The sequence below is a fragment of the Tullyiplasma multilocale ATCC 49900 genome (genome assembly GCF_000483165.1).
In the GTDB taxonomy this organism is placed as follows: domain Bacteria; phylum Bacillota_I; class Bacilli_A; order Mycoplasmatales; family Mycoplasmataceae; genus Tullyiplasma; species Tullyiplasma multilocale.
The window spans coordinates 57672-173014 of record NZ_AXXW01000006.1; the positions used below are offsets into that span (position 1 = coordinate 57672).

Consider the following 115343-nt stretch of genomic DNA (forward strand, 5'->3'; position numbering starts at 1 on the left):
AGACCACTAAAACAATTAGAGATATTAGACTTATTATTGAAAAACCAAGGATAACTTTAACCCCGGGTTTAATAACCTTTTTTACTTGTTTTTCTATACTCATGCGCACCTCATCGCTATGTTATTCCATTAAATATAATTTTACTCCTACTAATTTTTATTTCCATTATTTCTTAAATAATCGACTTTTTAGTAAAAATTTTCCAATAAAAAAACTACCATGTGGTAGTTTTTTCTAATTTTTAAATATCCATGACTAACGAATTAATGATAGATATAAAGTCGTCGAGATAAGAATTTATTGTATTATTTTTAACTTATAGAAACTGGTGGCATAATTTGGCAACCACCTAAATTCTCATCTTAAAACTATTTTACACTTTTTGGAGAAAAAGTGGAATTTATTTTGTACCGAAAATTCTATCTCCAGCATCACCTAAACCAGGAACAATGTATCCTTTTTCATTTAGTTTTTCGTCCAATGAAGCCGCATATACTTCAACGTCAGGGTGAACTGCTTGTAAAGCTTTTAATCCTTCAGGAACAGCTACTAAACAAACAAACTTAATATCTTTTGCACCTCATTCTTTAACAATATCAATCGCTTTGATGGCGCTTCCACCTGTTGCTAACATTGGATCAACGATTAATGTATAGCTTTTATCGATATCTTTAGTAGTTTTTGCAAAGTATTGGTGAATCTCAAGTGTTTCTTCATCGCGGTATAGACCAACGTGAGCAATTCTTGCAGTTGGGATTAATTTTTGGATACCTTCTAACATTCCGATACCAGCTCTTAAGATTGGCACTAAGACAATTGGTTGTTCTACTGTATAACCAATTGTTTTTTGAACTGGTGTTGTAATTTCTCCGGCAACTAATGGTACATCTCTACAAATTTCATAAACCATTAATTGGGCGATTTCGTTTAAGTTTTCTCTAAAGTCTTTAGATGAAGTATCTTCTCTTCTCATTCTTGTTAACTTATCTGTGATAAGTGGGTGTTTAAGTTCTGTAAATGACATATTTTGTTCTCCTTTTATGTTTTCATTAATACATATACTAAATAAAATACCTAAGAAAAGCAACCCAAAAGGGTTGCTAAAATTAATATTTTAAATTTGGATAAATTGGGAATTTATCACATAGGGCTAATACTTCTTTTGATAATTTGTTTAAGTTATCTTCTGATTGGTCTTTAAAAGCACTGGCAATGATTTCACCAACTTTAATAAACTCTTCTTCTTTAAATCCACGAGTAGTCATTGCTGGAGTTCCAACTCTGATTCCTGATGTTCTAAATGGTGTTTCTTCATCAAATGGAATTAAGTTTTTGTTTGTAACAATTCCAATTGATTCTAAAATTTGTTCAGCTTTTCTTCCAGTAATACCAAAAGCACTCTTAACTTCTAAGTTAATTAAGTGATTATCAGTTCCACCAGCAACAACACGCATCCCATTATCTTCTAATGCTTTTGCAAATGCTTGAGCATTTTTAACAATTTGTTTTGCATATTCAACAAATTCTGGAGTATCAACTTCAACTAAAGCTTGTACTTTACCAGCAATTTGGTTTTCTAAAGGTCCACCTTGTGTTCCTGGGAAAACTGCTGAATCAACTTTCTTAGCAAATTCTTCTTTACATAAGATTATTCCACCACGAGCTCCACGTAATGTCTTGTGAGTTGTTGTTGTAACAATATCAGCATATTCCATTGGGTTTGGGTGAACTCCCGCTGCAACTAATCCAGCAATGTGAGCCATATCAACCATTAGTAATGCTCCAACTTTATCAGCGATTTCTTTGAATTTTTTGAAATCAATTGTTCTTGAGTAGGCACTTGCACCACAAACGATTAATTTTGGTTGGTGTTCCATAACTACTTTTTCAACTTCGACGAAATCAATTTCTTCAGTTTCTTTGTTAACTCCGTAGAACGCAAAATCATATAACCCTCCAGAAAAGTTAATTGGGTAACCATGTGTTAAGTGTCCTCCAGCAGCTAAGCTCATTGAGACAATTTTATCTCCAGCTTGCAATACCGCTCTATAAGCAGCTTCATTTGCTTGTGAACCTGAGTGAGGTTGTAAGTTGGCATGATCTGCTTTAAAGATTTTTTTAGCTAATTCAATTCCCATTGTTTCAACTTCATCAATAAATTCACATCCACCATAGTAACGTTTACCAGGATATCCTTCTGCATATTTATTTGTAAAGATAGAACCATTAATTTCTAAAACAGCTTCTGAAACATAATTTTCAGATGCGATTAATTCAATATGTGATTGTTGTCTTTTCAATTCATTATTTAATGCTTCTCTAATTTTGTTATTCATAATATTTAGCCCTCCATTATTTATACCTCTAATAATTTTACATTTAAAAATTAAACTTCCACACATAATTATAAAATAACTAAAATTGGTATAATTTTATTAATTGGGAGAAATTAAATGAACACATTAGACGCAATTTTTTTAGCTGCAATCGTAGCTCTAGTAGTACCAGCGGCAATTGGTTTTTCATACATCATGTTCGCTAAGTACTACAATATTAAAAACATCGACAAAAACGTAGTAAGGTTCTATCGTATAAAGTCGCAAGTAAACTGGGTAACAATCGTAACGGTATCTTTCATAAGTATCGCAATTGGAACATTAGCTTCAAATTGAATTCTTTTCAATTTTGCTGATGGTTGAGAATTATTCGTTTCAATCAACATGGCACTGACTCCTCTTGTTATTACATTTATTGTTAGATCAATTAACTGAGCAAGAAGCGAAAGAAAACACAACAAATTCCTAAATCCTATTTTTAGGATTGTTGAACTTTCTGAGCGTAATGAATCTTTGGATAGAGCGGTTACATTACCAGAAATGACAAAGCCGATTATCAAAACAATCGAAATTGAAATAAAGAGAAATGTTAAAGAGATGAAAAAGCTAGAAAAGCTTTTATCACACATCGATGAATTAAGAGAAGCTCAAAAAGAGTTGAAATAGTTTTAAGAACCTTCGGGTTCTTTTTTTATTCGAAAATTTCCAAAAGCGAAATAAAAAAATAAATATAAAAAAAGAAACTAGAAAACCGAAAAAATCAAAACCCTATATAGCACTTAAAGTATTTTGTTTTATCCACAAAAACCCAACAATAAAAAAAGAAAATTTCCAAAAACATTTTCAGATTAGAAAATTTTATTAGTTGATTTGGGACTTGTCTTGTTGCTCTATAATGAAACCAAATGGAAACTTATATAGGGTAGCATAATGGGCTACTGTCTCCACCCCTTGACCAATCTTGGGACTATAAGTTATGTCTATGATATTTTTTTAACCCAAAATGTCGCCCTATGAGTTTCTATTTAAAGATTAAAAATCAATAAAGAAATTTAAAGGAGCATAATGAAAGAAAATAAAAAGGAATATTACGTTAACTCAGTATCCCCTATCGAATACGCCATGAATGGGTTCAAAGGTAAGATGCGTTCTGTTAACTGAAATCATCTAGATGACGAAAAAGATTTAGAAGTATGAACTAGAGTTAATCAAAACTTTTGATTGCCCGAAAAGATACCAGTATCAAATGATATCATGTCATGAAGAAGTCTTTCTCCCGAATGACAACAACTAATTACCAGAACTTTCACAGGATTAACATTGTTAGATACAATTCAAGCAACAGTTTGCGATATTGCACAAATCAAGAATTCACTTACAGATCACGAACAAGTTGTTTATGCAAACTTTGCGTTTATGGTTGGAGTTCACGCAAGAAGTTATGGAACCATCTTTTCAACTCTTTGTTCAACAGATCAAATTGAAGAAGCTCATGAGTGAGTTGTCGACACAGATAGTCTACAAAAAAGAGCACAAGCATTGATTCCCTATTACGAATGTGGAGACCCTATTAAATCTAAGGTAGCTGCAGCGCTAATGCCGGGTTTCTTGTTATATGGAGGATTTTATTTACCATTCTATTTCGCTGCAAGGGGTAAGCTTACAAATACTTCAGATATTATTCGTTTGATATTACGTGACAAGGTTATCCACAATTATTACAGTGGATATAAATTTCAAAGAAAAATCGAAAATTTAAGTTTAGAAAGACAGACAGAAATTAAAAAATTTGTTTTTGATTTAATGTATGAATTAATTGATTTGGAAAAAGAATATTTAAGAGAACTTTATGATGGATTTGGAATAGTAGAAGATGCAATTCGTTTTAGTGTATATAACGCAGGTAAGTTTTTACAAAATCTGGGTTATGAATCACCCTTCACACCAGAAGAAACTAAAATTGAACCTGAAATTTTTTCTCAATTATCAGCTAGAGCAGATGAGAATCATGATTTCTTTTCAGGAAATGGATCAAGCTATGTAATGGGTGTACTTGAACAAACCGAAGATGAAGATTGAGAATTTTAATATGATTGAAAATCTAAATGAGTTTCCCATTCATGTAGTTTACTACTCATCAATTTCAAATAATACCCACCGTTTCATCCAAAAATTAGATTTAGCTAATTCAAGAATTCCATGCGATATAGAAGAAGAACTAATGGTGAATGTACCCTATATTTTGTTTACACCAACATATGGTGGTGGTGGCGATGACTATGAAGGTTCAGTGCCCAAACAAGTAATTAAGTTTTTAAATAATAAAAATAATAGAGATTTTTGTTGCGGGGTAATTTCATCAGGTAACACCAATTTTGGTAATACTTTTGCAATTGCAGGACCAATAATCTCAAAAAAATTATCAGTTCCCCTTTTACACCAATTTGAATTATTAGGAACTGAACACGACAAAAAAGAAATTAAGAGAAAAATTATCGAACATTGAAATCAACAAGGAGAGAAAAATGAAAAATAATATAAATGATACAAACGAAGAATACGTAAGGTTAAATGCCATGTCTAAACTTTTAGGTAAAGGTACAGATAACTTTCACCTAGATGTTGAAGCCGCCAAAAGTTATTATAAAAATCATGTAAATCCAAGAATGAAAAAATTCGAAAGTACCAAAGAGCGTTTTAAATATTTAATTGAAAATAAATACTACGATGATGAAATCGTTGGTAAATACGAAATCAAACAAATTGATGAACTTCTAAAGTACGCCGAGAGTTTTAATTTTGAATTCCCAAGTTTTATTGGAGCTCTAAAATTCTTTAACTCATATTGCTTAAAAAATAACGATGGTTCACAATATCTTGAGGACTATCAACATCGTGTATTAATGAATGCCCTATTTTTAGCCGATGGTAATTTTGAATATGCCAAAAATCTCATTAAGCAAATTATGATTGGTCGTTTTCAACCAGCTACACCCACTTTTTTGAATGCTGGTAAGAAGCAACGCGGAGAGTATGTTTCTTGCTACTTACTTAGAGTTGAAGATAATATGGAATCAATTGGTAGAGCTATCACAACCTCACTACAACTTTCTAAACGTGGTGGTGGAGTAGCTTTGTGCCTAACTAATGTTAGAGAAATCGGAGCACCGATTAAAAATATTAAGAATTTAGCACGTGGAGTTATCCCTATTATGAAAATATTAGAAGATTCATTCTCATATGCCGATCAATTAGGACAAAGACAAGGAGCTGGTGCAGTTTATTTAAATGTTCATCACCCTGATATACTTGAGTTCTTGGATACAAAAAAAGAAAATGCTGATGAAAAAGTTCGAATCAAGTCACTTTCGCTAGGAATTGTTATGACCAATATTCTTTTTGAACTTGCAAAAAGGAATGAACCAGTTGCTTTATTTAGTCCCTATGACATTAATAAAGTTTATGGTAAACCAATGTCTGATATTTCAATAACTGATGAATATCACAATCTTGTTAATAACCCAGAAATCAAAAAGACATTAATCGATGCTAGAAAGCTATTTAACAAAATAGCTGAACTACATTTTGAGAGTGGGTATCCATATTTAATGTTCGACGATACTGTTAATGCTAATAATGCATTCAACGATAGAATCATTATGAGTAACCTTTGCAGCGAAATCCTACAACCAAATACACCTAGCGAGTTTTCAACAGATCTAAATTTTACAAAGAAAGGCGAAGATGTTTGTTGTAATTTAGGAAGTTTAAATATCGCTAAGGCAATGGAAAGTGGTTCTTCTTTCCCAGATCTTATATTAGACTCAATAACCGCTCTTGACCACGTTTCAAGAATGGCTGGTTTTGATAGTGCACCTTCAATAGAAAATGGAAATGCCAATAATCATGCAATAGGACTTGGGGCCATGAACCTTCATGGGTTTTTAGCAACTAACTTTATTAACTACAATTCTAAAGAAGCTATAGATTTTACTAATATGTTTTTCTACACAATGGCATATCACGCTTATCTTTCTTCTCATAAATTAGCTTTGAAATTCGGAAAATTCAAAAACTTTAAAGGTTCTAAATATGAAACTGGCGAATACTTCGAGAAATATACTAATTGTGATGAAAATAAATGAACATTTGAAACCGAGACAATTAGGGACTTGTTCAGCAAATACCAAATTAATATACCCACACAATCCGACTGAAAAAAACTTGTTGAGAAAATTAAGAAAGATGGTTTAGCAAATTCACATTTGATGGCAATTGCTCCAACCGGCTCTATTAGTTATCTATCTTCTTGCACTCCAGGAATACAACCAGTTGTAGCACCAATTGAAACACGCAAAGAAGGAAAACTTGGTAGAGTATACGTTCCATCTTACAAGATTAATTTTGATAATATGGGCTATTACGCTCTTGGTGCATTTGAAATGGGTCCTGATCCAATTATCGATATTGCAGCCACAGCACAACAACATATTGATCAAGGAATTGCTTTAACTCTATTCATGACGGACAAAGCAACTACCAGGGACTTAAATAAGGCCTATATAAGAGCTTTCTCTACGGGTGTTGGAACTATTTACTATGTTCGCATTAGACAAGACATACTAGAAAATAGTGAAAACTACGAATGTGATGCTTGCGTTCTATAACACAAAAAAAGTAACTCATCAAAGAGTTACTTTTTCTAGCAGTATTCATCCATTGTATCAATACGTTCTTGGTGTCTTCCACCTTCAAAAGGTGTTTCTAAGAAAACATCAACTAATTTTAAAGCTTTATCAACCGCAATTAATCTAGCCCCAGTTGCTAAGATATTACAATTATTATGTTCTTTAATTAAAGCAGCTGTTTGAGTTTCGTAAACTAAACCACAACGAGCTCCCTTAACTTTGTTTGCAGCAATACTAATTCCGATACCTGTTCCACATAAAACAATTCCTAATGAATCTTTATCTGCAACAACAGCTTCGGCTAATTCAATACCATTATTTGAATAACTACATGAAGTGCCATCATCGTTTCCCATATTGATAACTTCATATCCTTTTTCTTCTAAGTGTTTAACGATAGCTTGTTTCATTTCAACAGCACTGTGATCATTTGATATATAAATTTTTTTCATAATTACCCCATTTTCTTATCTCTATTTTACCTTAAATTTCAATAATCTCATTTTTTTCAATATTTAAATGTTCATCATTTAAGATGTCTTCTGGTTTTGTATTTTTAAGTTCGACCATCTTGTTCAATAGTCACACAGCTTTATCTAAATCATTAATGTTATGCTCTTCTACAAGATGTCATCTTTTAAAGTTTGTGCCTTTTGAAAAATGTTCAGAAGAAATAATCCCAATTTTCTGATTAGACAATTGGTCATTTACTTCTAATTTCATAAAACTCTTCATGAATTTTTTTAATGTGAAACCATATCCAAGAATATTAAAGTTATCATGGTTATCATAGAATTTATAAATATCAATCATTCTATCTATCAGTCTTGGTTCAATTTCTAAATTAGGATTTATCCTTGTCATAAATTTTAAGGCTTGTTCTTCATTAAACTTAGCTAAAACAACTAACTTCTCAACTTTGTTTTCTTTAAAGTAATTTTCTAAAAATAGAGACATTTCATTAACATGTCCAATTAATTGTTCTTCATTCATCATACAAGGTTCATAACTTTTAGCTTGTTTATTTTCTATCGAATATGAGTTGGTTGTGTCATCGTGTTTAATCATTCCCACACCAACACAGAATGGTACATCTTGGACATCAATTTTTTCATATTTATGTTTGATGAACTTACTAATTTGAAATGATTCAAAATCAATTACGCAAACATTTCCACTATCGTTTATTTTATCTAAATAGAAGTTTAATCTATTCTCATTATAGGTTACATAATAACCGTTCTTTTTAATTAAATGCATATATACTCTCAGTCTATTTCTTAGTTAATATTAACATTAAAAAATAACTAAAATCAATTTGTATTTTTATAATTTCATTAACTAACCCTCGAGAGTTATAATGTTAAAAAGAGGTGCTATTATGAACTATAAAATCGGTAAAGATGAATTTTATGAAATGCTAGCAAATGGTTGAGAGGTAATTGACGTTAGAAGCCCTTTAGAGCTCCGTAGTTTAGGTTCTTTCCATCCTTCCACTAACATTCCATATCCAGAGGTTTTAACTAAGCGTGAGCGTTATTTCCCTAATAAGGATGCCAAGTTGATAATTGTTTGCAATGCCGGAAATCGTTCTGGTTTAACTGCTTCAACATACCAACAAAGTGGGTATCATAATGTATATGTTTTAGATTGTGGATTGAGCGGACTATAGAAAGAAAAACGAATTACCTAGTAATTCGTTTTTTTGATTATCAAGTCACAGCAATAAGATTATCTTTTTCTTGTGAAAGTTCCTCAATCAATTCAGAAGTTGCTATCTTGTCTGAGTAAGCAGTGGCACTACCACAAATTATCCCCATTTTTAGTGAAGACATATAGTCTCCGGTTCTAATATATTCACTTACAAATCCGCCTAGCATACTGTCACCTGCACCAGCTGCATTAACTAACTTTTTATTTCAGTTTCCGATTTGACATTTAATTCTAATATCCCTATTAATAAGCATAGCACCATCATGACCCATAGATATAAGGATGTTTTGCACTCCCCTATCAAGTAGCTCTTGAGCAGCTTCCGCTATGTCTTCATCAGAGACAAGGTTTCTCTTCGTTGTCATAGATAATTCATCCACATTAGGTTTAATTAAAAATGGCTTTTTATCTAGAGCATACTCAAGCGAATCCCCAAATGAATCAACTACAACTTTCGCACTTTTTAGATTTGCAATTTCGGCTAGCTCAGCATAAATTCTATGATCTACACCCGATGGTATACTTCCGGTTGTTATTAGATAGTCACCTTCACTTAAGTTTTGAAGAAGATATTCTTTTAACTTATTCAACTCACCCGATTCAATTTTAGGACTTGTTGCACTACATTCAGTTTGTTGAGAATCTATAAGTTTTAAATTGAATCTGATATTCCCCTCTGCTTTGAATTTTTTATATTCAACATTTATATCATCAAGACTCTTATAGAAATATTCTTCAAATGCTCCATGTGTAAAAACGATAGATTCGCTCTTCATATCCAAACTATTCAAAATCATAGAGACATGGATACCCTTACCTGCCGGATACATTTCTGTTTCAAACGGTCGATTTGTTTTGTTTTTGACCAAATCATCAAACTTAAGGATATAGTCAACTGCCGGACTTAATGAAATTACATAAATTTTAGGTTGCATATTCTTTCCTCTCTTCACTACAAGGCTTGCCTTTTTTAAATATTTACAATGTTAATATCTTTCGCTTTGATAAATGACTCTTTTATTTCAATTTTATGAATGTCATTAAAATATCTCGCTTTAACATCATCAAGATTTTTATTTTTGATAGTTTCAATTTTATTAACATGCAATTCAATACCATCATAAAATTCGTTTGTCACTTTTGATAATTCAGAAACTTGAGTTTGAATCTCTTTTTCAATTTCTGTTATTTTTTGTGAAAGATTTTTAATTTTCTCATCTTTATAACTTAAATTTTCTGACTTAGCAATTAAATCTTTACCGCGTGCATTCTTAGTTTCATCCTCCGTTTTAAGAAGTTTTTGACCTTTAGTAAATAACGCAGCAGCTTTATCTTCTTTCGCCTCTAATATTTTGTCTAATTTGAATTGCAAGTTTTCTTTTTTAACAAAAAGTTTGTCAAATTTTCTTGTTTTCATTCCAAGCTTGTTCAAATTTTTCACATATTTTAGAAGTTCTTGATAAACTGAATTTAACTGAATTTGTCTGTCAGTTTTGATTGTTCTCGCTTTTGCAATCAAACTTCTATTAAATTGTTTTTCTTTAATATTCTCTTTAATGTTCAATATCAATTTATCTACATCATCAGCTAGACTTGAATCTAATTTAACCAACTCTGGTTTTAATGCTTTTAATTCAGTAATTAGATCTTTAGAATTTTTATTTTTACTTGTAGATTTTTTAATAATTTCTATTAATCTTTGTGTCTGATAATCATTTTTTACATTTAACGCTTCAAGTTCCTTAAACATTTTTGTTGTTTCAAGAGCAAGAATTTTTTCGTTTTTGTCTTCTCTTCATAATAATACAGTAATTGCTATACCAAGAGCAAATGCAAATAAATCGATCAAGATTGCAGCAACCAGTTTATCAGTATATGCCAAGAATCCGACAATACCTCCAAGACCGGCTAGGTTATTTAAACCAACGTCGAAAATCCCGATCATTCATCCACCGATTCCTCCTGCTAAAACCCCTGTCAAGAATGGGGTTCAACGAGGAAGGTTAACAGCATAAATACATGACTCTGTTGGTCCTGAAATAATTCCAGGTAAAGCAGCTGCAATTGCGGCTGATCGGTCAACTGAACGTCTACTTCTGATTGCAACACCAATTGTAGCCCCCATTTGTCCTCAAGCGGCTGCGAAAGCAGCAGCTAAGAATAATGATGGGTTTCCAGTTGCAACTAAATCTGTTGTCGCAGCAAAGAATAAAATGTTGTGCACACCCAATACAACTAGTGGTTGTCATGTTAGACCAACAATTAAAGTACCGATTCCGAATGGTAACTTCATGAATCAGTTAAATACATCTAACATTGCTTTTTCAACAACACCCATGATAGGTCCAAAGAAGAAGAATGCCAATAATCCACCAACCAATAATGTAAGGAAGGGATTTAAAATAAAGTTTGCCACTGGGTTAAAATGTTTTTCCATTTGTTTTTGCCCAGTTGCTACTATAATACCCATTACAATGAATACCAAAATAGTTGAGTAGAATGGTTTGATAAGAATTTCTCATGTACCAAGATCAACTAAGTGAATACCATTTTCAGGAATAATTGGCGATACCATAATCAATGCCAATGCAATTGCTATTGGTGTTTTACCACCAAGATATCTTACTGTTGACCACATGGCTATTACACCCATCATTTTGAAACCAGTTCCAGATAATACACTCAGTACAAAATCGAATGTATTGTAATCTGGACTATCGGGAGCATGAACCGCCCCTGTTCTCAATAATAATTGTTCAAGCGCCATCAATAGACCTACCCCAATTAAAAATGGAATTAGGGGTCCAAAAATAGCAGAAACAGATTTTAAAAACTTACATCAAACAGGAACTCCCTTGTCTGCTGCAATTTTGTTTTTACCAGTTTCTAAAGTCTCCTTGTTTTTATCAATATCAGTTTTACTTAATTCGTCCTTAAGTAAGCCAGTAATTTTTGATACTTCAGGTCCAATGATGATTTGTAATTCACCATTTGATCAAAGAGCTCCTTTTAAATTCGCTATCGTTTTGATTTCGCTGATAACCGCGATTGAATCATCTTGTAATGTTAGTCGCATTCTCGTAGCGCAATGATAAACATCTTTTACGTTTCGAGGACCACCAACTTTGTCCAAAATATTTTGGACCAGAACTTCTTGTTTAGTTTTTTTTGCCCATAGAATTTTCCTTCTAAATTCAAACTAACTAATTAAATAACTATTTAATTATCTACTTAGCAGAAATAAAATTTCCATTGAATTCAGAGGGTGACTGCTCACTTATTAGAGTAATTTGTTTTTTAGTATCTACTTTGATTCTGTTTTTTGTATTGAATTTACTTGAATCCATTAAAACAAATGCTTCTTCGGAGTTATTTATAACTTTAGCTTTTAAAGTTGCTTCTTGTAAATTTGATGTGTAAAAGTTATCTTGGTAAAGGTTGTTCATCCCAATGAAAACCTTATCAAAGTTAAAATTGTCTAGGAATTTTAAAGAAAGTTCTCCAACCGTTGCATGCGTAGTGGGATTTAAGGTTCCACCAACTAAGCAAACTTCCATGTTCAATTTCATCAATTCTAAAGCTATCGAATAACCATTAGTTACAATGGAAACATTTTTATTTTCTAAATACTTGGCCATTTTTTTAGTAGAAGTACCAGTATCTAAAAATATAAGATCCCCATCGTTTATTAATGAAGCTGCCTTTTGTGCAATAACATCCTTTGCATTTGCATTTGTGTTTTCTTTTTCTTCATCAAAGCGTTCATAAGATTTTGTATTTTCGCTCTTAATTGATTTAGCACCTCCGTAAACCTTCATTATTTGACCCTCATCATGCAATTGATTAATGTCACTAATAATGGTTTGGATTGTTGAATTTGTCAATTCAGATAATGTTTTGTTTTTAACAAAATCTCTTTCATCGATAATTTTAACAATCATTGCTCTTCTTTCTTCTTTTAACAAAGCAATCCCCTCATTTCTATGTTACAACATTTTTTAAACTATTTTAAACTTTTTGAAAGATTTTTAAAATTTTATTAAAAAAGTTTAAAATAGTTTAAAATAATAATAAGTAACTTATTTAAATTAATTATAAGTGAAAATAGGAGAAAGATATGAAAGCAAGTTTAAAAAAAGAATTATCAAAGGCAAAAAAAGGTCATTATGCCGTTCCGGCATTTAATTTTGACAACTTGGAAATGATGAAGGGAATAATTGAAGCAGCCGAAGAACGAAAATCACCAGTTATATTAATGGTTACTGAATCTGCAGCTAAATATATGGGGTTAGACAATGTGTTTGCATTAGCGGTGAGTGCGGCCAAAAAATCAACTGTACCAGTAATACTACATTGAGATCACGGTTTTGAAATAGCTCTAATAAAAAGAGCAATCGACGCTGGCTTTTCAAGTGTTATGCTAGATTCATCTCTAAAATCATTTGCCGATAATGTAACTGAAACACGAGAGGTTGTGCAATACGCTCATGCACGAGGGGTTGAAGTAGAATCTGAAATTGGTCACGTTGGTGGGAAAGAAGATGATCGAATCTCAAATGGTAACGGATACACAAACGTTGATGAAGCAGTTAAATTCAATGAGCTAACTAACGTAGATGCCTTAGCCATAGCTGCCGGTACAGCGCATGGTGTTTTTAAAACTGATCCAGAACTACAATTTGACTTAATAGAAGAAATAGTCTATGCTATTGATACACCTATCGTATTGCATGGTTCTTCTGGAGTGCCACTCGTCGATTTACAAAAGGCAATCTCTCTAGGGATTACTAAAATTAATATCGGTACAGATTTAAAAATAGCTGCTTGCCAGGGAATACGTCACTGACTTGGAGAAAATAAGGATGGATACGATGCTCGTAAATATGGGAGAATGTCAATTGATTATGTAAAAGCGGAAGCGATGAAAAAAATAGATGCTTTTGGTTCAGATGGCAAAGCATAGAAAAAAACGAATTACCTAGTAATTCGTTTTTTGATTATCAAATTTTAATACGGTCTTTTGGTGCTTTATACATTTTATCACCAGGTTTAGTATTATAAACTTCATGGAATTCATCAATATTTACAAATACCCCATTTACCCTAACTTCTTCAGGTGAATGTGGATCAGTTAGTAATCTTGTGTTTCTTAATTCCGGTGTTGAAATTCTGCAAAATACAGTGGCAAAGTTTTCAAAGAATAATTCTAAGTCATCTGGCGCTTGTTCTTTACAAATATCTAAAGCAGCAGCAACCCCACTTAAATCCCCAATGTTTTCCCCAAGTGTTAATTGACCATTAACATGAGTACCATTGAATTCATATTCGTTATATTGCTCAACAACTTTAGTTGTTCTATTTTTGTATTGTTCATAATCAGATGGTGTTCATCAATCTTTCATGTTTCCATCTTTATCAAACTTACTTCCTTCATCATCGAAACCATGACTAACTTCGTGCCCAATAACTGCTCCAATACCTCCAAGGTTTTTAGCTAATTCTTGATCTTCACTATAGAAAGGTTTTTGTAGAATGGCAGCTGGGAAACAAATTTCATTTGATGTTGGATTGTAATATGCATTAACAGTTTGTGCATGCATATATCATTTGTCTTTATCAACAGGTTTCTCAATATTTGCCAATTCTTTGTTAAGGTGGTGTTTTTGGATACTTGAAACATTATCAAATAAACTTCCCCCGTCTTTATATAATTTAATTTCAACATCGCTGAAATCATCTCATTTATCTGGGTAACCGATTTTAACTGTGAATGAATTAGCTTTTTCAATTGCTTTCACTTTTGTTTCTTCTGACATTCAATCTAAGTTTGTAATTCTATTTTTATAAACTTTAATTAAATCATTAACCATATTTAGAACTTGTTCTTTAGCTGTGGGAGAAAAGTGGCGAGCTACATATTCTTTAGATAACAGTTCACCAATTAAACCATCAACAAATTTGGTTGCTCTATCTTCAAGAGGTTTTTTAGTAGTAACTCCACTAAATACAGCTCCATAAGCGAATTTGATTTCATATAAATTGATTGTTAATAAACCAGCATATCCTGAAATCACTTTGAACTTCATGATATCTTTTAAATCTTCTAAAGAAATTTCTGAAATCATTGAAGTTAATTTCTCAAAGAATTTTGGTTCAGTAACCATAATTTTTGGAGCTTTAATATATCCTGTTTCAGTTAAATATTTGGTTCAATTAATGAATCCATAATCATTTGTGATTTGTTCTGGAGTTCTAATATTATATATATTTCTTGGGTTTCTTAATTCTTCTTTTTTCATCATTGATTGTGAAATTTCTTTTTCGAATTTATAGATCAATTCAAAAACATTAGAATTATTTAACACAACTCCAGATTCTGCGATTACATCATTGATGTATTTTTTATAACCTTCTTTGATCTCATTATGTCTCGGGTGTGCTTCATCATAGAAATCACGGTCAGACATACCTAGCCCCATTGAATCAATCATTAAAGCTCTTGTTGAACTATCTTCAAAGTCAGCATCAATCATTTTCCCATGGAAAAAACTTGTTCCTCAATTTTGACTTAAATCAATGAAAAGTTTTGTCAAATCATCTTTTGATTCTAATTTTTCTACCGCTTCTAAAATTGGTTTAATAGGATTAATCCCATCTTTGTTTCTTGCTTCATCATCTAAGTAATTTTTGTATAGATTAACGATGAATTGACTCTCCTGTGAAAGGTTTTTGCCATCGATTAAATCATGGATTATTGCTTTTACATCATCATCAGCTTTTTTACCTAATTGTTCAAAACTACCTCATGATGCATATCCTTCAGGCAATTTTGTATTATCCATTCATTCTTTATTTACGTATTCAAAGAAATTATCTTGTGCTCTAACTTTACTCATAATATACCTCTATTCTTAATTTATATAATTTTATACCAAAAGAAAAATTAAACACATTTTTTATCAAATTTAAAAAACTCCATCACTTGGAGTTTTTATATATCCATCTTGATAAGTTGTTAATTATTTTTTAAAAACATATATCTTTGATATTGCATATATCAAATGACACCCGCAGGTATAGCTACAAATGTTCCAATTACTGAAAACCCCAAAACAATAAGTATAACCTTGTTCATTTTGATTTGTTTAATTACCCCTGCCCCCTTATTTTTGTTTGCGTATATTAGGGCTATTAAAACACCAATAAGACACACTATGCTTGAGATGAACATATATCAAGCAAATCCCATAGAAACGCTGAATATCAGTATTCTGAAAATCCCGACTATATCCAATAAAAACAACACTGCCAGTACTGCATAAAAAATACTGATACCAAATCCATACTTTCTAATATTAGTATTTTGATCATTGTAAACTTTAGCCATTTAGATCCTCCATATATAAAAATTTTAAATAAACGAGAACGATTTTTATATAGAAAGTTGTTGAAAATAGACAGGATAACCAAATATGTTCTTTTCTTATTGTTTTTATAGGAAATCTAATAGACGTTAGATAATTTTTTTGAACTTGTAACCTCTATTTAAATATCAAAGAGAACTTGATATTATATAAAAAAGCAAAAAATAATAATAAAGGGAGAGATAAGATGGGTAAACAAAAAGATAAAAAGAGACAACATTTCATACCCCAATTTTTTATAAGAAGATGGATTGATAGTGGTAACGTCTACACGTATTTTGACAAATCGACCTCTACGAATAAAAAGGGTAACTTAACAAATGAAAACAATGATGTCTTCTACGGGAAATACCTTTATGAGGATCTGACTCGCTTTAAAATGAATTACATCGAAGACCAATTATCAGAAATGGAAAGTGCCTCTAGTGAAGTAATAACAAAAATATTATCAAGAAAGGATCATCAAAAAATACAAATCACAAGAGAAGAGCTGACAATGATAAAAATATACATCGTGTTACAAAAATTCAGATCATTGTCATTCAAGGAACGCTTGGAAAAAGACGGAGATATTGAAGCGTTTTTCACCTGTTTAAACGAAATCTACAATAATATTTTCAAACCAATAAAGTTAGGACATAATTTAGCAACTGACCCATCATTATACACAGGATCTGGCATTGACTATGACCTACAATATATATTTTTTGGTACATATTTAAATTTTATTAAATTGAACAATACGTCTAATACATTCATATCAAATGATTTAGCAAGCGCTCGATTCCCAAACGATCAATCCCCAGCTTTCGAAGCCTTCCCGCTTTCTCCTGATTTCGCGGTGCTACTAGTGAAGACAGATGGCCTAGGATTAAACATTAACACATTGAATATATACAACCCAGGTCACATAATTGCTCAGGAAATATTCGGAACAGAATATGTTTGAAAGAATATCGAGCATAATTATCGCGAAGAAATAATCAGTGGATCTAAGAAAAGTTGAAGCAAAGATGATAAATATACTTATCCCATAATAAATGAGGAGCGTGATTACGCGGTATGAATACTGAACCATTGGTTGGCTAATGTTTCATCAAATCTTTTGCTTACTCAAAACAACGAGTATTATATGAGAGGCTTAATGGATATCAGTACCAAGAACACATTGCTAAAGGGAATATTTAAAGTAAAAGTACGTAATATTCAAAAAGAAGATTGAGACCATGAACTAATGTTAGATTAATCTGAAGTAGACCTTAGGGGTCTTTTTTTAATCGACAATGAATTTAAATAATAAAAAAATAGACCCTAAGGTCTATTTGATTTGAAACTATTTCTAGTATTCGTTTTTGTGGTATTCTTCACCAATTCTCATTACTTCTTCAGCACCAGTTAATCCAGTACCTGCAGGAATTAAGTTTCCTAACATAATGTTTTCTTTTAATCCTTCAAGTTTATCTTCTTTACCACGGATAATAGCTTTAGTTAATACTCTAGCTGTATCTTGGAATGATGCAGATGATAATCATGATTCAGATTCAAGAGGTGCTTTTTTAATACCAAAGATTTGAGGTTTCACGATTGGAGCGATTTCTCCAGCAAGAATATCAATGTTTTCACAAGCTTTTTTGTAAGCTTGAGTTGTAATGATTTCTCCTGGTAATAAATCTGAATCCATACCATCGATAACTTTAACTTTGTTCAACATTTGTTTAACAATAATTTCGATGTATTTATCTGAAATTTCAATACCTTGTAAACGGTATACTTTTTGAACTTCTTTTAAGATGTAGTTTTGAACGTCTTCAATTTTAGCAACTTCTAGTAATTGATGTAAATCAATTGCCCCTTCAGTTAATTTTTGACCACGTTTTACTTCTTTGTTTACAAATGCTCTTAATACAGCATTGTATTGTGTTTTGTATTTTTTAGTTTCTGTTTCTGATGAAACTGTAATTACTGAAATTCCTTCTTCAGTTGTAATATCAGTAACTGTTCCATCGATTTCAGAAATAATTGCAACAGCACCTTTAGGTGTTGTAACGTCAAGTAACTCTTTAATACGTGGTAACCCTTGAGTAATATCGGCATTACCAGCAACCCCTCCGGTATGGAAGTTACGCATTGTAAGTTGAGTTCCTGGTTCCCCAATTGATTGAGCAGCCACAACCCCAACTGGTTCACCAACTTTTACAAGTTCTCCAGTAGCTAAGTTACGTCCGTAACACATTTGACAAACACCTTTTTCATTATCACAAGTTAATACTGATCTAATGAATACTGTTTTAACTCCAGCGGCGTTAATTGCATCAGCAACTTCATTTGTAACAAATGTGTTTGCAGGTGCAACAACATTACCATTTTCATCTTCAACATCGTTGAATGTGAAACGACCAACTAAACGGTCTTTTAATGGAACGATTGTGTTATCGTGTTTTGTATCGATAATTGCTGATACTGCATATCCTTTTGTTGGTTCACAGTCTTCATTGTTTACAACGATTTCTTGAGAAACGTCAACTAAACGACGAGTTAAGTAACCTGAATCGGCAGTTTTTAAGGCAATATCGGCCATCCCTTTACGAGCCCCGTGAGTAGAAACGAAGTATTCAGAAACTGTTAATCCTTCACGGAATGATGACTTAACTGGAATTTCTTTAATGTCCCCTTTAGTATCGTTCATAAGTCCACGCATACCTACAAGTTGTGTGAAGTTTGATACGTTACCACGGGCTCCAGAATCCGCCATCACGAATACTGGGTTTTTAACATCTTGACGTAATACTGTTTCTAATTCAACTTGGATTTTATCTTTAACAGCTGATCAAACTTGGATTACTCTTCGTTTTTTCTCATTTGCTGTTAACATACCCATGTTGTAGAATTCAGTAATTTGAGCAACTTTTTGATCAGCTACTTCAAAGTCAACTTTTTTATGTTTGAAGGCAACAACGTCTCCAGCTGAAATTGTAGTTCCTGATTTTGTTGAGAAATGGAATCCCAAGTCTTTCATGTTATCTAACATTTCAGCTGTTTTTCTTGAACCATATTCATTAAAGTATCTTTCAATAATTAATGATAATTCTTTTTTCTTGATTGGTTGTTGTAATTCAGTTTTAGCAATAACTTCATTGATATCGTTTTCGAATCCGAATATGAAGTTACCGATTACGTCTTCAGCATTATTAATTGCTGGTGAGTTAATTCATGGGAATTCATTGTTGAAAATTCTGTTGAATAAAATTTTACCAACTGTTGTTAATAAGTATCCTTGACGTTGTTCATCAGTGAATTTTGCTTCAGGCAAGGCAGTAACTGCGATTCCGATTAAAGCATTTAAATTAACTGTTTTAGTTTCGTAAGCTCTAATAGCTTCTTCAACTGTTGAGAAAATCATTCCTTGTCCTTCAACATCTTTATCTTCAGTAGTTACATAGTAGTTACCTAAAATAATATCTTGCCCAGGAGTAACGATAGCTTTTCCATCTTTTGGTCCTAAAATTGCATTTGAACCTAACATTAAGGCACGAGCTTCACCAATTGCTTCTTTAGTAATTGGAACGTGGACAGCCATTTGGTCCCCATCGAAGTCGGCGTTGAAGGCAGTAGTTACTAATGGGTGTAAACGAATTGCTTTCCCTTTAACTAATTTTGGTTCGAATGCTTGGATTCCTAAACGGTGAAGTGTAGGAGCACGGTTTAATAGAACTGGTCTATCTTTAATAACCATTTCTAAAGCTTCTCAAACTTTAGGATCATTTTGTTGAATCATTTTTTCTGCAACTTTTACGTTTTCTGCAAAATCATGTTCTTGCAATCATTGGATTACGAAAGGTTTAAATAATGTAATTGCCATTTCTCTTGGTAATCCTGCTTGGTACATTTTTAAATCTGGACCAATAGCAATAACTGAACGTCCTGAGTAATCAACACGTTTACCAAGTAAGTTTTGACGGAAACGTCCTTGTTTCCCTTTCAATACTGATGTTAAAGATTTTAATGGACGTTTATCTTTACCTTGAACAGGTCTAGGTTTACGTTCGTTATCCATTAATGCATCAACAGCTTCTTGTAACATACGTTTTTCATTGTTGATGATGATTGATGGAGCTCCCATTTCTTTAACTTTTTTAAGTCTTTCGTTTCTGATGATAATTCTTCTGTACAAATCATTGATTTCAGAAGTAGTGAAACGACCACCGTCTAATTGAATAATTGGACGAATATCTGGTGGGATAACTGGAATAGTACGTAATACCATTCATTCAGCTTTTTGGTTTGAACGGTTAAGAGCATCTAATACTTCTAAACGTTTCATAATTTTTGTTTGTTCAACTGAACCTTTTTTCTCTTTTAACTCAGCTTTTAACATAGTAATGTCTTCTTTGATGTTGATTGCTTTTAATAAGTATTCAACAGCTTCGGCACCAATACCAAATTTAGCGTTTGTATATTTTGAGATTAATGAAGTAGCTTCATCAATTGAGAAAGGAACATTTGTATTAGCTAATTCTTCTAATAATCTGTTAGCTTTTCTTGTGTCTCTGTGTGTTTCATCGTTAATTAATTCAAGAACTTCTTGTAAAGCTCCATATAATTTTTCACGAGTCTTTGCAGCTTTAACACCACCTAAATCTAAAACTTCTTTTGTTTTAAAGAATTTTGAATCACCTTGTTCTAAAACAACGTGTGATACGAAGTAAACTACTTCTTCAATTTCTTTAGTTTTTAAGTCTAAGATTGCAGCGATTCTTGAAGGTGCAACTTTTAACATTCAGATGTGAGTTACTGGTTCTTCTAATTCGATGTGTCCCATTCTTTCACGTCTTACGATTGATTCTGTTAATTCAACACCACATTTTTCACAAACTTTACCCTTGTTCATTGGGTTAGCTTTTTTGTATTTACCACAAGCACATTCAAAGTTTTTAGTTGGTCCGAAAATTCTTTCGTCAAATAGACCATCTTTTTCAGCTTTTAATGTTTTATAGTTAATAGTTTCTGGTTTAGTAACTTCCCCGTGTGATCAAGAGCGGATTGTTTCAGAACTTGCTAATTCAATTTTAATTGATTTATTTTTTTTGTTAAATTCCATTTTATAATCCCCTTCTTATTCTTCGTCTTCTGCGAAATCTTCAGCGATTTCTTCTTCATCAACTTCAGCTAAAGTAGAAACTTCTGCTTCATTTAATGAATTGTCAAATGTTAAGTTATCTGATGAAATGTATGAGATTTCGTTATCGTAGATTTCATCTTCTAAATCTTCGGCATCATCATATGCGTTGATTGCCATTTTGTTTCCTTGATCATCGATCATGTACATGTCGAATCCTAATCCCATGATTTCTTTTGTTAAAACGTTGAATGATTCAGGAATTCCTGGTTCAGGTATTTTTTTAGATCTAACAATTGCTTCATAAGTTTTTACACGACCTTTAATGTCGTCTGATTTAATAGTTAAGATTTCTCTCAATGTGTGGGCAGCTCCATAAGCTTCAAGTGCTCAAACTTCCATCTCTCCGAAACGTTGTCCCCCGTTTTGGGCTTTTCCTCCAAGAGGTTGTTGAGTAATTAATGAGTATGGTCCTACGTTACGTGCATGTAATTTATCATCAACCATGTGTGATAGTTTAAGCATGTACATAACTCCAACAGAAATTGGTTTATCAATAGCTTCACCAGTTTGTCCATCGATTAATTTAACTTTTCCGTAGTTTTCCATTCCGGCTTCAGCCATAATTTCATCTAACTCGTTTTCATTTAATCCTTCGAATACTGGAGTTGCAATTTTAACTCCTAATTTTTTAGCAGCCATTCCTAAGTGGATCTCTAAGATTTGACCAATGTTCATACGTGATGGAACCCCTTGTGGGTTTAACATAATGTCAACTGGTGTTCCGTCTTCTAAGTGAGGCATGTCTTCAATTGGTAAGATACGTGAAATAATACCTTTATTTCCGTGTCGTCCAGACATTTTATCCCCTTCTTGAATTTTACGTTTTTGAACGATGTAAACTTTGATTACTTCCATTACATCTGCAGCTAATTCAATTCCTTCTGGGTTTAAAGGTGATTTTGCTTTAAATCTTTTTACAGATTGAACAATTCCTTCTCCACCATTTGGTACTTTTAATGAGTTATCTTTAACATTTCTTGATTTTTCACCGAAGATTGCATGTAATAATTTATCTTCTGGTGATAATTGAGCTTGACCTTTAGGTGTAACTTTTCCAACTAAGATATCTCCAACTTTAACTTCAGTTCCGATTGCAACAATTCCATCTTCATCTAAGAATTTTTTAGCATTTTCTGAGATGTTTGGGATTTCTCTTGTCACTTCTTCTTCACCTTGTTTAGTGTTACGTACTTCGATTGTGTATTCATCAATGTGTACTGATGTAAAACGATCTTCCATAACAACTCTTTCAGACATGATGATAGCATCCTCGAAGTTGTATCCGTTGTATGTTGTAAAGGCAACAACTACGTTTTGACCGATAGCTAATTCCCCTTTATCCATTGATGGACCATCAGCGATGATTTCACCTTTGTTTACTTTATCTCCTGCTCTTACGATTGGGAAGTGAACTAATGAAGAACCATTGTTTGATCTTTCAAAGTCTGATAATGTGTAAGTTTTAGCTCCGTTTTTTGATTCAATTGTAATAATTCTTGAATCAACATATTTAACGATTCCATCTTCAGTAGCAACTACTGCTGACCCTGAATCTCTTGCAGCTTCAAATTCAATACCAGTACCAACAATTGGTGATTGTGGGTTTAATAATGGTACAGCTTGACGTTGCATGTTGGCTCCCATTAGGGCACGGTTGGCATCATCGTTTTCTAAGAATGGAATTGCGGCTGTAGCAACAGAAACAATTTGTTTAGGTGAAACGTCGATGTAATCGATTTCAGGAAGTGATGCCATGTAGTCATCTCCTCTGTAACGAGAAACAACGATTTCGTCTAAGATTTTTCCATTTTCATCTTGTTGAACGTTTGATTGAGCAATAATGAAGTTTCTTTCTTCATCAGCTGTTAAGTAAACAATATCAGCTGGGTTATCGTTGATAACACCATCAATTACTGGACGGTAAGGTGTAGTAATAAATCCGTATTCATTTACTTTAGCATAAGTTGATAAGTTGTTAATAAGTCCAATGTTTGGTCCCTCAGGAGTTTCAATAGGACAGATTCTTCCGTAGTGTGAAGGGTGAACGTCACGAACTTCTAATCCAGCACGGTCACGTGATAATCCACCGGGACCTAAAGCTGTTAATCTACGTTTGTTTGTTAATTCTGATAATGGGTTAATTTGATCCATGAATTGTGATAGTTGTGATAAGTTGAAGAACTCTCCAATAATCGCAGTTAATGGTTTGTTGTTGATAATTGTTGATGGTTTGATTTTGTATAAATCAGAAGTTGCTAATTTTTCTTTAACATTCTTTTCAATACGGTTCATACCCATTCTGAATTGGTTTTGTAATAATTCACCAACTGTACGAACACGACGGTTTCCTAAATGGTCAATATCATCAACATCCCCAATGTTATCTTTTAATGTCATAGCATATGAGATTGATGCTAAGATATCTGGTACGTTTAAGAATTCATCTTGTGAAGCTTTTACAATACCAACTAAAGTAACTGTTTCGTTTCTTAAGTCGTTATCTTTGAAAACTCTAACTTTTTGAATTTCACGTGATCCAGCAATATCAGCTGCGTAATCGATTGATTGAATCATAGCACCATTGTCTAATGCTTCTGAAACAGCTTTGATGTTTGCTTTGTTAACTAATGTCCCAGATGTAAATAAAACATTTCCTTTAGCATCAGTAATATCTTCTGCTAAAACTCTGTCAATAATTCTGTTCTTAACTGAAAGTTTTTGCTGTAATTTAAATCTTCCTGCTTTTGTTAAATCGTATTTACGTTTATCAAATAACATTCCGTAGATGTATTTTGAAGCTCCATCAGCAGTTGCTGTTTCACCTTGTCTGATTTTTTTGTAAATTTCTTGAACTTGGTTATCTCAGTCGATTGCGAAATCTCCTGTTAATCCATCTTGTTCATAAGTGTTTACCATTACTTCTTCATTATCAAAAATGTTTAATACCATTTCTGGTGTCATTCCCAATGTTGTTAATAATGAAGTTGCAGTAGTTTTTCTTGATTTATCAATTTTTACGAAGAATGCAGTGTTCATTTTTGAATCAGTTTTTTTAGATTCTGTTTCAAACTCTAATCAAGTACCACGTGATGGGATGATATCAGCTGAATAAATGATTTCCCCATTTTTACGGTTAATTTCTTTTTTGAAGTATGATCCTGGAGATCTAACTAATTGAGAAACGATAACTTTTTGTGATCCATTGATGATGAATGTACCAGCATCAGTCATTAATGGGAATTCACCCAAGAATACTTCTCCTGATTTGTAGATAGCTACGTTAACAAGTAACATATCTTCTCTGTCTTCCATAACGTCAATTTGGATCATGTCTGGTTTATCAGAATTTTTAACTTTAATTTCGAAGAAGAATGATTCTCCTACTTCTCTTTTGAAAGTTACTGATTTTGAGTCAATTCTGTCTTTTAATCAGTTTGTAACTAATTTTTTAACGTCGTTCTCAACTACTTCACCTAACTCTTTAGAAATTTCTTCTTTAGTGTTAACTGATAATTTTAAGTTTGCGTAAATTGGAGCATCAAAGATTTTTGATTCATCTTTAGCTTTTGCAATTGAGATTCTTGGTTCTCTGAATTCTCAGTTTTCTAATGTTAAGATAGCTGTTTCATCAGTTGAAAGAATTGGGAAGAATTCTTGGAATACTTCTTCAATCCCTTGTTCTTTGAATCATTTAAATGTGTCTGTTTGAACTTCGATTAAGTTTGGTAAAGGTAATTTACCTGAAACTTTAGTATAGTCTCTACGCTCAACACCACGGTTTACTTTAGTAATTTTGTATGTCATTTTATTTTTCCTTTCGAGTTTCTTTTCCTACGGATGATATTCATCGCTTAAGAGCAATTTAATTTTCAGTAGTTCTGGATCTGCCACTGCATATTTTGGTGTAGTTCCTTTTTTCAATATCAGCACTCCTTTATCAATTAAGTTTTTGAGTGATAGTTCGATATCGGTTTTGCTGATTGTTTGGTTATCTCCCAACACAAATTCCTGTTTTATTTTCTGGGCACTAATATCTGGTGCCCGATTTCCTAGGATAATTGTGAATAGAAGTTTTTCAAATTTGTTGTCAAATAAGTCTTTACGTTTATGAAAGTCTTTGTTTATCCATTCATCAAGCAGATGCATGCGATAACTAATGTTGATTTCTTCTTTGGCGAACCCTCTAAGTTTAGTTAGAATTTCGTCAACAATGAATTTATCCTTCAGAGCATCTTCGATGTAATTAATTACCTCACTTCAATGTCTTCCAACACAATACATTGGATTAATCAAAAATACATTTTGATTAGTTTGATAAACGAACCATTGCGATAAGAGCATCGCAACAATAAGGTTATGCCTTTTGTAAGGACTTATTATCAGAACTGCTAATGCAATTAGGTAAGCTTGAGTAAACCCACCAATTGGCTGTTTCTTTAAAGAATTTATATATTCAAATAATGTAGTTAGTTCGTTGTCTATCTCAGGAGCTGCAACAACTTCACTGATGAAGGTTTTGTCAGCAGCTGATCGATAGTAGTTTCTTTTTGTGTCTAAATCCAAACCAATGTTTCTAAATAAGATATGAATGAATAGTTCATAGTTATCTTCATTGATTTCAAATTTGTCTTGTTGTATTAGGTTAAACACCTCAACAACATTTCAAATCATCTTTTCATCTTTATTTGATGGTCGACGACCTGAGTTTATTTCAATAATAGATTTTCTTATCGATATCGAATCTCTGTCTTCCATCTCTCCATCGATTATTAAAAGACTTGTTAAATCTAGCAAGCGCATTTCTTGACTAGCATCTTCCATCTTAGTAACGTTATAAGCTCTTAGATAATCAAACAAATATCTATCTTCTTTAAGTTGGCGCTTTAATGTAAATCCCAACTTATCTTTGAAGGCTGCAGGTATTGTTGAATAATATATACCGTTATCTAAATCTTTTAATACTTTGTTCAATGACTTTTTGTCTAAAAAATATTCTAAACTTATCATTTAACGCTCTCCTTCATCTTTTATTAAAATAAGAATCAGAGAATAGCAGAAGCTCTTAACGACTAAACTACACTCAATTTATATAATTTTAAAGTATTTTCCTGTGGAAAACAACAATTAAGGTAGAAAAACTCTAACTTTTATGAAAAATAGTAAAGGTCTTTTTGACATAAAAAAATCACCCGAAGGTGATTTTAATGGTTTATCAGTTTAAACTTAGATTATTTTAAGTCTACTGAAGCTCCAGCTTCAACTAATTGAGCTTTCATTGCTTCTGCATCTTCAGTTTTAACGTTTTCTTTAATAGCTACTGGTAATTCTCCATCAACTAATTTTTTAGCTTCCATTAATCCTAATCCTGTTAATTCTTTAACAACTTTAATAACAGCAACTTTTTGTGCTCCTGCTGATGTTAACATAACTGAAACTTCTGTAGGTGCTCCAGCAGCAACTGGTGCAGCTGCAGCAGCAACACCTGCTGATGCAACAACGTCGAAGTGTTCTTCGATTGCTTTAACTAATTCGTTTAATTCAGCTAATTTCATTTCTTCTAATGCATTAATAATATCTTGTTTTGTAATAGCCATGATAATGGTCTCCTTTTTCTTTTTTAAATTAATATTTGTTTTTTGCTACTAAGTACACTAATTGTGTTTTTTAGATTGTTTGTTGTTATTCAGCTGTTTTATCAGCTACAGCGTTGATTGCTGCCATAACTTGACGTAATGGGTAAATCAAGCTTGATGCGAACATTGAGTATAATTCGTCTTTTGAAGGTAAAGAAGCGATCTCATTGATTGCAGCTGTATCCATAACGTTTCCTTCGTAGATACCAGCTTTTAATTTCATATCTTCGTTAGTTTTAGCGAAGTTTGATACTAATTTAGGTGCAGCGATTGCATCTTCGTTTGAGAAGATGAATACGTTTTGTTGAGTTAAAAATTCATTTAACCCTTCAAATCCAGCTTCTGAAGCAGCACGTCTAACTAATGAATCTTTGTAAACTTTAACTTCAATTCCTTGTTTTAAAGCTTCACGTCTAAATTCAGTCATTTGAGCCACTGTTAAGTGTTTGTATTCAGCAACTGCTACTCCTTGAGCGTTTTGCATTTTTGAAATAATTTCAGCAACTATTTCAGCTTTTTTTGCGTGAGCAGGTCTTGTATTTGACATTGATATTCCTCCTATAGTTCTAATTTATAACCTAATAAAAAACCTCGGTTTTGAGGCCGAGGAAAACAAAAAAGTTTTTTTAAAAGTAAAAACATTTTTCCTCGGTAACAGATTAAGGGTTTCCCCGGTTACTTTCTTCGGTACTAATAGCAATAAGATAATACCATATTCAACCAGGGGTTTGTATAGACAGATCCTTAAAAAATAAAAAAATCACCGAAGTGATTTAATTAATTAGTTGGAATTAGTTTACAGCAACTTTGATTCCAGGACCCATTGTTGTTGAGATAGTTACACTTGTCATGTAAGTTCCTTTAACAGTTTGAGGTTTTGCAGCTTTAATTGTAGCTACGATTGTGTTTAAGTTTTCTTCTAAAGCTTCAACAGTGAATGATGCTTTACCAATAATAGTATGCACGTTTCCTTCTTTATCTGCTCTATATTCAACTTTCCCGTTTTTAACATCTTCGATTGCTTTAGCAACGTCCATTGTTACAGTTCCAGTTTTAGGGTTAGGCATTAATCCTTTTGGTCCTAAAACTTTCCCGATTGCTCCTAATTTAGCCATCATTTCTGGTGTAGCAATAATTACGTCAAAATCAAATCAGTTTTCTTTTTGGATTTTTGCAATTAAGTCTTCTCCACCAACAAAGTCAGCTCCTGCAGCTTCAGCTTCTTTAACTTTTGTGTTTGTTAAAACTAAAACTTTTTGAGTTTTCCCTGTTCCAGCTGGTAAAACAACTGCTCCACGGATTTGTTGATCAGCTTTTCTTGGATCAATGTTTAAGTTAAATGTTAATTCAACTGTTGAATCAAATTTAGTTGTTGATGTATCTTTTGCTAATTGTAAAGCTTCTTTTACAGAGTAAACAGTGTGTCTTTCAACTTTAGCAACAGCATCTTTAAATCTTTTTGTTAATTTTGCCATTATTTTGTTTCCTCCATACCTGTTACTTTAATTCCCATGTTTTTAGCTGTCCCTGCAATAATTTTCATTGCTGCTTCGATTGAGTTAGCGTTTAAGTCTGGTAATTTGTATTCAGCGATTTCTTTAATTTGTTCAGCTGTTAAAGTTGCAACAACTTCTTTTCCTGAGTTTGATGCACCTTTTTGTAAGTTAGCTAATTTTTTTAACATAACTGCTGCTGGTGTAGTTTTTAAGATGAAATCGAATGATTTATCATCGTAAGCTGTAATAACAACTGGTACTACGTCTCCTGCACGGTCTTTTGTAGCGTCGTTGAATTGTTTTGTGAATTCTGGCATGTTAATTCCTAATGAAGCTAATTCTGCTCCTGGTTTAGCTTGCATAGCCATGAATTCTAATTTTGCAATACGTGTTACTTTTTTTGCCATTTTAAAATTCTCCTATTTTCTTTAAAATTTTTGGTCATCATTTAAATGCGGTACATGCGAGAATCAACTTCATGATTGCTCTCCCTCAATTAATATAAATGTGCCTTCTATAATTATACATAAAAAAAGAAAAAAGTGCATTCGCACCTTTTCATTTATTAATCTTCTTTTAATGATTGAACGTGGTCAAATGAAATTTCTAATGTTGTGTATCTTCCAAACATTTCAATAGCGATAATGGCAACTCCTTTTGAGTAATCCATTTCTTTAACTTCACCTTCTTCACCTTTGTGAAGACCATCTTTAATTCCAACGATTTCTCCAACTTCAAAATCAGCAGTTTTAAGAACTTTTTTAGCCACAGCTTCACCTTTTGGTTTAGCAGCATTAGGAGTTTCAGTTACAGTTTCTTCCACTACAACTTCAACGATTTCTTCTTCAGGCATTAACATTCTTAATACTTCAGCAGTTGTTAATGGGAAAGGTTTTGCACCTCTTCCTGATGATCCAATGAATCCAGTAACTCCCGGTGTATTTCTAACGATGAATCATGCTTTTTCAGACATGATCATGTTAATGAAAATATATCCAGGGAATCTGTTTTTGTTAACTTGTTTTCCAGCTTTTGTTGTAGTCATCCCTTTTGAAATTCTTACATCAAAAACTTCGTTTTCTAAGTTTGAAGTTTTGATTTTTTGTGTTAAATCACTGTGCACTTTATCTTCGTGCCCTGTGTTACAGTTAATAACGAATCATTGACCTTTGGCGCTTAAGATTTCGTCTTCTAATTCTAATAAATCGATGTTTGACATATTTTGCTCCTCTAAATAACTTTAATTAAAACGAATAGTTCTTGTAGTCCCATATCAACAAAGTAGAATAATACGGCGAATATCAGCATAAAGATGACTACTGTAATATATTTCTTTGTTAGATTGTCACTACCAGATCATTTAATTTTATTAACTTCCTTCGCCATTTTAATTGGGAATTCTTTGAATGCTAATTTTCAATTAAACTTTTCTTTTTCTTTTTTAACTTTGATTTTTTGTTTTGTTTCTTTTGAAATTTTTTGTTTTGTTTTTTTGTTTGAATTTACTTGTTCATCATTAAATTCTGTTGACTGTTCAGTACTTTTTTTAGCAAGTTTTACTAATCTCTTTGCTTCACTTTTTTCAAACTTAGCAGCAGCTTTAGCTTCTGCTTTAGCTTGCTTAGAAATCTTCTCAGACATTATCTTGATTCCTTATGAATTGTGTGAGATGCACATGTTGAACAGTATTTTTTTAATACTAATCTCTCTTTTTGAGTTAAAGTACTTTTTGTAAGAGAATAATTTCTGTTTAAACAATCTTCACATACTAAGATTATTTTTCTAGTGTTTTTCGGCATAATTATTATCCTCCTTATCTTTATTATTATATAGAATGATTGCTTCGATACAACTTTTACCAACCAATTAATCTAATTTGCCTATTTTATTAGCAACTTCATATAATACTAATGCCGCAGCAACTGATGCATTGAATGAATCAATTGTTTTAGTTGATGGTATAAAAATATTCATATCACTATTTTTTGTCACTAAATCAGAAACACCTTTTTGTTCGTTTCCAATTACAATAACTGATTTGTTAGCAAAATCAACTTTTCTAACATCAACTGAATCTTTATTTAAGTTTGTTGAGTAAACTCAGAAACCATTGTCTTGCAATTCTTTGATCGCATTGCTCAAGTTATTAACTTTAGTAATGTTTAAATCATAAACTGTTCCAGCACTTGTTTTAACAACAGTTGAGTTAACCAGAACTTGTTTTCTATCTAGAATAATTACTGAATCAACACCAAGTAAACTAGCACTTCTTAAGATTGCTCCAAAGTTGTGTGGATCTTGAATTTGATCAAGCAACATTACTAAACCGTTTTCTTTTTGATTTAATTTTTCAACAGCTTCTTTGAAAGGTACATAGTTGTACTCTTTAACTTCAGCCACTATTCCTTGGTGGTTTACATACTCCATGAATAATTTTTCGATTTCAATTTCGTCTGCTTTTTTAACAGGGATTTTGAATTCTTGAATTTGAGAAATCCCATCAACATATTTTGTGTCTCTAACTCAAATTCTTCTGATCATTTTCGGGTGCTTTTGAATAAATTCTTCAACTGCATGTCTCCCATATATTAAATTTAATTGTTCTTGTTCCATGTTACACCAATTTCTTTTCTATTAAGATTGCTCTAAGCTCATCGGCTTTTGCAAAATCTTTTTGATTTAATAATTCTTTTCATTGTTTGAAGATTTCTCTATCTTCTTCAGTAAAATCAATGTTGATTAAATCTATGAATCCTAAAGTATCCAAAATATATTTCATTGATGAAATATATTGGTCAATTTTAATAGATTCTTTTTCAGTTAAAGACTTATTTAAGTCTTTAACAATTTGTTCAAGTAATGTTAACACTCTTGAAGTATTAAGGTCATTGTCCATATGCGTATTAAATTCTTCAATAATTGAATCATCTAATTTATTTGTTATTACATAATCATTCATCACTAAATGAGCAATCACTTTTTTATTGATGTTTGAAATTTTATCGAAGAACTTTTTACCTTGACCAATTAAAGATTCATTAATATTTAAAGGTTGACGATAATATGTTGTTAAGAAAATTCATCTCAATAAGTTTGGCCCATGTTCAGCAATAAAGTCTTTAGCTAAAATAGTATTACCTAATGATTTAGACATTTTTTCATCTTCTAAAGTTAAGTGTCCATTGTGCATTCAGTTTAAAGCTAACTCTTTATTGTTGTGAGCTCAAAATTGAATTCTTTCATTTTCATGATGAGGGAATTTTAGATCAATTCCACCAGCATGAATATCGATAGTTTCACCATTGAAGTAATCATCAATTAATAAAACACATTCAGTGTGTCATCCAGGTCTCCCTGGACCAAATACTGAATCTCATTTAATTCCAACATCAGTTTTCTTTCATAAAGTGAAATCTAATGGATTGTGTTTTTTTAATTCAACTTCAACACGTTCACCAGATATCAGTTCATCAATTTTTCTACCTGATAACTGACCATATTTTGATTCTCATTTCTTAATATCAAAATATACATCTCCATCAACAACATAGGCATCACCACTTTTTACCATATCTTCAATGTAAGTTAACATTAAATCTAACTTGTCAGAAATCGGCGTTAGTTGAGTTGGTCTTAAAACGTTCATAGCATCTAAGTCATCTAAATACGCATTCATATATTTAGTAGAAATTTCTTTTTCAGTTAATCCTTCTTCAATTGCCCTATTTATTATTTTGTCATCGATATCGGTAATGTTTTGTAAATAATTTACGTCAACACTTCTACTTTTTAAATATCTAACAAGAGTGTCTACTAATAAACTTGGTCTTGCATTTCCAATGTGAATGTAATTGTATACAGTCGGACCACATGAATAAATATTAATTTTTTTGTTATCTAAATCATTTGTTATAGATTTTAACGAATCATAAAGTTTAATAGTAATCACCCTTTCTATTTAGTATTTCTAATTAATGGTCTTAAAACTGAATAAACAGTTGTTAAAACAGCTGTATTAAATAATATTTTAACTGGCACTTGTACTATACGTAAAGTAACCATTGACATATATCCACCATCGTCAGCTTCAACTCCTAAGAATCCTTGATCACCTCAAGAAGCCAATAGTACTGAACATAGGATTTCTGTAACAGCACAAATAAGTATGATTGGTAAAACTATGTCTAATCATTTTGATTTTCTGGTTATGACTAGAACCCCACATAAAATGTAAATAACCACCAAGGTTATAGTCATCATCAAGACAAATAAAACCGGATAGAATGCTTTTGATATTTCCACTCCAAAGAATTTAGGTGTGAAATCATCATTTTGAACAGCTGTTTTCAAAATAAAGAATATTGAAACCGTAGCAATCACAAAGAAAGCTGAAATGATTGAAAGAGTTAATCATCTAAATTTTCCTTTTCAATCAAATGCAAATGAACCAAGTCCACTTCAGAATCCGAAACCAAGAGCTACCAAGAAGTAAGCAATGTGAATATATGATGGGACGAACATCATAGCTAACGTTTCAGTCACAAGACCAACTAAGATACCTACAACAGGTCCAAATATCATTCCGGTAATCTTAATCATGATTCCTTCGAAAGCCACTCTAACGGGCGGGAAAACAGTAATTGGAAGGGTCATAGATATAACAACAGTTATAGAAACTGATACCGCTACCATCATTGCGATGTATGTAATATTTTTAGTTGTAAATTTGATCCCTTTAAAAGGAATGTTTCTTTTCTTTTTATAACTGTAGTCAACAGTTGTATAAATGATATAAAGAAGAACCGATACTAAAGTGATACCAGCAGATACGTAAGCTAGATTGTTACCAGTTAGTAAAAAATCACTAATATTGCGCATTTTTATCTCCTTTACATTTAATTTCTATAATTTTATAGATACTAGATTATTATATTTGTTTTTCAACATCATTAATACACCAACCATATACTTTTTGAAATAAAAAAATATGGTTTGAACCATATTTTTATTAAGCTTTTTTAATTTCTAAATCACTAATTTTGAAATTTTTGAATTTTGAATTATTTTTTTCTTCATCTCTATCTTTAGGAGACATTCACATTGTATCAACTTCGTCATTGAATTGGTATCCTCTGAATACTCAGTTGATTTGTAATTGATTAACTTTTTTACCATCTTCTTTTTCAAGTGTAACTGTAGAAACACGTGGGTAGTAAACGGCTTGTAAACCTTCTAATTTGAATGTAATTTCATAATCAGTTGTTCCACTATCTGCATCAAGATCTGTGTTGTATACATATTTCATTGTTGCATCAGTTGTTATTGAAGAAATAACTGATTTTCTTGTATTGAAGATTGTTCTAGTCTCTGTTCTTGTTGGTTTATCTTTTTCTTTAATTTCTTTTTCAAATGCTGCTGCTTGAATTTTTAATTTAGAAGCATCACCATCAAATACTATTGTTTCTCAATCATTTGTAGCAAAAGCAGGATCTTTAGCTTTTTCAGCTTCAGGAGCATCAACTCATTCTAATTGAATTTGATCAATAACACCGGCGCTAATTTCATTATCTTGTTTGATTGTTTTTAAAGTATATGGGTTGAACTTATCATTTGAAGTATGCATTGGAGCTTTTTTCTCTTCTTCATCAGTTGGATCTTTAATTCCTTTATTTGCATCTTTAAATGACATTCCTTCAGCTTGAGCTTTATCTTTATTAGCTTCAAAGACAGAAGATTGTGAAGAAGTTGTTGTAATATCACCAGGTGTTAATTCAGCACTTTTAAACACTGAGTTAGTAGCTTCACCTTTTTTAGTTAATGATAAGTAACTTTCGAAGAATGCTTGAGCATCAGCATTATCAGCCATTGTTGCATTTATCATATCTAATGATGCTTTAGCACCAGCAGATTCAATTTTTGCATCTTTGTTTTCTTGAGCAAATGTATATAAGTCGTATAGCCCTTTAAATGAGTTGATTGTTGTTGATTGGTACTTGTTGTAGAAATCCACTTGTGTTCCGTCAATTTCTTCATTTAAGTAGTTACCATCAACTGAAATAGTATTAATTTTAGTTTCTGATACCGCTTCATTTCCACGGAAAGTTGTTCTAACATTTTCAACTTGTTCAGTTTTTGAAGACATACCAGCTAAGTTATAGTTTAAGATTTGTAAAGTTTCAGCCATTAAAGTTGAGTAAGGAATGAAACCTGCACTTCAGTTGTAAGCCCCACCATTAGCTGATTGTAATGAATATTTATTAATTGTTGCATCTGTTGGTTCTTTTAAAAGTTCTTTCATTGTTTTTGAAATAGCATCTTCATCTTTAATTCTGAAGGCATTTCCTTCGCTAAATACCATTTCAACTGTTGATGCTTTAACACCACAAGCAACCACTGTTGCAGCAGCTGTTCCAGCAATTGTTAATGACATTAATGAAGCTATAAGTTTTTTCATAATATGTTCCTCCCATATAGGCACTCTATTTATTAATTATACAATAAAAAAAGGATATTTAAATATCCTTAATTCATATCTATAAATTTACCAAAAGCCTTATTAAATGAAAGTTCGACAGTTCCTGTAGAACCATTTCTGTGCTTTGCAATAATTAATTCTGTTTCAGAAATTGGATCAGCAATTAATTCATCAGCTGTTTTGTTTTGGTAGTATTCTGGACGGTATAAGAACATGATGATATCAGCATCTTGTTCAATAGCTCCAGAGTCACGTAAGTCTGACATAATAGGTCTCTTATCTTCACGTTTTTCAACACTACGAGATAGTTGTGATAAACAGACAATTGAAACACCAGTATCACGAGCAATACGTTTTAATTGACGTGAAATATTAGAAATCTCATTCTGGCGATCACTTCCGTTTGAACCCGGAGTTGTAATTAATTGTAAATAATCGATAACACATAAAGTGATGTTGTGATCACGCTTTAGTTTATGTAATTTAGATTGGATTTGTTGAACAGTAACACCCGGAGTGTCATCAATGTAAATGTGAGTTGATTGAAGTCTGTCATTTGCTGAAGTGATATCAATTCAGTTTTGACGGTCAAGATTTTTACCAGTTCTTAACTTAGTTGATTCAATCGAAGTCATTGTTGATAAGATACGTTGAGTTAATTGTTCTGCTGGCATCTCTACTGAGAAAATGGCAACACCATTATCTCCTTGAGTAGCAGCATTATATGCTAGGTTTAAAGCAAATGCAGTTTTCCCCATTGAGGGACGAGCAGCTAAAATAATGAAGTCTGATGGTTGTAAACCAGAAGTAATTTTGTCTAGTTTTGAAAAACCAGTTGTAACTCCAGTAAGAGTTGCATCGCGTTGTTCTAGATCTCTAATTTTAGCAATAACATCTTTAACAGACCCACCAATTGAAATAACATCTGATTTCTTAGCATCTAAATCAATTTCTAATAAATCTCTTTGAGCTTGATCTAATACTTCGGTTAAGTTTGGGTTTGTTTTTCTTAATTCTTGAATTTGTAATAAAGTTGCATCAAATTTTCTAGCCATACTTGCTCTAAAAACGATATCAATGTAATCTTCTACCCCTTCATCAGTGTAAAAGTAACCACTTACAGCATTAATTAATTCAGGTCCCCCGGCTTGACCAAGTTGTTTTTTTTCTTCTAATAATAACGCTATTGTAGTTGATGATATTTCTCTTGAATCTTCATTTAAAGATTGAATAGCACTATAGATTAATTTATGAGCACCAAAATAGAAATCATCTGCAGTAAGGCGCATTAAAATATCGGGTAGCGCATTTGGAGAATGCATAGCAATTGCAAGAACAATCTTTTCAGATTCATCCAATACTACATTTTTTGTTTCAAATTGTTGTTCCATTTTAGGCTTCCTTTACATCTACTTTTAATTTTGCTTCAATACCAAAATCTAATTTAATAATTACATAGTGTAATCCGATAGTATTTAGGTTTGAAAAGTTTTTAAATTTTCTTTTGTCCACTTCTAATTTGTGAGCATTTAATAATTGGTTAGTAATATCTTGATTAGAAATTGAACCAAAAGCTTTTCCATCTTTTATTTGTAATTTAAAATTTAAAGTTGTTTCTTCAATAACTTTTTTAAGTTGCATAGTTTCAGCTTTAGCTAATTGTTTTTCTTCGTCAGCTGTTTGTAATTTTGTGTTTAGAGTTTTTAAACTGTTTTCTGTTGCCAACTTCACAAGCCCTTGTGGAAGTAAGAAGTTTTTAGCGTAACCATCAGAAACGTTTTTAACCTCGTCTTTTTTCCCTTGTCCTTTTACGTCTTTTAAAAATATAACTTTCATAAAATCAGTCTCCTCTTCTTTACATATAATTCTATTATAAAAAGTGATGTTATTTCACATATATAAGATATTTATGAAATAAAAAAATCGCTGCGGCGATTTAAAATTTGTTTTTAATCATCGAAATCATCATGACCAAAAACTTTGATATTTAGTCTGGATACAGATTTTTCCAATCTATCTAATCTTAAGCAAACTTCTCGTTTAAACTCTCTAAGTTCACTTCTTATTTCTTCTTTAAAGTCTTTCATTTCTTGGCGAATTTCAGCTTTGAACTCGTCCAATTCTTGCCTGATTTCTTTTTTGAAAACTTCGAATTCTATAGACAAGTTGTTAACGGCATCTAATACTTGTTTGTTTGTTACTTTCATTTTCGTCTTTTCTACCTTTAAATACTCATCGCAAAATAATTTGGCCTCTAATTTTATCTTTGCAGATCATTCATCCTTTTCTTTGTTTGAAAGTGATTTTAAAGCATCTTTAAGACCTATGGGGTGTTCTCTTGTAATTTCACCCTCTTCATTGACTTTCAACTTATATAGAACTAATTTCTTTTTCATAATATTCCTCCCATATAGTATTAGGGTGAAAAAATAAAAAAGTTACCTGTTAATTCACAACTCCATATTAACATGTGATTTCAATATTTTAGAAACTAATTTTTGTTATCTTTGACTTAAATAATAAAAAAATCGCCTAAGCGATTTTATGATTTGTTATTAATCAACAACGTATGGTAATAATCCCATTTGACGTGCTCTTTTAATAGCTAATGATAAATTTCTTTGATCTCTTGGAGATGTTCCAGTAACTCTTCTTGGTAAGATTTGTCCATTTCCTGAGATGAATTTTTTTAACATATCTACATCTTTGTAATCGATGTATTTAATGTTGTTTTTTGCAAAGAAATTAACTTTTTTTCTTTTTTTAATGAATTTTTTTTGCATAAAATTTATTCTCCTCTGTAATTAATCTCATAGTACAGATTCATCATCACTTAAGATGATTTCATCTTCTTTTGAAGAATCATTAATAGGTTGTGCTTGTTGATTTGCAAAACCGTTAACTTGATCTAAATCGAAGTTAGAATCGTTTTTTGTGTATGTGTTGTTTGATGATTGTTGATCGTTTGAACCGCTTCTGCTGTCTAAGAATTCTACACGGTCAGCGTTTACATTTACGATAGTTTCGTATCTACCGTCTGTATTGTTATTTCTTACTGAAATTCGTCCTGTAACAGCGACTTGACTTCCTTTTTTAAGGAATCTAGCCATATTTTCTGCTTGTTTGTCTCACGCTACACAAGGAATAAAGTTTGTATACTCTTTTCCTCCACTGTAGTCTGAAACAGCCAATGTGAACCCAACAAATTTAGAACCTGTTGAAGTGTCACGTAATTCAATGTCTCTGGCAATTCTACCAATTAAACATACTTGATTCATAATGATGTCCTTCTTTCGTATTTAAATATACTATTTAACTTCTTCAGTTTTAACTTCAGCTTTTGGAGCTTCGTTTGTTGTTGGTTTGTTAAATGGTTTTTTAAAGTTTCTTCTTTCACGACGTTCTTCTTCGAATTTAGTCATGTCAGTTTTTGATAACTTAGTTGTTTGTTCATAGTTTTGAACGTTTTCAGTATTTAATACTAAAGTTCTAACAACGTGTTTTTCAATACCAGCCACACGTTCAAATTCAGCTACAGCTGCTGTTGATGTTTCAACAATAACAACTGAGTAAATTCCTTTTTTCTTGTGGTTGATTTCGTAAGCGAAGTCCATTAATCCTCATTCTTCACTTTCGATGATTTTTCCGTCTGATGCTAAGATGTTGTTTAATTTAGTTTGTAAAGCAACAGCGTCAGTAACGTCTTGATCTAAAATATACATAATTTCGTATTTTCTAATCATAAATATATCCTCCTTATGGTCTTTGGGCCTTTGGGCCAAGGAGTTAATCCGTGTAATTAACTCGCAATATTGATTATATATTATAAATTGGGAGTTTTCCACAATGAGATAACTAAAATTGAATTATTAAAAAACAAAAAAATGAGAGGGAATACCTCTTATTTTTGTATTAATCTCTTGGTTTCATTTGTGGGAATAATAAAACATCTTTGATTGATTCAGAGTTTGTTAATAACATAACTAATCTATCAATTCCGATCCCAATACCAGCAGTTGGTGGCATTGCGTGTTCTAGAGCTTCAATAAAGTCTAAGTCTAAGTCTGTTGCTTCATCATTTCCAGCAGCTTCTTCAGCAATTTGAGCTTTGAATCTGTCATATTGATCGATTGGATCATTTAATTCTGAGAAGGCATTAGCGTATTCTCTTCCGACAATAAATAATTCGAATCTGTCTGTGAATCTTGGATCTTCAGCATTAGCTTTTGATAATGGTGAAATTTCTTTTGGGTGACCATAAACAAATGTTGGTTCAATAATTGTTGACTCAACAAATTCTTCATAGAATAAGTTAATGATGTGCCCAACAGTTTGCTCGTGTTTAGCCACTTGAACTTTGTGTTCTTGTGCTATTTTCATAGCTTCTTCAACTGTCATTTCTTTTCAGAAATCTACACCAGTTACGTTTTTAATTCCATCAACCATGTGTAATCTTGCAAATGGTTTTGATAAATCTAAATCATGACCACCATAATTAATTACATCTGGGTTTCCAACAGCAATATTACATGCTCTGAAAATTTGTTCAGTTAAGTCCATTAAGAAGAACATATCTTCATAAGCAACATATAATTCAACTGATGTAAATTCTGGGTTGTGTCTTGTTGACATTCCTTCGTTTCTGAAGATACGTCCAATTTCATAAACTCCTTCGAATCCACCAACGATTAAACGTTTTAAGTGTAATTCTGTAGCAATACGTAGGTATACATCAGTATCCAATGCATTGTAGTGAGTTTCGAACGGTTTAGCAGCAGCTCCCCCTCTTAATGAGTGTAAAATAGGAGTTTCAACTTCCATGTAACCTTTGTTATCTAAGAATTGTTGTAATGTTCTGATGATTTTAGTTCTTGCTTGGAAAGTTTTTTTAACGTCTTGATTCATAATTAAATCAACATATCTTCTTCTGTATTTTTCTTCAATATCTTGAATACCAGCATGTTTATCAGGTAATGGTCTTAAAGCTTTTGATAATAAAACATATTCTTTAGCACGAATTGATAATTCTCCGTGATCAGTTTTCATCATGATACCTTTAATACCAATAATATCTCCTAAGTCTAATTCTCTAAAGTCAGCGAAGTCTTCTTCACCAATTTCATCTAATCTAACATAAAGTTGGATTGAACCATCTTGATCATCAATATTTACGAAAGCAGCTTTTTTACCAGCTTCTCTATATAATTTGATTCTTCCGGCAACTGAAACAATTTCTTGATCCATATTTGCTAATTCTTCTTTTGTAAAGCTACCAAATTTTTCATTTAATTCTGTTAATGTGTTTGTTCTAACATATTTAGAAATTTTAAATGGGTCTTTACCAGCTTCAACTAATTTTGCATATTTTTCACGACGAACAAGTTCTTGTTCTGTGAATTTTCTTTCTTCGATAGCCATTTGTCTATTCTCCTTTTTTATACTCTTCAATGATTGCTTTTGCATCATTCAAAGTTTCGATGTGATTTGATTTTTCTTTAAGCTCTTTAATATTTGATTTCTTAGGTAAAACATCTAAGTATCAAGTTAAGTGCTTACGGAATTCTCTCATCCCTCATTCTTCAGTTCTAATCTTAATTAACATTTCTGCATGTTTAACTACAGTTTCTTCTCATTCTTCAATGCTTGGGCCTTCAAGTTCAAGTCCTGTTTCTAAGAAGTGATTTACTTGCCCAAAAATTCATGGGTTACCTTGACATGCACGTGATATCATCACCGCGTCACAACCTGTTTCATCCAACATTTTTTTAGCAGATTTTGCATCAACTACATCACCATTTCCTATTACAGGAATTGAAACAGCATCTTTAACTTCTTTAATTTTTTCTCAGTCGGCATGACCTGTGTAAAATTCTGATCTAGTTCTTCCATGAACAGCAATCGCACTTGCTCCTGCTTTTTCAATTAATTTAGCAACTTCAACAGCATTAACACTATCTTTATCTCATCCAAGTCTAATCTTTGCAGTTACAGGTTTCTTTGTGTTTTCTACAACTGCCTTAACAATATCAAATATTAAATCTGGTGTTTTTAATAAACTTGATCCCGAAGCTGATCTGACAGCCACTTTAGGTGCTGGACAACCAATATTTAAGTCGATAATATCACAATCAACATTTTGATCAATTCACTTTGTTGCTTTAATAAATGATTCAACATCATTTCCAAATATTTGCATACTCATTGGGTGCTCTTCAGAGTTAACTCCAAGCATACTAAAAGTCTTAGCGTTTTCATGAACCATACCTTCAATTGAAACCATTTCAGCAACTACTAATGCAGCCCCTTTTTCTTTAGCAATAACTCTAAAGGGTTCGTTTGAAATTCCAGCCATTGGCCCTTGAATTGCTTTACCATTAATTTCTACATTTCCTATTTTGAACATCTTAACCTACCTTGTTCCCTTTTACGTAAAACTTACCGTTAATTTCAGTAAAGAAAACAGAAACCTTTTCACTATCTTCTTTGAAAAATTCAACTAGGTGATTTGTTAATAGTTGTTCTTTGTCTGGACGAGCCATTCATTCTACAGTTACATAGATTGGAGTTTGCTTGCCTTGTTCAGGGAAAATCTTTGATCCTTCTGCAATAAACATAATATTTGCAGGATCAGCTACAACAAGTTGTGCGATTTCATTAATTTTTTTTGAGTATTCTTCTACTCTTTTTTCTGATATTCCACTAAATTTTAAAATTGGCATAATCTATCTCCTTTATCTTTGCATATTTATTTTATTTTAACTTTTTATAGGGTAAAAGACAATAAACATAAGGAAACAACACAAACTATTTAGATAATAAAAAAATCACCCGTAGGTGATTTGATTAAGATCAATCAATTGTTGAAGGATCTGCAGGTTTTTTGTTGTGTTCTAATTTGTCAATTAAACCATTTTTGATGTGAATTACAGTATTTGCAATTGTGGCAATGTTGGGGTTGTGAGTAACAACAACAACAGTTGTTTTGTATTCGCGGTTAACTTTAACTAAGATTTCAAGAACTTTACGTCCCATTTCTTCATCTAAAGCCCCTGTTGGTTCATCGGCAAATAAGATGTTAGGGTTTTTCGCTAACGCACGTGCGATAGATACACGTTGTTGTTGTCCCCCTGACATTTGGTGTGGGTATTTATGCATTTGTTCTTTCATTCCGATTGTATCGAAAATTGTGTCAATATCCATACCTGATTTATTACTTGATAAGTTTTCCCCAACTTCAGCGTTTTCTTTAGCTGTTAAGTTAGTTAATAAGTTATATTGTTGGAAAATGAAACCAACATTACGACGACGGAATTTTGTTAAGTGTGAATCTTTTAATAGTGTTAAGTTTGACCCTAAAACAAATACGTCTCCTTCACTAGCTTTATCTAATCCAGAAATGATGTTTAAGAATGTAGTTTTCCCTGATCCAGATGGTCCAAGAATAACAATGAAATCACCTTGATCTAATTGAATATCAATACCTTTAAGAACAGGTGTTTCTAAATCTCCTGTGATGTATGATTTTCTTACATTTTTTAATTCATAAACGTGTTTTGATACTTCTGGTTTGAAATTTTGAGTTGTAATAATTGCGCCATCTAAGATATCTTTAGAATATTTAGATGTTAATTGTTTACGACGTTTTTCTTTTTGTTTTAAACCTTTAATACCTTCTTCGTATTTAGTTTCGTCTTCAATAACGATAAATTCACGATCACCCATTACGTCAAAAGCATCAGTATCTTCTTTTGATTTTTTAACTGGTTTGATTGTTTCTTTTTTAATATCTTTTGTATCGATTTTCGCTTCTACAGTTTTTGTAGTTTTTTTAGCTTTAGGTGTTTCAACAACAACTTCTTCTTTTATGATGTCTTTAGCCATTTCGACTTCTCCAATTCTTGATATATTATTACCATTTTGAGCATCTTCAATCTTTTGTTCGATTTCAGAGATTGCCCCTTTTATTAAACTGATATTTTTTTCCTTCTTCGGATTTTCGTCCAATTCAGAATATTCTTGATTTTCTAAGTTTAAATTAGCTTGCTCAAGCATAGCTTTTAATCTTGAAAGGTAATTTTCATTCATACGAAAACCTCCTGTTATATTTTTAAAACAATGTCTTGATTATTCTATCATAATAAATAAACATTAATCGATTAGGTCTTTTAACTTTTCAATTCCAATATCGAATTTTGTATTACAGAATTCACAAACAACTTCTACGTTATTTCCTTCTTCAATAATGCTTTTTATTTCATCTTGTCCTAACATTTTGATTGAGTTCAAAGTTTTTTCCTCTGAACATGTACATTCAAATTTCAGTTCGAATTGTTCTAAGATTACAGCATCATCAATGATTTCATTAATTAATGCTTCATAGTTTGTAGACTCGATTAAGATATCGCCAACATAGGCACTATTCCCAATTTTTGTTTCAAGATAATCTATATCTTCATCAGTGTGAGTAGGTAACAGTTGTACTAAAATTCCGACAACTTTTTTAACTTTCATATCTTTATCTAAAACAGCTTTTGTTGTAATAAATGATTGAACTTGATTTGATGATTTGAAGTAGTTCATGAAATCTAAGTCAATACTTCCATCAACTAAATCAGTACTTGATACATAAGGGTCTTTCATGTTTAAGTCTTGTGAAACTAATAATTGACCTTGTGTACCAACTGTTTTAATAATTGGATTTTCAACACCTTCAAATAAACCTGTTGGATCAAAGTTATTTCTTTGTGCATAACTTCTAACTTTATTGTTTTGGAACTCAGTGATCATTTTACCAATTGCCCCATCAGTTGTTGTGATGTTGGCAGTCATTCTTTCACCGTTTTTTAATTCCATTCCGATTAGAGCATTTGCTGCTGTAAATTTTGACAACGCAATTGCTGCTAATGGGTTTGAGTTTTGTAACTCCGTAATTGTTCTCATAGATTCTGAAATATCAACGATTGATATTTTAGCATTATGTTTTGAACTCATACCTCTAATTCTCATATCCATATATATATGTTCTCCTTTTATTTGTATAAAAATAACGAAGCGACTATAAGCGCTTCGTTATTTAGATTATATATTAATTTTTAAAAATTATTCAGCATCTGTTTCTTCATCAAGAACGTCATCTAAATCGATGTCGATGATTTCACCAGCATCTTTTTTATCCTGTTCTTTTTGATATTTAGCTTTTTCTTCTAAAACTTCTTTTGGTAATTTACATTCTTTGTCAATGTAATCAATTTGTTCAGCAGTAATAGTTTCTAATACACTTAATGATTCAGCTAATAATTCTAATGTTTCCATATTTTCTCTAATTAATTTAAGAGCCAATACATAAGCTTCTTCTAAGATACGGTTAATTTCTTTATCAATCTTATCAGCAGTTTCATCAGAGTAAGTACCTTCCATTTTTCCATATGATTGTTCAGCATCAGTTAGGTATTTTGTTAATCCTAATTCTGACATACCAAATTGAACAACCATTCTTCTAGCAATGTTTGTAGCTTTATCTAAGTCATCGTGAGCTCCAGTTGTAACATATTCTTTACCAAACATGATTTCTTCAGCTGCACGTCCACCTAGGTATCCGGCAATTGTTGCATATAAATCTTGTTTTGATGAGAAGATTGTTTCATCTTTAGGAGTCATAATTGTATATCCACCAGCGTTTCCACGAGGGATAATTGTAACTTTTTGAACTTTAGAAGCGCTTTCTAATTTAAGACCAATTAAAGCATGTCCTGATTCATGGTAAGAAACAATTTTTTTATCTTGTAAAGTCATCGCACGTGATTTTTTAGCTGGTCCACCAACTACACGGTCAATAGCTTCATCAATTTCAACAATTGTAATAATATCTTTTTTCTCACGAACCATTAAAATAGCAGCTTCGTTTAATACGTTTTCTAATTGAGCACCAGAGAAACCAGGTGTTCTTTCAGCAACTCTATGTCAATCAACAGAAGAACTAATTTTTTTAGATCTAGCATGTAATTCTAAGATAGCTTTACGTTCTTTAATATCTGGTAAAGAAACTTGGATAACACGGTCAAAACGACCAGGTCTTAAAAGGGCAGGGTCTAATACGTCTGCACGGTTTGTTGCAGCCATAACAATAACTCCAGAGTTAGTTCCAAATCCATCCATCTCAACCAATAATTGGTTAAGTGTTTGTTCATTTGTACCTGTCCCTGACATTGAGTTACGCTTACGTCCAACTGCATCAATCTCATCGATGAAAATAATTGCAGGTGCAGCTTTTTTAGCGTCTGAGAACATTTCACGAACACGACTTGCTCCAACCCCTACGAACATTTCTTCGAATTCTGATCCAGCGATTGAGAAGAATGCTACTCCAGCTTCTCCAGCAACAGCTTTAGCAAGTAAAGTCTTACCAGTACCTGGTGGACCTTCCATTAAAACACCTTTAGGTGCTCTTGCTCCAGCATCCGCATATTTTTTAGGGAATTTTAAGTAATCAACTAATTCTACTAATTCAGTTTTTTCTTCTTCAATTCCAGCAACATCTGAGAATTTAATATCAGATTTTGTTTGACGGGCTTTGTTTTTTCCCATTCCAAACATTCCTGAAGCTCCACCAGCTCCAGCTCCGCCTTTTGTCATCATTCAGAACATTAGTCCATAAATAACGATTAATACCAACATTGGCAACATTGATGAAATCAATGCACCAGCAGTTGAACCTGAGTAAGGAACTGTTTGTCAACCTCCACGGATTGCGATGTCAATTAAGCCCTCAAATGCACTAATAGAACCATTAGTTGTAAACTTAACTCATCCTCCACCTTGTTGCATTAAACCAGAAATGTGTGCTGTTCCAGCAGATGTGTATTGAACAGTAACATTTTGAATTTGCTCAGGACTTAAATTAGCTAAGTCAGCAAAATCAGTTAGTAGTAATCCTTGAACTGAACCTTTAGATGTCATTCAAATAACTGTTGTAACAATTATTAAAACTAATAACAAAATAAGTCAGAATCAAAGTGATGATTTTTTCTTTTTCATATTATTTCCCCTTCCAGATAAATATAGTTAAATAATACCATATAAAAAGTGGCCTTTTATAGAGCTACCTATGTATTTTATTTAATATTTTATGATTGGTTTCACTGTATACAACAGCTTTTAAAATTCTTAATTTATATTTTATTTTATTGTTGATTAGGTAACGATTGGTTTTGACCCCATCAACAGTGGTTTTCAACTTGTAGTCCTCATAATTTGTGGTTACAACATACGGATAGTTCTCACCGTCATTTTTGATGGCATTGAAGATATCTAATCAATTAATAAATTCTTCAGTTCTATAAAGTTCATCACGACCACTAATGGTTAACGTAATTGGTTTTAAATACTCTGTGTTCAATAAATATAACGCATCAAAGTCTTTTACTAATGTCTCTCCGCCTATCTCAATTGTTCAAAATACCTTTTTTGAGGTTTTAATACGTTTAGCAATTTCGGTGATTGTGCTGTTTTTTCTATTCTGTAATAAATGTTCTTTTTTGAGTAATTTAAAGTACTGATAAACAATACGCTCAATCACTTTAACGTCAAAGTCCTTTAAATCATCTTTGATCACCAAGTGATCAGCTGTCATATTGTTATTAGTATAGAAATTTACTAAATTTTTGATTTGATCAAGATTTTCATTATCGATATTAATTTCTTTTAAGTACTTTTCAAAATCCTTTTCATCTAAATTAGCTCTAAATTTATTTCTTAAGTATTTTTGATCGAAATTTGTAGAATCAATCGCATAAGGAATGTTCTTTTCAACCAGATACTTGATGACCTCACTCTTTTTAACATCAAGCATTGGTCTGATGATATTCAAAGTTTTGTAACTTGAAAATCTAGAGATACCAAAAAAATCTACATTGTTGTTTCTTTGTTTCTGCATCAAGTAAGTCTCTATCACATCATTTTGATTATGACCAACTACTAAGGTTTTAAGATTGTATTTATTAGCGATTTCTACGAAGAAATCATAGCGAGTAGTTCTAGCTCAGTCCTCGAAATTATTTTTGAATTGTTTATAATCAATATCTATATTTTTGATTTCTAGATTCAATTTATACTTTGCACAATATTCTTCGACAATCTTTTGATCAAACGAAGAATCATCTCTAAAGTTGTAGTTAACATGACAAACAACCATTTTGGTACCGCTCTCGCGTAGATTGTCTAATAGAAAAATGCTGTCTGGTCCCCCAGAAACAGCAATTAAATAAGTTTGATTCGGATTTAATCTAATCATGTTAAATCACCTCGATTAATCTCTAAATAGTTTTAATAATTCAGTTGTATAAGTTTCATCATCATTATGAGCAATAAGTGGAGGAAGAATTTCCATACCCTCATTACCATTCAGAATTCCATCTATCAAAATAGTTTTAGCTGGATGGTCAATTTTCGAATGAACAAATTGCATGCGCTTTGGAATGATGTCATATTTCTTGAAGTAGGTAATAATCTCTCCAGCTCTTTCAGCACGGTGAACCATTGTGAACACACCACCATTTTTTAAAGCAAGCGCTCCAGCTTTAACAATTTCTTCAAGAGTTATCAAAGTTTCATGACGCGCATTAACAACTTCTTGGCTAATTTCTTTCAACTTAGGAGAACCATCCATTTTAAAAAATGGCGGATTACACAAAATCATATCAAAACTATCGTGTTCCATTTTTGCGAAATCTTTAATATCACTATGAACAATAGATACTTGATCATCTAAATTATTCAAAGCAATGTTTTCTCTTGCTAAATCAACCGCTTTTTCTTGAATTTCTACACCAACAATTTTAGCTTGTGTATATCTACTCAGAATCAGTGGTATAACAGCATTATTAGTCCCGAAATCAGCGATTAAACGTCTCTTGTTACTTAGATTGGCAAAACGCGCAATCAGTACACTATCAAGGGTAAAATTGAACATTTCACTATCTTGGTAAAGATTCAAATCTTTATATCCTAATAAATCATTTAATACTTTCATTACAATACCTCTGCTATGTTAATAAAATAATTATCTATTGCTACATTAGTATTAAACATGTACTTCAGATCTTCAATAAAAACTAAAGTGTGTTCAGCAAATTGCGGATATTCTCTTATTATTGTTCTTGAATAACTTTCTTCAATCATTTCGATTAATTCTTTTTTATCCATCTTTTTAAAATTATTTGCCGCTAGCAAATAAATATCAGACTTTTTAGTTGATAATATTTTTTCAAACTTATTTTGTTCAAAATCTTCATGGATTGTTTCTGAAACGAATAACTTACATCTTGATTTTATTGTTTGCAAAATTTTACTACGATCATTTGATAATAAAACAGCATATGTATTTAATGGCGGTTCTTCTAAAAATTTAAGCAATGAGTTTGAAGCTTCCGTCTTTAAATTTTCTGCATTTTTAATGACATAGAACTTATTTCCATTTGCCTCAGCTGCAGTTAAACTTAATTGGTCCATCATTTTTTGGATTTCAGCTTTAGATACCGCTGTTGCTCCATCTCCAATGTACACAACGTCCATCAATGTGTGTTCAAGTGCTCTTTTACACATATTACAATCATCTTTTTGATATGACTTATTTTCACAATATACAAATCTTATCAATTCATCAGTAATGGCAACTATGTCGTTTTGTTTTTTTGAATTTAAAATTATTGAACTAAATAACTGATCATCTTTATATAAATCTTTTAAGTGATTAGTTAACGTGTTTGTTTTCATATTTCGCTAAAGCTTCAACAATAATTTTTCTTGTTTCTTGTTGAACTTCTTCAATTCCTAAATTAGCATCAATAACTTCAAAACGATCTGGATATTTATTAATAAGAGCTTTATAACCTTCCATTACTTTTTGTTTAAATTCAACTTGTTCACGATCAAGTCTGTTCATTTCATCAACACGGCCGTTGATTCTTTTTTCTGCTTCATCAAGTCTTAGATCGAAGTAGATTGTCAGATCTGGTTTAAAACCTTCAAGAACTATGTTTTGAATTTGGTCAAGTTTTTCGACTCCGACTCCACGAGCTTGCCCTTGATAAACAGTTGTTGAATCCATGAATCTATCAGAAATAACAACAGCTCCTCTTTTTAGTGCGGGGGCAATTACTTTAACTAGATGTTCACGACGTGCAGCTATAAATAATAACGCTTCAGTTAAACCATCCATTCCTTCGCTATGATCGGTTAAAATAACATCTCTAATTTCTTCAGCAACTTTAATACCACCAGGTTCACGAGTAAGAACTACTTCATGACCTAATTGTTCTAAAAATTCTTTGATTGGAGCAATAGCTGTTGATTTACCGCTACCATCCATTCCTTCTAAACTTATAAACATATTTTATCCCTCGTAATTCTTTCTGTTTTTTAAAGCACTTTCCAATGTTGTTTCATCCATATAATCTAATGAACCACCCATTGGTATTCCTTTTGCAATTCTTGATGTTTTTACATTATTCTTTTTAGCTATTTGTGCTATATAATTTGAAGTTACTTCACCTTCAAATGTAGCATTTAAAGCAAGTATCAATTCTGTACTCTGGCTGGTTCTTGCAAATATTTTTTCAATATTTAATTTATCTGGTGTTAGATTTTTATTTAAATTTATTTCTCCACCCAATATCGCATAAACCCCCTTGAACTTACCTAGGCTTTCCAAATTCTTAGCATCTAGTGGTGTTGATACAACACATATAATATCTTTGTTCCTTTTTTGATCTGAACAAATCGGACAAACTTGTTGAACTGTATAAAAACCACAAATTTCACAAATCCCAAGATTATCTTTAGCTTCTTGCAAGTTTTTAATGAACTTATCAAAAGTTTTTTCATCTGATATTAAGTTAGTTAGTAAACGTTCTGTTGATTTTTTAGTTAATCCATCAGTACGTCTGATTTTTTCAACTAACTCATCAAATAAAAAATCTTTCATCTTATTCTCCTATTTTTATATCTTCTAAATCAAATAATTTTGAGGCACCTTCAAGCAACTCACTTTGATTATTGTCTTGTAATTTTTGTTTTGTTAAATCCTGATAGTATTGATTAACATCAAAGATTTTATGTTCTGGCAAACTATTTGAAACTTTAAGTGTTTTAAATTCTGTTTTAACATCTTCTCATTTATTTTTGTCAATTGGGTAAACTAAAACTTCTTTACCTAGTTCAGCAAATAACTCTTCGCGGAATTTTTTACTTTCTAACATATGATTAATTAATTTAGAATGTGACAGAGTCTCACAATTCACTAAAATTTCATTTCCAGAGACAGCTGAAATTTTTACATTATAGAAAGCAAAGAATTTCTCCGCTTTTTCTGGGTTAATTAAATTGTTTTGCTCATCTGCTCTAAATCAACTATTTATTTTTGCATCAATCATGTCTCGTAAATCTTTTTTGGCACTTACCAACAGATTAATAACACTGTCAACTTCGATACTGTTCGTGTCAATGTTACCACTTCTTATAATTTCTATACTTTGCATTTCAATTAGGTCAGAACCCGTTTTAATTGACGGATCTTTTGGTGGTTGCTCTTCTTCTTGAGCCACAACTTGTTCGACACTTTCAGTTGTTTTTTGTTCTGCCACTATTTCTGCTACTTTTGGTTCTTCAACAATTAACTCTTCTCTAATAGTCGGTTCAACTAATTCTACTGCTTCTGGTTTTTGAGCAATAGTTTCACTGACAATTACTTCCTCTTTGATTTCGATAATTGGTTTATCTTGAACTGAATCATTTTCTTGTATAGATTCTTCGAAATCAATACCATGGTTACCTATTGATTTAAGTAAGTTGATTAATAGATAGTTAAAGTTAATTGAAGTTCCTTTAGTTTTGGCATAAGCTTCTCCCAAGTTATCAGCTAACCTAAATAAAGATTCCATATCTACAGTGTCAAACTTAGTCACATCTTTCAGTTCTAATATTCTTAAAAATTCTTCAGACTTAACTAATTTGTATTCAATTATTTCTTTCACTATTTCAATTAAACTTAAAGCAAAAACATCAAAATCCATACCTTGGTTTTCAGCTGATTCAAAATATCTAATAACTTCTGTTGATTCACCCATTAAAACGTTTTTAAGAATTTCAAGTTTTTCCTTTTTTGTAGCAACATAAAAAACTGATTTTAAATCATCAATTGTGATAGCATTTTCATTTGCTACGATCATTATTTGTTCTAAAATATTTAATGCATCTCTAAGTGATCCTTCAGAAAGGTAGAAGATTTCATCAAACACTTGGTTTTCGGAAGTGTAATTTTCACTCTCGGTAACGAATTTTAATCTCGCAATCAATGAATCTTTATCAATTTTCTTAAAGTTGAAAGTTTGACATCTTGAAACAATAGTTGCTGGAATTTTAGCATATTCAGTTGTAGCTAAAATAAACAGAGCATGAGCCGGTGGTTCTTCTAAAGTTTTCAAAAGCGCATTAAACGCAGCTTTTGTTAACATATGAACCTCATCAATTATGTAAATTTTGTAATTACCCAAAAGTGGTAATGTTGAAACATTATTTTTGATTCCTCTAATTTCATCAACACCATTGTTAGATGCCGCATCAATTTCGAAGATATCTGGTGATCTGAATTCATTTGCTGAAACACAACTTTCACAAACCTCACATGAAATACCGTTAATAGCATCTTTACAATTTACAGCTTTTGCAAAAATTCTTGCTACAGAAGTTTTACCAGTTCCCCTTTGCCCTGCGAAAAGTAGTGCATGAGAAATCTTGTTTTCATTTAATTGTTTTTGTAATATTTCGATAACATTTTTATGCCCTGCAACACTATTAAAAGTTGCTGGTCTATATGTTGTATATAAAGATTTCTTATTTTTTTGCATCCTTTTTACCTCCGGGTTTATATCTTATATATTTTAACATTTTAAAGTTGTTATAAAAAAAAATACCCGAAGGTATTTTTAAAAAATAGAAGCATTATTAATACGCTAATTTAATTAGTAATTTTGAACTCAAAAGTATCCCACGGACCAACCATTTTGATTAAATTGTGGTGCTTTTTTGGAATTTTCCCTACCAGATTAACTGTCCCGTTAAAATTGCTAAATCCATCTTCGGTTACTATCAGTAGTTCATATTTATAGTTATCATACGTTTCATTAACTATAACTACATCACCTAAGTTAAAGACATGGTTTTTATCAAGGGGTTTTTTGATACCTTTTTCATTTTTGAATATAATCCTTCCCATCATCGATCTAATGAAATGGTCATTGATATCTCCTCTATTAAAATGCTTTAAATCGAATATTGTCTTTTGCTCAATTACAGATAAATCATCTTCCAATAAAATTTCAAATTGGAATTTGTATCTATTAATCTGTGAGAGTTTTTCAAGTTCGCTTTCTGAAGCTGGTTGATTCCCAATATACAAGTCACTTATCATTCCTGTTGCTCACAATTCTTGTGCTTGGACATCGATCTCATTACATCTGTGATTATCGATTGTTACAAGTGGACCTACCTTATCTTTTCAGGGTCCCACCTCTCCAGTTTCGCTTCCAATAAATGCCGAAAGGCGAACTCCCTTTTTGAAATATTTCTCCGAACATTTCAAAAAATAGTTTCAAGCTAGTCCAGTATTTGCTAGCGGATAAAAATTGTGACATCCTGAAATTTTATATGCAATAGGCTTACAATATAACACATCATCTAAAATGTGATCATTCATACTGGCATTTAATTGAATGTCTAAATTTCATTCCTGGGTAATCATAGCTATCTCTATCGGCGACAAAGGCATATCCAACCTCAAACAATCAATACCTAAATCTTGATAATATGACAAATCATAAGAACTGGATTTCGTCATTTCCAAACATTTTGAATTTACATCAACAACAACATAAAAATTATTGTCCTTCGCAAACTTAATAATTTCTTCATAGATACTCTTATTTTTCATAAATTCTTTATCTTCAACACCTTTATCGAGACTAAATCCAGCCAGTTGAAGAAACGATAAAAACATTTTATTAAACCCATATTTCTTAGCTAACAATATATATTTTTTTGTTTCTTGTTTTGTGAACTTTTCAGGGTAAACAGATATTCCTAATTCTCTTTTAAACATAAAATCCTCCTTAATATGATTATTCATCACATTAAGGAGGATATATACATTTGGTAATAATTTAAAAAGTGTAATTAGATTACACAAAGTACTTTTATTTTCTCTTATCCTTAAAAAATTTTTCTAGCAAATCTTGGTACATATTCTCTTCTTTTTTTGTACCCACTTTTTTGAAAATAACATCAATGTCATTAATGCTATAAATTTCAGATATGCCGAATTTTGAACTTTTTAAGATATATTCTATTTTTTTAATTTTAGATTGTTTAATTGCCCCATAACACATTTCACATGGCTCAAGGGTAGTTATTATTTTGTAACCATTAAGATTAAGTGATTCAACCTTTTTGATTGTCTTGTTTAGGGCATTTATTTCGGCATGACAAGAAATGTTGTGTTTTTTGTTTCTTGTATTGTAACCAACACCTACAACTTCATTTTCTGCATTCAAAACAACTGCTGCTACCGGAACATCCCCGTGTTTTGTAGCTTTAACAGCTTTTTTAATAAGCAAATCATAGATTTCTTTTTTCATACATTACCCCACAAAAAAACCGCAATACAAGACACAGATCCTTATAGCTGCTACCTTCCGGTCCTGACCAATTCAGACGTTATCTTTATCACGGCAAATATATTATATCATTTTTTATACTAGTGATTCAATTTCATATATTTGTTCTATCAAATTTTTTGCTTTGTGTCTAAATGTTTCATTGCGATCTTGACGAACAATGAAAGAAGTTTCAAAGAATTCTTTAAACATAGATTTATCATTAATATCATCACCAACCACATAAACATCTTCATCTTTAAAACCTAAAACATTTTGAAGACCCCTAATTGCATAACCTTTATTTGTTAATGAGTTAGTAACGTCAACATTTAATTCATCACCGTAATTTGTATAGAAGAAAGCTGAATCTAAATAGTTTCTATCAAATTCTTTAAAAGTTTCTCTTAAACTTTCATCAACAACTAAACGAAATGAAAAGATCCCTTCATTTCTGATTGCATCAACTGGTAGGTTCTCAGGAACCAGACCTAAATAAGCTTCAGTTAGCATATCGTTTCAGTATTTGTGGAATAACACATCTTCTTTATTTATTGATGAATAGATAACACCGTAAGCCTTTTCTTCATTCGTCTCTATAACATCAAGTAGTGCATTTAAGTCTGAATTCGTAATTGGGTTACTAAATAGTAGTTCACCGTCAAAATTAAATACTGCTCCACCATTACTACAAATTAAGTAATCTGGTTTCAAGTTATACTTTTCAACTAAATAGCTTTTCATTTGTTTAAAAGGTCTTGCTGTAGCTATTACCAATTTATTACCTTGTTCTTGTCATCTTTTAACAAACTCATAGTCTTTTGGATTTAATAGTAAATCATCGTTTCTTGAGTTTCTAAGAGTTCCATCGAAGTCTGTGAATAATCATTTCATATATTTCCCCTTATAAAAAAGGTGTTGCCACCTTAAAATTTTATTTCATAAATTTGATCAATAACATTTTTAGCTTTGTTTCTTAAATCAATATTATGTTCTTGTCTTATTATATAGGAATTGTGGAAAAACTCATTAAACATAGATAAATCATTCTTATCATCACCAACAACAATTATGTCTTTGCTTGGTATATCTAACATTTCTTTCATAACATTTATAGCCATACCTTTATTACACATGTTTGAATGCAAATCAATTGAATACATACCTTCTCAAGTATTAAAGTCTGCTTCAATATTTAATCCTTCTGATTTTATTTGATCATAAAGTCTAAGTCATCCATCAGTTGTCATCATTAGTTTAATAGCCAATAGATCTAATTCCTTTATCTCATTTATTTCAAGATTTTTAAGTTCAATACCTAGCATACCTCTTTGCATTTCAGGTCCCCAAAAATCATGAAATATAGCCATCTCTTCTTTTGGTGTTCCAATCACAAGACCACGCAAATCTTCTGTATAACTTTCTAATAATTCAAGTAATCTTAACTTGTCTTTTTTGGCAATGTAATCCGCATGAATCATTTTTCCTGTTTTGTCATAAATAGCAGCACCTGTGTAACCCACAAAATAATCTGGTGTCCAACCATAATCTTTCTCAAGAAGATCAACAACGCCTTGCATAGGTCTTCCAGTTATCACAACAACATTATTTTCTTTGTTAAATTCCTTAATGAAATTCATATCTTTCTCATTTACTGTCATAGTTTTACTAATATCTTTTGTGCGTGGATTTCTCAAAGTTCCATCGAAGTCTGTAAATAATCATTTAGTCATAAAGTACCTCACTATTTTTAATTCTACATCCATTTAAACTCTTTATAATTTTCTAATTTGGCAAAAAAAGTACATTAATAAAAAAATAGTACTTTACAGCACTACTTCATTTAACTCACTAATTATAGTTTCAGCTTTGTTTCTTATATCTTCGTTATAAGGTTGGGTAACTATATAAGAATTTTCAAAAAATTCCGCGAACATTGATAAATCATTGTTATCATCACCAGCTACAATTACATCTTCATCTTTAAATCCCAAAATTGATTGAAGACCCCTAATTGCCGAACCTTTATTAACATTGTTGTGGTGAATTTCACTAAACTTAATCCCTCTTAAATTATTTGATGTGAGATTCATATTTAAGTTATTATCGTCTAAAAATTTAGTAATTTTATTTCAAGTTTCATCAGTTGAAAGAACTTTGTAACAAATCATAGTTTTATCCTCAACATAATTAATAGGAAGGTTTTGGGGTGTCATCCCCATGAACATCTCCTGATCAGCATTTTCTCAATCTTTGTGGAATAGAAAGTTTTCGTCTCCTGGAGTTGAGTATACAATCCCTTGAATTTCATCTTCGATTTCAATTAGAAAATTCATGATTTTAAGTTTCTCTTCTTCAGTCATAGTGTTTGTATAAATATTTTTACCTTCACCATCAACAACAGTTCCACCAGCATTAGTAACATAGAAATCAGGGTATAAATCATATACACCATTCACATGTTCTGAAATATGTTCATATGGTCGCCCAGTAGCAATAATTAATTTATTACCGTCAACTTGTCATTTTTTAACAAAATCTAAATCTTTTGGAGTGATTCTTAACTCTTCTCCTTTGGAATTTCTTAATGTTCCATCGAAGTCTGTAAATAATCATTTAGTCATATAGATACCTCTTTTAAATATTTTAATTCAAATAAAAAGTAATGGTTAAAATAAGTGGTAATAAAAAGTAGTTTTCAATTTTAAAAGAAAAAAAGAACAACTTTCGTTGTTCTATTATTTTGCTTGTTTTTTTGCTTGACGAAGTCTACGTTCTGTTTCTTTATTACCAGTTTTAATATGTTTCTGGTTATAGAAATGGAACCCAAGAGTTTGACAAATTTGGTATGTTGAAGAAATAATTCAGTAAATCGCAACCCCTGACGCAACTGTAGCAACAACGAAGATAAATACTACCATCATTACTAATTGCATAATTAATTGTTTTTTACGAGCTTTTCTTTGTGCTTCAGTTAATGAAACATTTTTTTGTTTAATTCATTGTAAGATTGTTGGCAACAACATTGAAAGAATTTGTAATGGTAAGTAAACCGCTAATAATGAGAAGTATACTCAGTTACCTTCTTTAATTTGTTGTCATGGAACCTCAATTAATGAAATTTCACCAACGTTACCAATTTTTAGAGCTCTAGTAGATCTAATAACTGCATAAATCGCGAACAAGAATGGCATTGAGGCGAATGAACCCCCAATTGATGACATAGGTGAGACACCTTCTTTTTTATAAAGAGCCATTGTTTCTTGTTGTTGTTTTTGTTTTGAAGCAGGGTCTTTTTTATCTTTATACTTAGCTGTAATTTCAGCTTGTTTTAATTGCATAGATTGCATTTTAATTTGATTTTTCTGTGATTTTCAACTGAAAGCCAAAGTGATTGTTCTAATAATTAAAACTGTAAAGAAGATTCCAAAGAATGCTGCAATTCCGTATACACGTTGTGATTCTGAATCTAAACCAGGATTTAATGTTCCACTTAATCCATTAACAATACCTGTAAGCACGTATGCTGTAGGGTATACGAAGATTCCGTAGAATGGAGATCCAGTTTTAGTTCAAGCTTCTCCCCATGAAGTAATGGCATTGTAACCATATTCCATAATCTCACCACTAGAATTTAGAGCCACTCAGTGGTTTTTACCACCAATTTGTCCTAAAGATCTAATAATGATTTCGAATGAAGCACCAGGCGCATAAACTTTGTTTCCTGTCATGTCAGTAATTTGTTGTATTGTATAGTTTGAATCATACATTTGTACACAACCTCATAACATACAGATGATCATGAATAAAAATGCTAAGATTTTTGCTCATTTTAATACTTTTTTTAAGATTTCTTTAGTGTTTTTAGGGTTAGTAATACCTTTATCAGGTTTTAAATAACTCATTACACTGTTATCTGCTTTATACAAAAGAATATCCTCCTTGCCGCTATTTTAGATCGTTGATCAATTTAGTTAAAGCTCTTTGATTAAACTCGAAAGTCTTGTCTAGCATTGCTTTTCTCGCTAGGATGATCACTTTATACTCTTTATCACCATGAGTTTTGATAATGTCATTCATCATCATTCTTATTTGTCTTTTAATTTTATTTCTAATAACAGCATTCCCAATTTTTTTACCAACTGAAATACCGTATTCCAAGAAATCGTTATCTGTTTTTTCAAAATATAAAACAAAAGCTACATTCTTGATAGATTTTTGCTTTGAAATAATATTTTGGAATTCAAAATTACCTTTAATAATTCTTTTGTTTTTCATAAAGAATTATTTAGTTAATCTTGCTCTACCTTTAGCTCTACGAGCTTTGATAACTCTTCTTCCGTTTTTTGTAGACATTCTTGCTCTGAAACCGTGAGTACGAGCAGTTTTGATTTTTGATGGTTGTCAAGTTCTTTTCATAAGTTAGTCAATCCTCCTTTTTTTAGACAATTTCAAAAATTATTATATAGTAAAAGCAATAAAAATTATATATTAATGGGAATTATTTTTTACTTTTCCACATTTGATTTTTAATCCACATTTTCTACAAAAGTTTTCCACAATTAAATTGATATTTTGTGGAAAAGTGGAAAAGTCTTTTTAGAAAGCAAAACCGCTACTTCAATGGAATAATTATATGTTGATTATTCATGTAAAAACTATTTTATTCACATTTTAAGACAAAAGTTTTTGAAATATTTTATAATCTTATTCGTCAAGGAGAATGCAATTATGAATGAAACCGAATTATGATTGGAAATAAAGAAAGTCTTATCTTCTAATCCAAACGTGGATCAAGAAGTATATAACGATTATATTTCTAATGCAAAATTAATAAAAAACGATAAGGATGAGTATAGTCTGATCGTTAAATCTAAATTTGCAGCATCAGTTATTACTCCTAATCAAGACATTATAATAAATGAATTAAAAAACCATTTAGGAAAGTCTGTTCTATTTGAAATAATCACAAACGATATCTATAAAAAAACACAAAAAGTAATTAAAAACGCTGAAGTTAATAAAACATCAGCTTACAAATTTAGTTTTGAAACTTTCATTCATGGTGAAAGTAATAATCAAGCTTTTTTAGCATCTAAAACAGTTTCTAATAACCCAGGACAACAATTTAACCCTTTATTTATTTATGGAGACTCAGGTTTAGGTAAAACTCACTTATTACATGCTATTAATCATGAAATTTCAACTAACAAACCAGAATTAAAAGTTCTTTATCTATCAAGTGAAGTTTTCATCAAAGGTCTAGTTGATATTATCTATCAAGGTCATGACGCAATTGAAAAATACAAAGACGAAATTACACAAAATGACGTTTTAATCGTTGATGATATTCAATTCTTAGCTAAAAAAGAAAAAACAAACGAAGTATTCTTTACAATATTTAATCACTTCATCGAAAACGGTAAACAATTGGTGTTTTCTTCAGATAAATCTCCAGATCACTTAAACGGTTTCGACAATCGTATGATTACTAGGTTTAATTTAGGTTTAACAACATCAATTAAAACTTTGGATTTCGAAACAGCTCATTCAATTGTTGAAAGTGAAATTAAATCACAAGGAATTATTCAAAAAGTTGAAGAAGAAGCAATTAAATACTTAGCTTCATACTATGCTGATGATGTTCGTAAAATTAAAGGTTCAGTTTCTAAAATCAGTTTTTGATCAATCCAAAACACAGTTGATACACCTGTTGATATGGAAGTTATTAGTGAATTATTTAAAGATGTCCCTACTTCTAATTTAGGTGTTTTAAATGTTAAGAAGATCAAAGAAGTTGTTGGAGAATCATACGGAGTTACTATTAAATCTATTGATGGTAAAGCTAGAACTGCAAATATTGCAAATGCTCGCCATTTATCTATGTATTTAGCCAAAGAAATTTTAAACCATAGTCTTTCACAAATTGGAACAGAATTCGGTGGTAAAGATCACACAACAGTTATAAGTGCTATGAAAAAAATGACTAAATTAATCGCGTCAGACAAAGAATTTAACAACGTTGTTGAAACTCTTAAAAATAAAATACTAACAAAATAAGACTTAATTGTCTTATTTTGTTAGTATTTTATTTTTTTCTTAATGTTTTCCCTTTTATCTTATATCAGAGTATCTGTTTAAAACTATTTATTTTATGTATAACTTTTCACCAAAAACATAGATAAATAAGGGATTTATTAGGTTTTCCACATACTAACACTATAATAATAATGACAAAGGAAAAGAGAAGAAATAACGCGTGTAAACTCTCTATTTTTCTATTCTCTAAATATGTTTTTCATAAATTAATATGAGATAATTATTTTAGAAATAAAGGTGGATATATGAAATTTTCAATTAACAGAAATACTCTTTTAGAAGAATTATCAAAAGCTAATAAAATTATTGATATTAAAAACCCAAATCCCGCTCTTGGAGGTATCTTCTTAGAACTTGGTATGGATAAGATGACTATCATATCAACAAACGGTACTTTAGCCTTTAAAAGTATCTTAAATAATGCCAACTCAGATTTAGATATTAACCAACCTGGGAAAATTTTAATTAAAGGACGTTACATCTTAGAGATGTTAAGAAAACTTGATGAAGAGTTTGTAACATTTACAGCAGTAGAAACTTCTGAATTAAGAATTACTACACAGAAATCAGAATTTAATATTAATATTTTAGATGCTGAAGATTACCCTATGTTAGGATTCAGAGAAAAAGGAATCACATTAGAACTTGATCCTAAAGAATTTAAAAAGAACTTAAGTCAAGTTGCTGTTTCAATTAATGAATACAACAAGAAGTTGTCTTTAACAGGAATGAATTTAAAAGTTAAAGAAGGACAAATTATTTTCTCAGGTACAGATTTACACAGAATTAGTAGAAAAATCATTCTTTTAGAAGGTGAATTTGAACAAGAAGTAAATATTACAATTCCATTTAAAACAATTAATGAATTACCCAAATTATTAGATGGTGCCAAAAACTTCAAAATCGTTATTACTGAGGGTTATGTAACTTTCATCATTGATGAGGTATTATTCCAATCAAATTTAATTGATGGACAATTCCCAAATATTGATGTAGCTTTCCCTCAAGAATTTGACACAACAATTACTGTTGAATCACGTAAGATTTTAAAAGCTTTAAATAGAGCTGATCTACCAAACGATGATGGATTACCACCAACAATCAATTTAAAATTTGAAGATGACAAAGTAACTATTAAATCTACAATTTCTGAAGTTGGAAATTATGAGGAAGTTTTCGGAGATTTTGAATCAATGGGTAACTTAGATCTTTCAATTAGTTTCAATGCAAAATTCTTAACAGATGCGTTAAGAACATTTGAAGGTGAAGTTGTTGAAATGAAATTTACAAATGCATTAAAACCAGTTGTTATTAATAAATTAGAAGATGATTCATTAAAACAAGTTGTAATGCCAACACACGCTAACTAGTAATTACGAAAGTAATTACTTTTTTATTAAAGGAGAAATTATGCCAACAAGTAAAGGGTATTTTAATTTTATAAAAGAACAATTCTCAGAATATGATGAAGTTGGTTTCAGATCAATGATGGGTGAATATGCTGTGTATTATAAAGGGAAAACAATTGGAGCTATATTTGATGACATCTTACTAGTAAAACCTGTTAAAACAGCTTTAGAATACGTGAGAGAAGTAGATATGTATGCATCACCAAAGTTTAAAGTGAAAGAAATGCTTGTAGTTGATGATGTTGAAGATATTGAATATGTAATTGGTTTATTTGAAACAATGTATGATGAAGTACCATTCCCTAAGACGAAAAAGAAATAATGAGTAAAAATTAAAAATTATAAAAAACATCACACTAACAAGTAAAGAGATGTTTAAAAAATGTAGCTCACGCTACATTTTTTAATGAATCAGAAAAGGACCTATATGGAAATAACAAACCCCTTATTCACACCTTTATCGTATATTAAAAAAAGGCACAAGATAAATATATTTTCCAGAACAACTTAACGAAAATAACGATGTTATTTTTCTTTATTATTTTATTCCGGAATAAGACTTAAAAAGTATCGTGAATAAACCAAAAACATTTATTATTAATGAGTATCAAAAAAAGTAGCTTGAGCTACTTTTTACAGTTTATTGAAATATTTGATAACACCTTCAGTAGTTGCATATCCTCTTGCTTTAGAAGTTCTTGTTGGGAAATCGAAGAAGTCTTGGAAGAAATCTTTCACCCCGATTATTCCTGATAATTCACCAGTGATTGTTAAACCATTTTTAACAATACCTGTTCTAATGTACATTGGTGATTGTTCTAATGCCGTTGTGATCATTCCTTTATAAGTTGTGAATAATTGAATAAAGATTTTTTTGAAATCTCCATCTTTAACAACAACTGTTTTACGTGCATTAGTAATCATATCTCTACCAGGTAATTGTAATTCTAATTCGTCACGTAACTTAATAACTGAACCAAGAGATCATTTAATTTTTTCTAATGTGTCTTCTTCAATTAATAATGAATATTCTTCTTTAAGGTATAAAACGATTTTTTTATCTAATTCTCTTTCAGCAATATCACTTGAAGTTATTGTAATAAGTTCGTCATCAGCAATAACAGCAACTTCAGCTTTGTAGTGTCCTAAATCTAATAAGATTGAACCATACTCATCATCGGTTTTGATATTTCCACCAAGAGCAGCTAAGATAAGTTTTGGAACATAATGAATTTCTTCCATTCCATATGGTGCTAAAAGTTCATCCATGATTTGTTGAACTTGTTCAGTGTGGATAGTTGGAGCTGAAATAACTACTTCAGCATCTTTAACTTCGTTTTTGAATTTATTTAAAAGTTGTTCAACCATTGATTTGAAAACTTCTAAATTTTGAATTGTTTCATTTTCTAATGGTGCAATAACTCTTAAAGGTTTATCAACACGATCAATCATTTTTTTAGCATCTTTACCCATTACTACAACTTCTGTAGTTAAATCGTTTCAGCAAACTAATGAAAGGTCATCATAAATCATTCCGTCTGTTGTTGATATGATTCTTGTATATTCACCACCAAAGATGATTCCAATTTTTTTACCACTCATTTATGTGTCCTCCATTTGTTATAATCATAATAATAATTTAACATTTTATAGAAGTAAAATAAAGGTGCATAGATAATGAAAGAACAAAAAAACACACAAATAATCATAGTTGAAGGTAAAACTGACACTCAAAAGTTAAAAAACGTTTTTGGAGAGCAAATTAAAACAATAGAAACAAATGGTTTGGCTCTAAATGAAAAGACCTTGGAATTCATAAAAAGGTTGAGTAAAAAAAACAAAATTATTGTATTTACTGATCCTGATGGGCCAGGGAAAAGAATCCGTGAAACAATTAATAATTATTTGGGTGGAGATGTCTTTAATGCTTTTGTTTCAAAGAGTGCAATTGATAAAGAATCTAAAAAAATCGGAATTGCTGAAGCTGATGACGAAGCAATAAAAAAAGCTTTGGACAATTTAATTACTTTCAACAAAGAAAATGAAAGTATATCTTGAGAAGAATACCTTAATAACGATTTTTATCTAAAAGAGAATAGAAAAAAAATAAGTAAGTATTGGGGAATAAGTGAAGAAATAAATTCTAAAACTTTATTTAAATGATTAAACTGAATGCAGGCAGATGTTGATACAATTAAAAACATACTAGGAGAATATAATGGAAATTAAAGCAAAGAAAAAGTTTGGACAAAACTTTATTAGTGACGATAATCTAATTACAAAAATCGTAAACATATTAGGGGATAACCCAAATCAATTAATAATTGAGATCGGACCCGGAACCGGAGCACTTACTAAAAAACTTGTTAAGAAATTCGATCAAGTAGTAGCAATTGAAATTGATGAAGATATGGAAGCGATTTTAAAGAATAAAATTACTGAAGATAATTTTCATTTTGTTTTATCAGATGTTCTTGAAGTTAATTTCGAAGAATTAATTAAAAAGTACAAAACTAACCCTGAACAAAAAGTATCTTTAATTTCTAATATGCCGTATTACATTACCTCTGAAATTTTATTTAGATCATTTGCGCTACATAGTGAATTAGAAATCGCTGTGTTTATGATGCAAAAAGAAGTTGCTGTTAGATTATGTGCTAACCAAGGTGAAAATAACTATAATAACCTATCAATCGCGGCTGAATTCTATGCTGACAAAAAATATGAATTTACAGTTAATAAAGGAATGTTCAGACCTATCCCTCAAGTTGATTCAGCAATTGTTTCATTGAAATTTAAAGAAGAAAATATTTCTAGAGTAAATGATGATTTAAAATTTATTGCTTTTGTTAGAAAGTTGTTTAACAACAAACGTAAGACTATTTTGAACAATTTGGGTTCACTTACAAATGATAAAGATTTAGCTAGAACTTTACTTGATGAATCTAAGATAGATCATGCACGTCGTCCTGAAGTTATAAGTATGGATGAGTTCATAACTTTATTTAATAACTACACAAATAAAAAATAGGTCAACACCTATTCTTTTGCTTTTAAAACACTTTTTTTGTTTTAAAAGCAAAAGGAGTGATATAATTTTTTTGAATAAAGAGGTGGTTGTTATGACTGAAAAAACTTACAGAATATCACAAATTAGATTTAAAAATTACAAAAATTTTAAAGATGAACAAGTTTTAGATTTTAAAACAAATAATAGATTTACTAATACTTACGAGCCAGATTTGGTAGAGTGAAGTTCTACTAAGAAGGATTATTATAATCCTATAATAGCAATATTGGGAGCTAACGCTTCGGGTAAAAGTAATTTAGTGGAATTATTTTTCCGCTATAAGAATTTTATCATTGATGCTTTTACATTAGATTTAAACAATGAAAGCGGACGAGATTCTTTTGATTCTTTCGACACATTCAATGATATTGATAAGACTTTAATTTTTGAGATTGACTACGAAACAGAAATGTTAGACTTTACTCATAATATCTATACTGAATTTGACAGAAAACTAAATAAGTTTTTTGTAAGAGAAAAAATACAATTAAATCGTGTTAAAAAATTTCCAGATATGAGTGGAGTGGTTATTTGAGATTTTGATGAGAGAGAATATAATAGTAATCTCTCACAAGTTAAATTTTTTATAACAAAACAAATGATGGTTGAATTTCTTAATGAGCAAAAGCCTAAAGAAGAATTAAAAAACGTTGAAAGCCTTGATGAAGTTATTGCCTCAGAAGTTTTTAATGTTTTAACATCTATGGTTAAAAATACATTAGTATCAAATCAAACAACATTAGACTCAAGCTCTATTGATAAAATAAATGAATCAATAAATCAATTAATATTTTCAGGGGTTCCACTTAATAAAGTTGAGGAAATTGTTAATTACGCAGCTTCTACTGTAGATGCTAGTATAGAAAAAATATCTTTAAAAGAGGTTAAAAAAGGGATAGATACGTTTTATATATTAGATAACACAAAACTTAAAAATAATGATAAAGTTTCCTTTTACGCGGGAACAATTCTATCAAACGGAACAATAAATTTCATAGATCACATACTATCTACAGTTTTAGTTAAGAATGCAGATGATAGAAAAATGCATACCTACATTTTTATGGATGAACTTGGTGCTACATGGCATTCAGGATTGACAAAAGCCTATATCAAGATGTTTCAAATGGGAATAATAGAAGATTCTACTATTATATTTACCTCACACCAACCCGAAGTTGTAGATGATATACGTCGTGACGGTGTATATATTATAAACAAGAGTTCTCAATTTAAAAAAGTTACCGAGTACAAATTTAGAAATGAAATGAAATTATCTAAAAATTATTCATCACAGAATCTTGATCCGTTTGATGCTTTCCCTGATTTAAGTGGTATTGCTAATTTAGTTGAGGTATTCGATGAGTAAGTCCAAAAACATTCTCGTTATCAATTTTGAAAATGAATCATGTAAAACTGAGAAGAATTTCTTTAAAGAATTAAAAAGTGACTTTTCTGACGAAATTTATGAAAGATATAATATACAAAATATTGACTGTAAAGGTCTGACTTTAACAAAGGATTTCATGAACAATCCTGCAAAAGGATTGAGGAAGTATTTTCTTAACGTAGACTTAAGAGATCGCGATCTTGAAAATTTCTTATATATAGCCATCGATAGGGATGATGAATTAAAGTTTAATAATTTACTAAAGGGATATGATGGAATAATAACTTGTTTGAAAAAGATGGGTGTAATAAATAACAAAACTAAGACAGCTTTTCTTTTGCTGCCTGAGCACACATCTTTTGAATATGTTATTTGTATGATGTTTGATACTACTTCAGCGTGCAAAGTTAAGGCTAATTTAACATTTACAACTACTGCGGGAAGTGTTATAGGAAAATTTTTAAGAATAAAAGAGAAATGAATAACACAAAAATAATTCAGAAAATTAAAAACAGTAAATTTGTAACAGGTAATGTTTTTGATAATATTGAAAAAAATCTAAATCGATTCAAATCAAACGTTGTAATTCCTGAGGTAAATATACCATTTGCAACGTATGATGAAATATTCAAAAAATAGATCCGACACTTGTCAAATCTATTTTTTTATATTTTTGTACCTTTATTACGTTCTTCGATTTTTCTAATTACCATTGTTTGATAAACATTAGCTCCGTGATTTCTACAGATTAGGAAATAAACAAAGAAACCGATGAAAAAGAATCAGATAAATAGGAAAGCAAACAATAAATTCATTCTCCCAGCATCCTTACTACATAATCAGATTTGTTCTCCGTCAGGCAACACTTTCATTTCTCTAGCTGGATTTAATTTACAATAGTTACAAATTCCCATATGACATTCTCCTTTTATTAATACTTATATTATAGAGTTTTTGAATCATTAAAGTTCTTTTTTTATTATAAAGTACTTTTAGAAATGGAAACCTTGCTTACAAAAATTTATTTGAGACTTAAAATAGAAACATAGGAGAAATTATTATGAAACTAAAAAACTTAAAAGACTTTCCAAAAGACTTCCTTTGAGGAGCTTCAACTTCTGCTTATCAAGTAGAAGGTGGAACTAATGAAGGTGGTAAAGGAAAAAATGTAATGGACCTAACTGACTTTGGTCCAGAAATCTGTGACTTCTCAGTAGCATCAGATTTTTACCACAAATACAAAGAAGATATAGCAATGTTCAAAGAAATGGGTATGAAATCATTTAGGTTCTCATTCTCATGAGCACGTATCTTCCCTGATGCTTCAGGAAAAGTTAATCAAGAAGGTGTAGATTACTATAAAGATATGATCAACGAACTTAACAAACACGGAATTGAACCAGTAGCTACAATCTATCACTTTGATATGCCTGTTTGATTACAAGAAAAAGGTGGATGATCAAACAAAGAAGTTGTAATTAAAGCTTATGTGGATTTCGCAAAAGTGTTATTAGAAAATTACAATGACCAAGTTAAATACTGATTAACTATCAATGAACAAAATATGATGGTGTTGGGTTCAACTGCAACTGACTTCTTCGGGGCAGGTTCAGGATTAACTGGAAATGCTAAAACAAAAGACGCATTCACTCAATCACACCACATGTTTTTAGGGCAAGCGATCGTTTCTAAAATTATTAATACTGAATACCCACACTGTAAAGTTGGGGCAGCTCCAAATATTGTAGCTACTTATCCAGCGTCTAATAAACCAGAAGATTACGAAGCTGCAATTGGAGCCGGTGTAATGAGAAACTGATTTTTCTTAGACGCTATTGTTAGAGGTGAATACAACCCACTAGCTTATAACTACTTAAAAGAATATGGATGATTACCTGAAATCACTGAAGAAGATAAAGAAATCTTAAAAGATCAACATCAAGACTTCATCGCCTTCAACTATTACTCATCAATGACTGTAGAATCATGAACTGAAGAAACTGATGAAACTGGAATGATGGGTGTATTCAATCAACAAATGGGATTCAGATTCCCCCACATTGCTAGAGGTGTTCCAAATGAAAACCTACAAAGAACTGAATATGGTTGAGAAATCGATCCAATTGGATTCAAAACAACTTTAACTGAAATGTACGAAAGATACCGTTTACCATTGATGATTACAGAAAATGGAATGGGAGTTCGTGAAGAGCTTAACGAAGATATGACTGTAAATGATGACTACAGAATTGAATACTATACAGCACACTTAACTGAAATGAAAAAAGCTATTTCAGAAGGCGTTGAAGTATTTTCATACAACCCATGAACAGCTATCGACTTAGTGTCAACTCACGAAGGAATTTCAAAACGTTATGGTTTCATCTTTGTAAATAGACATGAACATGATTTAAGAGATCTAAAACGTTACCCTAAAAAATCATTCTACTGATACCAAGAATTAATTAAAACAAATGGAAGTAAATTAAAATAATGAATATTAAACAAGAGTTCCTCTACTCTTGTTTTTTTATTTTTATTTTTAGAAAGTTTGCAACGATAAAACTAATGTATAATCATAAAAATAATCATAGGAGGTAATGAAATGTTAACTAAAAAAGTCATTAAAATTTTATTAATATTACAAATCATTTTATGAGTTTCATTGCCGATAGTGAAATTACTTTCTGAAGTTAATGTTTTAATGACATTACAAGCTAACTTCTTATTTTGAACTTTTATTTTAAATTCAATATTCTTATTAATTGGTGTTGTAAATCACTCAAGGACATTGCACAGAGAAGCTTTTAAAAATTATGAATATGACATTATTAAAAAGACAAAGAAAAATGAAACAGCTTTAGTTTATACTGCCTTGATGCCACTTGTTCTAGTATCGCAAGGTTTACTTGTATCTATTTCAATGGTTAATAATATTGTTGATCCTATGATGCAAGGGTTGATTCACACCGAAGGAACTATTTTTGGTCTTGTAGCAACAACTTTAGTTTTAACAACTGTAACTTCATTGATGATTATTTGTTTGAATCGTTTATTGGAACTTGAGAACAAAATTGTATGATCTAATGTAACTATAAGAAGTTCAAAATCATTTTTAACTTCTATATTAAAATTGCAAGAAATATTTTCGATGCTTGATACAATGTTGATTAAAACATTCAAAAAAATATGAGAGAGCACAATTACAGTTAAAGTAATTGGTATTAAAACTCAAAAACTTAATCTTCTATACAGATCACATGACGAGGGTGTATATTTCACTAATCCTATTTTTTAATAAACAAAACTAGGAGGAAAGAAATGAAAACAAATAATAATAAAGTTATTGAAATAAATGACTTAACAAAAGCTTATCCAAACGGATATGGTATTTTTAATGTTTCACTTACAGTAAATAAAGGTGAAGTATTTGGTTATCTAGGACCCAATGGTGCTGGTAAATCAACAACAATCAGAGCTATCATGGGATATATAAAACCAACAAGTGGTGATTGTAAAATTTTTGGAATGGATTCTTGAAAAGAATCTGCAAAAATCCAAACAAGCATTGGTTACTTACCAGGAGAAATCACATTCCCTGAGTATATGACTGGAACAGAATTTATAAAGTTAATGTTTAATTTAAGAAAAATGGACAACTGAGAATATGTTGAAGATATGATTAAATATTGAGAATTTAACGCTGATCAAAAAATTAAAAAAATGTCAAAAGGGATGAAACAAAAAGTTGGTTTAATCGTTGCTTTTATGAGTGATCCCAAACTTATTATTTTAGATGAACCAACAACAGGATTGGATCCTTTGATGCAACAAAAATTTATTGATTTAGTAAATAAATTCAAAGCTAATGGGACAACATTTATTATGTCTTCTCACATCTTTGAAGAAATTGAAAAAACTTGTGATAAAGTTGCTATGGTTAAATCTGGAAGAGTAATTGCCAACTTTGATATCGAACAATATAAAAATTCAATTGATAAGAAATATATTGTTGAATTTGAAAAAGGATTTGAAATTGAAGGATTTGGTAAAGAAAAAATTAAAGGAAACGAATATATGTATATTGTTCCTCGTGAAGAGGTTCCAACTTTCTTGAAATTAATTTCTGAAACGAAAGTTGTGATGATTTCAGAAGAAGTTTTCTCAATTGAGAAAAACTTTATGAAATACTACGAAACAGGGGGACAAAAAAATGTTTAATAGACACATTATAAAATCTTCTTTAAAAGGTTCATGAGTAATCTGATTAATATTAACAATCATGTCATTGGCAATTATTGCTGTATTCTTCTTTGTCGATGGTTTAGGGAGTGCAAGTAACACAATTAGTTCATTCTACTTCTTATCACTTGGGGTTGAAGTACCAATTATTTTTACAAGTATTATTGCAAACAGTTTAATTACAAAAGAAGTTGAAAGAGGTCACATGGCTTTCTATCTTTCAACTCCCAACTCTAGAACAGTTATTATGTTCAATAAGCTTATAACCGTCTTAATATTCGTATTAATGACATTTGCAAGTCATATGATAGTTGGTGGGATCTTAATCACAATTAGAGACACTGATATCACTATGCTGTTGTGAACAAAATGAATGGTTAACTATGCAGCATTCGTAACATTGTTATTCGCAATTGGTTGAATATTCAGTTGTACTTTTAATAAGTCTTCTAAAACATTACTAGCTGGTGCTGGTGTGCCAATTTTATTCTTTGTATTTAATATGATTAGTAATATTCCAAATATCGGATTAGAATTCTTACAATACATCTCAATTAACTCATTATTTGATCCATCAGCTATGATTACTGGTGGTGCTGAAACATGAGTTGGTCAAACAATCGCATTGTTAGTAGCATCAAGTGGATTATTTGGTTGAGGAATGTATATTTTCAACAAAAAAGATTTACCTTTATAGAAAAATTAAACACAGTTTTAGCTGTGTTTTTTTATTTAATTATTTAATTATTTTAAATACTTTTTAATATTGTTTTATTTATAATTTAATCTAGATATAAGGAGAAAATATGACTGAACAATTTAAGACTAAATATCGTAAAGTTTTTTATCCACATAATTACAAAGAAATTTTGTCAATGACTGGTCATATTTTCTTGCAACTATTTTTTGCTGCAGTGATTGCACAAATAAACGTTTTACTATTCACTTGATATGCTGATGGTGAATTCTTAGCTTTGATTAACAAAGCGACGATTTTATTTCAAACCATTCAATTTATCCCTTCACTTGTAGCTTCAGGAGTTCTAGTGGTTGGTGGCAATCTTGTAGGACAAGGAAGACAAAAGGAATTATCAAAAGTTATCACTACCAGAATTCTGGTTAACGTAATAATTTGTATGTTGGTAATGGTGGTTGTAGAAACTTTCGCACCAGAATTTCTAAGTTTATTAACTATTCCAAAAGAGGAAATGATTACAGTTCATGATACTTGAACATTTAACAAGTTAAATTTCACTTCTTCATATTTCAGAATAAATATTATTCAACTATTATTAATGTCAGTGGCTCAAGTATATATAGCTGGTTTACAAATCATTAAAAAACAAAAACACGTTGCAATTGGAGCAATAGCATCAAATTTAGTTGATGTCCTAGTTGTCTCAATGATTTTATATGTATTTAAACTAAATCCATTGTATGCAGCACTAGGAATGCCTTCGGCCGCTCTATTCCAGTTAATATATATGATGATAATCAACTACAAAGATATTGATTATAAAGGGCAGAGAATAGGTACTTTACTAAACATGAAATTAGCTAAAGAGATTGTTAAAGTTGGACTACCGATCACATTAGAAATGGGATTATGAAATGCGTGTAACTTTGCAATGAATTCAGCAATTTCAGGTCTGTATACCAATGACGTGGCGCAAAGAACAGAATTATATAATATTCATTCTGCAATTATTGTCATTATTAACTTTGCAACGGTATTTTTACAAGCTGTAGCTACAGTTACATCTATTTTGGTTGCGAAGAAAATTGGAGAAAATGATCCTGATGGAGCATTTACGGCAGGTGTTGATGGATGAAGAATCGCTATTTATGGACAAGTAATTCTATCAACTTTGATCTTTGCATTGATATACCCAATCTTGGTATATGTTTATGGTCGTGATGCAGATTTAGTTATTAAATATGGAATGTGATTATACTTAATAGTATTTGTAAAATGTATTTTTGATACGGTAAACATGACTCTGCTTCGTTCTTTATGAGCAGTAGGAGATTTATGAACACCGCTACTAATTTCTGTAGTTACAATGGTGTTGGGAATGGTTGGATTACCGCTACTAATTTCAAATACTTTCAATGGAGAAACTGGAATCGGACTAATATTAATATATATAGTGGTTGCTATGGATCCAATTAGTAGATCAATCATATATGTTCATAGATGATTCAAGAAAAAATGATTCAAATATGTTAAACAAATGTAGAAAAATAATAAGAAACCAAAAGGTTTCTTTTTTATTATTTTATGGATATAAGTAATGATATAAAATGTTGCAAACCACTTCAATCAATAACATAATGATAGTAAATGGGGTGTTTTATGAAAAATGTTATTGAGTTACTTGAAGAGAATGCCATTGCGAGATCACATACGACATATGGGCAAATATCAAAATATATTTTAGATGGTTACAACAAAGGAATTATTTATCCTATTAAAAAAATATCTGCAGAATGTTTTGTAAGTAAATCTTCAGTTACATTTTTAGCTAAGAAAATAGGCTTTGCTGGTTATAGAGAAATGAAATATAACCTTGAGAGACAGTTGCGAGATTTTCAAAAAGCAGAATGGCGAGAACAATTATCATTTGAAGGTGATGATACTTTTGTATTTAATGAAGTTAAGAATAGCCGTGATCAAATTCTAGAGGGTCTCGACCATCAAATTGGAAAAATAAAGCATTTATGCGATTTGATTAGAGCTTCGGAAAATGTATTTGTTTTTGCAAGCGAAACGTTTAAAAACGAAGGGACAACTCTTGCCAATGATTTAAATTTGAAATTGAAGAATGTAAATCTAATAACTGAGGTATATTATTTCCTAAAGATATTTAGAAAGATAACTGAAGATGATTTGATAATAATTTTAGCTTCAGATAATGATGAAGAAGTTATTCATAATTTAGTGCACTATGTATTTAAAAACCACCAGAACTACTTCTTGATAATATCTAAGAATAACAACTTTTGAGAAGTTTTGGATTTAGATAAAACCTTGACTATTGAAGATGATATTTCCAAGAGTTCTTTGTTGATGTCAAAGGTTGTATTGAATTATTTAATATTGCAGATATCAATCTTAACTATTAGGAAATAGATGTGGAATATTTTCCACTATATAGCGGAAAATTTTATTAGTTCATTTTTGCTATTACACGCGGAAAAATAATCATCTATACTTTCTATATTGTAGAAAAAGAGGTAAAAATGAATAAAACTAAATAAATTCTGAAAAAAAGCAATTATATCTATAACTATTGTTTTCTTCATGTCATTTTTCATGTCACTATTCCTAACATTGTATAATGTTGGTGCAGCTCACTTTGATGCTGTTGAGTGATTAAAAGAATGAGGAATTGCTTTTGTATTGGCGTTGCCACTTAGTGCGATTGTAACAAGTGTTGTTCCACCACTATGAATTAAGATATTTAAAAAGTTTGATTCAAAAAGTCAAGACATTAATGACGTTATAGAATCAGAAAATTAAGACTTTATATATCTCTGAAACACCACAAATCTCTTGTGGTGTTTTTTAGTTATTTTTTGGTCAATAAAAGTGTATTTGATTCAATAAAAGTACTTTTAAAATAATTCGAAAAGAGTTAATATACATTTGCCTCATTTTAATATAAGTAATAAGGAGTGTGCTTTTTATGAAAAAAATATTAAGTTTATTAGGTGCTATTGGTCTAACAGCTGCAGCTTGTTCAGCTGTAGTGGCCTGTTCAGACACCAAAGAGGAAAAAGAAGAGACAAGAATGGATGTAGGTGACTTGATTAGAGGTTCGAATGTCTCAGGTATGTTAATTAATTATTTATCTGAAATACAAGATCAAAATATAAATGGGATGATTGCTGGAGCTGGATATCAGTATATAGAAAAAGTTATTACAGATAAGTCAGAGACAAATATCGAACACATTATGGGAGTTTTAGGAGAAGAGGTTCCAGATTATTTTAGTGATCTGACTATCCAAGAATACTGGGGAGCTGCCGCCACTGGTGGGATGATTATTAAAGGTGAAGAAAACAATAAAGTTGGAATTGCTGCAAATGTTGGGAAAATACCTTTTATTATGTATGCATTATTTGAATCGAAAAGGAAAGTTACAACAATTGTGGATGAAAAACCGGTTGATTCATTTGTCAATCTTTTCACAACTGATCAGATTGAAGTAGATTTTGTTTTAAACTACATACCGGCTGCACTTGCTAATGTGGATGAAGTTGATTCCGTTATTACAATTAAGTCGATTACAGTCAAAGCTAAGAGTGACTCAGATATTATGAAGGGTTCATTAATTATTAATTTGAGTTAAATATTTTTTACACCCTCTAAGAGTCTGACTCAAAGAGGGTTTTTTACAAGAGAAATTAAGAGGTTATGAATATGAAACAACTTATTGAAAAAATTGAAAAATTGAAATATGAGCAAAGAACCAGCACTGGTCAGTTAATTGCATCATTATTGCATGATTGTTATATCCGTAATGAGTGATACAGCTTGAAACGTGTAGCTGAACTTTGTCATGTGAGTGAATCTACAGTAACGGTGTTTGCACAGAAGGTAGGATGTGATGGATATAGACAATTAGTGACTATCTTAAAACTAGAATCCGAAAGACAAAATCTAATCAAGTACAAGGCACAAGAAAGTGGGGCCCCAGAAGAGATTATTAATGAGTTCGATGAGAGTGTTATGGATTATATATCTGAAATAAACGAAGAGAAATATAAAACTATATTTCTTGCAAATGAAATCAAAAAATCTAGCGGTGTCAAAATTCTTGGAAGTGCCACTTTGAAAGATGAATTATCTTATTTTGCTGATTTGATATCTTCAAGACATCGTAATGTTCAATATCTCAAACCTGAATATGGTGCCTATTTAGAAAGAATTTTTAAGGCTATGAAAGAAGATGAAATCTTCTTGATATTTCTAACAGGACCTGGAAATGAACCAATAATAGAGTTTTATGAACGAGCGATAAAAGATAAATTTAGAAAAATATTCTTGTTCGCCACTGATGCTCAGAGATATAAGATAGACAACTTATTAGAATACTTTAGATTAGATTCGGATTTGATGCCAAACCAATTGATGTTTAGAAAACTAAGGATGAACCACTTGTTCATTCATTTATTTCTTTTACTCTAAAATGAAGTGAAGTACTTCTTTAAAATAAAAAGTACTTTATATGTCGGTTATTTGAATGGTGTGAGATAGGTTGTTGTTAATAGAATATGTATAGAAAGGAAGCAAAAATATGGAAAATAGGAAAATTGTAATATATGCTCCTGTTTCTGGGAAAATTCATCAACTTGAAGAATTAAAAGATGGTGTATTTTCGGATGGGATGCTTGGTGAAGGTATTTATATAGAACCCGCAACCAAAGAATTCTATTCACCAATAGATGAAGGTAAGCTTTCACTTGTTACAGAAACTAAACATGCATATTATTTTGAACATAAAAACGGACCTAGCATCCTTATGCATATAGGCTTAGATACGGTTGCTATGAATGGTACTCCATTTATAGTGGCGGCAAAAGTTGGCGATGAAGTAAGTCTAGATACTAAAATAGTTAGTGTGGATTTAAAGTCAATTAAAAGCAATAACTATGCAACTAGTTCACCAATCGTTTTGGACACTAATGAATTTGTGGGTTGAAAATTTACACCAACAAAAACTAGTGGTGACATCAAAAGAGGTGAAGCTATAGGTGAATTTATTTATACAAAGCCAGAAAAAGAAGAAGACACAAAAATCTGTCTAATGAAGAATTTTTCACAAGATCTGGTAAATATGAAACAATTGCCGAAGAAATTAATAAACTAGTTGGTGGAAAAACAAACTATACAAAAGTCTACAATTGCATGACAAGACTTAGATTTGCAATCAAGGATAAAAAACTTGTGGATACTGATGCGATTAGAAAAGTTGGCATTGTAAAAGGTATTGTCTGAAATGCCGAAGAATTGCAAGTGATAATTGGTGGCGAAGTTTATAAAGTGAAGGACGCTGTCGCTAATCTAGGCGCAAGTGGAATCACTAAAATAGAAGGTCTCAAAGCGACTAAACAACCTATCATGAGAAAAATTATGGCTATGATGGGTGGAATCATGGTTCCGTCATTACCAGTATTAATTGCAGCTGGTTTATTAATGGGGATCCAAACTATTTTGAAAGAAGCTGGTGCAATGCCTAATATTGTTTTTGGTGAGGCGGCCGTTGGTAGCAACGAAGTTTCACTTGCAAACGCCCCCGCTGGTTGAGCAATTTTGAAAGTAGTTGCTGAAATATCACTTAAGTTTATGGGGATATTTGTAGGTTATAACACCGCAAAATACTTTGGTGGTAACCCCATCATGGGGATTGTTGTATCGCTTATGATAGCCAACCCATTCTTATTTGATGGAGGAAGAACTGTTCATGGATTGCTCGTTGATTCTAATGGTTATCCAATAATGGATGCCAATGGTTTACCTCAATGAACAAATAATGGACTAATGGGGATTGAATTCCCAGTAATTAAGACCGGAATAGATCCAAGTCCATTAACTAACCCTGCATGATTTGGGTTAGGGACAATTAAAATTATGCCTTATACAGCGAGTATATTAGCGCATATATTTTCAAATTATTTATATGTAAAATTTGATAAATGAATTCAAAGATGAATGCCATCATCTGTAGATATGGTATTTAGACACGTGTTGGCAATTTCGGTAATTGTATTTGGGACACTGTTTTTAATGGGACCAGTTATTTATCTGGTTGAACAAATTATTGGGGGTGTCTTCTACAATATTGGTAAAATACCAGGCGGAATCGGAATCGGAATATTCGCAGCTGTTTGACAAGTAGCTGTTCTATTCGGGGTACACATGGCATTAGGAATGGCTGTGGCTATGGGAATGGTTACAAGTGGAGTTAACTTCTTTGGAGCAGGAGGGGATATTTCTGTTTGAGCACAATTTGGAGCTGCTCTAGGAGTTGCAATTATGACAAAAAGTGCGCAATTGAAATCTGCTGCATTTGCATCCTTACCAGGTGGATTCTTCGGAATCACAGAACCTATAATATATGGAATTACCGTACCAAAAGGTAGACCGTTTATTGCTGGATGTACCGCCTCTTTTGTTGGTGGAATGGTTGCAGGAATTGCAGGGGTTTCACAAAGAGCATTCGGTGGATTAGGAATCTTTGCGGTTTCTGGTTATTTAGCAGCGCCAGCTTCTGGTACTACTGCTGCAATCGGGGCTATAGACATATTAAACCCTGTAGCAAATACAATTTGATATGTTGTAAGTTGTTTGATAGGTGTATTTGGTTCCCTTGCTCTAACTTTACTTATTTATTCAGAAAGACTTACAGAACCTAAGTATATAAGAAAAATAAATAAATTAATGTTGAGACTATATGCTGCACAAATGAATGTTTCCACTAAACAAGCAAAAGAAGAAATTGGTGGAAGACTAGCAGAATATACAAAAAAACTCACAAAAGAAAATATCAAAAAAATTAAAGAGATTGAGAAAGAAGTTACTGTTTTAAGAAAGGCTGAAAACAAATTAGCTATTTTCATTGACAAAAATGCCACAAAATTAGATAAATTAATGATGGATGGTAGAAAAGCTTTTGTCAAAGGAAATGAAGCTAAAGCAACTAAGTTGAAAGAACAATTTAACGCGATTGATGTTGAATCTGATATTGAAAGAATGGAAAAAGAAGTGGCGGTGTTACGTAAAAATGCCAAGGCAGGACTTGCTTGACTAGAAGGGTTCCAAAATGAGTTCTTGAAAAAAGTTGGAGTTGATTTAAAAACAATTGCTTCTAAAACAAAACTCGAAGAGGTTCATTCTATGATAGACCATTACTATAATGCAATTCATTCATTAGATATTAACTATGGTTTAACTAAACCTAAGGCAAATTCTTTTGAACCTAAACAATTTATAAAAGAAAAAAACAAAGGTATAAGATTACAAAATAAACAAAATAGATAATTTTAAATCTAAAAATGTATTTAAAAAAACTACGAACACATATCGTGCTCGTAGTTTTTATTTTAATAATTTAATTAGTTTAATAGCATCAGTAGGATCTTGCGAAACAAGTTGAATCATAGATTCGGTTCCACCACCACGATAGCTGGTTTTTTCTAAAACATTTTTATTAAATTCTCTAAGGTCTACATCTAAATCTTTGTTTCTAATTAAGATGGCATTTGAACCACTTTCGAATTTATTTATAAAAACATTGATAAGTTCTGGATTGTTATTTGAAGCCTCTTGAGCTTTTGCCATAAGTAATTTATTTGTGAACATTTCATTAGTTGTCATAAATAAATTATATTTGTCATCAATTAATTCAGAAGGGATATTAAGCGTTTTGAAATCTTCAAGCATTTCTTTTTCTTTTTCTTTTAAGAATTTGTTCACTGCAGCCGTTACTTCTATAAAGATGTTATTTAGTTTTTTGACCGAAAGATAATTTCAGTCTTTTAAAAGTGTTTCGGCTTGCTGAGTATAATTACTAAAATCAATATCAATTCCTTGATCAGTTCCTTTTTTAATCATTCTTAATAATTCTTGATATTTTCCATCAAGTTTTTCAGTAAAAAAGTCATTGGCAACTTGTTCGTTTGATGTCATATCAATAATGATTCGTTTAGCATTTTTGTCATAGTTCATAAATCAAACTTGTTTAATTTCACGAGTGTTTGTAACATGAGTACCACTACATGGTTCAATAACAATTCCTGGAAATTCAACCATTCTAACCATCTCATCACCTGCGACTTTTGTGAATTCATAAAAGTATCCTTTGTCAATTGCTTCTTGTTGTGTGACAAAGAAGATGTTGGCATCGATTTCATCTTTAATTACATTATTATTTACAATTTCACTTACTTCTAAAGCTAATTCCTCGGTAATCGCTTCATCTGGGAAAAATTGTAATTGATATTTTGTGTTATCAAGTTTACTTCCAAGCTCATCAACGTGATGACCAACTTTATTCAAAGTTGTCTGTCATGTAATGTGTAGAGCAGAGTGGTTGTTAGAAGATCTTTTTCTGAATTCTTCATCAACGCTTATTTCTAAAATATCACCATTTTTAACTTCCAGACCATTTGTATCAACTTGGTGAATGAAATAACCATACACCAAGTCCTTTCTAACGTCTTCTAAAGCTATCTGTTGACCATTCAAAGTGATAAACCCATTATCACTTGCTTGCCCACCAGCCATTGCGTATAATGGTGTTTTATCGAAGATGATAAAACCTTTTCCTGTTAGTTTATCAATTGGGTTTGCGCTTTGGTCGAATAGCCCTAAAACAGCAGATGAACTAGTCAGTTGTTCATGTCCAACAAAGTTTGTTTTAGAGAAATCAAAATTCTCATATTTCTTAAAATTTTCCATAATTACCTCTTCTTTAATAAATATTTTAACTTATTTTACTTTTTATTTATTTTGATAATTTACTTATATTTAATTTAATTACCAATCATCAAACTTATTTAAATATCTCCAAAGTACTTTTAAAGTAATTAAAAACAATATCACAGCAAATAAAGCAATTCTAAAATAACATTTGAGGAGTAAAAAATATGAAAAAACTATTAAGTATATTAAGTGCTGTAGGATTAGTGGCGACATCAGGTGCCGCCGTTGTTGCATGTTCAGATAAAAAGGCGGATGATGAAGGTGTTCTAGATAAAACTGATATCGGTGATTTATTAAGAGCTGCCAAAATAAACGGGACAACAATTAATTATCTCGCAGGAGTCCAAGATGAAGAAATCGCTAATAAAGTTATGATGGAAGGTTCAAAACACATAGGAGATATGATAACAGGACAAACACCTACATCTATAGGGCATATTATGGCCGCTTTAGGCAACAAAGTGCCTGATTATTTTAATGACTTGAAAATTAGCGAGTATTGAGAAGCTGGTCAAACTCAAGGAATGATCATTAAGGGTGATGAAAATGACAAAATAGGTGTTGCATCAGATATTGGTAAAATACCAGCAATTCTTTATACTTTGTTCGAAACGAAAACTAAAATTCAAGTTGGTGATGAAGAGCAAATGGTTAATATATTAAACCATGAAGATATCGAAATATCATTTGAACTTTCATACATTCCAGCTTCGGTTGCGGGTGTGCCTGAAGAGGCTAAGTTAGATTCTGTAATTATAATTAAATCGATAAATATTAAAGCTACTAAAAATTCTGAAAAATTAAAGGGAGAACAAATGATTGTTCTGGGTTAGAAAAAAATAAACAGGAAACTGTTTATTTTGTATTTTGAGAAGGAGAAAATTATGCAAATAATTGAAAAAATAGAAAAACTTAAATATGACGAGAAAAGCAAAGCAAACGAAATAATAGCTAAATTGTTGCAAACATGTTATGCCGAAAATACGTGACTAAGTGCTAAAGAAGTTAGTAAGAAATGTTTTGTAAGTGAATCAACTTTGACTGTGTTTGCTAAGAAAACTGGATGTAAAGGTTATCGTGAAATGATAACCATTTTAAAACTTGAATCAGCTCGCAAAGCGAAGATTAAATTTGATTCAGAAGATGGTGGTGTCCCTGAAGAAATATTGGACGAATTTAAAGAAAGTGTTCTAGATTACGTTAATGATTTAGAAAGTGAAACTTCAAAAATGATTTATCTTGCGGACACTATTAAAAAAGGGACTGGTGTTCAAATAATTGGCAGTTGAATACTGAAAGATGAGTTATCTTCATTGGCTGATTATTTAAAACTTAAGCGCGAAAATGTTCATCACATTAAACTTGACTATGGAGTTTATTTGGGAGACAGATTTAAGAGAATGACACCAAATGATGTTTGAATAATATTCTTGGCGGGTCCTGATAATGAAGCTGTGCTCGATTTCTATAATAGGGGTGTAAAAGGCAAATTCAAAAATGTGTTTCTCTTTGCAACTGAAGCACAGCGATTCAAAATTGAAGAAGCAAATGAAGTTATTAGTATTGATTCAAATCATATGCCAAATCAGTTAATTTTTAGAAAATTAACAATGAGATATTTATTTACACAATTGTTCTTACTTATTTAATAATCTAAACTAAAGTACTTTTTTTAATATAGAACTACTTTTTAGTTGGTGGTTTGTTACTTTCGCTTTTTGCCTTTGACAATAAAATAAAGGGGAAAGGAAAGCAAGATATGGAAAAAAATAGAATTATTATATATGCACCCGTTTCGGGTAGTGTATATAAAATTGAAGATTTAAATGATGGTGTTTTTTCTGAAGGGATGCTTGGAGAGGGTATTTATATTGAACCCACTTCGAAAGAATATTATTCGCCTCTAGAAAAAGCCAAGCTATCTCTAGTAACTGATTCTAAACATGCATATTATTTTGAACATGAAAATGGTCCAAATATTTTAATGCATATTGGTTTAGATACTGTTTCAATGGATGGGACACCATTTAAAGTTAGTGCCAAGGTGGGTGATGATGTCGATCTAACCACTAAAATTGTTAGTGCCGATCTACAATCGATTAAAGACAATGGGTTTGCAATCAGCACACCGATACTTTTAGATACAAACGAAAATAGTGGTTGAAAATTTAAACCACTTAACATTGGAGAAAAAGTTAAAAGAGGGCAACCTATTGGTGAATTTGTTTTAGCAGATGTTGAAACTGAAGAGGTTGATATTGCAAAACTTACAAATGAACAATTTTATAATCAACAAGGACGCTATGAAACTATAGCTCAAGAAATAAATAAATTTGTTGGTTTGAAAAATAACTATACAAAAGTTTACAACTGTATGACAAGATTAAGATTTTCAATCAAAGATAAAGAAATTGTTGATGTTGAAAAGATTAAAGCTTTACCAATTGTCAAAGGTGTCGTTTGAAATGCTGAAGAATTACAAATCATCATTGGTGGGGAAGTTTATAAAGTTAAAGATGCTGTTGCTAATTTAGGTATTGGTGGAACTGTACAAACTAACAAAACTAAAACCCCCAAACAATCAACTGGTAAAAAACTGATGGCGATGATGGGTGGTATTATGGTACCTTCATTACCAATTTTGATCGCTGCTGGTTTATTAATGGGTGTTCAAACAATTTTTAAAGAAGTTGGAATGATGCCTAATATTGTATTTGGAGATGCAACTCCCGGCAGCGGAGATGTTGCACTGGCAAATGCACCTGTTGGGTGAGCAATCTTAAAAGTCGTGGCCGAAGTATCATTGAAATTTATGGGAATATTTGTAGGTTATAATACCGCTAAATACTTTGGTGGTAACCCTATAATGGGAATTGCAGTATCATTGATGATTGCGAGTCCGTTCTTATTTGATGGTGGTAGAACAGTCCATGGACTTGTGGTGGATGCCAATGGTTATCCTATTTTAGATGCCAATGGATTACCACAATGAGGTAATAGTGGAATGCTTGGAATTGAATTCCCTGTAATTCACACGGGTATAGACCCAAACCCAATCACAAACCCTGCTTGATTTGGTTTGGGTACTATCAAAGTTATGCCTTATACATCAAGTATTCTAGCTCATATTGTAGCTAACTACTTATATGTAAGATTTGATAAATGAATTCAAAAATGAATGCCAACTCAAGTTGATATTATTTTTAGACACGTTATTGCACTAGCTGTAATAGTATTTGGGACATTCTTCTTACTTGGGCCGATTTTATACATCGTTGAACAAGTTGTTGGAGGGGTTGTATATACTATTGGTCAAATTCCAGGTGGAATTGGAGTTGGGGTTTTCGCCGCAATGTGACAAGTGGCTGTTCTATTCGGGATGCACATGGCACTAGGGATGGCTGTTGCTATGGGTATGGTTACAAGTGGAGTTAACTTCTTTGGTGCAGGTTCATCAATTTCTGTTTGAGCACAAGTTGGAGCTCTAATTGGAGTTATTATAATGACAAAAAATGCCCAGTTAAAATCAGCAGCTATTGCTGCTTTACCTGGAGGGATCTTTGGTGTAACTGAACCAATCATTTACGGGGTTAATGTTCCGAAGGGCAGACCGTTTATTGCTGGAATAATTGCCTCATTTGCTGGAGGAGTCGTAGCTGGAGTTGCTGGGGTTTCACAAAGAGCATTTGGTGGGATGGGAATCTTTGAAATAACAGGATTCTTAGCAGCACCAAGTTCAGGAACATCGGCAGCTATTGGAGCAATAGATATTATTGATCCAATACAAAACACTATTTGATATGTTGTGTCTTGTGTAGTTGGTTTATTCGGTGGTTTAGGACTTTCGTTATTGATGTATAGCGAAAGATTGACTGAGCCACAATTGATCAAGAAAGCTAATAATTTAATGATTAGATTATATGCAGCTAAAATGAATATTTCGAAAGTTGAAGCCAAAAAAATATTAGGTGGAAGATTAGGCGAAATTTCTAAATATGTGACAAAAGAAGATATTAAAAAAATTAAAGTAATTGAAAAAGAAGTTGCAGACTTAAGAAAAATTGAAAAACACTTTCACTACTGATAGAAAAAAATGATACAGTTCGTGATCGTGTGATGATGGATGGTAGAAAAGCATTCGAAAAAAGAAAAGCTGAAAAGGCATCCAAATTAAAAGAAAAATTCGCTAGTTTAGATATAGCAAACGAAGTTGAGTCTCTTGAAAATAAAATTGATCAAATGAGATTAAAAATAAAAGATAATCTGAAATGATTAGAAAACTGACAAAACATATTCATAGCCGAAATTGAAAAAGAACTTTCGATTTTTGCTAAAGATATTAATTTGGTCGAAGCAAAAGAATTATCGGATTACTATTTCAACGCGATTCACTCGCTAGATATTAACTACGGTTTGATCTCTGCAAAAGAACCTAAGTTTTCTGTTAATGAATACATTTCAAAAACTAGAAGAGATAAAAAACTGAAGAACAAAAATATTTAAAAATTTTATAAAAGCCCTGCAAGGGGTTTTTTAATAAAGTACTTTTATTATCTAAAATTAAGACTAAAAAACTTTGGCAGAAAATTTTAGCCGCAACATAAAGAATAAGATGAAAGTGTATAAAGGAGTAAAAATATGAAAATTAAAGACTTAAAAAACTTCCCAGAAGGTTTTCTGTGAGGGGGATCATCTTCAGCATACCAAGTTGAAGGCGGATGAAATGAAGGTGGAAAAGGGATGTCTGTTCAAGACCTTCATACAGGAACAGATGAAATTACAGATTTTAAAGTAACTGCTGATTTCTATCTTCATTACAAAGAAGATATAGCACTTATGAAAGAGATGGGGTTCAAATCATTTAGATTCTCTATTGCCTGAACTCGTATTATTCCTGATGGCGATGGAGAAATAAATCAAGAAGGAATTGCGTTTTATGATGATGTAATTAATGAATTGATCGCCGCTGGTATTGAACCAATTGTTACAATGTACCATTTCGACTTACCTTTAGCGTTGGAAGAACAAGGGGGATGATTAAATCGTGATTTAACTGTTCCTGCATTTCAAAAATTTGGTAGAGCCATATTTGCAGCATATGGTGATAGGGTTAAATATTGATTAACAATTAATGAACTTAATGTTCTTGTGATGTTGGCTTCGGCTGGTATGGATTTCTTAAGTCCGGGTTCTAAACAAAAAACACTTGGTGAAGCATACCAAATGGGACATCACTTGTTTTTAGCACAAGCCTTAGCAATGAGAGACTTACATGATATGGTTCCTGGAGCTTTGATTGGTCCGGCACCAAATATTTCTGCGGTATATCCAGAAACATGTAAACCTGAAGATGTAATGGCGGCCGATACAGCAGAAGTATTTAGATCGTGATATTGATTGGACGCTCCAATTCGTGGTTACCATAATCCAATAATGTTGAAAGTTATTAAAGAATTGGGATATGAATTAGAATTCAGAGACGGTGATGGAGAAATATTAAAATCTGCAAAACCTGACTTTATTGCCTTTAATTACTACAGCACAATGACTGTCCGTGGTTGAACTGAAAAAGATGCAGAAGAATTGAAAAATAAATCGGCTGATCAACAAGGTGGTTTTGGAATGCCAGGGATGTTTGTGGGAGTTGGCAATGAATTCACGCCAAGAACTGAATTTGGTTGAGAAATAGACCCAGTTGGTTTTAGAACTACCGCTAGAAGAATTCATGAACGTTATGGATTACCTATGTTATTAACTGAAAACGGAATTGGAAAACGAGAACAACTGGATTCTGAAGGTAAAATTCATGATGATTATAGAATTGAATACTATACAAATCACATTCTAGAAATGCGTAAAACAATTAGTGAAGGAATGAACTTCATTGGTTTCAATCCTTGATCTGCAATTGACTTAGTTTCAACTCACGAAGGGTTCCAAAAACGCTACGGTTTTATTTATGTCAACAGAGAAGAAAAAGATTCGAAAGATTTATCTCGTCATAGAAAAGATTCTTTCTTCTGATACCAAGATTTGATTAGCCAAAACGGTAACAATATTAAATAAGCAACTAAAAACCACATTTGTGGTTTTTTTAATTTACTAGGAATAAAATAATTTGATTTTTATGGGTAACAATTAAAATTTATATACTAATGCATTAAGAGGTATTTATGGAGTTTGTATTAAATAAAATCAAAAAACTTGCAATGATGAGTGATAATGAAACCATCAAAGTTATTTCAAAGACCCTTTATGATTCATTGAAAAACGGAAGATTTTACACAGCTAAGAAATTAGCTGATCTTTGCTTTACAAGTGAAAGTTCACTAACCATTTACGCCAAAAAACTAAACTTTGCAGGTTATCGTGAATTGATCACAAGAATCAAATTTGAACAAGAAATTGGTTTTTATTGAGAAGAGGTTGTTTCAAAGGTCGAAAACATAAGTGACAGTTTTTATAAAATACAAAACGATTTAGAGGGCAATATCAAAAAGTTAAGTAAGGCTGAACCGAAGCTGATCAAATTGAGCCAAGTTCTAATGAAAAAGTCTGGAAATATTTTTATATTTACACCGACAACAAGATTCGCAAATATTCCTAGAATATATAACAAATTATCAATTTTAAATAAGAAAATATATTTGTTTGATGTTAATAATTTTTCAGATGTTATCTTAAAAAATATGGTGCAGAGTGATGTGATGCTTTTTGTTGTATATGAACCTATAAGTGAGGAAATAATATCAATGATCCGAAAATCATCCGAACTTTCTAACTATGTTTTTGCGATGTGTACTTTTATTGAGTGAAGTAAAATTAATGATTTGCTACCTGAATCAAATATCATAAATTACACAGGAAGTTATGAACAAAACATGGCATATTTTAACTTGGAATATTTATTATTACAATTGAGAGAATTGATTGTAATTGAGGATGTATAATAACTTTATAAAAAAGGATGAAATATGAACTCAATAATCTCACAAATAGACTACTTAAAAAAAGAATCAAAAGGTTTGGATAAAGTAATTGCAGAAGAAATATTTGCAAACTTTATTCAAAATAAATTTTTAAGTTCAAAAGAACTTGCTAATAAAACTTATGTAAGTCAAGCAACTCTTACTAAATTTGCTAAGAAGACGGGCGCACAAGGCTATAATGAAATGATCCTAAGACTAAGAATGGAATATGAAAATCTTAGACAAAAGTATTCTGATAGCATATCTAAAACTGATGACTTAAAAAAATCAACTATAAATATGCTTGATGACATGGATTCGGTGATGCCACTTTTAAAAGAAGCAGTAGCAGAAATTGAGTCTGCTCCTAGTATCCACCTATTCCCTTCATATCAAATGCAAGATGATGCTGTTTTCTTTGGGAACTACCTTTCGGTGATAAGGGGTAATGTAAATATTGTTTACCCTACATTCTTTTCCCCCAAATCATTAGAAAACATAAAAGACAGAGATTTATTAATATTCTTTGTTTCTGGTCCTGACACAAAAGGTCTCGAATTTTATTACAACAGATTTAAAAATAGTAAAAAGCATAAGATAATTTTATTTTGTACTAATGATTTAGAACCTAACTTTTCGGGAGTTAAGTACAACTTCATTATTGATTCTGTTTATACACCAAACAATATTCTTTACAGAAGATTGATAATGTCATATTGTATAACTGCGATATCTGTTTTATTGAAAACAAAACAATAGTTAAAAAAGTGTCAAAAAACGTCAAATCCCAAAATTAACCAAAAAGAGCCTATTTAAGGCTCTTTTTGCATTTTATCTATACATTTCTAGATTAAGATGTAAATTCCTTAAATAAAGGCAAAATATCGCAAATTAGGGTATAATTATAATAATTAATTATGAAAAAGGTGGATTATATGGCAGAACAATATGGATCAGACGCGATTAAGGTTCTTAAGGGACTAGAAGCTGTTAGAAAACGTCCGGGAATGTACATCGGATCAACATCAAAAGCGGGTTTACACCACTTAGTTTGAGAAATCATTGATAACTCAATTGATGAGGCAATGGCTGGAGAAGCTGACACAATCAAAGTGACTATTACAAACGACGGAGAAGTTATCGTTCAAGATAATGGACGTGGGATCCCAGTAGGGATTCAACAAGACTCTGGTAAATCAGCTCTTGAATTAGTTTTCACTCAATTACATGCTGGTGGAAAATTTGATTCAGACTCATATAAAATTTCTGGAGGACTTCACGGGGTTGGGGCATCAGTTGTTAATGCTCTTTCACTTTACGTTGATGTTCAAGTTATGCGTGATGGCAAAATTTATCACCAAGTATTTAGTGGTGGTGGAACTGAACAATCAGAACTTGAAATCATTGGTGAAACAGATTTACGTGGAACAATTGTTAGATTCAAACCAGATCCTGAAATTTTCTTAGAAACTGTAACTTTTGACTTTGAAACAATCAGAAACAAAGCAAAACAATTATCTTACTTAAATAAAGGTATCAAACTAGAATTAACAGATGACAGAATTGAAAAACATGTTGAATATCACTTCCCAAACGGAATTTTAGATTACGTTAAAGAAAAAAATGAAACTAAAACTAAAATCAATCCAAATGTTTTCTACATTGACGGGAAACACGAAGAAATCGAAGTTGAAGTAGCTTTACAATATAACTCAGAATATCAAGAAAACTTAGTTACATTCGTAAACAACATTAATACCCACGAGGGTGGATCACATGAAGATGGACTACGTCAATCATTGACAAGAGTTTTAAATAGATATGCTGTTAAAACAGCTAAAGCTAACAAAGCTCCAAGTAAATATTCATGAGATGACATCAAAGAAGGTATGGTATGTATTGTTTCAATTAGACATACTGATCCTCAATATGAAGGGCAAACTAAAACTAAATTAGCTAACCCTGATGCCAAAAAAGCTGTTGATGCAGTTGTTGGAGATGCATTCGAGGAATTCTTATTAAAATCACCCGAAGATGCAAAAGCAATTTTAGATAAAAATGCTAATGCCCAAAAAGCAAGAATCGCAGCTCAAAGAGCTCGTGAAGAAACTAGACGTAAAGGTGCTTTAGATACATTCTCACTACCTGGTAAATTAGCAGACTGTGAGTCAAAAGATGCTGAAATTGCTGAACTATACTTAGTCGAAGGGGATTCAGCTGGTGGAAGTGCCAAAACTGGTCGTAACCGTAAATTCCAAGCTATCTTACCTCTAAGAGGGAAAGTTCTTAACGTAGAACGTGTAGCGGAAGCTAGAGCGTTTGCCAATAATGAGATTAAATCTATTGTTACTGCTATTGGAACAGGGATTAAAGAAGATATTGATTTATCAAAAATTAGATACGGGAAAATCGTAATTATGACCGATGCTGATGTCGATGGTGCTCACATTAGAACATTGTTATTAACATTCTTCTACAGATATATGAAAGAGTTAATCAAAAATGGAAACATTTATATTGCTCAACCACCTTTATACAAAATTGAAGCTGGTAAAAAAGTTGCTTATGCATACTCTGATCAACAATTAGAGGACTTCAAAGCTGGTGATTTCGAGGGAACTCGTTACACAATCCAACGTTACAAAGGGCTAGGAGAAATGGACCCTATGCAACTTTGAGAAACAACAATGGATCCAGAAAGAAGAACAATGTTGCAGATAACATTAGAAGATGCAGCGATTGCTAATGAAGTATTTTCAGACTTAATGGGTGAAGATCCAGAATTAAGAAGAAATTACATTCAAGACAACGCAGAATTCGTTGAAAATATAGATTTTTAGAAAAGAAAAGGGATACAACATGAGAAACGGACAAAAAGTAATTTATAACGCAGGAAGTATGTTTACTGAAGCACAATGAAATACAAGAAAACTTGAAGGGGCAGCATTAAGAGAGATGTTCCCTGAAATGGTTATTGGAAATCCAGTGGATTTTGATACAAATCAAACTGAAAGACCAACTAATGCAGCAATCTTTGCAATGGACTACAAAGAATTAACAGAAGCTGATTACATTATTTTTGAAATTGATGGATGAGATTCAGGAACACATGTAGAATTTGGTCTATTACTAGAACAAGCTATGCATAATCCAAACAAATACTTATTACCAATTATTTCAGACTTTAGATTTAAACAAGGTCTTTTAAAGGGGGAAATTCCAGGATTAGGATTAAATGAAATGATCACTGGAGCTTTCTATGCAGAAAAATTAAACTTAGGAGACGTTCCTCAATTAACAGTTGTGGACTCACACGAATCAGCAAGAAATGCTATTAAGGCAATTGAAACTGGCGATACTAAAAACTTTAGACAACGATTTGACATTAAAGAAATGTACCAAAACGATGGTGTATACCACGGGTTTGATAAATAATAATTTCGTTAATGTTACTTATAAATAGAATGTAGGTGTAAATATGAGTAACGAAAAAAACTTAGAACATAATCACGGTACGATTTTACCGATGGATATTGCCAGCGAAGTGCGTAAAGACTTCTTAGAATATGCAATGTCTGTTATTGTATCTCGTGCCTTACCAGATTTAAAAGATGGATTAAAACCTGTACACCGTCGTATTATCTACGCGATGAACGACCTTGGTATTACAGCAGATAAACCACATAAAAAATCAGCCCGTATCGTCGGGGAAGTAATTGGTAAGTATCACCCCCATGGTGATACAGCTGTTTACGAATCAATGGTTCGTATGGCTCAAGACTTCTCATACAGATACCCATTAGTTGATGGACACGGTAACTTCGGGTCTATTGATGGTGATGGAGCAGCTGCGATGCGTTATACAGAAGCTAGACTGGCTAAAATATCAAATCTTATTATTAAAGATATTGATATGGATACAGTTCCTTTTGTTGACAACTATGATGCTTCTGAAAGAGAACCAGCATACTTAACAGGATATTTCCCTAACTTATTAGCCAATGGTGCTATGGGGATTGCTGTTGGGATGGCAACTTCGATTCCTCCGCATAACTTGAGAGAAGTTGTAAGTGCTATTAACGCATTTATTGATAACAACGACATCACAATTGATGAAATTTTAGACAACCACATTTTAGGACCAGATTTTCCAACTGGAGCTTTAATGACTAATGGTGCTAGAATGCGTGAAGGTTATAAAACTGGACGTGGTGGAGTTATTATTCGTGCCAAAATTGATATTGAAGAAAATGATAAACATTCAAGATTAATCATTACTGAAATACCATACCAAACTAATAAAGCAAAAGTGATCGAAAGAATTGCGGAACTTGTTAAAGATAAAGCTATTGATGGAATCTCTGATATTAGAGATGAGTCAAACTACGAAGGAATTAGAATCGTTGTTGAATTAAAACGTGATTCAAACCCCGATGTTGTGTTATCAAAACTTTATAAATTTACAAACCTACAATCAAGTTACTCAATCAACTTACTTTCATTACATAACAATGTACCAGTATTATTAGATTTAAAAACAATCATTAAACACTACGTTGATTTCCAAATCAATGTTATTGTTAAACGTTCAATATTTGAGAAAAACAAATTGGAAAGACGTCACCACATCTTAGATGCTTTACATACAGCTCTAGATAACATTGATGAGATCGTTTCAATTATTAGAAATGCAAAAACAAGTGATCAAGCTAAAGAAAACTTAACATCAAGATTTGGTTTTGATGATGAACAAAACAAAGCTATTTTAGATATGCGTTTACAACGTTTAGTTGGTTTAGAACGTGAAAAAATTGCTGAAGAGATGAACCAAATTCAATCACGAATTGATTACTTAACACAATTAATTTCTGATAAAGAAGAGCAAAACAGAGTTCTTAAAGAACAATTATCTGATATTGCTCTTAAATATGGAGATGATCGTCGTACTGAAACAATTAATGAATCAGTTATGAACATTCAAGATGAAGAATTGATCCCTGATGTTAAAACAATGATTTTATTATCAGAAGAAGGATACATCAGAAGAGTCGATCCTGAAGAATTCAGAATCCAAAAACGTGGAGGAAGAGGAATTTCAGTTAACTCATCAAATGATGATCCAATTTCAATTGCTACTATGGGTAAAATGAGGGATTGAGTTTTATTCTTTACAAATTCTGGAAAAGTCTTCAGAACTAAAGCATACAACATTCGTCAATACTCAAGAACATCTCGTGGTTTACCAATTGTAAACTTCTTAAATGGATTAACACCAGAAGATAAAATTACGGCTATCTTACCAATGAGAAATGAAAAAGAAAAATTCAAATACTTAACATTTGTAACAGAAGCTGGAATGATTAAACGTACTGATATTTCATTATTTGATAGTATCAACCAAAATGGTAAAATTGCTATTACATTAAAAGATGATGATCAATTAGTAACTGTAATGCCAACAACTGGTGAAGATACAGTATTCATCGCAAACAAATCTGGTAAAGTAATTAGAATTAATGAAGATATTGTTAGACCACTATCAAGAACTGCCACTGGAGTTAAAGGTATTAAACTTGATGAAGATGATATTGTTGTTGGAGCTGTCACATCTTATGGAATTGAAGCAATTACTACAATTTCATCAAAAGGTAACTTTAAGAAAACTGCTCTTGATGAGTACAGAATTTCAGGACGTAACGGTAAGGGAATTAAAGTAATGAACCTAAATGAAAAAACAGGTGACTTTAAAGCTATTATTGCCGCTCGTGAAACTGACTTGATCTTAATTATTTCAAGTGATGGAAACTTAATTAAAACAAAAGTATCAGACATTCCTACATTAGGAAGATCTGCTGCTGGTGTTCGTGGAATCCGTTTAAGTGGAACAAACGAAATCAATGCAGTAACATTAGAATACCGTAAACACGGTGAAGAAGAACAAGACTTCGAAGAAGATTAATATTGGAAAAAGACAAAAATAAGTTTTTGTCTTTTTTTGTACCCAAATATTTTTAGGGGTATAAAATAAACTTGAGATTAAGAGGTGTTCCATGTCGATTACAAACGAAACTACTGAATTATTATTAGAACTTATAAAATTTAAATTTAAACCCGGTGATAAATTTTATAGTGAAGCACAGTTGATTACCAAATATAGAGTGAGTCGTCTGACAATACGTAATGCCCTAAAAATGTTAGCTGCTCAAAATATAATTTATTCCAAAAAAGGAAAAGGCTATTATGTGATGGATTCTTCAGTTTGAAGAAAAACTATATCATTTAGTGAGAGGCACAATGTAACAAGTGGAATACTCGTAAAAACAAATATTGAATTGGATAAGTACTTTGTAGAGAAATACAAATGTGATAATAATGATTATTTTTCTTGCATCAAAGTAAGATATGTTGGAGAAAGTTTGCATAAGTATTCAATAATCTGAATAAATAAGAAAATAGCTGGAAGCCCAGACTGAGGGTTAATTGATTCGTCTGTTTTAAAATTTCTTAAAAATAGAGACGTAGCTCTGACAAAATCTGAAAAGAGAACAACAATTGAAGTTGCTGATATGCGAGATGAAAATATTTTACATATTAAAAATAATGAAAATATACCTGTAAAAAGAAGTGCTTCTTTTAATGACTTAAATGAGATAGTGGAATGTTCTACTGAAAGATATATTCCTGAACAATTTGAATTATTGGAATCAGAAGTGTTTTAACACTTCTTTTTTTATGAATTAGAAACTTGTTATAACAAGCAAGGTGGGTTGTTTTACAAACTTATAATCAAAATGAAATAATTTGTAATTCAAGTTATTTGTATTTAAAGAAAGGGAAAGTCATGGGAAATCAAGAAATTAAAGTTTCTAATTCTGAAGTGGGAGCAAAACACTCAAAAGATTTAGAAAAAAATTGATTTAAGGTTACTACTAAGAGATTTGCTAGATTATTTAAAAATGGTAAAGAATCAAAACTTCACTCATTTTTATCAAAATTTTCAAAAGCTATTTTAACTATGATTGCTGTATTACCAGCTGCGGGTTTAATTATTACCCTTGGTAAATTAATTGGGCCATTAGGTTTGGGACAAATTGAAGCAACATCTAAAGTATTTAACCAAATTGGAAGCATCGTTGAAACAATCGGATGAGTTCCATTCACACACATGGGATTACTATTTGCTATCGCAATTGGTGGTTCATGATCAAAAAACCACGCTGGAGGAGCATTTGCTGGAGCGCTAGCTTATTTTGTTCTTTTAGCTGTTGGTTCAACATTTTTCATTACAAGAGATATTACTGAGATTCAAACTACTATCAATGCTGATGGTGAAAAAGTTCAAACAGTAATAACTACTGGTAAAGAATTTATGAACTATATTATGGGAGGAAAATGAACTTCTACTGAAGGATACTTCAATCCTCAAGAAGGTGTTGCATCAATTAGATTCGACGCTTTAGGTGGTATTGTTATGGGATTTGTTGGGGCATCAATCTACAACAAATACTACACATTCAATAAATTACCAAATGCATTAGCATTCTTCAATGGTCCTAGATTTGTTCCGTTCATGGTGTTCTTAATTGTATTACCAATAGCTGCCGGAATGACACTATTATGACCATTAGTACAATCAGGAATTAACTGAGTTGGGGTTGAAATTGCTCAGAACAACACAGTGCCATTTGTAATGCCGTTTACGTATGGATTCTTAGAAAGAATCTTATTGCCATTTGGATTACACCATATGTTAACTATTCCAATGAACTATACTTCATTTGGAGGGGAATTAAACTACTTGGATCCTACTCAATACATAGAGGCTATTAAAGCTGCTGGTTTAGAAGGAAAAGTTACTGGAGATGATTTCGTTAAGTTCTTCAGTAGCATTCAAGGAACTGACCTTGATGCATTAAAAGCACAAGGTCAAGAATACATGTGATTTACATGAATTACAGCGTTAGGAAATGTAAAAAATAACTGAACTCAATCAGGAAATGCTGCCATCACACCAGAACAAGCATATTCATTAATTTTAGATACATTTGAGCCTGTTAGATTTAAAGCAGGTCAAATGGTTTCATCAACAGGATCACTAGTTGGTGCTGGTTTAGGAATGATGTATGCTATTGAAAAATCTGCAAGAAATGAATATAAATCAATTTATATTTCAGGAGCATTAGCTTGTTTATTAACAGGGGTTACTGAACCAATCGAATTTATATTTATGTTCACAGCACCATTGCTATACGTTGGACATGCTGTATTAACAGGTATCGCATTCGGAATGGTGGATTTCATTCCGATGAGAATACATGCGTTCGGAGGTATTGAAACAATTGTTAAATACTTCGGAATTGCTGGACCTACATCAATGACAGGTGTTGGAATTAGAGGAAACTTCTGATTAGATGGATTATTCTTCGCTTTAACATCTGCTGGATTTGGAACTATATACTTCTTCATGTTCAAATACTTCACAAAATGAATGAAACCATCAATTCCAGGATTCGATCAAGAACCTGAGGTGGGAGATACAAAAATTGTTGAAGTGAAAAAAGAAACTAAAACAAAAGATGGAAAAGTAAAAGTTAAAAAAGCTGACAAAGACGCTGAAAATGTCGAAACTATAATCGAATTATTAGGTGGGCTAGATAACTTAAAAGATGTTGATGCTTGTATGACAAGATTAAGAGTACAAGTTAAGGATCAATCAAAAGTTGTCAATGAATTTAAACAAAGAACTGCAGCCATTGGAGTTCTTGAAAAAGGGGAATCTCTTCAAGTTGTTTATGGTGGAAAAGCCGGTTACTACAAAGAAGCAATTCTTAGAAAAATAGAAGAACAGGGAGAATAAAATCATGGGTAGACCAGGTAATTTAAAATCGGAAATGCTTAAACACAGTTTTCCAATCAAAGAACGAATTTTTGATCCAGCATTTAATTATGCTGTAGCTTCAAGAATCTCTGATATTTGAACATTCGAAAATAGTCTATTCATAGAAACTACTCTATCTAATTTACAAAAATCTACTATGGAAATAAGTGTTCTTGAAAACGGTATAGTTCATTTGAAATATACACAAAAACATTGACAAAAAAATAGATTTGAAGATCACTTAAATAAGGGGCTGAGTGAAGTGAAGTTGGATTATGTCGTAACTGATGACAAAATAGAACTTAATTTATCTAATGATGAAAAAATGATTTTTATCAAAAATCCCTTCAGAATAAAATTATTAAATAGTAAAGGTGAAACAAAATTTGCTACTAATAATCGTGAAGGTTATATGTTATTTGAAAACTATTTAAATCCTCCTTTAGGTTGAAAAATTGAAGGAGACAACGACCGTAAACCATTTATGTCATTCAACATTGAAAATGACGAAAAACTATTTGGTTTAGGTGAAAAATTTAGACCACTTGTAAAAAATGGAGTTGAAAGTGTAATATTTAATTCTGATAACTCTTGTGTCGCTAATAATGATTTAGCCTACAATGGCTTACCATTGTTATACTCAACAAACAATTGGGGTATATTGGTAAACACCGGTCATAAAACCACTTTTGAAATTGGGTCACCTGTAACTGATGCCTTTTCATTTAAAAGTGAAGAAGAATGTTTAGATCTATACTTTTTCACAGCTAAAGATATGAAGGGTATGATAAGCCAATATACAGAACTGACGGGGCGTATTAATGGAGTTCCTGATGAGGGATATGGTATTTGATTAAACAGACTTTATTATCATAATCGTGAGGAACTATTCACAGAAATTAGAAATGCCAAAAAATATGGTTTTCCGTTAGATGTAATAACATTAGATCCTAAATGATTAAATGAAAGATACGTAAAAAGTTGTAATTTTGAATACAATACAAAAGCTTTTGGAGATTTTAAACAACTATTTAAAGATGTTCATGATGAAGGTCTTGATATGTGTTTCTGAATGAATCCATACATTCAAGGTGATGGTGGAGAAGCATGAGAATATCTTTCAAGTAATGAATTATTAGTTAAAAGCGCAAAAGGTGGATTTGCACACCCTTGAACTGGAACTGAAACATACCAAGAAAATAATTTCTTAGTGGACTTCTCAAATCCAAAAGCTTACCAATGATATAAAGACCAAATTAAGAAACTATTCGAATTAGGACTAAGATATGTAAAACCTGATTACGGAGATGGTTTACCAGAAGATGCTGTTCTATTCAATGGTAAAGATGGTGAAGACTTTAAACAGTACTATACCTATTTATACACAAAATGTGCGTATGAAGCTGGAGAAGAATTCTTTGGCCCTGGACAAACAGTTGTGTTGTGTAGACCGGGTTACATTGGAACACAAAAATTTGTAGGTAAATGATCTGGGGATTCTGCATCAAGTTTTAATGAACTTAAAAATCACATGAATGCAGGACTTTCACTAAGTCTTGCCGGCGAAGTTGTTTGAGGAACTGATATTACAGGATTCAAGCCAACAGATGAATTGACAACGGATCTTTATGTTAGATGAACTCAATTCGGAATGCTTACAACGTTAACTAGATATCACGCAATGGGCAAAAGAGAACCTTGATACTATGGAGAAGATGCAATTAGAAATGCCAATAAATATGCTCAACTTAAAAAAACATTACTTCCTTACTATAAAATGCTTGAGTTAGAGGCGATTCGAACAGGTATAGCTCCTTTAAGACCAATGGTTCTTGAAAATCAAGAGGACTCTATTGCTATGAAAATTGATGATCAATTCTATATTGGGGAATCACTATTGGTGGCTCCTGTATTAAAAGAAGGTGCTAGATCACGCCAAGTATATTTACCTGAAGGTGAATGATACAATTTCTTTGACAAATCTGTAAAATATCAAGGAAAAAAACTTTACACAATCGAGTGCGGCCTAGATGAAATACTTATGTTCGTAAAAGATGGTTCCGTAATTGTTCAATTTGAAAAAGGGGATTACAACTTCAAGAACATCGATGAACAAACTTTAATTCTAAATGAATACGGAAATATTAAAGATATTGATATTGAATTTGCTATCAATAATAAACATCAAAAAATTAAATACAAAGACAATAAAATTACTATTGAATCAAATCATAAACACAAAATAAATAATTAATATTAACGACCTTTCGGTCGTTTTTTTAATTAGTAAACTTGTTTACTCAAAGTAAAAAACAATTTAATAAAAAGTATTACATATTCATAAAAAACCTATAAAATATACTTTAATAGAACCAAAAAAGGAGGATTTATTATGACTAAAATGAAATTTAAAAGTCAGGAAGTTCGTGATTTAAAATCAAAATTAGACGCTCGTTTTAAAGCTGAAGAAATTGATAAAGAAGTTTATGATAGCGAACTAAATGAATTAGTCGAAAAAGACAAGGAATTAACAAAACACAATGGTTCATTCTTTGAAACAATCATTCTTTATTATAAAAAAGAATGAAAACTATCTTCAATCCTAATTTTCCTTACTTGTTTAAGCGTTGTGTCTTCAATTATGTTGCCATTATTAACACAACAAATGACTAAGGCGATTATGTTGGAGGTATCAACTAACAATGGAACACCGATGCCAATGTCTGGATACTGAGGTTTAGAATGATGAGTATCACTTATCATTGCGGCATCAGTTGTGTTTGCAAATATTGGAGTTCAATTTATGACTCAGTATATTGGAGTTATTCTTGGTAAAAGAATCGAAATTGATTTACGTAATAAATCTCTTGAAGCTTTAATCAGACAAGATATTTCTTACTACTCTGATAAAAAAATTGGGGAATTATTAACAAAAGTTGTTTCTGATACTCAAATTGTTGGGGATCAAGCAGCAACTATTCCTTCAACAGTTATTAATACAATATTAACTGTTACCGCTTCAGTTGCTATGATGTTTGTATTTGAATGAAGAATCACACTTGGTGTTGTGGGTGCATTCGTATTAATCTTAGCTGCTATGGGAGTGGCGTTCTTCTTCTCTAAAAAACGTATTAAAAAAGTTAGAGAAGTTGTTACTGAAATTAATGGTAATGTTACAGATAGAATTAACAATGTTAGATTAATTAAATCAACTGGAACAGAAAACTATGAAACACAACGTTTCCATGATGTTCATAAAGAATACTATACTGAAGTTAGAAAAATGGCTAAAGTACAATCAGCCATGGTTGTTATTTTATTTGGTGGAATCAGCTTCATGCAATTAATGGTAGTTGCATTAGCAATGGTGTTCTATCATGATTCAACAAATGCTTTAACATTCTTCTCAACTGAATTTGCTTCATTCCAAATGGCTCAAGGAACAATGGTTGGGTCACTATTCCAATTAGTTATGTTAACAATGGGTATTGCTAGTGCGTCTGTTTCTTCAGTTCGTATTAAAGATACTATTACAGCACCATCAATTCTAGACCCACATTACTTTGGGGAAGAAAAAGTTGACCACATTAGTGGTGATATTGAATTCAAAGGTGTAAGTTTTGCTTATCCTGAAAAACCAGGAAAAATAATCATTCCTGAATTTGACTTTACATTTAAAGAAGGTAAATCATACGCCTTTGTTGGTGAAACTGGATCTGGTAAATCTACAATCGCTAGATTGCTATTAAGATTCTATGACCCAACAACTGGAAACATTTTAGTAAATGGAAATCAAAACTTAAAAGATGTAAATCTTTCAAGTTACTTATACAATGTTGGATATGTTGAACAAGATCCACAAATCCTTTATGGAGATGTTTATGACAACGTAAAATACGGTAGATTCGATGCTACTAATGAAGAAGTTATCGAAGCATGTAAAAAAGCTGAGTTACACGACTTAATTATGAGTTGACCAGAAGGTTATGACACAATTCTTGGAGAAAGAGGATTTATGTTATCTGGTGGTCAAAAACAAAGAATGATTATTGCTAGAATGTTCTTAAAAGATCCGCAATTATTAATTCTTGATGAAGCGACATCTGCATTAGATAATATTGTTGAAAAAGAAATTCAAGCTAAACTTGAAGACTTGATGAAAGGCAGAACAACAGTTTCTATTGCTCACCGATTATCAACAATTAAAAATGCTGACCAAATTATTGTTCTTGGAGCAAATGGTAAAGGTATTGTTCAAACAGGTACATTTGATGAACTTAAAGATAAACCTGGTCATTTCCAAAAACTATACAATGCTGGTTTAATGGACTAATAGAAATCACACTTAGGTGTGATTTTTTTAATTCTATGATATAGTGGTGGTAAGGGCCTTTAAAGCCCATAAATAGGGGGTTTTTATGGAAAAACAAGTAAAAAATAACTCTCTGTTCGGACGAAAAAATAACAAAAGAAATAGTCCAGAAGAGAGAAAAATAAATAAAGCTTTATTTGCCACTATTATCAAATACTATCGCATAGAATGAAAATTAACCATTACGATGCTATGTCTGATTATGATTACTGTTATGTGTAGTATTATGTTACCTTTATTAACGCAACAAATGAACATGTCTGTTGCCATTAAAGCTGCAATAAATGCTGAAGGTATAGAAAATATCTCACCTGATAAGTGAGCTACAATGCATTCCGACTTTTGGGGTTTGCATTGAGATAAATTGATATACATAGCGCTAGGGGTTATCGTGCTATACTGTGTTGTCTCATTCTGCTTTGACTATCTTTCATATATGATGGGGCGTAGAATTGAAATTAGTTTACGTAATCTATCACTTGAGGCATTAGTAAGACAGGATATCTCTTACTACTCAGATAAAAAAATTGGAGAAATACTAACTAAGGTAATTTCTGACACTCAAATTGTTGGAGATGCATCAGTTATGGTGCCGCTTCAACTAGTTGTATCGGTTTTTGAAATAATAGCATCATTTGTAATGATGTTGGTGCTAGCATGACAATTAGCACTTGTAGTACTATTTATATTTGCAATAATTATGCTAATTATGATATCTTGTTATGCTGCAACAAAATTGAGATTTACAAAAGTACGTAGAGTTATTACTGAAATCAATGGTAATGTAACTGACCGTATTGCAACAGTTAGACTTATTAAAGCAACAGGTACAGAAAACTATGAAACTGCAAGATTTAAAGAAGTTCATAAAGATTACTACAAAAAATCTAAATCTGTAGCAAAAATGGAATCACTAATGCTGACATCTATGTGAGGCGGGGTATTCATTATCCAATTTGCTGGGATAATTGGAGCCATGGTATTGTATGGTGAAACAAATCCTGCGTTCTTCACAACAACGTTTGTAGCTTTCACTCTAGCTAGTTCAATTATGATTGGTCCGATATTCCAAGTTATGGCAATATCTTTTACACTTGCGCAAGCCTCAGTTGCTGCTACAAGGGTTGATCAAGCTATAAATTCAAAATCAATCTTAGATCCCCACTATTGAGATGGAGAACAAGTTCCAACAATTAGGGGTGATATAAAATTTGAAGGCGTGAGTTTTGCATATCCTGAAAAGCCAACAAAAACAATTATTCCTGAATTTGATTTCATATTTAAAGAAGGTAAATCATATGCCTTTGTTGGTGAAACTGGATCAGGTAAATCTACAATTGCTAGATTATTACTAAGATTCTACGATCCCACAAGTGGTGAGGTAATTATTAATGGTAATCAAAATCTTAAGGATGTTCATTTAGCATCATATTTAGAACATGTTGGATATGTTGAACAAGATCCACAAATTCTATATGGTGATGTGTTTGAAAATGTTAGATATGGTAAATTCGGAGCCAGCGATCATGAAGTTTATGAGGCATGTAAAAAAGCTGAACTGCATGAATTGGTAATGACTTGACCTGATGGTTATGACACAATTCTTGGAGAAAGAGGATTCATGCTATCTGGTGGTCAAAAACAAAGACTTGTAATCGCAAGAATGTTTTTGAAGAATCCAACACTTTTAATTCTTGACGAAGCAACATCTGCATTGGATAATATTGTAGAAAAAGAAATTCAAGTTAAATTAGAAGCATTGATGGAAGGAAGAACATCAGTTTCTATTGCTCACCGTTTATCAACAATTAAAAATTGTGATGAAATTATTGTTCTGGGGGCTAATGGAGCTGGTGTTGTCCAAGCCGGAACATTTGATGAATTGAAAAACAAACCAGGCCACTTTAAAAAACTTTATGAAGCAGGGCTAATGGATTAAATTTTTACAAAAGAAAAACTAAAAAGTTTTTCTTTTTTTAATGTAATTTATCGGCCATGAAAGAACTTTTTCTTTTATAATTGATAGTGGAGTTCATATTTATCATCCAGATGAAAGTTCAAGCCGTAAAGTGAAAAGGGAGATAAAAAATGGAAAATAAAAAATCCAATTTAAAACAAGAAGGAAACGGAGTCTTCTTTAAAATGATCGTAAAATATTACGCTAAAGAATGAAAATTATCTTTAGTGTTATTAGGGTTGATGGGGTTTATCGTTTGTTGTAACGTATTAGTACCGCTAATTACACAACAAATTACATTCTCAATCCAAAGTAAGGTTGATGGTTATGTGCCACCATCAACATGATGAGGTCTAACATGACAAGAAGATGTAATCATTGGTGTTGTAGCTATTGTTGCAAACTCAATCGCATCTTATATGTTTAACTATGTAGGGTTTTTAATGGGGCGTAAAATCGAAATCAGTTTACGTAATCGCTCATTAGAAGCATTAGTAAGACAAGATATTTCTTACTACTCAGACAAAAAAATCGGAGAAATCTTAACTAAAGTTATTTCAGATACTCAAATCGTTGGAGATCAAGCAGTAATGATCCCAATGCTAGTTGGGATATCTGTATTTCAAATATTAGCATCATTAATTATGATGCTAATATTGTCAGCAACTCTTGCTGCAGTTGTAATTGTGATTTTCTTAATGATTATTTTAGCAATGTATGTATCATTCAAAATTACAACATCTAGATATAATAAAGTTCGTACAGTTATTACAGATATCAATGGTAATGTAACTGACCGTATTGCAACTGTGAGATTAATTAAATCTACAGGAACTGAAAATTACGAAACTGAAAGATTTAAACAAGTTCACGAAGAGTATTATGCTAAATCTCGCAAAGTAGGGCAAATGCAAGCTTTAATGCTAGCAACTCTATTTGGGGGAGTTTCACTATTACAATTCTCAACTTTAATTGCCACTGCCATTATTTATGGAACAGCTGACACAACTGTTGCAGCCGAGTTCTTTAAAAATACTTTTGCTGCCTTCTTATCTGCTCAAGGGATGATGATTGGTCCGCTATTCAATGCAATGAATGCGTCATTTGGTTTAGCACAAGCAGCCGTTGCTGCAAAACGTATCAATGATACTTTAATTGCCACTTCAATCATGGATCCTCATTACTTTGATGGAGAAGAAGTTGAATCAATTGATGGAAACATCGAATTTAAAGGTGTTAGATTTGCTTATCCAGAAAAACCAACTAAAACAATTCTTCCGAAATTTGACTTTACTTTTGAAAAAGGTAAATCATACGCATTCGTTGGAGAAACTGGGTCAGGAAAATCAACAATCTCAAAATTATTATTAAGATTCTATGACCCAACAGAAGGTGAAATTATTGTTAATGGTAAAACAAACTTAAAAGATGTTCATTTATCTTCATATTTAAATCACGTTGGATACGTTGAACAAGATCCTCAAATTTTATTTGGTGATGTTTATGAAAACGTAAGATATGGAAGATTTGATGCTACAAATGAAGAAGTTATTGAAGCATGTAAAATGGCTGAGTTAGACCAACTTATCCAAACATGACCAGATGGTTATGACACAATCCTTGGAGAAAGAGGATTTATGTTATCTGGTGGTCAAAAACAACGTCTAATTATTGCTCGTATGTTCTTGAAAGACCCACAATTGTTAATTCTTGATGAAGCAACTTCTGCTTTAGATAATATTGTTGAAAAAGAGATTCAAGCAAAACTTGAAACTTTAATGGTTGGTAGAACTACAGTTTCTATCGCTCACCGTTTATCAACAATTAAAAATGCTGATCACATCATTGTTCTTGGAGCCGATGGTGCAGGTATTGTTCAAACAGGAACATTTGAAGAACTTAAAAAAATGCCAGGACATTTCCAAAAACTATATAACGCTGGATTAATGGACTAATTAATAACCTTTCGGGGTTATTTTTTTTATTTTCTATTTTCAATCACCAACATTAAAATGTATTATTAAACTATATAGAAAAGGGGATTTTTAAATGAAACAAAGAACCAAAAAAATAGACATCAAGAAAAACCTTAGTTACATTAAGAAATTTAAAAACCCTAAATGACCAGGTCAGAAGAAAATCGTTAAATCTGCAAGCCTTTCTACAGATCAAACTTTAAAAATAATTAATAGACAAAAATTAGTTTTGGATCAAAAATTTGTTGACTACAAAACAGATAGTCGTTTTAGTAGAACCGAAGAAAAATGAAGTTTTTTCAAAGCTCTTTATACATCACTAAAAGATGTGTTTGCAATTATTTTAATAGCTATCATTATTTATAACTTTGTAATGTTTGCAATTACTGGTGGAATTGCTGATTTAGCTGGAGGAATTTTAGTATTAATCTTAATCGGTTTATCTACTTCATTCCAAATCTTTAACTCATATCAGATATTTAAAAAGAATAAAGCTATTAGGCTTGAACAAGATGAACAAATAAAAGTGCTAAGAAATCAACCAGATATTAAAACTACTGAAGATTTCTTAGCTGTAATTGATGAAATGAAATATGAGGTTAAAAAAACCCATGTTTCAAAAGTTATCAAAGGAGATGTAGTTTACTTCAAAAGAGGTGACATTGTTCCGGTAGATTGTAAAATAATTCACACAAACGAGTTATTCGTAAGTCAAGAACCAGTTACTGGTGACAACACAGTTATTGAAAAATTTGTTGATAACGTTAGCGAAAGCAAAAAACCATTTGAATTATCAAACATTTTATATCGTGGAACAATTATCAAAAGAGGTGAGGTTTGAGCTTTAACTTTATACACTCAAGACCAAACTCTATTTGAATACAACAAAAAAGTTGAAGTAGATGAAAAACCAGATACAACATTTAATAAGCAAATTAAGAAAGTATCTAAAATACTTCTTACAACAATTGCAGTTTTCGTGCCGATAATTTTCGTTATATCTGCTGTTTTAAGAGCCATGACAGGTCATGGTGAGTTTTCTGATGCAAATGTATGAATGCAAGGGTTAATCTTCGCTATGGCGATTGCTGTGGCTCTTGCCCCAGATGCATTGCCATTGATTCTTACATCAGCATTTTCAAAAACACGTAATACTTTAAATAAAAATAAGATTGTTTCTAGAGACACTTCAGTTGCACAAAACATCGGTTCTATGGATGTATTGGCAATTGATTTTGAACAAATATTCTTGAAGAAGGAGAAAGTCTTAAAATCAATTACTGATTTAGAGGGTAATGTTGTAAATAGAATTTTAGAAAAGGGTATTTTGTGTACTCAAAATGACATTGTCTTAGATGAACACACAATGGATCTGTTAAGACAACATGCTGAGTTTAAAAAACATGAAGATGCCATCAACAAAAGATTTAAATTCGTTTCGAATTTTGAAAACCAACTGTACAATATTAAAACATCTATTTTTGAAGATGCTGAAGGGCAAAAATATTCAATCATTAGAGGGAATAAACTAGATATCTTAGAAAAGTGTTCAACATATGAAACTGTTAATGGAAACGAGAATCTTAATAAGACAAATCTAGAAAAAATCGAAGAAACATTTTCTGAGTTAACTTCTAAGGGGATAGAATCAATTGGAATTGCGATCAAACCAATTGATAACGATAACTCAAGAACAGTAGCTGCTAAAAACTATATCTATTTAGGTTTAATTAACTACACGCTAAAAACAAAGGCTAAATCTAAAGATGTTATTAAAGATATTAAAGCAGAAAATGTGGATGTTAAATTCTTCACAAAGTCATCTTTAGATGATGCTGCAGCTATTTCAAACATTTTACAATTCAATATTTATGATCCAATTGGTGGAGACGAGATTGCTCAAATGTCAGATCTTCAATTATCAAGAAGTTTAGGTAAAACAAATATGTTTTACAATGTTGATTCGGCAGCTGAAGTAAGACTTATTAAAGCTTACCAATCTCTTGGTCATACGGTTGGTTTCTTAGGAAAAGATATTGAAGATTCAATTCAATTGTTATCTGCTGATATTGGTATCACAACAAATGGTAGTGACGCCTTTGGTAAAAATTGTTCCAACTTGTTAATTAGAGAAAATGGGATTGCTGATATTGCGATTGCAATTAGAGAGTCTCGTAAATCTTTAATGAACTTAATGAAATTCATTAAATTAAAAATTACTGGAGCACTTTCATTAACATTTAAATTGTTAATTGGATTGTTCTTAATCAATGAAGAGCCAATGAGTGCCTTACAATTATTGATGCAGAACTTATTATTCAACACAATTATGTTTGCATTCATTTACGACAGTATTGATGAAAGTTACATAAAAGAACCAGTTAGATGACGAACAGAGACAATCATTCCATTCGCACTTTGAAATGGTTTAGTATTCCAATTATTCTCAATATTCAATATCTTGATGATTTCATTTGTGACACATCCAGAAATAATTTCACACATTAGGGATGGTGCAATTGATACATCATTTGAAGAGGGTAGTGGAGAATTGTTAGTATTCCAAACTATGTACTGATTGGAAGACACAATTACTAACATCTTATTTGCCTTTGTAATGAGAACGCATTACAAATCTGTTTTCAAAGCTTCAATTGCAAAACCAGTATTAATTGTCTTTTCTGCAGTGGCTGTATTAGCATTTGTATTGCCATTATTACCAGGAACTGAAATTGCATTAGATCTGTCTCATAGTCAACTTGATGGTCGATGAGTTTGAGAGTGATACGTGTACATAATTGGGGCTTGAACAGCAATATTCTTCACTCAAGAATATTGAAAACGAGCATACGTAAAAGTTTTCAAAAACTGATTATAAAAACGAAGGTTCAGGCCTTCATTTTTTTTGTGTACCGTGACGTTATTATAAAAAAATATTAATAAAACGAAGGTTCTAAAAAGAAACCAATAACAAAGCAACCGACTTATTTTTAAGTACTATAAACCACCGTTAATAATGAGAAGATAAATTAAAGGGGTGGTTTAATGATTGAAGATTTTACAAAGAAATTAGAGCATTTTTTAGATAGTAATTTTAACTATCGAATATTAATAAGTAAATATCGTAGACTAGAAATTATCTACATTGTCTTTGCGGTTTTATTTTTGTATGCCTTAATACAGTTCATTGTGGTGATGGTGTTTAAGCCTGGATTTTGGTTTATTCCAACAGGCATTATTTTAATCTTGATTATTGCATTTTATTTTATGGTTAAAAATGATTTGGCAATTATCAGAAAAGTTAAGATTTTGCATAAGAAAAATTTTAAAGAACATATAACAAGTTTCTATAATTTATATTTGGAAGAGATTGATGAAACTGAGATAAAAATTGAAGACGTTTTATTTTTAGCTCGTAATAAATACCAAATAAATTTGAAATACAAAAATGTAGAAATATTTTTAGAAGTGATTGAGAAAGCCGAACATAAAGCATTTGCTGTTTATAGTTCAATAGATACATTTTTTGATCTCAAATCATCTCATACAAATAAATATATATTGACAAGAAATATTGGTAGCAAAACAAGAAATCACGAAATAAAGATAAGATGGAATTCACAAACTGAAAGTGGAAGTTTGTTGACAGAATCAATTTCATTTAATAACCACTTTATAATTGATGGCAATCATCATCAAGCAGTAAAGTTGTTGACGCCTTCCTTGATTGAAGGGATTAGAACCGTTGGATATGAAAACTATGAAGGAATTGATTTCACTGTTCTAAATAGTGTTATGAATGCTAATTATGATTTTTCAGATTTGCTTCCAACTTGAAGAGAATTAAACAAAGGTAAGGTTCTAATAAGATATACTAATGTGCAAATCAAACAAATATTTTGTGAAAAAATTATCAAAGATGTTTCAATATTGAAAAATTTACTAGAAGTTAGTCAGCCGTTTGTAAGAAATAGGAGGTATTAGTATGCCAATCAAAGAAAAAAATACAGAAAAGCAAATTAAAACAAACATGGCCGGAAAGGTTATCTGGTATGGTTCATTTGTTTTGATAATTCCTTTAATAAGTCATATATCTAGAAGAAATAACATTATAAGATTTCAAGAAAAAATATACGAAGCTAGTAGTGGGATAGATGTACATCTTGTAAAAAGAACTGACACCCTTTTGAAGCTGGTTGATGTTGTTAAGTCAACAATCAAATTCGAAAAAGAATTATTAACTAAGCTAGTTGAACTTAGAAATATAAAAGTTAACGATAATAAAATTCAAGATAACATCTTACTTAATGAAAAACTTAGCACGATTCAGAGGTATGTTGGTATACAAATGGAAGCATATCCTGAATTGAAATCTAATAAAAACATCTTAGATCTTCAACAAAACATCAGAGAGGTTGAAGATGATCTTACTTCGGCCAGAAGAATATACAATGCTAATGTAACGGCGTATAACCAATTTGTTCAAACTTGACCGACTGCTGTTGTTGCTGAATCTATAGGGGTATTTACAAAACCATTTTTCAAAGCTACAAAGGAACAAAAACAAGATATTAAAATTGTTCTTGGGATATAGAGTTAAACAAGGACTAACGAGAATGGCTAGAGAATGGCTAATAATAGGCCATTCTTTGCTTTATTTGGTGTCATGGATAGTAAAAAAACATTATTTAAGATATATAATATTTCTATATAAAGAGGTGTAGAAATGTTAGATATAAATTATATTGAACAAAATTTAGAATATGTTACTGCTCAATTAAATAAAAGAGCTGGAGACTATACTGAAGATTTAAATTTTGTTGTAGGTAAAAATAAAAGAAGAAAAGAATTGCTGTTAGAAGTTGAAAAACTTAAAGCTGAAAAAAACTCATTATCAAAACAAGTTGGAGAATTAATGAGGGATAAAAAAGTTGACGAGGCAACAACGATTAAATTACAAGTTTCAGATATGAATGCTGATATTGAAAAGTTTGATGCTGAATTGAAAATTGTTAATGAGGAATTAGATGCTAAATTAAGAGAAATTCCAAATGTGCCAAACGCAAACATGCCTATTGGTGTTGATGACAATGACAACCCCGAAGTTAGACGTTGAGGGGATGACAAAATTGTTAAACATTCAATGCCTCACTGAGATATCGCAACTAAGTTAGGTCTGGTTGATTTTGAACGTGCAGTTAAGGTTTCTGGTTCAAGATTTGTGATTTATACTGGATTAGGTTCAAGATTAGTTCGTGCCCTTGCCGATCTTTTATTAACAAGACACACAAATAATGGATATACAGAAATGCATGTTCCGGTTATTGTTAATGCAGAAGCTATGTATGGAACTGGTCAATTACCAAAATTTGGTGACGATGCTTACAAAGTTGGAGAGCAATACCTAATCCCAACTTCTGAAGTCCCATTAACTAATTTACATGCTGGTGAAATTTTAGACGAATCAGTTTTACCAATTAAATACACTTCATTTACACAATGCTTTAGACAAGAATCTGGAAGTGCCGGGCGCGACACAAGAGGATTAATTAGAATGCATCAATTCAACAAAGTTGAAATGGTTAAACTAGTTAAACCCGAAGAATCATATAATGAATTAGAGTTAATGACTCAAGACGCAGAAGCAATTTTACAAATGTTTAATTTACCTTATAGAGTTGTTGAATTATGTACAGGTGATGTTGGTTTTGGTTCATCTAAAACTTATGATTTAGAGGTTTGATTCCCTGAGCAAGATAAATATCGTGAAATTTCTTCTGTTTCAAATTGCGAAGATTTCCAAGCAAGAAACATGATGACAAGATATAAAGATGAAAATGGGAAAGCACAATTAGTGCATACCCTAAATGGTTCAGGAGTTGCTATTGACAGATTAATCGCAGCTATCTTAGAAAACTATTGAGATGGTGAAAAACTTGTATTACCAGAAGTTTTAAGACCATACTTCAATAATCAAGAATTTATTAAATAAGACTTATGTCTTATTTTTTTAATTGTTAGTATAATAATAGATAAATGAGGAGGAATATTATGGCAAATATAAATGACACAATCGTAGCCCCTGCTACGAACATAGCAACACAAGCCATTGCTTTGATTAGAATAAGTGGTGATGATGCTTTTAAGATCACAAATAGTTTGTTAAAAAAAGATGTTCCTCTAAAGCGTGGGGCTTATCTTAGAAAAATGTATGATGGAGAAACTCTTGTAGATGAGGTTGTTTTAACAGTTTATACAAATCCACATTCTTTCACTGGTGAAGATGTAGTTGAGATAGCTTGTCATGGGGGTATATTAAACACAAATAGAATAATTGGGTTAATACTTAACTGTGGAGCTAGAATGGCTATGAAGGGTGAATTTTCGCAACGTAGTTTCTTAAATGGGAAAATAGACTTAATTCAGGCCGAAGGTATTAATGACCTAATCCATGCAACTAATGAATTGGCATTAAAAATTGGTGTTGATAATATGAGTGGATCAAACAACAAAGCTATCGTTGATTTAAAAGCTAATCTTATGGATATCATCTCTAGAATCCAAGTTTCAATAGATTATCCAGATTACGATGATGTTGAAGGGTCAAGTCCTGAAGACTTAGCTAAATTGCTTCAAACAATTTATGACCAAGTCTCTAAATTACTTGTAAGATCTAAAATGGCTAACAAATCTGTTGAAGGAATTAAAACAGCTATTATTGGCCAAACAAACGTGGGTAAATCTTCAATCCTAAATGCTTTACTGAACGAAGATAAGGCAATTGTTACTGATATTCCAGGAACAACAAGAGATATTGTTGAGGGACAAATTTCGCTAGAGAATGTTACCTTGAATTTAATTGATACTGCGGGAATCAGAAAAACTGAAGATGTAGTTGAATCTCTAGGTATTAAAAAATCTCGTGACTTAATTGATAAGGCTGATTTAGTGTTATTTGTTGTTAATGGATCTAATATTCATGAAAAAGACAATCAGGAAATTTTTGAAGCTTTAAAAGAAAAAACTCATATTGTAGTTGTTAATAAATCAGAACTATTAAACGAAGAAGATATGGCTAAAATTATAAAAATGCATCCAGAAGCAATCTTTACTAGTGCATTAAATGATGATATTGATCAATTGATTGAATTAATTCAATCGATGTACATCAATGAAGAAATAATGAAGAGTGATGAGTTAGTTTTAATTAACTTAGGGCAAATAGGTCTAATTGAAAAAGTTAAGGATAAAGTTGAACAATCTTTAAATGCTATGAAGATGTATATGCCGATCGACATTGTTAATGTTGACCTTTATGACGCATGAAATTATTTAAATGAACTAATTGGTGAACAATATGATGAAGAAATAATTGACAACATTTTTAGAAAATATTGTTTAGGAAAATAAAAAAACACCGAGAGGTGTTTTTTTAAATATTCTTACTTTTGATTTTGTTTTTTTGTTGATTCTTCATTATCAAGTAATTACTGAATTTCTCCAAGAATATAAAGACAAGTATTAACAACATAAATGAGAATGTAGTATCTGTCATTCAGTGGAATCTATATACCACTAGAGATATATTCATTTGTTGTTCAAAGATGAATCAAACTATTGCATATATAATTATGAATTTCTTAATTTTTTTATCATCACGTTTTTCAAAAACAAATCATAGCATTGCTAATAAACTGGCATTTGAAACCATATGTCCAGAAGGGAAATCTCTATTTCAACTTTGGTTTTCAACTTCGTGGCGATCTTTTCCTGAAAAAATATTACCAATATTTTTTCAGAAGCTTCCATTAACTTCATATCAACGTAAAACTGGACCTTCTGCCTGTCCGAAGTAGTTATTGCCATTTATATTGAAGAAGTCATCATAACTAACTCCTAGAGATTTGGCTTCGGGTCAAAGACTATTGTAAACATAACTGTAGTAGTATGGGCGCCCCATACCTTGTTTAAGAGTTATAACAAAGAAGTAACAAATAATTGAAAAAGATATTATTTTAATAGAGGCGATTCAATATCTACCTGTTATAACGTCCTTGCGCTTAGAAAATTTAGTTCTCAGATAAATGAAAGCAGTTATTTGAATTGCGGCCTCGATAACCATAATTACTATTCCTGAAATAGTTACGTATTTGCTTGTTCCGACCATCTTAGGATCGAAACCAACTCCTCATCCCTTATTTGAGTTATTTGCACTCAAGATTGGTTGAAGCTGCATATAAATTCATAATGCAAATCAAAGTGAGTATAAAACATATATTACTCAAGGGTTATCTTGGAAAAAAAGTTTTTTTCTTTTTCTTGCAATAGAAAACCAGTGTTTCACCAATAACAGCTACTACTATGAACAGAGTTGTGAATAATTCAGAATAACCAATTCTATCTAGAAATACAACTCATCATTTAACTACTTCATATCCCATTCCTTTTTCAAAGAATTGGTTTATCTCAAGGTCATAAAAAGTACTCACAATAAATGCAAGTAATGTCAATATAAATACCGTGGCTACCGGTATGATGATTCATAAGTTCTTTTTGTCTACTTTAAGTGTCATATTTTTATTATAAAGAAATATTTTATATATTTGTAAGGCGATAATAAAAAAATGTGTTTTTAGATTACTTTTACTTTTCAAGTGAACTTTTATTTGGCAAAAAGATGTTTATCTATATAATTTTGAATAGAGGAGTACTTTATGAGAAACAATAAAATTTTTGATTTATTATTTTGATCTGCTATTGTTATACTCGGTATTAGCTCATTAATAATGAAAGATATTGCTTTTGCTATTTATGGAGGAACTGGGTGACATCTGCCTGGAGGAAGTGATGGAACACACAACTTTCAATATTGATTTAATGATGGTATTTTAGGCCAGTTTGATGCATATAGTTGTTGAGCCACAACTATAGCCGTTGTTTTCGGTTGTATGAAAATACACCAAAACCTTTTTAAAAGATTTGAGTTTAAAACAAGTTATTCATGACTTAATACAACACTAGTATTTAATTTAGTTGGTTGCATCTTGTTTTTAATGGATGGTAGTCTAAATAATTTATGAGACCAACCCAATGGATCTTATAGTGGGGTTGTAGCAATTCGATCAATCATTGGACATTATGTTATTCCTTTAATGATTTTGTTATATTTCATATTATTTGCTAATGAAAAACACGGTTATATTATTATGGCAAAAAATGAAGCATGGAAAACAGCCATACTAGTGTTTTCATACGCGATGTTTATCTTATTTAAATACTTACTTATGACTAACTTTGAAAGAAATTCTGAAGTTATGGATTACATCAAAGACCTAGGAAGTAACTTTGGTGAAAACCCAACTTGAAAATATCCTATTATCGCACCTTATATTTTGGGATGACCAGTTTTTGTAATATCGGTATTTGGAATAACTGCCGGTCATTATGCCTCATTTATGATTTTGAATGCATTGAATAATATTTCATTCAAAATCATAAACAAAGGGAATAGAACACAAAAGGAAAGTACTTCTCAATTGTAGAAGTATATTTCTAATTGTTTTTTTGTATTTAATATTTTAGATACTTCAATATAATAAAGAATATAAATAATTATATTAAGGAGAAACTATGATTAAATTCCCAAAAAATTTCCAATTTGGAGCAGCTATCAGTTCAATGCAAACTGAAGGCCGTGGAACAACTGAAATTGGTAAATTAACATTTGATAAATTATATGAAATTCAACCAGAAAAATTCTACAACGGAGTTGGACCGGAATTAACAAGTGATATCATGAATCACTACAAAGAAGACTTAGCTATGCTTGGTGAAATCAAACTAGAAGGTTTAAGAACCGGTTTTTCATGAGCTAGATTATTTCCGGATGGAAAAACTTTAAATCAAGAAGCTGTAGATTTCTATCATGATTACATTAAGGAAATGAAGAAAAATAACATCCAAGTATTTATGACATTTTTCCACTTTGATATGCCGATGTGAGCCCAAGAACTTGGGGCTTGATCTTCAAACGAAGTAATTGATAGTTTTGTTGAATATACAAAATTCTGTTTTGAAGAATATAAAGATGAAGTTGATTATTATGTGACATTCAATGAACCACTTAACCCTGTTTTGAATGGTTATACAGGTTCTGCGCATTACCCATGTATAAATGATCCAAAACAAGCTGTACAACAAGCTTATGGAATCTATTTAGCTCACGCTAAAGTAACTAAAGTTTTTTATGAACAAAACCTACAACATGCAAAAATTGGTATGGTTTTTGATTGAAACTATTCATACGCAGTTGATGATAAACCAGAAACTATTTTAGCCGAGAAAATTTTTGATGCTTATGTGAATAGAGGGGCATTCAATATTTTCTACAACGGAACAATTAGTAAATTATTAATTGATACACTAGAACAATATGGAATGACTCCAAGATACACAGAAGAAGAGTTAACAATTTTAAGCGAAACAAAAGTTGATTTCATGGGAATTAATTACTACTTCCCAAGTAGAATTAGAGCTCGCGAAAACAAGGATGCTGTTTGAGCATTAGATACAGTTGATAGATTCATCCCCGAAGGGGCAAGAATGAACCCATTCAGAGGATGAGAAATTGATCCTAAAGGTTTATACGACATTGCAATTGCTGTCAGAGATGAATATGACAATGTTCCTTGATACATTGCCGAAAACGGAATGGGTGTAGAAAATGAAGATCAATATCGTGATGAATCGGGAATGATCCAAGACGATTACAGAATTGACTTTGTTGGTGAACATTTAGAATGACTTAAAAAAGGATTAGATGAAGGTTCAGCATGTTTCGGATATCACATGTGAACTGCAATTGATTGTTGATCATTTATGAATGCTTATAAAAACCGTTATGGTTTAATCGAAGTTAATTTAGATGACCAAACAAGAAAATTTAAAAAATCAGCCTTCTGATATAAAGATTTAATTGAAAATAAAGAATAGAAAAAAAAACAGGCTTTATAGCCTGTTTTTTATGTTTCTGATTTTTCGTCAATATCCTGATTTTCAGAATCTCTTTGAGCCTGTTCTTGTGTGTTAATCAAAATAACGGCATTTTCAAAATCATCATTCTTTAAATTTAGAGTAGCTAATCTTTTGAATCACTTTTCTCACTTAACTTCTTGAGTCGTATTTTCAGAAAAGATATTAGTTCTTTCGCTTTCTAATGATTTAATAAATAAAATGTATCCTTCACTGAATTCAATTTTTGATTTCTCCTTTTCCTTTTCATTTAATACATTTCTAACTGCGGCTTTCATTACAAAATAGTAGATTGATGTGATAATTGGGATTGAAAATATAGTTCCGATTATAATTCCTGCCATAAAAACCTCTCTATCTCATTGCAAAATTATCTTAACACAACACACAGTTATTAAAAAAAGGCGACATAGCCACCCTTATTTTATTTTCCTAATTTAAATATCATTGAACTAAATAGATAGTTTATGATTGTGGCTCTTGAAGATTCTAAAATCGTTACCCTGCTTGAGTAATCTGCTAAAATCGCTTCCTTATATCCATCAAACTTATGAATTTGCGAAGAAGAAGATATTAATAAGATATTCTTAGTTTTACCTTTTAATAAGTCATAGTAGTTTTCAACATACTGGTTATCTAAACCAAATGCAACAACAATTGCTAGATCATCTTCAGTACAGCGACTAACTCATGCTGCATTAGATTTACGTGTCATATTAAAATGCGCATTATAACCAAGCAGTTGTAGTTCGCTTGCAAATAATTCTGTGTTATTTAGTTGTTGATAAGAGCTAACAATATAAATATTCTTA

At 31.4% G+C, this 115343-nt stretch carries 105 protein-coding genes, 1 other RNA gene, 1 pseudogene, 1 riboswitch and 1 other annotated feature (2 of these 109 cut by a window edge); of the genes and pseudogenes, 49 read left to right on the plus strand and 58 right to left on the minus strand.

Features of this window, described 5'->3' with window-relative positions; translation table 4 throughout:
• The 3 genes from G319_RS09150 to G319_RS0101635 form a co-directional block, all read right to left on the minus strand.
• Nucleotides 1-103: the start of an MG406 family protein gene (locus G319_RS09150; protein WP_026389388.1), read on the minus strand. It extends 350 nt beyond the left edge of the window; the window shows 103 of its 453 coding nt (coding positions 1-103); it begins with the start codon at nucleotides 101-103; its stop codon lies off the left edge, out of view.
• A 298-nt stretch (nucleotides 104-401) separates the two neighbouring features.
• Nucleotides 402-1025, minus strand: coding sequence for a uracil phosphoribosyltransferase (gene upp / locus G319_RS0101630; protein WP_026389389.1), 624 nt, complete (start codon nucleotides 1023-1025; stop codon nucleotides 402-404).
• An 82-nt stretch (nucleotides 1026-1107) separates the two neighbouring features.
• Nucleotides 1108-2337 carry a serine hydroxymethyltransferase gene (locus G319_RS0101635; RefSeq protein ID WP_026389390.1) on the minus strand — a complete coding sequence of 410 codons (1230 nt, stop codon included), beginning with the start codon at nucleotides 2335-2337 and terminating at the stop codon, nucleotides 1108-1110.
• A 117-nt stretch (nucleotides 2338-2454) separates the two neighbouring features.
• Here G319_RS0101635 and G319_RS09155 point away from each other — a divergent pair, with 117 nt between their 5' ends.
• The 4 genes from G319_RS09155 to nrdE all read left to right on the plus strand — a co-directional run bounded on the left by G319_RS09155 (nucleotide 2455) and on the right by nrdE (nucleotide 7004).
• The gene (locus G319_RS09155) at nucleotides 2455-3003 is read left to right on the plus strand and encodes a hypothetical protein (protein WP_026389391.1); all 549 of its coding nucleotides are present in this window, start codon (nucleotides 2455-2457) and stop codon (nucleotides 3001-3003) included.
• A 245-nt stretch (nucleotides 3004-3248) separates the two neighbouring features.
• A riboswitch (nucleoside riboswitch) is annotated at nucleotides 3249-3312 on the plus strand.
• 90 nt (nucleotides 3313-3402) lie between these two features.
• Nucleotides 3403-4425: a class 1b ribonucleoside-diphosphate reductase subunit beta gene (gene nrdF / locus G319_RS0101645; protein WP_084514126.1), complete on the plus strand. Its 1023-nt coding sequence runs from the start codon at nucleotides 3403-3405 to the stop codon at nucleotides 4423-4425.
• 1 nt (nucleotide 4426) lies between these two features.
• Nucleotides 4427-4873 carry a class Ib ribonucleoside-diphosphate reductase assembly flavoprotein NrdI gene (gene nrdI, locus G319_RS0101650; RefSeq protein WP_280123363.1) on the plus strand — a complete coding sequence of 149 codons (447 nt, stop codon included), beginning with the start codon at nucleotides 4427-4429 and terminating at the stop codon, nucleotides 4871-4873.
• Nucleotides 4863-7004, plus strand: a complete 2142-nt coding sequence (nrdE, locus tag G319_RS0101655; RefSeq protein ID WP_026389394.1) for a class 1b ribonucleoside-diphosphate reductase subunit alpha — start codon at nucleotides 4863-4865, stop codon at nucleotides 7002-7004. Before nrdI ends, nrdE begins: the two co-directional genes overlap by 11 nt.
• A gap of 35 nt (nucleotides 7005-7039) precedes the next feature.
• Here the strand turns inward: nrdE and G319_RS0101660 are convergent, their stop codons facing one another.
• Together G319_RS0101660 and G319_RS0101665 are read right to left on the minus strand one after the other, a co-directional pair.
• On the minus strand, nucleotides 7040-7480 hold the full coding sequence (locus G319_RS0101660; RefSeq protein WP_162479547.1) for an RpiB/LacA/LacB family sugar-phosphate isomerase: 441 nt from the start codon (nucleotides 7478-7480) through the stop codon (nucleotides 7040-7042).
• Between the two features lie 28 nt (nucleotides 7481-7508).
• A complete protein-coding gene (locus tag G319_RS0101665; RefSeq protein WP_026389396.1) occupies nucleotides 7509-8285 on the minus strand; it encodes a hypothetical protein in 777 nt (258 codons plus the stop codon).
• A 121-nt stretch (nucleotides 8286-8406) separates the two neighbouring features.
• Here G319_RS0101665 and G319_RS0101670 point away from each other — a divergent pair, with 121 nt between their 5' ends.
• Nucleotides 8407-8697 (plus strand): rhodanese-like domain-containing protein, encoded by a 291-nt coding sequence (locus tag G319_RS0101670; RefSeq protein ID WP_026389397.1) that lies wholly within the window; start codon nucleotides 8407-8409, stop codon nucleotides 8695-8697.
• A 37-nt stretch (nucleotides 8698-8734) separates the two neighbouring features.
• Here the strand turns inward: G319_RS0101670 and G319_RS04610 are convergent, their stop codons facing one another.
• The 3 genes from G319_RS04610 to G319_RS0101685 all read right to left on the minus strand — a co-directional run bounded on the left by G319_RS04610 (nucleotide 8735) and on the right by G319_RS0101685 (nucleotide 12703).
• Nucleotides 8735-9673, minus strand: coding sequence for a 1-phosphofructokinase family hexose kinase (locus G319_RS04610; protein ID WP_051350855.1), 939 nt, complete (start codon nucleotides 9671-9673; stop codon nucleotides 8735-8737).
• Between the two features lie 35 nt (nucleotides 9674-9708).
• Nucleotides 9709-11871, minus strand: coding sequence for a PTS transporter subunit EIIC (locus tag G319_RS09160; protein ID WP_280123364.1), 2163 nt, complete (start codon nucleotides 11869-11871; stop codon nucleotides 9709-9711).
• A gap of 94 nt (nucleotides 11872-11965) precedes the next feature.
• Nucleotides 11966-12703 carry a DeoR/GlpR family DNA-binding transcription regulator gene (locus G319_RS0101685; RefSeq protein WP_026389399.1) on the minus strand — a complete coding sequence of 246 codons (738 nt, stop codon included), beginning with the start codon at nucleotides 12701-12703 and terminating at the stop codon, nucleotides 11966-11968.
• A 152-nt stretch (nucleotides 12704-12855) separates the two neighbouring features.
• On the opposite strand from G319_RS0101685, the gene G319_RS0101690 reads away from it, so the two are divergent.
• The gene (locus G319_RS0101690; RefSeq protein WP_026389400.1) at nucleotides 12856-13701 is read left to right on the plus strand and encodes a class II fructose-bisphosphate aldolase; all 846 of its coding nucleotides are present in this window, start codon (nucleotides 12856-12858) and stop codon (nucleotides 13699-13701) included.
• A gap of 34 nt (nucleotides 13702-13735) precedes the next feature.
• Here G319_RS0101690 and G319_RS09165 read toward each other — a convergent pair whose 3' ends face one another.
• Nucleotides 13736-15634, minus strand: coding sequence for a M13 family metallopeptidase (locus tag G319_RS09165; RefSeq protein WP_051350857.1), 1899 nt, complete (start codon nucleotides 15632-15634; stop codon nucleotides 13736-13738).
• Between the two features lie 119 nt (nucleotides 15635-15753).
• Complete coding sequence (locus G319_RS09170; RefSeq protein ID WP_026389401.1) at nucleotides 15754-16125, minus strand: hypothetical protein; 372 nt, start codon at nucleotides 16123-16125, stop codon at nucleotides 15754-15756.
• Nucleotides 16126-16349: 224 nt separating this feature from the next.
• Between G319_RS09170 and G319_RS0101705 the strand changes: the two genes are divergently transcribed.
• Nucleotides 16350-17408, plus strand: coding sequence for a DUF4238 domain-containing protein (locus G319_RS0101705; RefSeq protein ID WP_026389402.1), 1059 nt, complete (start codon nucleotides 16350-16352; stop codon nucleotides 17406-17408).
• A 93-nt stretch (nucleotides 17409-17501) separates the two neighbouring features.
• On the opposite strand, the gene rpoC is transcribed toward G319_RS0101705, so the two are convergent.
• From rpoC to rpmH, 41 genes are all read right to left on the minus strand, one after another.
• Complete coding sequence (gene rpoC / locus G319_RS0101710; RefSeq protein ID WP_026389403.1) at nucleotides 17502-21260, minus strand: DNA-directed RNA polymerase subunit beta'; 3759 nt, start codon at nucleotides 21258-21260, stop codon at nucleotides 17502-17504.
• Between the two features lie 15 nt (nucleotides 21261-21275).
• Nucleotides 21276-25145: a DNA-directed RNA polymerase subunit beta gene (gene rpoB / locus G319_RS0101715; RefSeq protein ID WP_026389404.1), complete on the minus strand. Its 3870-nt coding sequence runs from the start codon at nucleotides 25143-25145 to the stop codon at nucleotides 21276-21278.
• A gap of 27 nt (nucleotides 25146-25172) precedes the next feature.
• The gene (locus tag G319_RS09175; protein ID WP_026389405.1) at nucleotides 25173-26348 is read right to left on the minus strand and encodes a hypothetical protein; all 1176 of its coding nucleotides are present in this window, start codon (nucleotides 26346-26348) and stop codon (nucleotides 25173-25175) included.
• A gap of 221 nt (nucleotides 26349-26569) precedes the next feature.
• Nucleotides 26570-26935, minus strand: a complete 366-nt coding sequence (rplL, locus tag G319_RS0101725; protein WP_026389406.1) for a 50S ribosomal protein L7/L12 — start codon at nucleotides 26933-26935, stop codon at nucleotides 26570-26572.
• A gap of 85 nt (nucleotides 26936-27020) precedes the next feature.
• A complete protein-coding gene (gene rplJ / locus G319_RS0101730) occupies nucleotides 27021-27521 on the minus strand; it encodes a 50S ribosomal protein L10 (protein WP_026389407.1) in 501 nt (166 codons plus the stop codon).
• Nucleotides 27522-27548: 27 nt separating this feature from the next.
• Nucleotides 27549-27680: a sequence feature (ribosomal protein L10 leader region), on the minus strand.
• An 85-nt stretch (nucleotides 27681-27765) separates the two neighbouring features.
• Nucleotides 27766-28449, minus strand: a complete 684-nt coding sequence (rplA, locus tag G319_RS0101735) for a 50S ribosomal protein L1 (RefSeq protein ID WP_026389408.1) — start codon at nucleotides 28447-28449, stop codon at nucleotides 27766-27768.
• On the minus strand, nucleotides 28449-28877 hold the full coding sequence (gene rplK / locus G319_RS0101740; RefSeq protein WP_026389409.1) for a 50S ribosomal protein L11: 429 nt from the start codon (nucleotides 28875-28877) through the stop codon (nucleotides 28449-28451). The genes rplA and rplK overlap by 1 nt, the downstream gene beginning before the upstream one ends.
• Before the next feature lie 158 nt (nucleotides 28878-29035).
• A complete protein-coding gene (gene nusG, locus G319_RS0101745) occupies nucleotides 29036-29689 on the minus strand; it encodes a transcription termination/antitermination protein NusG (protein WP_026389410.1) in 654 nt (217 codons plus the stop codon).
• An 11-nt stretch (nucleotides 29690-29700) separates the two neighbouring features.
• Complete coding sequence (gene secE, locus G319_RS04620; RefSeq protein WP_156902660.1) at nucleotides 29701-30111, minus strand: preprotein translocase subunit SecE; 411 nt, start codon at nucleotides 30109-30111, stop codon at nucleotides 29701-29703.
• Nucleotides 30111-30269, minus strand: a complete 159-nt coding sequence (gene rpmG / locus G319_RS0101755; RefSeq protein ID WP_026389411.1) for a 50S ribosomal protein L33 — start codon at nucleotides 30267-30269, stop codon at nucleotides 30111-30113. Before rpmG ends, secE begins: the two co-directional genes overlap by 1 nt.
• 67 nt (nucleotides 30270-30336) lie before the next feature.
• Entirely contained in the window at nucleotides 30337-31083 is a 747-nt protein-coding gene (gene rlmB / locus G319_RS0101760) for a 23S rRNA (guanosine(2251)-2'-O)-methyltransferase RlmB (RefSeq protein ID WP_026389412.1), read from the minus strand.
• A 1-nt stretch (nucleotide 31084) separates the two neighbouring features.
• Nucleotides 31085-32419, minus strand: coding sequence for a cysteine--tRNA ligase (gene cysS / locus G319_RS0101765; RefSeq protein WP_280123365.1), 1335 nt, complete (start codon nucleotides 32417-32419; stop codon nucleotides 31085-31087).
• A gap of 5 nt (nucleotides 32420-32424) precedes the next feature.
• A complete protein-coding gene (locus G319_RS04625; protein WP_035358774.1) occupies nucleotides 32425-33348 on the minus strand; it encodes an ECF transporter S component in 924 nt (307 codons plus the stop codon).
• 130 nt (nucleotides 33349-33478) lie between these two features.
• Nucleotides 33479-34924 (minus strand): hypothetical protein, encoded by a 1446-nt coding sequence (locus G319_RS09180; RefSeq protein WP_026389415.1) that lies wholly within the window; start codon nucleotides 34922-34924, stop codon nucleotides 33479-33481.
• A 68-nt stretch (nucleotides 34925-34992) separates the two neighbouring features.
• On the minus strand, nucleotides 34993-36336 hold the full coding sequence (gene dnaB, locus G319_RS0101785; RefSeq protein ID WP_026389416.1) for a replicative DNA helicase: 1344 nt from the start codon (nucleotides 36334-36336) through the stop codon (nucleotides 34993-34995).
• 1 nt (nucleotide 36337) lies between these two features.
• Entirely contained in the window at nucleotides 36338-36781 is a 444-nt protein-coding gene (rplI, locus tag G319_RS0101790) for a 50S ribosomal protein L9 (protein WP_026389417.1), read from the minus strand.
• Between the two features lie 113 nt (nucleotides 36782-36894).
• On the minus strand, nucleotides 36895-37341 hold the full coding sequence (locus tag G319_RS09185; protein WP_051350858.1) for a hypothetical protein: 447 nt from the start codon (nucleotides 37339-37341) through the stop codon (nucleotides 36895-36897).
• A 159-nt stretch (nucleotides 37342-37500) separates the two neighbouring features.
• Nucleotides 37501-37728 (minus strand): 30S ribosomal protein S18, encoded by a 228-nt coding sequence (gene rpsR, locus G319_RS0101800; RefSeq protein ID WP_026389418.1) that lies wholly within the window; start codon nucleotides 37726-37728, stop codon nucleotides 37501-37503.
• Nucleotides 37729-37749: 21 nt separating this feature from the next.
• Nucleotides 37750-38223, minus strand: a complete 474-nt coding sequence (locus G319_RS0101805) for a single-stranded DNA-binding protein (RefSeq protein ID WP_035358776.1) — start codon at nucleotides 38221-38223, stop codon at nucleotides 37750-37752.
• A gap of 30 nt (nucleotides 38224-38253) precedes the next feature.
• Nucleotides 38254-38688, minus strand: coding sequence for a 30S ribosomal protein S6 (gene rpsF, locus G319_RS04635; protein WP_051350859.1), 435 nt, complete (start codon nucleotides 38686-38688; stop codon nucleotides 38254-38256).
• Between the two features lie 169 nt (nucleotides 38689-38857).
• Complete coding sequence (lysS, locus tag G319_RS0101815) at nucleotides 38858-40363, minus strand: lysine--tRNA ligase (protein WP_035358778.1); 1506 nt, start codon at nucleotides 40361-40363, stop codon at nucleotides 38858-38860.
• A gap of 4 nt (nucleotides 40364-40367) precedes the next feature.
• The gene (gene dusB, locus G319_RS0101820) at nucleotides 40368-41348 is read right to left on the minus strand and encodes a tRNA dihydrouridine synthase DusB (protein WP_026389421.1); all 981 of its coding nucleotides are present in this window, start codon (nucleotides 41346-41348) and stop codon (nucleotides 40368-40370) included.
• Between the two features lies 1 nt (nucleotide 41349).
• A complete protein-coding gene (locus G319_RS0101825; protein ID WP_026389422.1) occupies nucleotides 41350-41664 on the minus strand; it encodes a DUF1904 family protein in 315 nt (104 codons plus the stop codon).
• A 124-nt stretch (nucleotides 41665-41788) separates the two neighbouring features.
• Nucleotides 41789-42667, minus strand: a complete 879-nt coding sequence (locus G319_RS0101830) for an ABC transporter ATP-binding protein (RefSeq protein ID WP_051350862.1) — start codon at nucleotides 42665-42667, stop codon at nucleotides 41789-41791.
• A gap of 426 nt (nucleotides 42668-43093) precedes the next feature.
• A complete protein-coding gene (locus G319_RS0101835) occupies nucleotides 43094-43957 on the minus strand; it encodes an Hsp33 family molecular chaperone HslO (RefSeq protein ID WP_026389424.1) in 864 nt (287 codons plus the stop codon).
• A gap of 87 nt (nucleotides 43958-44044) precedes the next feature.
• Nucleotides 44045-45979 carry an ATP-dependent zinc metalloprotease FtsH gene (gene ftsH, locus G319_RS0101840; RefSeq protein WP_026389425.1) on the minus strand — a complete coding sequence of 645 codons (1935 nt, stop codon included), beginning with the start codon at nucleotides 45977-45979 and terminating at the stop codon, nucleotides 44045-44047.
• A gap of 64 nt (nucleotides 45980-46043) precedes the next feature.
• Nucleotides 46044-47234 (minus strand): tRNA lysidine(34) synthetase TilS, encoded by a 1191-nt coding sequence (gene tilS / locus G319_RS0101845; RefSeq protein WP_026389426.1) that lies wholly within the window; start codon nucleotides 47232-47234, stop codon nucleotides 46044-46046.
• A gap of 15 nt (nucleotides 47235-47249) precedes the next feature.
• Nucleotides 47250-47972, minus strand: a complete 723-nt coding sequence (locus G319_RS0101850) for a tRNA1(Val) (adenine(37)-N6)-methyltransferase (protein ID WP_026389427.1) — start codon at nucleotides 47970-47972, stop codon at nucleotides 47250-47252.
• Nucleotides 47972-48715, minus strand: a complete 744-nt coding sequence (locus G319_RS0101855) for a hypothetical protein (protein WP_026389428.1) — start codon at nucleotides 48713-48715, stop codon at nucleotides 47972-47974. The genes G319_RS0101850 and G319_RS0101855 overlap by 1 nt, the downstream gene beginning before the upstream one ends.
• The gene (gene tmk / locus G319_RS0101860) at nucleotides 48693-49331 is read right to left on the minus strand and encodes a dTMP kinase (protein ID WP_026389429.1); all 639 of its coding nucleotides are present in this window, start codon (nucleotides 49329-49331) and stop codon (nucleotides 48693-48695) included. The genes G319_RS0101855 and tmk overlap by 23 nt, the downstream gene beginning before the upstream one ends.
• A 3-nt stretch (nucleotides 49332-49334) precedes the next feature.
• Nucleotides 49335-49925 carry a recombination mediator RecR gene (gene recR / locus G319_RS0101865; RefSeq protein ID WP_026389430.1) on the minus strand — a complete coding sequence of 197 codons (591 nt, stop codon included), beginning with the start codon at nucleotides 49923-49925 and terminating at the stop codon, nucleotides 49335-49337.
• Between the two features lies 1 nt (nucleotide 49926).
• Nucleotides 49927-51846, minus strand: a complete 1920-nt coding sequence (gene dnaX / locus G319_RS0101870) for a DNA polymerase III subunit gamma/tau (protein ID WP_026389431.1) — start codon at nucleotides 51844-51846, stop codon at nucleotides 49927-49929.
• A gap of 110 nt (nucleotides 51847-51956) precedes the next feature.
• Complete coding sequence (locus G319_RS09190; RefSeq protein ID WP_026389432.1) at nucleotides 51957-53096, minus strand: MupG family TIM beta-alpha barrel fold protein; 1140 nt, start codon at nucleotides 53094-53096, stop codon at nucleotides 51957-51959.
• A gap of 94 nt (nucleotides 53097-53190) precedes the next feature.
• Nucleotides 53191-53631, minus strand: a complete 441-nt coding sequence (locus G319_RS0101880; RefSeq protein ID WP_026389433.1) for a nucleoside deaminase — start codon at nucleotides 53629-53631, stop codon at nucleotides 53191-53193.
• A gap of 13 nt (nucleotides 53632-53644) precedes the next feature.
• Nucleotides 53645-53728: signal recognition particle sRNA small type (gene ffs, locus G319_RS04985), an RNA gene on the minus strand.
• A gap of 17 nt (nucleotides 53729-53745) precedes the next feature.
• Nucleotides 53746-54543 carry an HAD-IIB family hydrolase gene (locus G319_RS09195; protein ID WP_026389434.1) on the minus strand — a complete coding sequence of 266 codons (798 nt, stop codon included), beginning with the start codon at nucleotides 54541-54543 and terminating at the stop codon, nucleotides 53746-53748.
• 32 nt (nucleotides 54544-54575) lie between these two features.
• Nucleotides 54576-55382: an HAD-IIB family hydrolase gene (locus tag G319_RS09200; protein WP_026389435.1), complete on the minus strand. Its 807-nt coding sequence runs from the start codon at nucleotides 55380-55382 to the stop codon at nucleotides 54576-54578.
• 93 nt (nucleotides 55383-55475) lie between these two features.
• The gene (locus G319_RS09205; protein ID WP_026389436.1) at nucleotides 55476-56273 is read right to left on the minus strand and encodes an HAD-IIB family hydrolase; all 798 of its coding nucleotides are present in this window, start codon (nucleotides 56271-56273) and stop codon (nucleotides 55476-55478) included.
• Between the two features lie 114 nt (nucleotides 56274-56387).
• On the minus strand, nucleotides 56388-57578 hold the full coding sequence (gene yidC, locus G319_RS0101900; RefSeq protein WP_051350860.1) for a membrane protein insertase YidC: 1191 nt from the start codon (nucleotides 57576-57578) through the stop codon (nucleotides 56388-56390).
• 19 nt (nucleotides 57579-57597) lie between these two features.
• Nucleotides 57598-57927 (minus strand): ribonuclease P protein component, encoded by a 330-nt coding sequence (gene rnpA, locus G319_RS0101905; RefSeq protein ID WP_026389438.1) that lies wholly within the window; start codon nucleotides 57925-57927, stop codon nucleotides 57598-57600.
• Nucleotides 57928-57933: 6 nt separating this feature from the next.
• On the minus strand, nucleotides 57934-58068 hold the full coding sequence (gene rpmH, locus G319_RS0101910; protein WP_026389439.1) for a 50S ribosomal protein L34: 135 nt from the start codon (nucleotides 58066-58068) through the stop codon (nucleotides 57934-57936).
• A gap of 312 nt (nucleotides 58069-58380) precedes the next feature.
• On the opposite strand from rpmH, the gene dnaA reads away from it, so the two are divergent.
• From dnaA to G319_RS0101925, 3 genes are all read left to right on the plus strand, one after another.
• Entirely contained in the window at nucleotides 58381-59709 is a 1329-nt protein-coding gene (dnaA, locus tag G319_RS0101915; protein ID WP_026389440.1) for a chromosomal replication initiator protein DnaA, read from the plus strand.
• A 284-nt stretch (nucleotides 59710-59993) separates the two neighbouring features.
• A complete protein-coding gene (gene dnaN, locus G319_RS0101920; RefSeq protein ID WP_026389441.1) occupies nucleotides 59994-61118 on the plus strand; it encodes a DNA polymerase III subunit beta in 1125 nt (374 codons plus the stop codon).
• A 40-nt stretch (nucleotides 61119-61158) separates the two neighbouring features.
• Nucleotides 61159-61479 (plus strand): TfoX/Sxy family protein, encoded by a 321-nt coding sequence (locus G319_RS0101925; RefSeq protein ID WP_026389442.1) that lies wholly within the window; start codon nucleotides 61159-61161, stop codon nucleotides 61477-61479.
• Nucleotides 61480-61790: 311 nt separating this feature from the next.
• Here the strand turns inward: G319_RS0101925 and G319_RS09210 are convergent, their stop codons facing one another.
• On the minus strand, nucleotides 61791-62759 hold the full coding sequence (locus tag G319_RS09210; protein WP_026389443.1) for a rod shape-determining protein: 969 nt from the start codon (nucleotides 62757-62759) through the stop codon (nucleotides 61791-61793).
• A gap of 75 nt (nucleotides 62760-62834) precedes the next feature.
• Between G319_RS09210 and rnmV the strand changes: the two genes are divergently transcribed.
• From rnmV to G319_RS0101950, 4 genes are all read left to right on the plus strand, one after another.
• Nucleotides 62835-63386 carry a ribonuclease M5 gene (rnmV, locus tag G319_RS0101935; protein WP_026389444.1) on the plus strand — a complete coding sequence of 184 codons (552 nt, stop codon included), beginning with the start codon at nucleotides 62835-62837 and terminating at the stop codon, nucleotides 63384-63386.
• Nucleotides 63382-64188: a 16S rRNA (adenine(1518)-N(6)/adenine(1519)-N(6))-dimethyltransferase RsmA gene (rsmA, locus tag G319_RS0101940; protein ID WP_026389445.1), complete on the plus strand. Its 807-nt coding sequence runs from the start codon at nucleotides 63382-63384 to the stop codon at nucleotides 64186-64188. The genes rnmV and rsmA overlap by 5 nt, the downstream gene beginning before the upstream one ends.
• Nucleotides 64189-64279: 91 nt before the next feature.
• Entirely contained in the window at nucleotides 64280-65596 is a 1317-nt protein-coding gene (locus tag G319_RS09215; protein WP_026389446.1) for an AAA family ATPase, read from the plus strand.
• Nucleotides 65589-66113, plus strand: coding sequence for a hypothetical protein (locus G319_RS0101950; RefSeq protein ID WP_026389447.1), 525 nt, complete (start codon nucleotides 65589-65591; stop codon nucleotides 66111-66113). Before G319_RS09215 ends, G319_RS0101950 begins: the two co-directional genes overlap by 8 nt.
• Nucleotides 66114-66282: 169 nt before the next feature.
• Here the strand turns inward: G319_RS0101950 and G319_RS09220 are convergent, their stop codons facing one another.
• On the minus strand, nucleotides 66283-66531 hold the full coding sequence (locus tag G319_RS09220) for a hypothetical protein (protein WP_026389448.1): 249 nt from the start codon (nucleotides 66529-66531) through the stop codon (nucleotides 66283-66285).
• A 146-nt stretch (nucleotides 66532-66677) separates the two neighbouring features.
• Here G319_RS09220 and G319_RS0101965 point away from each other — a divergent pair, with 146 nt between their 5' ends.
• From G319_RS0101965 to G319_RS09245, 12 genes and pseudogenes are all read left to right on the plus strand, one after another.
• Nucleotides 66678-68111: a glycoside hydrolase family 1 protein gene (locus tag G319_RS0101965; RefSeq protein WP_026389449.1), complete on the plus strand. Its 1434-nt coding sequence runs from the start codon at nucleotides 66678-66680 to the stop codon at nucleotides 68109-68111.
• 111 nt (nucleotides 68112-68222) lie between these two features.
• Nucleotides 68223-68915, plus strand: coding sequence for a hypothetical protein (locus G319_RS09225; protein ID WP_026389450.1), 693 nt, complete (start codon nucleotides 68223-68225; stop codon nucleotides 68913-68915).
• 23 nt (nucleotides 68916-68938) lie between these two features.
• Nucleotides 68939-69838, plus strand: coding sequence for an ABC transporter ATP-binding protein (locus G319_RS0101975; RefSeq protein WP_026389451.1), 900 nt, complete (start codon nucleotides 68939-68941; stop codon nucleotides 69836-69838).
• Nucleotides 69831-70556: an ABC-2 family transporter permease gene (locus G319_RS09230; protein WP_026389452.1), complete on the plus strand. Its 726-nt coding sequence runs from the start codon at nucleotides 69831-69833 to the stop codon at nucleotides 70554-70556. Before G319_RS0101975 ends, G319_RS09230 begins: the two co-directional genes overlap by 8 nt.
• 109 nt (nucleotides 70557-70665) lie before the next feature.
• Nucleotides 70666-72099: an MATE family efflux transporter gene (locus tag G319_RS09235; protein WP_026389453.1), complete on the plus strand. Its 1434-nt coding sequence runs from the start codon at nucleotides 70666-70668 to the stop codon at nucleotides 72097-72099.
• Between the two features lie 116 nt (nucleotides 72100-72215).
• A complete protein-coding gene (locus tag G319_RS0101990) occupies nucleotides 72216-72992 on the plus strand; it encodes a MurR/RpiR family transcriptional regulator (RefSeq protein ID WP_026389454.1) in 777 nt (258 codons plus the stop codon).
• A gap of 183 nt (nucleotides 72993-73175) precedes the next feature.
• Nucleotides 73176-73382, plus strand: coding sequence for a DUF2798 domain-containing protein (locus tag G319_RS09240; RefSeq protein WP_156902665.1), 207 nt, complete (start codon nucleotides 73176-73178; stop codon nucleotides 73380-73382).
• Between the two features lie 166 nt (nucleotides 73383-73548).
• Nucleotides 73549-74214 (plus strand): lipoprotein, encoded by a 666-nt coding sequence (locus G319_RS0102000; protein WP_026389455.1) that lies wholly within the window; start codon nucleotides 73549-73551, stop codon nucleotides 74212-74214.
• 71 nt (nucleotides 74215-74285) lie between these two features.
• Nucleotides 74286-75053, plus strand: a complete 768-nt coding sequence (locus tag G319_RS0102005; RefSeq protein WP_026389456.1) for a MurR/RpiR family transcriptional regulator — start codon at nucleotides 74286-74288, stop codon at nucleotides 75051-75053.
• Nucleotides 75054-75162: 109 nt separating this feature from the next.
• Complete coding sequence (locus G319_RS04645) at nucleotides 75163-75735, plus strand: PTS sugar transporter subunit IIA (protein ID WP_051350861.1); 573 nt, start codon at nucleotides 75163-75165, stop codon at nucleotides 75733-75735.
• Nucleotides 75723-75773 (plus strand): annotated as a pseudogene (locus G319_RS10190) (hypothetical protein); the annotation flags it as partial. The gene G319_RS04645 and the pseudogene G319_RS10190, both read left to right, overlap by 13 nt.
• Nucleotides 75774-77906: a PTS transporter subunit EIIC gene (locus G319_RS09245; protein WP_026389457.1), complete on the plus strand. Its 2133-nt coding sequence runs from the start codon at nucleotides 75774-75776 to the stop codon at nucleotides 77904-77906.
• Nucleotides 77907-77963: 57 nt separating this feature from the next.
• Here G319_RS09245 and G319_RS09250 read toward each other — a convergent pair whose 3' ends face one another.
• The gene (locus G319_RS09250; protein WP_026389458.1) at nucleotides 77964-79325 is read right to left on the minus strand and encodes an alanine--tRNA ligase-related protein; all 1362 of its coding nucleotides are present in this window, start codon (nucleotides 79323-79325) and stop codon (nucleotides 77964-77966) included.
• A 188-nt stretch (nucleotides 79326-79513) separates the two neighbouring features.
• Between G319_RS09250 and G319_RS09255 the strand changes: the two genes are divergently transcribed.
• The 21 genes from G319_RS09255 (at nucleotide 79514) to mnmE (ending at nucleotide 110910) form a co-directional block, all read left to right on the plus strand.
• A complete protein-coding gene (locus G319_RS09255; protein ID WP_026389459.1) occupies nucleotides 79514-80182 on the plus strand; it encodes a lipoprotein in 669 nt (222 codons plus the stop codon).
• A gap of 51 nt (nucleotides 80183-80233) precedes the next feature.
• Complete coding sequence (locus tag G319_RS09260; protein ID WP_026389460.1) at nucleotides 80234-80998, plus strand: MurR/RpiR family transcriptional regulator; 765 nt, start codon at nucleotides 80234-80236, stop codon at nucleotides 80996-80998.
• Between the two features lie 110 nt (nucleotides 80999-81108).
• A complete protein-coding gene (locus G319_RS09265) occupies nucleotides 81109-83436 on the plus strand; it encodes a glucose PTS transporter subunit IIA (protein WP_026389461.1) in 2328 nt (775 codons plus the stop codon).
• Nucleotides 83437-83465: 29 nt separating this feature from the next.
• Nucleotides 83466-83852: a hypothetical protein gene (locus G319_RS09270; protein ID WP_026389462.1), complete on the plus strand. Its 387-nt coding sequence runs from the start codon at nucleotides 83466-83468 to the stop codon at nucleotides 83850-83852.
• A gap of 135 nt (nucleotides 83853-83987) precedes the next feature.
• The gene (locus tag G319_RS0102045; protein ID WP_026389463.1) at nucleotides 83988-85415 is read left to right on the plus strand and encodes a glycoside hydrolase family 1 protein; all 1428 of its coding nucleotides are present in this window, start codon (nucleotides 83988-83990) and stop codon (nucleotides 85413-85415) included.
• A 107-nt stretch (nucleotides 85416-85522) separates the two neighbouring features.
• A complete protein-coding gene (locus tag G319_RS09275; RefSeq protein ID WP_026389464.1) occupies nucleotides 85523-86299 on the plus strand; it encodes a MurR/RpiR family transcriptional regulator in 777 nt (258 codons plus the stop codon).
• Between the two features lie 24 nt (nucleotides 86300-86323).
• A complete protein-coding gene (locus G319_RS0102055) occupies nucleotides 86324-87076 on the plus strand; it encodes a MurR/RpiR family transcriptional regulator (RefSeq protein WP_026389465.1) in 753 nt (250 codons plus the stop codon).
• 176 nt (nucleotides 87077-87252) lie between these two features.
• Nucleotides 87253-89157: a DNA topoisomerase (ATP-hydrolyzing) subunit B gene (gene gyrB / locus G319_RS0102060; protein WP_026389466.1), complete on the plus strand. Its 1905-nt coding sequence runs from the start codon at nucleotides 87253-87255 to the stop codon at nucleotides 89155-89157.
• Nucleotides 89158-89176: 19 nt separating this feature from the next.
• The gene (locus G319_RS0102065) at nucleotides 89177-89752 is read left to right on the plus strand and encodes a nucleoside 2-deoxyribosyltransferase (protein WP_026389467.1); all 576 of its coding nucleotides are present in this window, start codon (nucleotides 89177-89179) and stop codon (nucleotides 89750-89752) included.
• A gap of 43 nt (nucleotides 89753-89795) precedes the next feature.
• Nucleotides 89796-92276 (plus strand): DNA gyrase subunit A, encoded by a 2481-nt coding sequence (gyrA, locus tag G319_RS0102070; RefSeq protein ID WP_026389468.1) that lies wholly within the window; start codon nucleotides 89796-89798, stop codon nucleotides 92274-92276.
• A gap of 91 nt (nucleotides 92277-92367) precedes the next feature.
• The gene (locus tag G319_RS09280; RefSeq protein ID WP_026389469.1) at nucleotides 92368-93036 is read left to right on the plus strand and encodes a GntR family transcriptional regulator; all 669 of its coding nucleotides are present in this window, start codon (nucleotides 92368-92370) and stop codon (nucleotides 93034-93036) included.
• A 122-nt stretch (nucleotides 93037-93158) separates the two neighbouring features.
• A complete protein-coding gene (locus G319_RS0102080) occupies nucleotides 93159-95174 on the plus strand; it encodes a PTS transporter subunit EIIC (RefSeq protein ID WP_084514132.1) in 2016 nt (671 codons plus the stop codon).
• 4 nt (nucleotides 95175-95178) lie between these two features.
• Nucleotides 95179-97449 carry a TIM-barrel domain-containing protein gene (locus G319_RS0102085; protein ID WP_026389471.1) on the plus strand — a complete coding sequence of 757 codons (2271 nt, stop codon included), beginning with the start codon at nucleotides 95179-95181 and terminating at the stop codon, nucleotides 97447-97449.
• Nucleotides 97450-97587: 138 nt separating this feature from the next.
• Entirely contained in the window at nucleotides 97588-99528 is a 1941-nt protein-coding gene (locus G319_RS0102090) for an ABC transporter ATP-binding protein (protein WP_280123367.1), read from the plus strand.
• An 85-nt stretch (nucleotides 99529-99613) separates the two neighbouring features.
• The gene (locus tag G319_RS09285) at nucleotides 99614-101506 is read left to right on the plus strand and encodes an ABC transporter ATP-binding protein (protein WP_035358784.1); all 1893 of its coding nucleotides are present in this window, start codon (nucleotides 99614-99616) and stop codon (nucleotides 101504-101506) included.
• 149 nt (nucleotides 101507-101655) lie between these two features.
• Entirely contained in the window at nucleotides 101656-103479 is a 1824-nt protein-coding gene (locus G319_RS0102100) for an ABC transporter ATP-binding protein (protein WP_026389474.1), read from the plus strand.
• Between the two features lie 94 nt (nucleotides 103480-103573).
• Nucleotides 103574-106378: a P-type ATPase actuator domain-containing protein gene (locus tag G319_RS09290; protein WP_026389475.1), complete on the plus strand. Its 2805-nt coding sequence runs from the start codon at nucleotides 103574-103576 to the stop codon at nucleotides 106376-106378.
• Between the two features lie 167 nt (nucleotides 106379-106545).
• A complete protein-coding gene (locus tag G319_RS0102110; protein ID WP_026389476.1) occupies nucleotides 106546-107484 on the plus strand; it encodes a hypothetical protein in 939 nt (312 codons plus the stop codon).
• A gap of 1 nt (nucleotide 107485) precedes the next feature.
• Nucleotides 107486-108094 (plus strand): LemA family protein, encoded by a 609-nt coding sequence (locus tag G319_RS0102115; RefSeq protein WP_026389477.1) that lies wholly within the window; start codon nucleotides 107486-107488, stop codon nucleotides 108092-108094.
• Between the two features lie 132 nt (nucleotides 108095-108226).
• Nucleotides 108227-109492: a serine--tRNA ligase gene (serS, locus tag G319_RS0102120; RefSeq protein ID WP_026389478.1), complete on the plus strand. Its 1266-nt coding sequence runs from the start codon at nucleotides 108227-108229 to the stop codon at nucleotides 109490-109492.
• Nucleotides 109493-109551: 59 nt separating this feature from the next.
• Nucleotides 109552-110910 carry a tRNA uridine-5-carboxymethylaminomethyl(34) synthesis GTPase MnmE gene (mnmE, locus tag G319_RS0102125; RefSeq protein ID WP_026389479.1) on the plus strand — a complete coding sequence of 453 codons (1359 nt, stop codon included), beginning with the start codon at nucleotides 109552-109554 and terminating at the stop codon, nucleotides 110908-110910.
• Nucleotides 110911-110932: 22 nt separating this feature from the next.
• On the opposite strand, the gene G319_RS09295 is transcribed toward mnmE, so the two are convergent.
• Both G319_RS09295 and G319_RS09300 read right to left on the minus strand, forming a co-directional pair.
• Nucleotides 110933-111736: a phosphatase PAP2 family protein gene (locus tag G319_RS09295; RefSeq protein WP_156902669.1), complete on the minus strand. Its 804-nt coding sequence runs from the start codon at nucleotides 111734-111736 to the stop codon at nucleotides 110933-110935.
• A gap of 52 nt (nucleotides 111737-111788) precedes the next feature.
• On the minus strand, nucleotides 111789-112073 hold the full coding sequence (locus G319_RS09300) for a hypothetical protein (protein WP_156902671.1): 285 nt from the start codon (nucleotides 112071-112073) through the stop codon (nucleotides 111789-111791).
• Between the two features lie 141 nt (nucleotides 112074-112214).
• On the opposite strand from G319_RS09300, the gene G319_RS09305 reads away from it, so the two are divergent.
• Nucleotides 112215-113042 carry a hypothetical protein gene (locus G319_RS09305; RefSeq protein ID WP_026389482.1) on the plus strand — a complete coding sequence of 276 codons (828 nt, stop codon included), beginning with the start codon at nucleotides 112215-112217 and terminating at the stop codon, nucleotides 113040-113042.
• 88 nt (nucleotides 113043-113130) lie between these two features.
• The gene (locus G319_RS09310) at nucleotides 113131-114492 is read left to right on the plus strand and encodes a glycoside hydrolase family 1 protein (protein ID WP_026389483.1); all 1362 of its coding nucleotides are present in this window, start codon (nucleotides 113131-113133) and stop codon (nucleotides 114490-114492) included.
• A gap of 29 nt (nucleotides 114493-114521) precedes the next feature.
• Here the strand turns inward: G319_RS09310 and G319_RS09315 are convergent, their stop codons facing one another.
• Together G319_RS09315 and G319_RS0102155 are read right to left on the minus strand one after the other, a co-directional pair.
• A complete protein-coding gene (locus tag G319_RS09315) occupies nucleotides 114522-114875 on the minus strand; it encodes a hypothetical protein (RefSeq protein ID WP_026389484.1) in 354 nt (117 codons plus the stop codon).
• Between the two features lie 80 nt (nucleotides 114876-114955).
• Nucleotides 114956-115343: the 3' portion of a MurR/RpiR family transcriptional regulator gene (locus G319_RS0102155; RefSeq protein WP_026389485.1), read on the minus strand. 377 nt of this gene lie beyond the right edge of the window; only the last 388 of its 765 coding nucleotides appear in the window; its start codon lies off the right edge, out of view; its stop codon occupies nucleotides 114956-114958.